The organism is Micromonospora palomenae, assembly GCF_007829925.1.
Taxonomy (GTDB): Bacteria; Actinomycetota; Actinomycetes; order Mycobacteriales; family Micromonosporaceae; genus Micromonospora; species Micromonospora purpureochromogenes.
In genome coordinates this window covers 457,442-571,332 of sequence record NZ_VIXA01000001.1, presented here as the reverse complement: position 1 = coordinate 571,332, position 113,891 = coordinate 457,442, and the positions used below count along the sequence as shown (strand labels likewise).

99 protein-coding genes, 4 pseudogenes and 1 riboswitch (2 of these 104 running past the window's edge) are annotated in these 113,891 nt (G+C 74.4%); of the genes and pseudogenes, 34 read left to right on the top strand and 69 right to left on the bottom strand.

Features of this window, described 5'->3' with window-relative positions; translation table 11 throughout:
• Both FHX75_RS02555 and FHX75_RS02550 read right to left on the bottom strand, forming a co-directional pair.
• Positions 1–336, bottom strand: partial view of an ABC transporter permease gene (locus tag FHX75_RS02555; RefSeq protein WP_154936472.1) — the beginning only. The gene continues 693 nt to the left of window position 1, outside the view; only the first 336 of its 1,029 coding nucleotides appear in the window; its start codon is at positions 334–336; the stop codon falls past the left edge of the window.
• A 98-nt stretch (positions 337–434) separates the two neighbouring features.
• Positions 435–1,517, bottom strand: coding sequence for a substrate-binding domain-containing protein (locus tag FHX75_RS02550; RefSeq protein WP_154936471.1), 1,083 nt, complete (start codon positions 1,515–1,517; stop codon positions 435–437).
• Between the two features lie 231 nt (positions 1,518–1,748).
• Between FHX75_RS02550 and FHX75_RS02545 the strand changes: the two genes are divergently transcribed.
• Positions 1,749–4,295, top strand: coding sequence for a glycoside hydrolase family 32 protein (locus tag FHX75_RS02545; RefSeq protein WP_154936470.1), 2,547 nt, complete (start codon positions 1,749–1,751; stop codon positions 4,293–4,295).
• An 85-nt stretch (positions 4,296–4,380) separates the two neighbouring features.
• Positions 4,381–5,436 carry a LacI family DNA-binding transcriptional regulator gene (locus FHX75_RS02540; RefSeq protein WP_154936469.1) on the top strand — a complete coding sequence of 352 codons (1,056 nt, stop codon included), beginning with the start codon at positions 4,381–4,383 and terminating at the stop codon, positions 5,434–5,436.
• Here the strand turns inward: FHX75_RS02540 and FHX75_RS02535 are convergent.
• The 5 genes and pseudogenes from FHX75_RS02535 to FHX75_RS02515 all read right to left on the bottom strand — a co-directional run bounded on the left by FHX75_RS02535 (position 5,414) and on the right by FHX75_RS02515 (position 11,524).
• A complete protein-coding gene (locus FHX75_RS02535) occupies positions 5,414–6,757 on the bottom strand; it encodes an aminotransferase-like domain-containing protein (RefSeq protein ID WP_246157552.1) in 1,344 nt (447 codons plus the stop codon). The two genes, FHX75_RS02540 and FHX75_RS02535, sit on opposite strands and share 23 nt — an antisense overlap.
• 3 nt (positions 6,758–6,760) lie before the next feature.
• Positions 6,761–7,909 carry an alpha-hydroxy acid oxidase gene (locus tag FHX75_RS02530; protein ID WP_154936468.1) on the bottom strand — a complete coding sequence of 383 codons (1,149 nt, stop codon included), beginning with the start codon at positions 7,907–7,909 and terminating at the stop codon, positions 6,761–6,763.
• Positions 7,910–8,030: 121 nt separating this feature from the next.
• Positions 8,031–8,951: pseudogene (locus FHX75_RS02525) on the bottom strand (alpha/beta hydrolase); the annotation flags it as partial.
• Between the two features lie 8 nt (positions 8,952–8,959).
• Positions 8,960–10,177 (bottom strand): cytochrome P450, encoded by a 1,218-nt coding sequence (locus FHX75_RS02520; protein WP_154936466.1) that lies wholly within the window; start codon positions 10,175–10,177, stop codon positions 8,960–8,962.
• 63 nt (positions 10,178–10,240) lie between these two features.
• Positions 10,241–11,524, bottom strand: a complete 1,284-nt coding sequence (locus FHX75_RS02515; protein WP_211364396.1) for an SGNH/GDSL hydrolase family protein — start codon at positions 11,522–11,524, stop codon at positions 10,241–10,243.
• A 359-nt stretch (positions 11,525–11,883) separates the two neighbouring features.
• Between FHX75_RS02515 and FHX75_RS02510 the strand changes: the two genes are divergently transcribed.
• The 4 genes from FHX75_RS02510 (at position 11,884) to FHX75_RS02495 (ending at position 24,720) form a co-directional block, all read left to right on the top strand.
• Positions 11,884–13,443 carry a class I adenylate-forming enzyme family protein gene (locus tag FHX75_RS02510; protein WP_154936464.1) on the top strand — a complete coding sequence of 520 codons (1,560 nt, stop codon included), beginning with the start codon at positions 11,884–11,886 and terminating at the stop codon, positions 13,441–13,443.
• Positions 13,440–14,717 (top strand): MFS transporter, encoded by a 1,278-nt coding sequence (locus FHX75_RS02505; RefSeq protein WP_154936463.1) that lies wholly within the window; start codon positions 13,440–13,442, stop codon positions 14,715–14,717. Before FHX75_RS02510 ends, FHX75_RS02505 begins: the two co-directional genes overlap by 4 nt.
• A 118-nt stretch (positions 14,718–14,835) precedes the next feature.
• On the top strand, positions 14,836–24,198 hold the full coding sequence (locus FHX75_RS02500; protein ID WP_154936462.1) for a SpvB/TcaC N-terminal domain-containing protein: 9,363 nt from the start codon (positions 14,836–14,838) through the stop codon (positions 24,196–24,198).
• 57 nt (positions 24,199–24,255) lie between these two features.
• The gene (locus tag FHX75_RS02495) at positions 24,256–24,720 is read left to right on the top strand and encodes a hypothetical protein (RefSeq protein ID WP_154936461.1); all 465 of its coding nucleotides are present in this window, start codon (positions 24,256–24,258) and stop codon (positions 24,718–24,720) included.
• A 49-nt stretch (positions 24,721–24,769) separates the two neighbouring features.
• Here FHX75_RS02495 and FHX75_RS02490 read toward each other — a convergent pair whose 3' ends face one another.
• A complete protein-coding gene (locus tag FHX75_RS02490; protein ID WP_154936460.1) occupies positions 24,770–25,294 on the bottom strand; it encodes a hypothetical protein in 525 nt (174 codons plus the stop codon).
• Positions 25,295–25,414: 120 nt separating this feature from the next.
• Between FHX75_RS02490 and FHX75_RS31900 the strand changes: the two genes are divergently transcribed.
• Positions 25,415–26,812 carry an AfsR/SARP family transcriptional regulator gene (locus FHX75_RS31900; RefSeq protein ID WP_154936459.1) on the top strand — a complete coding sequence of 466 codons (1,398 nt, stop codon included), beginning with the start codon at positions 25,415–25,417 and terminating at the stop codon, positions 26,810–26,812.
• Positions 26,794–27,267 (top strand): nucleotidyltransferase domain-containing protein, encoded by a 474-nt coding sequence (locus FHX75_RS02480; RefSeq protein WP_154936458.1) that lies wholly within the window; start codon positions 26,794–26,796, stop codon positions 27,265–27,267. Before FHX75_RS31900 ends, FHX75_RS02480 begins: the two co-directional genes overlap by 19 nt.
• A gap of 142 nt (positions 27,268–27,409) precedes the next feature.
• On the opposite strand, the gene FHX75_RS02475 is transcribed toward FHX75_RS02480, so the two are convergent.
• The gene (locus FHX75_RS02475) at positions 27,410–27,760 is read right to left on the bottom strand and encodes a hypothetical protein (RefSeq protein ID WP_154936457.1); all 351 of its coding nucleotides are present in this window, start codon (positions 27,758–27,760) and stop codon (positions 27,410–27,412) included.
• Between the two features lie 149 nt (positions 27,761–27,909).
• The gene (locus FHX75_RS02470) at positions 27,910–28,128 is read right to left on the bottom strand and encodes a hypothetical protein (RefSeq protein WP_154936456.1); all 219 of its coding nucleotides are present in this window, start codon (positions 28,126–28,128) and stop codon (positions 27,910–27,912) included.
• A gap of 363 nt (positions 28,129–28,491) precedes the next feature.
• Here FHX75_RS02470 and rph point away from each other — a divergent pair, with 363 nt between their 5' ends.
• On the top strand, positions 28,492–31,089 hold the full coding sequence (rph, locus tag FHX75_RS02465) for a rifamycin-inactivating phosphotransferase (RefSeq protein WP_154936455.1): 2,598 nt from the start codon (positions 28,492–28,494) through the stop codon (positions 31,087–31,089).
• A gap of 239 nt (positions 31,090–31,328) precedes the next feature.
• Here the strand turns inward: rph and FHX75_RS02460 are convergent, their stop codons facing one another.
• Together FHX75_RS02460 and FHX75_RS02455 are read right to left on the bottom strand one after the other, a co-directional pair.
• Positions 31,329–31,835, bottom strand: coding sequence for a hypothetical protein (locus tag FHX75_RS02460; protein WP_154936454.1), 507 nt, complete (start codon positions 31,833–31,835; stop codon positions 31,329–31,331).
• 128 nt (positions 31,836–31,963) lie between these two features.
• The gene (locus FHX75_RS02455; protein ID WP_211364299.1) at positions 31,964–32,479 is read right to left on the bottom strand and encodes a GNAT family N-acetyltransferase; all 516 of its coding nucleotides are present in this window, start codon (positions 32,477–32,479) and stop codon (positions 31,964–31,966) included.
• Between the two features lie 151 nt (positions 32,480–32,630).
• Here FHX75_RS02455 and FHX75_RS02450 point away from each other — a divergent pair, with 151 nt between their 5' ends.
• The gene (locus FHX75_RS02450) at positions 32,631–32,942 is read left to right on the top strand and encodes an NIPSNAP family protein (protein WP_154936452.1); all 312 of its coding nucleotides are present in this window, start codon (positions 32,631–32,633) and stop codon (positions 32,940–32,942) included.
• Between the two features lie 76 nt (positions 32,943–33,018).
• Here FHX75_RS02450 and FHX75_RS02445 read toward each other — a convergent pair whose 3' ends face one another.
• Positions 33,019–33,789 carry a hypothetical protein gene (locus FHX75_RS02445; RefSeq protein ID WP_154936451.1) on the bottom strand — a complete coding sequence of 257 codons (771 nt, stop codon included), beginning with the start codon at positions 33,787–33,789 and terminating at the stop codon, positions 33,019–33,021.
• A gap of 102 nt (positions 33,790–33,891) precedes the next feature.
• Complete coding sequence (locus FHX75_RS02440) at positions 33,892–34,482, bottom strand: DinB family protein (protein WP_154936450.1); 591 nt, start codon at positions 34,480–34,482, stop codon at positions 33,892–33,894.
• Positions 34,483–34,747: 265 nt separating this feature from the next.
• On the opposite strand from FHX75_RS02440, the pseudogene FHX75_RS02435 reads away from it, so the two are divergent.
• From FHX75_RS02435 to FHX75_RS31385, 3 genes and pseudogenes are all read left to right on the top strand, one after another.
• Positions 34,748–34,885, top strand: a pseudogene (locus tag FHX75_RS02435) (IS5/IS1182 family transposase); the annotation flags it as partial.
• 106 nt (positions 34,886–34,991) lie between these two features.
• Entirely contained in the window at positions 34,992–36,005 is a 1,014-nt protein-coding gene (locus tag FHX75_RS02430) for an RNA polymerase subunit sigma-70 (RefSeq protein ID WP_154936449.1), read from the top strand.
• 298 nt (positions 36,006–36,303) lie between these two features.
• Entirely contained in the window at positions 36,304–36,759 is a 456-nt protein-coding gene (locus tag FHX75_RS31385) for a DUF6069 family protein (RefSeq protein WP_246157550.1), read from the top strand.
• Between the two features lie 269 nt (positions 36,760–37,028).
• Here the strand turns inward: FHX75_RS31385 and FHX75_RS02420 are convergent, their stop codons facing one another.
• A complete protein-coding gene (locus FHX75_RS02420) occupies positions 37,029–37,538 on the bottom strand; it encodes an SLOG cluster 4 domain-containing protein (protein WP_246157549.1) in 510 nt (169 codons plus the stop codon).
• Positions 37,539–37,639: 101 nt separating this feature from the next.
• Between FHX75_RS02420 and FHX75_RS30540 the strand changes: the two genes are divergently transcribed.
• Complete coding sequence (locus tag FHX75_RS30540) at positions 37,640–38,218, top strand: hypothetical protein (RefSeq protein ID WP_170285274.1); 579 nt, start codon at positions 37,640–37,642, stop codon at positions 38,216–38,218.
• Between the two features lie 45 nt (positions 38,219–38,263).
• Here the strand turns inward: FHX75_RS30540 and FHX75_RS02415 are convergent, their stop codons facing one another.
• Entirely contained in the window at positions 38,264–39,283 is a 1,020-nt protein-coding gene (locus tag FHX75_RS02415) for a S1 family peptidase (RefSeq protein ID WP_246157547.1), read from the bottom strand.
• A gap of 240 nt (positions 39,284–39,523) precedes the next feature.
• Here FHX75_RS02415 and FHX75_RS02410 point away from each other — a divergent pair, with 240 nt between their 5' ends.
• Positions 39,524–40,219, top strand: a complete 696-nt coding sequence (locus FHX75_RS02410; RefSeq protein WP_154936446.1) for an SGNH/GDSL hydrolase family protein — start codon at positions 39,524–39,526, stop codon at positions 40,217–40,219.
• Between the two features lie 66 nt (positions 40,220–40,285).
• On the opposite strand, the gene FHX75_RS02405 is transcribed toward FHX75_RS02410, so the two are convergent.
• The 12 genes from FHX75_RS02405 to FHX75_RS02350 are packed head-to-tail and all read right to left on the bottom strand — an operon-like array spanning position 40,286 to position 51,516.
• The gene (locus FHX75_RS02405; protein WP_170285273.1) at positions 40,286–41,644 is read right to left on the bottom strand and encodes a hypothetical protein; all 1,359 of its coding nucleotides are present in this window, start codon (positions 41,642–41,644) and stop codon (positions 40,286–40,288) included.
• A complete protein-coding gene (locus tag FHX75_RS02400; protein WP_154936445.1) occupies positions 41,641–42,615 on the bottom strand; it encodes an alpha-ketoacid dehydrogenase subunit beta in 975 nt (324 codons plus the stop codon). The genes FHX75_RS02405 and FHX75_RS02400 overlap by 4 nt, the downstream gene beginning before the upstream one ends.
• Entirely contained in the window at positions 42,615–43,586 is a 972-nt protein-coding gene (locus tag FHX75_RS02395; protein WP_154936444.1) for a thiamine pyrophosphate-dependent dehydrogenase E1 component subunit alpha, read from the bottom strand. The genes FHX75_RS02400 and FHX75_RS02395 overlap by 1 nt, the downstream gene beginning before the upstream one ends.
• The gene (locus FHX75_RS02390) at positions 43,583–44,380 is read right to left on the bottom strand and encodes a DUF3050 domain-containing protein (protein WP_154936443.1); all 798 of its coding nucleotides are present in this window, start codon (positions 44,378–44,380) and stop codon (positions 43,583–43,585) included. The genes FHX75_RS02395 and FHX75_RS02390 overlap by 4 nt, the downstream gene beginning before the upstream one ends.
• A gap of 1 nt (position 44,381) precedes the next feature.
• Positions 44,382–45,311, bottom strand: a complete 930-nt coding sequence (locus FHX75_RS02385; protein ID WP_154936442.1) for a phytanoyl-CoA dioxygenase family protein — start codon at positions 45,309–45,311, stop codon at positions 44,382–44,384.
• Positions 45,308–46,417, bottom strand: coding sequence for a 4-hydroxyphenylpyruvate dioxygenase (gene hppD, locus FHX75_RS02380; RefSeq protein ID WP_154936441.1), 1,110 nt, complete (start codon positions 46,415–46,417; stop codon positions 45,308–45,310). The genes FHX75_RS02385 and hppD overlap by 4 nt, the downstream gene beginning before the upstream one ends.
• Positions 46,418–46,476: 59 nt before the next feature.
• Positions 46,477–47,730, bottom strand: a complete 1,254-nt coding sequence (locus FHX75_RS02375) for a beta-ketoacyl-[acyl-carrier-protein] synthase family protein (RefSeq protein WP_154936440.1) — start codon at positions 47,728–47,730, stop codon at positions 46,477–46,479.
• Positions 47,727–49,346, bottom strand: a complete 1,620-nt coding sequence (locus tag FHX75_RS02370) for a class I adenylate-forming enzyme family protein (protein WP_154936439.1) — start codon at positions 49,344–49,346, stop codon at positions 47,727–47,729. The genes FHX75_RS02375 and FHX75_RS02370 overlap by 4 nt, the downstream gene beginning before the upstream one ends.
• Entirely contained in the window at positions 49,343–49,834 is a 492-nt protein-coding gene (locus tag FHX75_RS02365) for a beta-ketoacyl synthase chain length factor (protein WP_425463483.1), read from the bottom strand. Before FHX75_RS02365 ends, FHX75_RS02370 begins: the two co-directional genes overlap by 4 nt.
• Before the next feature lie 5 nt (positions 49,835–49,839).
• Positions 49,840–51,012: a beta-ketoacyl-[acyl-carrier-protein] synthase family protein gene (locus FHX75_RS02360; protein WP_154936437.1), complete on the bottom strand. Its 1,173-nt coding sequence runs from the start codon at positions 51,010–51,012 to the stop codon at positions 49,840–49,842.
• Positions 51,005–51,250 carry an acyl carrier protein gene (locus FHX75_RS02355; protein WP_154936436.1) on the bottom strand — a complete coding sequence of 82 codons (246 nt, stop codon included), beginning with the start codon at positions 51,248–51,250 and terminating at the stop codon, positions 51,005–51,007. Before FHX75_RS02355 ends, FHX75_RS02360 begins: the two co-directional genes overlap by 8 nt.
• Complete coding sequence (locus FHX75_RS02350) at positions 51,250–51,516, bottom strand: acyl carrier protein (RefSeq protein WP_154936435.1); 267 nt, start codon at positions 51,514–51,516, stop codon at positions 51,250–51,252. The genes FHX75_RS02355 and FHX75_RS02350 overlap by 1 nt, the downstream gene beginning before the upstream one ends.
• Positions 51,517–51,533: 17 nt before the next feature.
• On the opposite strand from FHX75_RS02350, the gene FHX75_RS02345 reads away from it, so the two are divergent.
• Complete coding sequence (locus FHX75_RS02345) at positions 51,534–52,172, top strand: 4'-phosphopantetheinyl transferase family protein (protein ID WP_154936434.1); 639 nt, start codon at positions 51,534–51,536, stop codon at positions 52,170–52,172.
• 35 nt (positions 52,173–52,207) lie between these two features.
• Here the strand turns inward: FHX75_RS02345 and FHX75_RS02340 are convergent, their stop codons facing one another.
• Positions 52,208–53,599, bottom strand: a complete 1,392-nt coding sequence (locus tag FHX75_RS02340; protein ID WP_154936433.1) for a class I adenylate-forming enzyme family protein — start codon at positions 53,597–53,599, stop codon at positions 52,208–52,210.
• A 715-nt stretch (positions 53,600–54,314) separates the two neighbouring features.
• On the opposite strand from FHX75_RS02340, the gene FHX75_RS02335 reads away from it, so the two are divergent.
• The 6 genes from FHX75_RS02335 (at position 54,315) to FHX75_RS02310 (ending at position 57,905) form a co-directional block, all read left to right on the top strand.
• The gene (locus tag FHX75_RS02335) at positions 54,315–55,022 is read left to right on the top strand and encodes a hypothetical protein (RefSeq protein ID WP_154936432.1); all 708 of its coding nucleotides are present in this window, start codon (positions 54,315–54,317) and stop codon (positions 55,020–55,022) included.
• A 6-nt stretch (positions 55,023–55,028) separates the two neighbouring features.
• Positions 55,029–55,598, top strand: a complete 570-nt coding sequence (locus tag FHX75_RS02330; RefSeq protein WP_154936431.1) for a MauE/DoxX family redox-associated membrane protein — start codon at positions 55,029–55,031, stop codon at positions 55,596–55,598.
• On the top strand, positions 55,595–56,134 hold the full coding sequence (locus tag FHX75_RS02325) for a thioredoxin domain-containing protein (protein WP_154936430.1): 540 nt from the start codon (positions 55,595–55,597) through the stop codon (positions 56,132–56,134). Before FHX75_RS02330 ends, FHX75_RS02325 begins: the two co-directional genes overlap by 4 nt.
• Positions 56,131–57,144: a peptidoglycan-binding domain-containing protein gene (locus FHX75_RS02320; RefSeq protein ID WP_154936429.1), complete on the top strand. Its 1,014-nt coding sequence runs from the start codon at positions 56,131–56,133 to the stop codon at positions 57,142–57,144. The genes FHX75_RS02325 and FHX75_RS02320 overlap by 4 nt, the downstream gene beginning before the upstream one ends.
• On the top strand, positions 57,141–57,320 hold the full coding sequence (locus FHX75_RS02315) for a hypothetical protein (protein WP_154936428.1): 180 nt from the start codon (positions 57,141–57,143) through the stop codon (positions 57,318–57,320). Before FHX75_RS02320 ends, FHX75_RS02315 begins: the two co-directional genes overlap by 4 nt.
• Positions 57,321–57,434: 114 nt before the next feature.
• Complete coding sequence (locus FHX75_RS02310) at positions 57,435–57,905, top strand: hypothetical protein (protein ID WP_211364298.1); 471 nt, start codon at positions 57,435–57,437, stop codon at positions 57,903–57,905.
• Between the two features lie 46 nt (positions 57,906–57,951).
• On the opposite strand, the gene FHX75_RS02305 is transcribed toward FHX75_RS02310, so the two are convergent.
• The 9 genes and pseudogenes from FHX75_RS02305 to FHX75_RS02265 all read right to left on the bottom strand — a co-directional run bounded on the left by FHX75_RS02305 (position 57,952) and on the right by FHX75_RS02265 (position 66,211).
• Positions 57,952–58,272, bottom strand: a complete 321-nt coding sequence (locus FHX75_RS02305) for a DMT family transporter (RefSeq protein WP_154936427.1) — start codon at positions 58,270–58,272, stop codon at positions 57,952–57,954.
• A 61-nt stretch (positions 58,273–58,333) separates the two neighbouring features.
• Positions 58,334–59,584 carry a beta-ketoacyl synthase N-terminal-like domain-containing protein gene (locus tag FHX75_RS02300; RefSeq protein WP_154938701.1) on the bottom strand — a complete coding sequence of 417 codons (1,251 nt, stop codon included), beginning with the start codon at positions 59,582–59,584 and terminating at the stop codon, positions 58,334–58,336.
• A 14-nt stretch (positions 59,585–59,598) separates the two neighbouring features.
• On the bottom strand, positions 59,599–60,867 hold the full coding sequence (locus FHX75_RS02295; protein WP_154936426.1) for a beta-ketoacyl-[acyl-carrier-protein] synthase family protein: 1,269 nt from the start codon (positions 60,865–60,867) through the stop codon (positions 59,599–59,601).
• The gene (locus FHX75_RS02290; protein WP_154936425.1) at positions 60,864–61,268 is read right to left on the bottom strand and encodes a cupin domain-containing protein; all 405 of its coding nucleotides are present in this window, start codon (positions 61,266–61,268) and stop codon (positions 60,864–60,866) included. Before FHX75_RS02290 ends, FHX75_RS02295 begins: the two co-directional genes overlap by 4 nt.
• Positions 61,261–61,971: an SRPBCC family protein gene (locus FHX75_RS02285; RefSeq protein ID WP_154936424.1), complete on the bottom strand. Its 711-nt coding sequence runs from the start codon at positions 61,969–61,971 to the stop codon at positions 61,261–61,263. Before FHX75_RS02285 ends, FHX75_RS02290 begins: the two co-directional genes overlap by 8 nt.
• A gap of 287 nt (positions 61,972–62,258) precedes the next feature.
• Positions 62,259–63,605: pseudogene (locus FHX75_RS02280) on the bottom strand (acetyl-CoA carboxylase biotin carboxylase subunit); the annotation flags it as partial.
• Between the two features lie 10 nt (positions 63,606–63,615).
• Complete coding sequence (gene accB / locus FHX75_RS02275) at positions 63,616–64,089, bottom strand: acetyl-CoA carboxylase biotin carboxyl carrier protein (RefSeq protein ID WP_425463482.1); 474 nt, start codon at positions 64,087–64,089, stop codon at positions 63,616–63,618.
• Between the two features lie 62 nt (positions 64,090–64,151).
• Positions 64,152–65,873, bottom strand: coding sequence for an acetyl-CoA carboxylase carboxyltransferase subunit alpha (locus tag FHX75_RS02270; RefSeq protein ID WP_154936422.1), 1,722 nt, complete (start codon positions 65,871–65,873; stop codon positions 64,152–64,154).
• Entirely contained in the window at positions 65,870–66,211 is a 342-nt protein-coding gene (locus tag FHX75_RS02265; protein ID WP_154936421.1) for a TcmI family type II polyketide cyclase, read from the bottom strand. The genes FHX75_RS02270 and FHX75_RS02265 overlap by 4 nt, the downstream gene beginning before the upstream one ends.
• Before the next feature lie 406 nt (positions 66,212–66,617).
• Here FHX75_RS02265 and FHX75_RS02260 point away from each other — a divergent pair, with 406 nt between their 5' ends.
• The 3 genes from FHX75_RS02260 to FHX75_RS32085 all read left to right on the top strand — a co-directional run bounded on the left by FHX75_RS02260 (position 66,618) and on the right by FHX75_RS32085 (position 69,097).
• Positions 66,618–67,421 carry an AfsR/SARP family transcriptional regulator gene (locus FHX75_RS02260; RefSeq protein ID WP_170285272.1) on the top strand — a complete coding sequence of 268 codons (804 nt, stop codon included), beginning with the start codon at positions 66,618–66,620 and terminating at the stop codon, positions 67,419–67,421.
• Between the two features lie 120 nt (positions 67,422–67,541).
• A complete protein-coding gene (locus FHX75_RS02255; protein ID WP_154936420.1) occupies positions 67,542–67,889 on the top strand; it encodes a TcmI family type II polyketide cyclase in 348 nt (115 codons plus the stop codon).
• Between the two features lie 242 nt (positions 67,890–68,131).
• Entirely contained in the window at positions 68,132–69,097 is a 966-nt protein-coding gene (locus tag FHX75_RS32085; RefSeq protein WP_154936419.1) for a helix-hairpin-helix domain-containing protein, read from the top strand.
• Between the two features lie 65 nt (positions 69,098–69,162).
• On the opposite strand, the gene FHX75_RS02245 is transcribed toward FHX75_RS32085, so the two are convergent.
• Positions 69,163–70,080: an aminoglycoside phosphotransferase family protein gene (locus tag FHX75_RS02245; protein WP_154936418.1), complete on the bottom strand. Its 918-nt coding sequence runs from the start codon at positions 70,078–70,080 to the stop codon at positions 69,163–69,165.
• A 153-nt stretch (positions 70,081–70,233) separates the two neighbouring features.
• On the opposite strand from FHX75_RS02245, the gene FHX75_RS02240 reads away from it, so the two are divergent.
• Together FHX75_RS02240 and FHX75_RS02235 are read left to right on the top strand one after the other, a co-directional pair.
• Positions 70,234–71,439, top strand: a complete 1,206-nt coding sequence (locus FHX75_RS02240) for a low temperature requirement protein A (RefSeq protein WP_246157542.1) — start codon at positions 70,234–70,236, stop codon at positions 71,437–71,439.
• A 104-nt stretch (positions 71,440–71,543) separates the two neighbouring features.
• Complete coding sequence (locus tag FHX75_RS02235) at positions 71,544–71,750, top strand: hypothetical protein (RefSeq protein WP_154936417.1); 207 nt, start codon at positions 71,544–71,546, stop codon at positions 71,748–71,750.
• A 214-nt stretch (positions 71,751–71,964) separates the two neighbouring features.
• Here FHX75_RS02235 and FHX75_RS02230 read toward each other — a convergent pair whose 3' ends face one another.
• The 5 genes from FHX75_RS02230 to FHX75_RS02210 form a co-directional block, all read right to left on the bottom strand.
• A complete protein-coding gene (locus tag FHX75_RS02230; RefSeq protein WP_154936416.1) occupies positions 71,965–73,938 on the bottom strand; it encodes an APC family permease in 1,974 nt (657 codons plus the stop codon).
• A 244-nt stretch (positions 73,939–74,182) separates the two neighbouring features.
• Positions 74,183–74,575, bottom strand: coding sequence for a hypothetical protein (locus tag FHX75_RS02225; protein WP_154936415.1), 393 nt, complete (start codon positions 74,573–74,575; stop codon positions 74,183–74,185).
• Positions 74,576–74,615: 40 nt separating this feature from the next.
• Entirely contained in the window at positions 74,616–75,365 is a 750-nt protein-coding gene (locus FHX75_RS02220; RefSeq protein ID WP_154936414.1) for a phosphotransferase, read from the bottom strand.
• A gap of 73 nt (positions 75,366–75,438) precedes the next feature.
• Positions 75,439–76,209 (bottom strand): DUF5995 family protein, encoded by a 771-nt coding sequence (locus FHX75_RS02215; protein ID WP_154936413.1) that lies wholly within the window; start codon positions 76,207–76,209, stop codon positions 75,439–75,441.
• A 115-nt stretch (positions 76,210–76,324) separates the two neighbouring features.
• Complete coding sequence (locus tag FHX75_RS02210) at positions 76,325–79,246, bottom strand: helix-turn-helix transcriptional regulator (RefSeq protein ID WP_154936412.1); 2,922 nt, start codon at positions 79,244–79,246, stop codon at positions 76,325–76,327.
• Between the two features lie 190 nt (positions 79,247–79,436).
• On the opposite strand from FHX75_RS02210, the gene FHX75_RS02205 reads away from it, so the two are divergent.
• Positions 79,437–81,785, top strand: a complete 2,349-nt coding sequence (locus FHX75_RS02205; RefSeq protein WP_154936411.1) for an adenylate/guanylate cyclase domain-containing protein — start codon at positions 79,437–79,439, stop codon at positions 81,783–81,785.
• 64 nt (positions 81,786–81,849) lie between these two features.
• Here FHX75_RS02205 and FHX75_RS02200 read toward each other — a convergent pair whose 3' ends face one another.
• The 3 genes from FHX75_RS02200 to paaK are packed head-to-tail and all read right to left on the bottom strand — an operon-like array spanning position 81,850 to position 84,219.
• Entirely contained in the window at positions 81,850–82,434 is a 585-nt protein-coding gene (locus FHX75_RS02200; RefSeq protein WP_154936410.1) for a dienelactone hydrolase family protein, read from the bottom strand.
• 47 nt (positions 82,435–82,481) lie between these two features.
• A complete protein-coding gene (gene paaI / locus FHX75_RS02195) occupies positions 82,482–82,910 on the bottom strand; it encodes a hydroxyphenylacetyl-CoA thioesterase PaaI (protein ID WP_154936409.1) in 429 nt (142 codons plus the stop codon).
• 1 nt (position 82,911) lies between these two features.
• Positions 82,912–84,219, bottom strand: coding sequence for a phenylacetate--CoA ligase PaaK (gene paaK / locus FHX75_RS02190; RefSeq protein ID WP_154936408.1), 1,308 nt, complete (start codon positions 84,217–84,219; stop codon positions 82,912–82,914).
• 177 nt (positions 84,220–84,396) lie between these two features.
• On the opposite strand from paaK, the gene FHX75_RS02185 reads away from it, so the two are divergent.
• The 3 genes from FHX75_RS02185 (at position 84,397) to crcB (ending at position 86,495) form a co-directional block, all read left to right on the top strand.
• Positions 84,397–85,458 (top strand): hypothetical protein, encoded by a 1,062-nt coding sequence (locus FHX75_RS02185; protein ID WP_154936407.1) that lies wholly within the window; start codon positions 84,397–84,399, stop codon positions 85,456–85,458.
• Positions 85,459–85,668: 210 nt separating this feature from the next.
• Entirely contained in the window at positions 85,669–86,136 is a 468-nt protein-coding gene (locus tag FHX75_RS02180; protein WP_246157540.1) for a FluC/FEX family fluoride channel, read from the top strand.
• Entirely contained in the window at positions 86,133–86,495 is a 363-nt protein-coding gene (gene crcB, locus FHX75_RS02175) for a fluoride efflux transporter CrcB (protein ID WP_154936405.1), read from the top strand. The genes FHX75_RS02180 and crcB overlap by 4 nt, the downstream gene beginning before the upstream one ends.
• Before the next feature lie 69 nt (positions 86,496–86,564).
• Here the strand turns inward: crcB and cobA are convergent, their stop codons facing one another.
• From cobA to FHX75_RS30535, 14 genes and pseudogenes are all read right to left on the bottom strand, one after another.
• Positions 86,565–88,247, bottom strand: a complete 1,683-nt coding sequence (gene cobA, locus FHX75_RS02170) for a uroporphyrinogen-III C-methyltransferase (protein ID WP_154936404.1) — start codon at positions 88,245–88,247, stop codon at positions 86,565–86,567.
• Entirely contained in the window at positions 88,244–88,840 is a 597-nt protein-coding gene (locus tag FHX75_RS02165) for a precorrin-8X methylmutase (RefSeq protein WP_154936403.1), read from the bottom strand. Before FHX75_RS02165 ends, cobA begins: the two co-directional genes overlap by 4 nt.
• A complete protein-coding gene (locus FHX75_RS02160; protein WP_154936402.1) occupies positions 88,837–89,922 on the bottom strand; it encodes a HoxN/HupN/NixA family nickel/cobalt transporter in 1,086 nt (361 codons plus the stop codon). Before FHX75_RS02160 ends, FHX75_RS02165 begins: the two co-directional genes overlap by 4 nt.
• Positions 89,919–90,110 (bottom strand): 4Fe-4S binding protein, encoded by a 192-nt coding sequence (locus FHX75_RS02155; protein ID WP_154936401.1) that lies wholly within the window; start codon positions 90,108–90,110, stop codon positions 89,919–89,921. Before FHX75_RS02155 ends, FHX75_RS02160 begins: the two co-directional genes overlap by 4 nt.
• Positions 90,098–91,768, bottom strand: coding sequence for a precorrin-3B C(17)-methyltransferase (gene cobJ, locus FHX75_RS02150; RefSeq protein WP_246157844.1), 1,671 nt, complete (start codon positions 91,766–91,768; stop codon positions 90,098–90,100). The genes FHX75_RS02155 and cobJ overlap by 13 nt, the downstream gene beginning before the upstream one ends.
• A 215-nt stretch (positions 91,769–91,983) precedes the next feature.
• Positions 91,984–93,336: a precorrin-6y C5,15-methyltransferase (decarboxylating) subunit CbiE gene (gene cbiE, locus FHX75_RS02145; protein WP_154936400.1), complete on the bottom strand. Its 1,353-nt coding sequence runs from the start codon at positions 93,334–93,336 to the stop codon at positions 91,984–91,986.
• Positions 93,333–94,484 (bottom strand): cobalt-precorrin-5B (C(1))-methyltransferase, encoded by a 1,152-nt coding sequence (locus FHX75_RS02140; RefSeq protein ID WP_154936399.1) that lies wholly within the window; start codon positions 94,482–94,484, stop codon positions 93,333–93,335. The genes cbiE and FHX75_RS02140 overlap by 4 nt, the downstream gene beginning before the upstream one ends.
• Positions 94,481–95,311, bottom strand: coding sequence for a precorrin-4 C(11)-methyltransferase (gene cobM / locus FHX75_RS02135; protein WP_154936398.1), 831 nt, complete (start codon positions 95,309–95,311; stop codon positions 94,481–94,483). Before cobM ends, FHX75_RS02140 begins: the two co-directional genes overlap by 4 nt.
• The gene (gene cobI / locus FHX75_RS02130) at positions 95,308–96,060 is read right to left on the bottom strand and encodes a precorrin-2 C(20)-methyltransferase (RefSeq protein WP_154936397.1); all 753 of its coding nucleotides are present in this window, start codon (positions 96,058–96,060) and stop codon (positions 95,308–95,310) included. The genes cobM and cobI overlap by 4 nt, the downstream gene beginning before the upstream one ends.
• Positions 96,057–97,421, bottom strand: coding sequence for a cobyrinic acid a,c-diamide synthase CobB (locus FHX75_RS02125; RefSeq protein WP_154936396.1), 1,365 nt, complete (start codon positions 97,419–97,421; stop codon positions 96,057–96,059). Before FHX75_RS02125 ends, cobI begins: the two co-directional genes overlap by 4 nt.
• Positions 97,415–98,026: a cob(I)yrinic acid a,c-diamide adenosyltransferase gene (gene cobO, locus FHX75_RS02120; protein ID WP_154936395.1), complete on the bottom strand. Its 612-nt coding sequence runs from the start codon at positions 98,024–98,026 to the stop codon at positions 97,415–97,417. Before cobO ends, FHX75_RS02125 begins: the two co-directional genes overlap by 7 nt.
• 68 nt (positions 98,027–98,094) lie before the next feature.
• Positions 98,095–100,421, bottom strand: a pseudogene (locus FHX75_RS02115) (VWA domain-containing protein); the annotation flags it as partial.
• A gap of 55 nt (positions 100,422–100,476) precedes the next feature.
• Entirely contained in the window at positions 100,477–104,154 is a 3,678-nt protein-coding gene (cobN, locus tag FHX75_RS02110) for a cobaltochelatase subunit CobN (protein WP_154936394.1), read from the bottom strand.
• A 137-nt stretch (positions 104,155–104,291) separates the two neighbouring features.
• The gene (locus FHX75_RS30535; protein WP_170285271.1) at positions 104,292–104,441 is read right to left on the bottom strand and encodes a hypothetical protein; all 150 of its coding nucleotides are present in this window, start codon (positions 104,439–104,441) and stop codon (positions 104,292–104,294) included.
• A 25-nt stretch (positions 104,442–104,466) separates the two neighbouring features.
• A riboswitch (cobalamin riboswitch) is annotated at positions 104,467–104,643 on the bottom strand.
• A gap of 275 nt (positions 104,644–104,918) precedes the next feature.
• On the opposite strand from FHX75_RS30535, the gene FHX75_RS02105 reads away from it, so the two are divergent.
• Positions 104,919–105,677: an MBL fold metallo-hydrolase gene (locus FHX75_RS02105; RefSeq protein WP_425463481.1), complete on the top strand. Its 759-nt coding sequence runs from the start codon at positions 104,919–104,921 to the stop codon at positions 105,675–105,677.
• A gap of 4 nt (positions 105,678–105,681) precedes the next feature.
• Here the strand turns inward: FHX75_RS02105 and FHX75_RS02100 are convergent, their stop codons facing one another.
• The 4 genes from FHX75_RS02100 to FHX75_RS02085 all read right to left on the bottom strand — a co-directional run bounded on the left by FHX75_RS02100 (position 105,682) and on the right by FHX75_RS02085 (position 109,519).
• The gene (locus tag FHX75_RS02100) at positions 105,682–106,017 is read right to left on the bottom strand and encodes a hypothetical protein (RefSeq protein WP_154936393.1); all 336 of its coding nucleotides are present in this window, start codon (positions 106,015–106,017) and stop codon (positions 105,682–105,684) included.
• Between the two features lie 92 nt (positions 106,018–106,109).
• Entirely contained in the window at positions 106,110–107,006 is an 897-nt protein-coding gene (locus tag FHX75_RS02095; protein ID WP_154936392.1) for an aldo/keto reductase, read from the bottom strand.
• Between the two features lie 80 nt (positions 107,007–107,086).
• A complete protein-coding gene (locus FHX75_RS02090; RefSeq protein ID WP_154936391.1) occupies positions 107,087–108,298 on the bottom strand; it encodes an MFS transporter in 1,212 nt (403 codons plus the stop codon).
• A 96-nt stretch (positions 108,299–108,394) separates the two neighbouring features.
• Positions 108,395–109,519, bottom strand: a complete 1,125-nt coding sequence (locus FHX75_RS02085; RefSeq protein WP_154936390.1) for an FUSC family protein — start codon at positions 109,517–109,519, stop codon at positions 108,395–108,397.
• A 223-nt stretch (positions 109,520–109,742) separates the two neighbouring features.
• On the opposite strand from FHX75_RS02085, the gene FHX75_RS02080 reads away from it, so the two are divergent.
• The gene (locus FHX75_RS02080) at positions 109,743–110,681 is read left to right on the top strand and encodes an AraC family transcriptional regulator (protein ID WP_154936389.1); all 939 of its coding nucleotides are present in this window, start codon (positions 109,743–109,745) and stop codon (positions 110,679–110,681) included.
• A 138-nt stretch (positions 110,682–110,819) separates the two neighbouring features.
• Here the strand turns inward: FHX75_RS02080 and FHX75_RS02075 are convergent, their stop codons facing one another.
• Positions 110,820–111,449, bottom strand: coding sequence for a TetR/AcrR family transcriptional regulator (locus FHX75_RS02075; RefSeq protein WP_154936388.1), 630 nt, complete (start codon positions 111,447–111,449; stop codon positions 110,820–110,822).
• A 67-nt stretch (positions 111,450–111,516) separates the two neighbouring features.
• Between FHX75_RS02075 and FHX75_RS02070 the strand changes: the two genes are divergently transcribed.
• Entirely contained in the window at positions 111,517–112,677 is a 1,161-nt protein-coding gene (locus FHX75_RS02070; protein ID WP_154938689.1) for an FAD-dependent monooxygenase, read from the top strand.
• 51 nt (positions 112,678–112,728) lie between these two features.
• Here the strand turns inward: FHX75_RS02070 and FHX75_RS02065 are convergent, their stop codons facing one another.
• The 3 genes in view from FHX75_RS02065 to FHX75_RS02055 are tightly spaced (at most 56 nt apart) and all read right to left on the bottom strand, a layout consistent with a single transcriptional unit that may run on beyond the window.
• Positions 112,729–113,154, bottom strand: a complete 426-nt coding sequence (locus FHX75_RS02065; RefSeq protein WP_154936387.1) for an NUDIX domain-containing protein — start codon at positions 113,152–113,154, stop codon at positions 112,729–112,731.
• Positions 113,155–113,210: 56 nt separating this feature from the next.
• On the bottom strand, positions 113,211–113,687 hold the full coding sequence (locus FHX75_RS02060; RefSeq protein WP_154936386.1) for a cupin domain-containing protein: 477 nt from the start codon (positions 113,685–113,687) through the stop codon (positions 113,211–113,213).
• Positions 113,688–113,715: 28 nt separating this feature from the next.
• Positions 113,716–113,891: the 3' portion of an RrF2 family transcriptional regulator gene (locus FHX75_RS02055; protein WP_246157534.1), read on the bottom strand. Its footprint extends 310 nt past the window's final position; the window shows 176 of its 486 coding nt (coding positions 311–486); the start codon falls outside the window, past its right edge; it ends in the stop codon at positions 113,716–113,718.

Here is a 113,891-nt window from a genome sequence, read left to right as displayed (position 1 = left end):
GGGCAGCCCCTGACCCTCGGCCAGCTTGGCCGCGAGCATCATGGCCAGGATCGTGATGGCGCCGACCGACAGGTCGATGCCGGCGGTCAGGATGACCAGTGTCTGCCCGACGGCGAGCGCGCCGATGACCGCGACCTGCTGCAGGACGAGCGACAGCGAGTTCGGCGAGGCGAACCGCGGGTTGAGGGTCGAGAAGACGACGAACGAGATGACCAGCACGAGGAACGGGCTGATCGCGGGATGCGCGTGCAGCAGGTGCTGGACGCGTTGCAGTGGCGACTGCCGGCGCAGGGCGAACTGCTGCGCGGCGGTGGTCGGTGGTGTCGTGGTGGTCACGGCGGGCTCCCTGCCGTTGTCGACGGTGGCGGACGGGCCGCCCGGCCGAAGGCCCGGGGTGGCGTTTCCCCGGGCTCCTCGGCCGTGGCGGTGGTGGCTCAGCCCCAGCAGCGCTGCGCGCCGTCGGTGCTGGTGATGCTTTCGACGCCGGTGGCCGCCTTGTCGGTGACCAGGGTGACGCCGGTGTCGAAGAAGTCGAGGCCCGCGGAGGTCTTCGGCTTCTCCCCGTCGTTCGCGATCTTCTTGATCGCCTGCACGCCGAGCTCGGCCATCTTCAGCGGGTACTGCTGGGAGGTGGCGCCGATGATCCCGTCCTTGACCTGGCGGACGCCGTCGCAGCCACCGTCGACGGAGACGACCAGCACGCCCTGGGTCCTGCCCGCCGCCTGGAGGGCCTTGTGGGCACCGACAGCGGCCGGCTCGTTGATGGTGTAGACCACGTTGATGCCCGGGTTCCTGGTCAGGCAGTTCTCCATCGCGGTGCGACCGCCGTCCTCGGCGCCGTTGGTCGGCTCGTTGCAGGCGATCGTGTAGGTGCCGCCCGAGTAGCTGCCCGTCTTCGCCTCGTCGCCGTTCTTCTTCCGGTCGGCGGTGGCGATGCCCATCCCCGTCAGGAAGCCCTGATCGCGGTCGTAGTCGACCGAGACGACCTTGTCGTTGAAGAGGTCCAGCAGGGCGATGGTCGCGGGCTTGCCGGCGAGCTGGGTTGCCGTCCACTTGCCGATCAGCTCACCGGCCTTGAAGTTGTCGGTGGCGAACGTGATGTCCACGGTGTCCGCCGGGTCGGGCGGGGTGTCGAGCGCGATGACGTAGAGCCCGGCGTCGCGGGCCTTCTTGATGGCCGGGTTCACGCCGGGGCCGTTCGGGGTGATGAGGATGCCCGCGTCACCCCGGGCGATCGCGTCCTCGATGGCCTGCACCTGGCTGGCCTCGTCGCCGTCCTCCTTGCCGGCGGCCAGGGTCAGCTTCACGCCCTCCGCGTCGGCGGCCTTCTTCGCGCCCTGCTGCATGGTGACAAAGAACGGGTTGGTGGAGTTCTTGGTGATCAGCGAGACGGCGACGGTCTTGCTGCCCGAACCGCCGTCGCCCGAGCTGTCGCCGCACCCGGTGACGACCAGGCTGGTGGCTGCCGCGGCGGCGACCAGCAGGGCCGCGCGGCGGCGGACGATGCGCTGGATCATGTGTTCTCCTCGATGACGCCCGGCGGAACCGGAGGGCTGATGACAACGATGTCAGCGCAGTTTCGAGTGAGCACCACAGGGATGTCAATAGGTGGATGCACGGTTTTTCCTAACCGAGGCGTAACTCGGGCGTAACTCTTGACATCGATGTCAGTCAGCCACACGATTTCGGCCACGGGCGGTCCGGCACCGGCAGCGGGTGCCGGACGCTCTGGACGGACGGAGGACGGGATGAGGATTCGCCGATGGCTGGCCGTGGCCGCCGCGACTCTCGTGGCGCTGGTGCCGGGCGCCGCCGGGGCGTCGACCGCGACCAGGGACGAGCCGTACCGACCGCAGGTCCATTTCAGCCCCGAGCGCAACTGGATGAACGACCCCAACGGGCTGGTGTGGTACGAGGGCGAGTGGCACCTCTTCTACCAGTACAACCCCGAGGGCGCGCAGTGGGGGAACATGTCCTGGGGCCACGCGGTCAGCCGAGACCTGCAGCACTGGGAGGAGCTGCCGGTCGCCATTCCGTACTCGGCGGACGAGCACATCTTCTCGGGCTCGGTCGTGGTGGACGAGCGCAACACGTCCGGCTTCGGCGCCCCGGGCGCCCCGGCGATGGTCGCCGTCTACACCAGCTGGTACCCGGCCACCGGCATCCAGGCCCAGTCGCTGGCCTACAGCACCGACCGCGGTCGCACGTGGACGAAGTACGCCGGCAATCCCGTGCTCGACCTCGGTTCCCGCGAGTTCCGCGACCCGAAGGTCTTCTGGGACACCAGATCCGGGCAGTGGACCATGGCGGTCGTGCTCGCCACCGAGCACAAGGTCAGTTTCTACGGCTCGTCCGACCTCCGCTCGTGGCGTCACCTGAGCGACTTCGGCCCGGCCAACGCGGTCGGCGGCGTGTGGGAGGTGCCGGACCTGTTCGAGCTGCCGGTCGACGGCGACCCGCAGCGCCGCAAGTGGGTCCTGGTGGTCAACCTCAACCCCGGCGCGGTGGCCGGCGGCTCGGGGGCGCAGTACTTCCTCGGCGACTGGGACGGCACCACGTTCACCGCGGAGACCGTGGTGGAGGGCGAGCCGGCGCCGCCGGCCGGAAAGCTCTTCGCCGACTTCGACGGCGACTACGCGGGATGGACGGTCCAGAACGATCCGGCGTCGGGGCCCGGCCCGTTCGGGACCGGACCGTATCCCGGTACGGTGCCCGGCCAGCAGCAGGTCAGCGGCTTCCAGGGCCGGGCCCTCGTCAACAGCTTCCTCGGCTTCGACGCGCCCCGGGGCCGGATGGTCTCCCCCGACTTCAGCATCGACCAGGACTACCTGAACCTGCTCGTCGGCGGCGGCGCCCACCCGCACCTGGCCGGCACCACCACCGACGCCGTGCCCGTCGGCGCCGCGCCGGTGCTCGACTTCGAACTGCCCGACGGGCAGACGTACGAGCAGGCGGGCTGGACCGCGACCGGCGGGCTGCGCGGCCGCGCGCCGGTGGTGGGTCCGGCCCGCTCGGAGCGGGGCCACGTCGGCGAGAAGCTGCTCACCACCTTCTACGAGGCCGACTCCACGACCGGCACGCTGACGTCACCCGAGTTCACCATCGACCGCAACCACCTGGGCCTGCTCGTCGGCGCCGGTGGTCACCTGGACGCCGGCGCGGGCCGTACCGTGGTCGAGTTGCTGGTCGACGGCCAGGTGGTGCGCACCGGCACCGGGAACTTCTCCGGCTTCATGAACTGGCGTAGCTGGGACGTGACCGAGTTCCGGGGCCGCAGCGCCCGGTTGCGGATCGTCGACCAGCACACCGGGGGCTGGGGGCACCTGCTGGTCGATCACCTCGTCGCCACCGACGAGCCGGTGCTGCCCCGGTCGGTGGAGACCGCGGTCAACCTCGTCGTGGACGGCGAGGTGGTCCGGACCGCCACCGGCAGGGACAGCGAGCGCCTGGACTGGGTGAGCTGGGACGTACGCGACCTGGCCGGCCGGCCGGCCCACCTGGAGATCAACGACTTCAACTCCGGCGGCTGGGGACACATCCTCGTCGACCATGTCATGTTCGCCGACCGGCCGGCGCCCGGCGAGCTGGAACGCTACGACTGGGTCGACTACGGCAAGGACTTCTACGCGGCCGTCTCGTACGACAACGTCCCCGGTGGCCGGCGCATCGTGATCGGCTGGATGAACAACTGGCAGTACGCCGGCAGCATCCCCACCTCACCCTGGCGCGGCGCGATGGCCCTGCCCAGGGAGTTCGGGCTGAAGACCATCGACGGCGAGGTACGCCTCGTCCAGCAGCCGGCCGGGCGATCGACCGCCCTGCGGGGTGGCGGTGCGGCGTTCACGCTGCGCGACGCCACCGTACCGCCCGGGGTGCTCGACCTGCCTGCGGCGGCGGACGGCAGCGTGCTGGAGATCCAGGCGGAGTTCGAGCTCCGCGACGCGGACCGCTTCGGCCTCCAGGTCCGCGCCGGTGACCAGGAACGCACCCTGATCGGGTACGACGTCGGTGCCCGCCGCCTCTTCGTCGACCGGACGCACTCCGGCCTGGTGGACGTCGGTCCGCTCTTCCCCGGCGTGCACTCCGGCCCGCTGGCGGTGGACGGGAACCGAGTGCGGATGACGGTGTACGTGGACCGCTCCTCGGTGGAGGTGTTCGGCGGGGCGGGCGAGACCACCATCACCGACCAGGTCTTCCCGTCGCCCACCAGCGATCGGACCCGCCTCTTCGCCGAGGGCGGCGAGGTGCTCGTACGGTCGCTGACCGTCCGGCCGCTGCGGTCGGTGTGGGGATAACCTGGGCTCGATCATGTTCGGTCGGGGCCACGGCGGACGTCGTGGCCCCGCCCGCACCGCCGCACCCGCCCCGGTAGGAGCGCCCATGCACGTTGCCGCCTCCGCAACGACGAGCACCGGCAAGGCCCGACCGACGCTGCGGGACGTCGCCATGCTCGCCGGGGTCAGCCCGAAGACGGTCTCCCGGGTCGTCAACGGCGAGGCCGGCGTGTCCGCACCCAAGACCGCGGCGGTGCAGCGGGCGATCGCGCAACTGGACTACCGGCCCAACTTCACCGCGAGCAGCCTCCGCCGGTCCAGCGGCCGCAGCGCGGCGATCGCCGCCGTGCTGGAGGATCTGGCCAACCCGTTCTCGGCCGCCCTGCATCGGGCACTGGAGGACGCGGCCCGGGACCGGGGGGTTCTCATCTTCGCGGGCAGTGTAGACGAGGACCCGGAGCGGGAACGCGAACTCGTCCGGGCCTTCACCCGGCGGCAGGCCGACGCCCTGGTCGTCGTCCCGGCCAGTGACGACCAGCGGTACCTCGCCGGCGAGGTCGACACCGGCACCCCGGTGGTGTTCGTCGACCGGCCGCCGGTCGGTCTGCCGGTGGACGCCGTCCTCACCGACAACCACGAGGGCGCGGCGGCGGCGGTGCACCACCTGATCCGACACGGACACCGCGACATCGCCTACCTGGGCGACCTGCGGAGCATCCCGACGGCGCGCCAACGGTTCCAGGGCTACAAGGAGGCGCTCAGCGACCACGGCATCCGACCGTCGCCCGCGACCATCGTGCACGACCTGCACACCGAGCAGGCCTCGGAGGAGGCCGTGCATCGGCTGCTGTCCGCCGGCTCGCCGCCCACCGCGCTCTTCACCGCGCGGAACCTGGTCACCGTCGGGGCCATCCGGGCGCTGCAGCAGCTCGGCCGGCAGCACGAGGTCGCCCTGGTCGGCTTCGACGACTTCCCCCTCGCCGACCTCCTTCAGCCGGCCGCCACGGTCGTCGCGCAGGACCCGTCCGAGATGGGTCGGGTCGCCGCGTCACTGATCTTCCGGCGGCTCGACGGGGAACAGTGGCGGCCGACGACCCACCTGGTGGCGAGCCGGCTGATCCCCCGTGGCTCCGGCGAGCTCAGCGGACCGCATCGCGACTGACCAGCGCGCTGGGCGAGCCGCTGGTCGTCAACTCGTCGGCGACCAGCGCGGCGAGCCGGTCCAGGCCGAGGTCGATCTGGTCCGGGGTGACCGCGCTGACCGACAGGCGCAGCGCGTTGACCGGCGCGCCGTCGTCGTAGAAGTGCGCCATCGGGGTCCACAGCACGCCGTAGCGCTCCGCCGAGCGGCGCAGCAGCGCGTCGTCGACCGGGAACGGCACGGTGACCACCGCGAAGAACCCGCCGGCCGGCGCGTTCCAGCGCACCGGCGAGGGGGCCGGGAACCGTCGGGCCAGGCCGGCGAGCAGGTGGCGCAGGTTGCGGCCGTACGCCGCCCGTTGCCGCACGTTGGCGGTGACCAGCGAGCAGTCGTGTTCCAGCAGCGCCCCGCCGACGATCGCCTGGGCCAGCGGCGAGGTGTTCACGGTGACCATGCTCTTGATCTTGGCGAGCTGGTCGGCGAGGAGCCCGACGGCGCCGTCGCGGCCGGCGACCCGCTGGTCGGCGACCACGTACCCGACCCGCGCGCCGGGCAGCACCGTCTTGGCGAACGAGCCGAGGTAGACCACCCGACGCCGGGTGTCCAGCGCCTTGAGGGTGGGAAGCCGGCCCTGCTCGCCGGCCGGGAAGAGGCCGTACGGGTTGTCCTCGATCAGCAGCAGCTCCTCCTCGGCGGCCAGGTCGAGCAGGCGCCGCCGATCCTCCAGGCTGACGCTGGCGCCGGAGGGGTTGGCGAAGTCCGGCATCACGTAGCAGGCCCGGGGCCGCAGGCCCTCGGCGCGGGCCCGGCGCACCTGGTCGCGCAGGTCGGCCAGGTCCACCCCGGTCGGGCCGCCGGCCACCGGCCGCACCGGCAGGTCCAGCAGGCGGGCCGCGCCGGTCAGCCCGACGTACGTCGGGGCCACCGCGAGCAGCACGTCCCGGGGGTCGGCGCGCAGCGCGCGCAGCACCAGGAACATCGCCTCCTGGCAGCCCACCGTGACGACGACCGCCTCGGGGTCGACGTGGACGCCCTCGTCGACGGCGAGGTTGCGGGCGACGAGCTGATGGACGACGCCCTTGGTCCGGCCGTACTGGAACAAGGTGCGCCGCGCCTGCTCGGGGCCCTGCCCGAGCTCCTCGACGAGGTGCCGGCGGAACCGGTCCAGCCAGCGGCGCGGAGCGTCGTCGTCGAAGAACTCCTCGCACGGGCGGCCGGCCGCCAGCGACACCGCGTCCGGCCAGTGCTGGGCCACCTCGTTGAGGAAGTTCATCGAGGTCAACGCCGGGTCGTCGACCGCCGGGTGCAACGAGGCGAGGTCCAGGTCCACTGGTTCGTCCACGGCTCAACCTCCGCTCAGGGTACGCAGGTCGCGGGCCGCCGCCGGGTCGGCGCAGCCGGCGAGGGTGAGCGCGTCGCGCAGTTCGGTGGCGAGCAGCGCCAGCGCCGTCTCCGCGCCGGCCCGCCCGCCGGCCGCCAGGGCCCAGAGCATCGGCCGGCCCAGCAGCACGCCGGTCGCGCCGAGGGCGAGCGCGCGCAGCACGTCGGTGCCGCTGCGGATGCCGCTGTCCAGCAGCACCTCGGCGCGGCCGGCGACGGCGGCGACCACCTCGGGCAGCACGGTGGCGGTGGCGGGAGCGCCGTCGAGCTGGCGGCCGCCGTGGTTGGAGACCACCACGGCGTCCGCGCCGACCTGCACCGCCCGCACCGCGTCGCGCGGGTCGAGGATGCCCTTGACCAGCAGGGGCAGCGGGGTACGGTCCCGCAGCCAGTCGAGGTCGCCCCAGGTCAAGGCGGGGGCGAAGACCGCGCCGGTGTGCGCGGCGATCGCCGACACCCCGGGCGTGCCGGTGTGGGCGAGGTCGTCCCGGCCGCCGGGCAGGTTCGCCGCGGTGACGTCCGGCGGCAGCGCGAAGCCGTTGCGCACGTCGCGCCGCCGCCGGCCGAGCACCGGCACGTCGACGGTCACCATCAGCGCGGCGCAGCCGGCGGTGTGGGCCCGGTCCAGCAGGTCGGCGACCAGCCCCCGGTCGCGTAGCCAGTAGAGCTGGAACCAGACCGGCCCGTCGCCGGCGGCGGTCACCTCCTCGATGGTGGTGCTGCTCAGCGTGCTGAGCGCGTAGGGCACCCCGGCCGCGCCGGCGGCCGCCGCCAGCGCCGACTCACCGTCGGGGTGCAGCAGCCGCTGGTACGCCATCGGCGCGACCGCCACCGGCATCGCCTGCTCCCGGCCCAGCAGCGTCGCTGCGGTGCGGGGGTCGTCCACCCCGGTGAGCACCCGGGGCAGCACGGCGACCCGGTCGAGGGCGGCCCGGTTGGCGGCGAGGGTGGTCTCGGCGCCGCTGCCGCCGTCGACGTAGTCCCAGACCCCCGGCGGCACCGCCGCCCGGGCCAGCTCGGCGAAGTCCCCCAGGCAGACCGGCGGCCGGTTGTCGGTGGGGCCCGTCGGGGCGGGCCGGGGCGCCGGCAGGTCGGAGCGCACCGGGTCAGCCATCGGCCGGCCCACCCGTTCCGCGCACGGCACCGGCGGCGAGGTCACGGGCCGGCTTCCCGCCGCTGGCAGGCTCGCCGGCCGGCCGCGCGTCGTCGGTTGGCGATCCCGTACTGGCCAGCGCGAAGCGGTCCCGCAGGAACGCGGCGGCCTCGTCCTGCGCCCGCCGGCCGGCGTCGAAGACGCCGGGCATCGCGAAGAACCCGTGGATCATCCCGGGATACCGGCTGAGCGTGACCGGCACGCCCGCCTCGCGCAGCCGCGCGGCGTACCGCTCCCCCTCCTCGCGCAGCGGGTCGTACTCGGCGGTGACGACCAGGGCCGGTGGGAGGCCGGCGAGGTCGGCGGCGAGCAGCGGGGAGGCGAGCGGGTCCGCCGCGTCGGCCGGGTCGGGCAGGTAGTGCCGCCGGTACCAGTCGACGGAGTGCCGGTTGAACAGCAGCGGGTCCTCGTCGCCGGCCGGGGCGCGGTCGGCCCGCTGGTCGGTGTTCGGATAGACCAGCAGCTGCCCGGCGAGCCGGGGGCCGGTGGCGCGGGCCAGCAGGGTCACCGCCGCCGCCAGGTTGCCGCCGGCGCTGTCGCCGCCGACGACGAGGCGTTCCCGGTCCGCCCCGAACTCCTCGGCGTGCGCGGCGATCCAGGCGGTGGCGGCGTGGCAGTCGTGCACCGCGGCGGGGAACGGATGCTCGGGGGCGAGCCGGTAGCCGACCGTGACGACCTGTCCTCCGGAGGCGTTGGCCAGCCGGCGGCAGATGCCGTCGGCGGTGTCCACGCTGCCCAGCGTCCAGCCGCCGCCGAAGAAGTACAGCAGGGTGGGCAGCGGGCCGGCGCCGGCCGGCCGGTACACCCGTACCGGAAGGTCGCCGGCCGGGCCGGGAACGTGGGTGTCGCGTACCTCGTGGACCGGCTCGACGTCGCCGCCGCCGGCGCGGATCGCGGCGAGGTCGGCGGCGCGGGCCTCGGCGAGGGTCTGGGTGTAGAGCGGCGGCGTGCCGGCCGCGGCGCGCGCGGCCCGGTACGCCACCACCTGGGGGTCGAGGGGCATGCCGTCTCCTATCCGCCGGTCGAGACGAAGAGCTTGTCGATGCCACGCAGGAAGAGGCTCCCGCTGTAGGTCGGTGGCCGGGTGACCGTCAGCCGCGGGAAGCGGGCCAGCAGCCGGGGCAGAGCGAGCCGCCCCTCCAGCCGGGACACCGCGGCGCCGAGGCAGAAGTGCGGGCCGACGCCGAAGGCGAGCGAGGGCGGCCCGTCCCGGCGCGGGTCGAACCGGTCGGGCTCGGGGAAGCGGGCCGGGTCGCGGTTGGCGCCGGCGATCATCAGCAGGACGTTCTCGTCCCGCCGGACCGGTACGCCGCCGAGTTCGGTGTCGCGGGGCGCGGCCCGGGCCAGGAAGTGCACCGGGCTCTCCAGCCGCAGCACCTCGTCCACGCAGCCCCGAGCGAGCGCGTCGTCGCCGGGCAGCGCCGCGACAACGTCGGGGTGCGCGAGCAGCAGCGGCAGGCCGTTGCTGAACATGTAGACGGTGGTCACGAAGCTGGCGTTGAAGAGCACGATCAGGTTGCCGATCAGCTCCTCCTCGGTCAGCGCCACGTCGCCGGCGTCCACCGCCTCGACCAGCCCGCTGATCAGGTCCTCGCCGGGCCGCGCGCGGCGGTGCGCGATCAGGTCCCGGTAGTAGGCGCGCAGCTCCTCGGCCGCCTGGTTGGCCTGGGTGAGGCGCTGCGGGGTCTTCCCGGCCACGTCCAGGAACTCGTCGATCCAGTCGACCCGTTGCCGGTACCAGTCGAGGTCGGACTCGGGCAGGCCGATGAACTCGGCCATCACCAGCGCCGGCGCCGGGTACGCGAAGTCGGCCACGAAGTCGGTCTCGGCGCCGTCGGCGCCCGCCTCCGCCATCCGGTCCAGCAGCGTGTCGACGACCCGGACGATCACCGGTTCGAGGGCGCCCAGCCGGCGCGGGGTGAACGTCTTCGCGAAGACCGAGCGCATCCGGGTGTGGTCCGGCGGGTTGACGAACATCATCGAAGAGTTGAAGGTGCGCAGGATCTCCTGCTCCTGCCAGCCGGGCGGGGCCTGCTTGTACCACTCCGGGTCGCGCAGCACCTGGCCGACCAGGTCGTACCCGACGGCGACCGCGGTGATCGTGCTGTGTTCGGCACGGGTCGGCACCGTGCTGATCGGTCCGTGCCCGTGCAGGGCCGCGTACCACGGATAGGGGTTCTGCCGACCCGGCTCGCTGTAGAGGCCGGTCAGGATCTCGTCGACGTCCACGGTGGTGCTTCCTCCCCAGGAATGGACGGTGGGGCGGCGGGTCACCCCGCCGCCCCACCGGTGTCACAGTCCGAGCAGTCGTAGTGGTACGGCGTCCGCCATCGCCTGGTTGCCGGCGTCGTTCGGGTGGATGTGGTCACCGGAGTCGTACGCGGGCAGCAGCCGGCCCGGCTGCGCCGGGTCGCGGAGCACCGCGTCGAAGTCGAGCACCCCGTCGAACTCGTGGGCGCCCGCGCCGCGCAGCCAACTGTTGACCGCCTGCCGGGTGGCGTCCTTCTCGGGCGTCCACACCCCCGGGTTGCCGTGCCCCTCGTACGGGGTGAGGGTGGCCGCCAGGCTGCGCAGGCCGCGCGCCTTGACCTGCTGGTTGACCTGGCGCAGCGCGGCGACGATCTGCTCCGCGGAGTCGCCGGACATCCAGATGTCGTTGATGCCCAGGTGGGTGACGACGGTCTTCACCCCGGTCTGCGGGAAGACGTCCTCGTTGAGCCGGGCCAGGGCGTTCGGGCCCAGCTCGTTGTAGCCGGGGAAGCCACCGGCGCCCGGCTCCGGGCCCTCGTGGTTGAGCCGGTTGCCGGCGAGGCTGAGGTTGAGCACGCCGGGGGTGCGCACCTCGGGCCGGGCGTCGACGAGCCGGTCCGCGAGCAGGTCGGGCCAGCGCCTGTTGGCGTTGACCGTGCTGCCGTTGCCGTCGCCGATCGAGTCGCCGAGGACGACGATCGAGCCCGGGGTGTGCCGGCGCTCGACGTCCAGCCCGGAGAGGAACATCCAGCAGCAGTTCGGCCGGATGGTGAAGCCGGCGCCGTCGGCCGCGGTGGTCAGGTCGGTGGCCCCGATGAAGTTGGTGACCTTGGACTGGCCGTGGAAGGTGACCGGCCCGGTGAGCACCGGGAAGTGCAGGGTGACCACGAGGTCCTCCTGCTCCCGCACGGCGAAGTCGAGCGGGTCGCTGAGCAGCTCGGCGCCCTTGTTGATGGTGGCCGAGGTGGCTCCGCCGAAGGTCAGCTCGCGCAGGGTGGCCGCGTCGATGTCGGACCGGTCGTCGGGGGTGCCGGTGTTCGGCCGGGCGACGGTCGCGTGGCCGACCTTGACGGCCTGGTCGCCGTAGAGGTTGGTCAGTCGCACGCGCAGCCGGTCGCCGCCGACGCTGGTGTGCACGATCATCCGGATGCTCTGGTTGTTGAGACCGGTGTTGGTCAGGCCGACGGTGTTGCCGCGGGTGACCGCCGCGGCCCAGCTACCCGCCCACTCGGCCCGCCCGTGCCGGGCGGTGTCGGTGTCGGACGGGCCGGCGCTGGCCACCACCGCCGGGGTGGCCACCACCAGCAGGGTGGCCGCGGAAGCTATGACGTGCCATCTCTTCGGGGTCGACATGGAACCTCCATCGTTGGCAGCCCGGAATCGGCGTCCATGATCGGCACCGCCCGGACGATGGTCCAGAAACCTAGCCGCTGGCGCTGACGGGCGTCAATCAACCCGATCGACCTGATCAAATGTCCGGCGGGTGCCGCCGGACAACGTTCGGCTCTGTCCGGTCAGGACGTCCCGCCCCTAGGCTCGAAGCCGGCGGCGGTGCGGTCGCCATGCCGCGCACCCCGTCGCGTCCCGGGCTCTGACCTGCCCGGATGCCATTGTCTGCCGGTCGCCGCGACGCGTCCCACCGGGCAGGTCGCGCCGGCCGCCACGCATCGACTGGGGGCTGTGCGATGACCGATCGACCGACCAGCTACGTGCACCAGGCGTTGGAGTTGTTCGCCGGTTTCGGCGACCGGGAGGCGCTGGTCGGCGACGGCCGGCGGCTCAGCTACACCGAGGTCGCCGACGAGGTGCGCGGGCTGGCCGGCGCGCTCGCCGCGCACGGCGTACGGCCCGGCGCGGCGGTGCTGGTGATGCTCGGCAACGCCGTCGAGGGGCCGCTGCTCCAGCTCGCGCTGCACCTGCTGGGCTGCCGGACGATGTGGATCGCCCCGGTCACCTCGCGCCGGGAGATCGACGAGTTCGTCCGGCTGGCCCGTCCCGACGTCTTCGTGCACGATGCCCGGACCACCGACGGCCTGGGCGCGGAGATCGCCGCCTCGCTGCCCGGGGTGCCGGTGCTGCGCCTCGGCGCGGAGCTCACCCCCGGCGCCCCGATCGAGCTGCCCGACGCCCCGCCCGCGCCGGAGTCGTTCCTGCAGACCAGCGGCACCACCGGCACACCCAAGCTGGTGCACCACCGGGAGAGCTTCTACCGGCAGATCCTCGCCCTGGCCGCCGACTTCCGGGCCGCCGGGTTCCCGCTGCTGCGGCACCTGTCGCACTCACCGATGTGGCTGGCCAGCGGGCAGATCACCACGCTGTTCAACCTCTTCACCGGCGGCGTGCTCTTCCTGCGTCAGCAGTGGGACCCGGTGGCGTTCATCGGCACCGTGGAGCAGGAGGGAATCAACTCCACCTTCGTCACCCCGCCGATGCTCTACCAGGTGCTCGACCACCCGGCCCTGGACGGCGCCGACTTCTCCGCGATGTTCATGTTCAACGTGGGCGCCGGGCCCGCCGCGCCGGCCCGGCTGCGGCAGGCGATCGCGCGCTTCGGCCCGGTCCTGCGCATCGTGTACGGCCTGAGCGAGGCCGTCGTGATCACCGCGCTGCCCGGCCTGGCCGAGGACCCGGCCCACCCGGAGCGGCTGCGCTCCTGCGGGAAGCCGTACGGGGACGTGGCGATCGAGATCCGCGACGCCGACGGGCGGGTGCTCCCCCCGGGCGCCGACGGCGAGGTGTGGGTACGCACCAACCTCAGCTTCGCCGGCTACCACGGCCAGCCGGAGCTGACCGCCGAGACGCTGGTCGACGGCTGGGTCCGGACCCGCGACATCGGCCACCTCGACGACGAGGGCTACCTCTACCTGGTCGACCGGTTGCAGGACCGGATCCTCACCCGGCAGCGCAGCTGGCCGATCTACTCCCGTCCGATCGAGGACGTCCTCGCCAGCCACCCCGAGGTACGCGCCGCCGCGGTGATCGGCGTCCCCGACCCGGTCGCCGGCGAGCTGCCCCACGCGTACGTGGTGCGCGCGCCGCGGGCCACGGTGACCGGTGACGAGCTGATCGCGCTGGTGACCGCCGAGCTGAGCGAGACCTGGGCGCCCGGCGGGGTGGAGTTCCTCGACGCGCTCCCGCTCAACCGCTCGGCCAAGGTGGACAAGCTGGCCCTGCGGGCGCGGCACGCCGCCGCGCACCCACCGGCGCCGGAGGCCACCGGAGCGGGGATCGGCAGCCCGGCGTGACACCGCGGCGGGAGCTGACCGTCCTGGTCGCCGCCGACCTGATCTCCAACCTGGGCAGCCGGATCTCGGTGGTGGCGATCCCCTGGCTGGTGCTGGAGACCACCGGCAGCCCCACCAAGATGGGCCTCGTCGCGGCGGCGGAGACCTTGCCGTACATGCTCTCCAGCGCGCTGGCCACGCCCTGGGCCGACCGGTTCGGGGTGCGCCGTACCTCGATCGTGGCCGACGCCGCGAGCGCGGTGGCGATGGCCGTGGTGGCGCTGGCGCCCTGGCTGGGATTCGGCGCGCTGGTCGCGCTGGTCGCGGTCGCCGGCGGGCTGCGCGGCATCGGCGACCGGGTCAAGCACGTGATGTTCCGTCCGGCCGCGCAGCGCGCCGGGGTGCCGCTGATCCGGCTCACCTCCGCCTACGACGGGCTGGTGCGCGGGGTGACGCTCTTCGGCGCGGTGCTCGGCGGGCTGCTGATCGCCTGGGTCGGGGTGACCCGGGCGATCTGGATCGACGCGGCCACCTTCGCGGTCTGCGCGCTGCTGATCGGCGTCCTCGTGCACCCGCCGGCACCGGCGGAACCGGCGCCCCGGGAGAGCTACCTGCGGGCGCTGCGCGGCGGCTTCCGCTACCTGCGCACCGACCGGATGCTGCTGACCATGCTGGTGGTCGTCTCCGCGCTGAACATGTTCGCCAACGCCAGCGTGGCGGTCTACATCCCGCTCTGGGTGGCCGAGGTGTTCGGCGACCCGGCCGGCTTCGGCCTGGTGCTGGGGGTCTTCGCCGGCGGCGCGCTGCTGGGCAACGTGCTCTTCACCGCCGCCGGGCCGCGGCTGCCCCGGCAGCTGACCTTCGCGGTGGGCGCGGCGGCCAGCGGTACGCCCCGGCTGCTGGCGCTCGCGCTCAGCGACGAGCTGGTGGTGGTGCTCACCGTGACGTTCCTGTCCGGGATGGCGATCGCGACGGTGAACCCGCTGCTGGGCGCGGCGCTCTACGAGCGGGTCCCGGAGGCGTTGCAGACCCGGGTGATCGGCATCGCCGGCTCGCTGGCCTTCCTGGGGCTGCCCGTCGGCGCGCTGCTGGGCGGTTGGACGGCGGCGGCGCTCGGGCTGATCCCGGCGCTGTGGGTGATGTCCGCGGCCTGCCTGGTGCTGACGGTGGCCCCGCTGCTGGTGGGCGGGCTGCGGCCAGGAGGCCCGGGAGGCCCGGCCGGCGGTGCCGGCGTGGAGCCGGGTCCGGGGGCGGACGCGCCGGCAACCGGAGCCGCAGCGCCTCACGCTGCGTAGACGTTACATCTACTATCCGACAGTTTAAATACTGCGATGGCCAATGTCGCCCGGCGCTGAGACCTGTCGATACTGCGTGAGCCCTCGTCCCACGTGTGCCGCCGAAGGGGTCTCGACCATGTGGCATCCTCCCCTCCCCGGGTTCCGCCTCCACGCTCTGACGAGCCGATGGACCAGGCTGCTGGCCGTCCTCGCGGTGCTCGCCCTCGTCACCTCCGGACTGTCCGCCTCGGTGGCGCGCCAGAGACCGGACCGCACCAGCACCCAGTCGGCGACCACGCCCGGCCCGGCCTGCGGCGAGAGCGCCGGAACCGCGGCGATGACCAACGTGGCGGCGACCCTGCCGGACTACCAGCAGGTGGTCGCGCCCGGGATCGCCGCCACCGTCTCGTACGGCGGGGCGAAGCTGGCCATCGGGCCGAAGGCGGTCCGACTGCCGACCGGGATCGGCGTCACCGTCCTGCCGAAGGGGCTGACCCCGAAGCTGGACAGCGGCATGACCAACGTGACGGGCAAGACGAAGGGGGGTGGCTACCGGTTCACCCCGCATCCGCAGCAGTTCGCCGCCTCGATCCAGGTCACCCTGCCGTACGACCCGGCGCTGCTCACCGACGAGTTCACCGCGCAGGACATCTACACGTACTTCTTCGACGACGTGCAGACCTGCTGGCAGGTCCTGGAGCGGGTGTCGGTGGACGAGGTCAACCACACCGTCACCTCGCTGACCGACCACTTCACCGACATGATCAACGCGACGGTGACGGTGCCGGAGCACCCGGAGGGCGTGCAGTTCAACCCCAACCAGATCAAGGGCATCCAGGCCGCCGACCCCGGCTCCGGGATCAACCTGATCGCCCCGCCGTCGGCGAACAACCAGGGCGAGAACCACCTGGCGTACCCGATCCAGGTGCCGCCGGGCCGGCAGGGCCTGACCCCGCAGCTCGGGCTCTCCTACAGCTCCTCCTCCGGCAACGGCTGGACCGGCGTCGGCTGGGACCTCTCGGTGCCCAGCATCTCGGTGGACACCCGGTGGGGCGTGCCCCGGTACGCCGGCGCGACCGAGACCGAGACGTACCTGCTCAACGGCGAACAGCTCACCCCCGTGGCGCACCGGGGCGCGCCGGTGGCCCGCAGCGCCGAGAAGGTCTTCCACACCCGGATCGAGGGCAGCTTCGCGCGGATCGTGCGGCACGGCACGAACCCGAAGAACTACACCTGGGAGGTCACCGACAAGAACGGCATCCACTGGCACTACGGCGCGGTGGCGGGTGCCGACGGGCCGGCCACCGACGCCAGCCTGGCCGACGACGCGGGCAACGTCTTCCTCTGGTCGGTCCGCGAGGTGCGCGACCCGCGCGGCAACTTCATGCGCTACCACTACGCCAAGGTGGACGACACCGGTCTGGCCGGCGGCAGCGTGCCCGGTCGTAACCTCTACGTCGACAAGATCACCTACACCGGCCAGGGCACCAGCGAGGGCCGGTACGCGGTCAGCTTCGACCGGGACCGCGAGCGCGGCGAGGCGCTGCGCGTCGACACCTCCATCGACGCCCGGGGCGGCTTCAAGCGGGTCACCGCGGACCTGCTCCGCGAGGTGAAGGTCACCCTCGACGACAGCCTGATCCGCCGTTACGAGTTCACCTACAAGCGGGGCGCGTTCGCCAAGACGCTGCTCGACGCGGTGATCCAGTACGACGCCGACGGCCACGAGTTCAACCGGCACCGGTTCAGCTACCACGACGACATCCGCGACTCCGCCGGTCAGTACCAGGCGTTCCGGGCGCAGCCGTGGACCTCGCCCGGCGACGGGCTCAGCAGCGCGGCGCTGAACCTCACCCCGGAGCAGGCCGGCAACGCCAGCGCGCTGAACGCCAACACCAACACCAGCGGCGGCGGCCACCTGTACGTCGGCGTGGGCAGCTCGCCGAGCAAGTCCGGCTCGGTCGGCGTGAAGGTCGGCTTCAGCCACGGCAGCGACAAGGGGCTGCTGGCGCTGGTGGACGTCGACGGCGACTCGCTGCCCGACAAGGTCTTCCGCGACGGCGGGTCGGTGAAGTACCGCAAGAACCTCTCCGGCCCGACCGGTGAGGCGACGTTCGCCGCCCAGGCGCAGCCGCTGAACCTGCCCGGGATCATGGGCGAGTCCAGCAACACCCTGACCCTGGGCGTCGAGGGCTACCTGGGCGCGGCCGCCGCCCAGCTCGACTACGTCAACTCGTTCGCCACCACCGAGCAGTACTTCAGCGACGTCAACGGCGACGGCATCCAGGACCTGGTCAACGGCGCCAGCGTGCTGTTCGGCCGGGTGGGCGCCAACGGTGTCCCGGTCTACGGGGTCAGCGGCGACACCCCCGTCCCGATCGGCCAGGGCGAGGTCGACGCGACCGGCCTGTTCGACTCGTTCAACGCCGACCGGGACCGGCTGACCGACTCGTTCCCGCTGCTGGACAGCGTCCGCCGCTGGGTGGCGCCGTACGACGGCACGGTCAAGGTCGAGGGCGCGGTGCAGCTCGCCCCCGGCACCGCCGCCGCGCGCGCCGAGTCGCGTACCGCCGACGGGGTCCGGGTCGCCGTGCAGAAGGAGGGCACCGAACTCTGGTCGGCGCGGATCGAGGCCGACGACGACGCCGCGAAGACGCCGACCGGCGTGGACGCGGTCACCGTGTCGCGCGGCGACCGGCTCTACTTCCGGGTCGGCTCGGCCGCCGACGGCGGACTGGACGAGGTGACCTGGGACCCGAAGGTCAGCTACGTCGGCGTGGGCGACCCGCTGGACGTCAACGGGCTGCCGTCGTACCGCTTCCAGGCCTCGCGCGACTTCACCCTGGGCGGCCGGGCCGCCACGGTGAAGGTGCCGCTCACCGGCACCATGCACCTCTCCGGCGACCTGGTGAAGGCCGGCGCCACCTCCGACGACGTGACCGTGCTGATCACCCGCAACGGCACGCCGGTGCTGGAGCAGACGCTGGCCGCCGGCACCACCGGCAGCGTGCCGGTGAACCTGGACCTGGACGTCCAGCAGGGCCAGACGCTGCAGTGGCGGATCCGGGTCGACTCCCCGGTCGACGTGGAGAAGCTGACCTGGACGCCGCGGGCCTACTACACCGCCGCGCCGGGGGTCGACCGGCTCACCGACGCCAACGGCAAGCCCTTCATCGACGTGCACCCGCCGTACACCCTCGACCTGTACCCGGTCGACGGGCTGACCGCGCCGCAGTCGGCGTACACCGTCACCAGCGGCGGGACGCTGAGCGTGGAGCCGACGGTGAGCTTCGCCTTCGGCGCCGAGCACCCCACCGCCCGGGTAGCGTTCACCGTCAAGCGCCGCGGCGAGCTGGTGGCCAAGCGGTACTTCCAGGTCACCAACGGGGTGCTGACCTCGCCGGGGGCCTTCGACATCACCGCCGACACCGGTGACGAGCTGTGGTTCGACTTCAGCACCACCGACCCGAAGCTGCGCGCGTTCCTCACCGGCCAGTCGGTCACCGTGGACGGGTCGAGCGCGCCGAGCGCCTTCCACAGCGCCGCCGAGGAGGGCGCGTTCCCGCAGCCGTACCGGGGTTGGGGCGCGGTCGGCTACAACGGCAACAAGGACCGGGCGACCCAGCCGATCAACCAGGACGACCTGGTGGTCGACGAGCACTACGGCGACCAGCTGCCGGACAGCGTCGACCCGCAGGCGCAGAAGGACGACTTCGCCGCCGACCCCCGGGTCGACCCGCCGAAGGTCACGCCGTTCACCCCGTCGCCGCAGGACGGCCGGTGGGGCGCCGGTGAGCACTCCTGGATCGCCCGGAGCAGCGTCAGCAGCTCCCGGCTGGGCGTGGACTCGATCAACCTGCCCCGGCCGCAGGACTTCGCCGGGGCGACCGCGGTGCCCCGGCTGTCCCGGTCGCAGCAGGTCTCGCTGACCGGCAGCGTCGGCGGCGGCATCGGGTCGATCGGTGGCAGCCTGGCCACCGGCGACAGCACCGGGCAGGTCGACTTCCTCGACCTCAACGGCGACCAGTTCCCCGACGTGGTCGGGGCCGGCGCGGTGCAGTACACCGACCCGGACGGCGCGCTCGGCGACACCCGGGGCACGCTGCCCGACGGAGCGGTGCGGCGCAGCACCAACGTCTCCGGCAACGCCAGCGCCGGCAGCGCGGCCCGGACCATCTCCACCGGCCGCGGGTACGACAGCCCGCCCGGCACCTCCGCGGCCACCAGCGCCCAGTCCGGCAACGACATGCCGCCGCTGGGCGTCGGCGGCAGCTTCGGCGGCACCCGCTCCGACGGGGCGTTCGACCTGCTCGACGTCAACGGCGACAGCCTGCCCGACCGGGTGTACGAGAACGGCAAGGTCGCGCTCAACCTCGGCTACGCCTTCGCCGCCGCCGAGCAGTGGCGCAACCCCGCCGGCCTGAACAAGGGCAGCGGCACCAACGCCGGGCTGAACATCGGCTTCAACACCGACTTCTACGGCTTCGCCGGTGGCGCCTCGTTCAGCCAGGGCCGGTCCTCCTCGGCCGGGACGCTCGCCGACATGAACGGCGACGGCCTGCTGGACCAGGTCCTCTCCGGCAGCCCGATCCGGGTCGGCTTCAACACCGGCAACGGGTTCGAGCCGCCGGTGCCGTTCCACGGCAGCCTCACCGACGTCAACGGCGACCGCAACGCCAAGCTGGGCGGCGGCGTCTACTTCACCTTCGGCATCTGCTTCACCGTGGTCTGCGTCGTGATCAACCCGGGGGCGGACATCGCCACCGGCGCCAGCCGTACCGAGCAGGCGCTGCGGGACATCAACGGCGACGGGTACGCCGACCACCTCTCCTCCACCCGGGACAACCAGCTCGTGGTGGCCGAGAACCGGACCGGCCGGACCAACCTGCTGGCCTCCGTCGACCGTCCGTTGGGCGGCCGGATGGAGTTCGACTACACCCGCGACGGCAACACCTACGGCCAGCCGCAGTCGCGCTGGGTGCTGGCGAAGGTCTCGGTGAACGACGGCCGGCCCGGTGACGGACAGGACGTGCAGCTGGTCACCTACGACTACGACGGCGGCGTCTACGACCGGCGGGAGCGGGAGTTCCGCGGCTACGGCACGGTGGTGGAGAAGCACCGCGACGACGCCAACGGCGACGCCGTGGGCCGCAGCGTCACCCGCACCTTCCGCACCGACAGCTTCTACACCAAGGGGCTGTTGGAGAAGGAGCTGACCGCCGACGGCGCCGGCAAGCCGTTCCAGGAGACGGTGCAGACCTACACCGCCCGCAACGTCTCGTCGCCGGGTTCCCCAGCCGACCTGGCCAGCACCACCGCGACGGTGTTCCCGCAGAACTCCCGCACCGACGTGAAGTACTACGAGGGCGCGGCCAGCCCGGGCAAGACCACCTACGTCACCCGGGAGTACGACGACGTCGGCAACCTGACCCGGCAGTTCGACGCCGCCGAGGCGGGTCCCGGCGACGACCTCGACGCGCGGATCGTCTACACCTCCCAGGACCCGGCCTGCCAGGCGGCGTACCTGGTCGGCATGCCGAAGCAGATCGACGTACGCGGCGACGGCACGCTGATGCGGCACCGCGAGTCGACGATCAACTGCACCACCGGCGACCTCACCCAGGTGCGGGCCGCCCTCGCCGACGGCACCACGGCCACCACCGACCTGGATTACTTCGGCGACGGCAACCTGAAGTCGGTGACCGGCCCGGCCAACAAGGCCGGCCAGCGGTACCGGCTGGACTACACCTACGACGACGTGGTCAACACCCACGTCGAGTCGATCAGCGACAGCTTCGGCTACCGGTCGACGGCCACCCACAACCTGAAGTTCGGCCTGGTGGAGACCACCACCGACTTCAACAACCAGCAGATCCGCAACACCTACGACGCGGTCGGGCGGCTCGACCAGGTCTCCGGGCCGTACGAGATCCCGGAGAACCGGTTCACCATCGACTTCGAGTACCACCCCGAGGCGGCGTACCCGTACGCGGTCACCCGGCACGTGGACCGCGAGGCCGACGGCGGTGTCCGCGACGACACCATCGACACGATCACCTTCGTCGACGGCCTGAACCGCACCACCCAGACCAAGAAGGACGCCGCCGTGCCGGCCACCCCGGACGGCACGCCCCAGGACGTGATGGTGGTCTCCGGGCGGGTCACGTACGACTTCCTGGGCCGGGCGGTGAAGAGCTGGTACCCGGTGACCGAGCCCAAGGGCGCCGGCAACCTCACCTTCAACCCGGCGTACGACCCGGTCACCCCGACCGAGGTGCGCTACGACGTGCTGGACCGGACCACCCGCACCACCTTCCCGGACGGCACCGCCACCACGATGGAGTACGGCTTCGGCCCGGACCGGGACGGGGTGACCCAGTTCGAGACGGTGGTCACCGACGCCAACGGCAAGTCCAAGCGCACCTACACCGACGCCCGGCAGATCACCACGGCGGTCAAGGAGTTCAACCCGGCCGGCGGCCAGCCGGTCATCTGGACCAGCTACCGCTACAACCCGATCGGTGAGCTGGTCGCGGCGATCGACGACAAGGGCAACGTCACCCGCTCGACGTACGACAACTTCGGCCGGCGGACGTCGCTGACCAGCCCCGACTCGGGCACCGTCACCTCCACCTTCGACCTGGCCAACAACCTGGTCCGCAAGGTCACCAGCAAGCTGGCGGCGGTGTCGAAGGCGATCGAGTACGACTACGACTACACCCGGCTCAAGGCGATCCGGTACCCGGTCTTCCCGGCGAACAACGTCAGCTACACCTACGGGGCTCCGGGCGCGCCGGAGAACGCGGCCAACCGGATCACCGACGTGGTCGACGGCGCCGGCAAGGTCAACCGCCGGTACGGCCCGCTCGGCGAACTGATCAAGGAGACCCGCACCACCCCCGCCCAGGGCAGCCACATCCAGACCTTCACCACCGAGTACCGGTACGACTCGTTCAACCGGATGCTCTCGATGACCTGGCCGGACGGGGAGAAGCTCTCCTACCACTACAACAGCGGCGGCCAGGTCGACTCGGCCCGGGGCGTCAAGGGCGAGTTCAGCTACGACTACCTGAAGCGGCTGGACTACGACAAGTTCGAACAGCGGATCCTGCTGGACACCGGCAACGGCACCCGCACCCGCTACTCGTACAACACCGAGGACCGGCGGCTGAGCAACATCCAGGCGAAGCTCTCCAACGGCTACGTGTTCCACAACCTGGACTACAGCTACGACAACGTCGGCAACATCATGTCCATCGCCAACGACACCGTGGCCCCCAGCGGCCCCGAAGTCGGCATGCAGGTCGGTGGTCCCAGCAAGCAGAGCTACACCTACGACGACCTCTACCAGCTCACCCACGCGGAGGGCAGCTACCAGCCGCGTACCCCGCAGACCGACCGCTACCGGGTCGACCTGAAGTACGACAGCCTGCACAACATCACCAGCAAGAGCCAGACCCACGAGCTGGTCAGCAACGGCAACACGATCGTCGAGGGCAAGCTCAGCTACAACTACGGGTACGCCTACGGCAGCGCGAAGCCGCACGCACCGACCAGCATCGGCATCTACACCTTCCAGTACGACGAGAACGGCAACCAGATCAGCCGGGAGCAGCAGCCCCGGCCGCGCCGGCAGATGATCTGGGACGAGGAGAACCGCCTCGCCTGCAGCCACGAGAACGTGCAGAGCAAGACGCTGCCGCAGACCCCGGCGTCCTGCGACAACGCCGGCGGCACCCCGAACAGCGCCCGCTACTACTACGACGACCAGGGCAGCCGGGTGGTCAAGGACGGGGCGCAGTTCCACATCTACCCGAACCAGAACTACTCCACGCGGGGCAACCAGAAGTTCAAGCACGTCTACATCGGCCAGGACAAGCTGATCACCAAGCTGGTCGAGCCGGACTTCCGCCGCGAGGACCGGCAGTACTACTCGCACAGCGACCACCTCGGGTCGACCGGGTTCGTCACCGACGACCAGGGCGGCATGAGCGAGCACCTGCAGTACTTCCCCGGTGGCGAGACCTGGGTCAGCGAGCACTCCTCGCAGCCGGTGCCGCACCAGTACACCGGCAAGGAGTACGACCAGGAGACCAACCTCTACTACTACGGCGCCCGCTACTACGACCCGCGGACCCAGGTCTGGCAGACGCCCGACCCGGTGCTGGAGAACTACCTGGAGGGCACCCCGAACGGCGGCGTGTACGCGTCGATGAACCTGGCGCTCTACACGTACGCCTACAACAACCCGATACGCCTGGGTGATCCCGACGGCAGATTCCCCTGGAACAGGGTGCTCGGCGGGGTGAAACTCGTCGGCGGTGTCGCCGAGGCCGCCGCGGGCGTGGCACTCGGGGCCGCGACGAGCTGGACGGGTGTGGGCGCGGTCGCCGGTGGTGCGGTGGCGGTGCACGGTGTCGACGTCGCCATCAGCGGCGCCCGGCAGTTGTTCAGCGGCGAGGAGACCAGCTCCTTCACCAGCCAGGGCCTCCAGGCGGCCGGGGTCAGCAAGTCCAACGCGGAACTGATCGACGCCGGCATCTCGATCGTCGGCAGCGCCGGCGCGAGCATGGCCACCTCGGCGATCAAGGGAGCGGCCACCGCGGCGCCGAAGGTGGCGGCGGCCGCCGCGGACGACGTCGCGGCCCGCGCGGTGCCCAGCACCGCGGAGAAGGTGGTCGAGACGGCCGCCAAGATCCCCTGTGTCGGCAACAGCTTCGCCGCCGGCACCCGGGTGGTGATGGCCGACGGCAGCACCAAGCCGATCGAGGACGTCCGCACCGGCGACCTGGTCCTCGCCGAGGACCCGGAGACCGGTGAGCGCGGACCCCGCGAGGTCACTCACCTGATCATCGGTCAGGGCGTGAAGCACCTGGTCGACGTCGAGGTCAACGGTGAGGTCATCACCGCCACCGACAAGCACCCGTTCTGGGTGGTGGGGGCCGGGGCCTGGGTCGACGCCGGTGATCTCGCGCTCGGGGACGTCGTCCGGCTGGCCGACGGCCGCACCGCCATGGTGGACGGGGTCGCGCACTACACCCGGGTCGACCGGGTGTACAACCTGACCGTCGCGGGCATCCACACCTTCTACGTGGTGACCGGCGACGGCCGGGCGGCCGACGCGGTGCTCGTGCACAACTCGGGTCCGTGTTCGGTGAACGCGAAGGCCCTGGCGCAGAGCATGTCGGCGGCGAACGTGGTCCGGCCGGCGGAGACGGCCGCGCACCACATCGTGGCCAGCGGCGCCAAGGCGGCGGCACCGGCCCGGGCGCACCTGACCAGCCTCGGGGTGGGCATCAACGAGGCGGCGAACGGCGTCTACCTGCCCCGGTTCGTCAGCTCGGCCAACCCGCTCGGCGCGGCCGTGCACTCCACCACCCACAGTCCGGCCTACTACGCCGAGGTCAACCGGTTGATCCTGCAGACGAAGACCGCGGCCGAGGCACGCAACGTGCTGGCGTACATCGGTAAGCAGTTGGCGGCGGGGCCGTGGCCGTAGGCCGACCCGCCGATGCCCGGGCCCGCGCCGCCGGGTCCGGGCGGGCAGGATGACGGCATGACCCGACGACTGCCGATCGAAGCCGCCGAGGCCGCCTTCCGCGACCTCGGCGGCTTCGCCGCGCCAGACTCCACCGTCCCGCCGCCGGCCCGGCTGCTGGACGCCGTGCGGCGCTTCGCCGCCGTCGAGTTCGAGGTGTCGACCGAGCTGCCCGACCAGGACGGCCTGCTGTTCCAGTACGCGACGATCGGCGCGACCGGCGACGCCGCGTTCGTCCTGAGCGTCGTGCGCCAGTTCGAGGTGGTCGATGCCGGCGGCGACCACGAGGGGTACGTCCAGCTGCGCGCCGAATACCGGTTCGGGCCGGACCCGGAGTGGACCGGGCACCACGAGGACTGGTGGTTCCGGGGCGGGCCGGAGCCGTTCGACGACTGGTTCGCCCGGATCTCGGCCCACCCGGTCTGGGGCCGCTTCACCGACTCGCCGCCGACCGGTTTCGAGATCTCGCAGGAGAGCGTCTGAGCGGCGGCCCCGGGCGGTCCAGGCCGCCCGGGGCCGCGGCGGGAGGCGGTCAGTCCAGGTCGTCGCAGACGTTGTGCGTCGTGCCGTGGACCATGGTGAGGGTCTTGTAGAACGTGGGGCTGAACTCCATGCGGTACACCCCGTCGACGAGCCAGTAGCCGCGCGGCAGCGTGCCGCCGTCCTGCCGGAAGCCGAAGAGCGCCGGGCCGTTGGCGTACCAGGTCTGCGACCCGTCCGGGTGGTACTCGATCAGGGCGGTGCCGCTGGCGTCCACCTGGGTGCTCGCCCCGCTGTCGGTGTTGGTCACCTCGACGATCAGGTCCCCCGCGTACAGCTCGCGGCGGGGCGAGCCGTCCGGGTTGGTGTCCAGCACCAGCTTGCGCACCTCGTCGCGGACCGGCTCGCTGTGGATGGCGAAGTCGCACCGGGCCCCGGCCGGCTGGTCGAAGGCTCCCTGCGGGGCGGGCACCCAGCCGCGCGTACCCCCGGTGCTCTCCGCGGACGCCGGGCTCGCCCCGGCCGCGACCACCGCGACCATGGCCGCCACCACGGCGACACTCGTTCTCCTGCGCATCTCTGCTCCTCCATCGGTGTCAGAACGCCCCCACCCTCACCCCCTCCCCTCACCACCCCCTGACCACCCCTCTCCCCCGCGGTGACAACCGGGGTGGGGGGTCAGGGGGTCAGGACGGGTATGGAGTTTCTTCTGCTCGGGGCGTTCGAGGCGCGGCAGGACGGGGAGCCGGTCGAGCTGGGCAGTCGGCGGCAGGAGCGGTGCATCCTCGCGGTGCTGCTGCTGGACGTCGGCCACCTGGTCAGCACGGATCGGCTCATCGACCTGCTGTGGAACGGCGACCCGCCGGCGTCGGCCCGGGGCGCCGTGCACACCTACATCGGACGGTTGCGGGCGTCGCTGGGTCCGTACCAGGTCCGGATCACCACCCGGGGCGACGGCTACCTGGTGGAGCCGGACGGGCACCGGGTGGACGCGGTGGAGTTCGTCCAACTGGTGGACCGGGCGGCCGCCACCACCGAGCCGGCCGAGCGGGTCCGGCTGCTGGACCGGGCGCTGGCGCTGCGGCGCAGCCCCCTGCTCGCCGGCACCGCCGACGACGTGCTGCGGGAACGGCTCGACGGGCCGCTGGAGGAGCGCCGGCTCACCGGCGTCGAGCTGCGCGCGGAGGCGCGGCTCGCGCTGGGCCAGCACACCCGGGTGGTGACCGAGCTGACCCCGGTGGTCGGCCGGCACCCGACCCGGGAGCACCTGGTCGCCACCCTGATGACCGCTCTGTACCGGGGCGACCGGCAGGCCGACGCGCTGCGGCTGTACCGGCGAACCCGCCGCACGCTGGTGGACTACCTGGGGGTCGAGCCGGGCGACCGGCTGCGGGAGGTGCACCGGCGGATCCTGCGCGCCGACCACCGCCTGGAGCGGACCGGCCGACCGGTGTACGAGGTGCGGGTCCGCGGCGTGTCCCTGCCGTGGAGCGTCGGCGGCCATCCGGCGCTGGAGTTCTGCAACACCTTCGCCGGCTGGGGCCATCAGCCGCCGATGCCGGGCGCGGAGTGGCTGCGCGGCTACCGCACCCTGGCGGTCTGGACCGGCCACGTGGGGCTGGCCGACGAGGTGAGCGTGGGCCGCCTGCTCGACCTGGCCCGCCGGAATCCGGTCGGGGCGAACGCCGCCCTCGACGAGGCCCGCGCGCTGCGCGCCCGGCTGTACGCCTGCCTGACCGACCCCGAGGACCGGCGCGCCTTCGACGCCGTCGCCCGGTACGCCGAGGAGGCCGCGAAGACGCTGGTCTTCCGGCGCGACGCCGACGGTCGCGGCCGGTGGTGGCCGGACCTGACCGCCGGGCTGCGGCTGCCCGTGCACGCGGTCGCCTGGAGCGCCGCCGAGCTGCTGGCCGACCCGCGCCGGCTCACCGTGCGGGCGTGCCCGGACGAGCGGTGCGGGTGGCTGTTCCTCGACGAGAGCGGCCTGCGGCGGTGGTGCAGCCTCGCCACCTGCGGCCGGTCCGCCACGGACGCACCCTGCCAGGGCGCGTCGGCACCGTCTGGCAGGCTGGCCGGGTGGACGCAGACGAGGTGACCGCTCTGCTGACCGAGTTCGCCGCGCACGGGCTGCGGGCCTGGGTGGCCGGCGGCTGGGCGGTCGACGCGGTGGTCGGCCGGCAGACCCGACCGCACGGCGATCTCGACCTCGCCGTCGACGCCGCCCAGCAGGCGGAGGTCCTCGCCCTGCTGCACCGGCTCGGCTTCGCCGTGACCGTCGACTGGCTGCCGGTCCGCGCCGAGCTGACCGCGCCGGACGGCCGGCGGGTCGACCTGCACCCGGTGGCGTTCCAACCGGACGGCAGCGGGGTCCAGGAAGGGCTGGACGGCGCCAGCTTCGGCTACGCCGCGGACGGCTTCGTCGAGGGCACCATCGGCGGGCGGCCGGTGCCCTGCCTGTCGGTGGCCCAGCAGCTGCGCTTCCGGGAGGGCTACCCGCCGCGCGCCGTCGACCAGCACGACATCGCCCTGCTCCGGGCCGTCGTGGGCTGAGTCAGCCCACCGGCTGGCGCTCGTCGCCGGTGTCGAAGAACCGGGTCAGGTACTCGCCGGGCCGCAGGTCGCTGTCCCGCATCAGCGAGTAGACCTCCGCGCCGTGGCCCGGCTCGTCGAACAGGTGGAACGCCTGAGCGAGTCAGAGGTACGCCCCGCCCTCCTCGGTGACGCGGGCGACCAGCAGACCGATCCGGGCGGGGCCTGGCAGCCAGGGGTCGACGCCGCCCACCTCGGCGCGCAGGTGCTCACCCTCGACCGTCGCGCCGCCGTTCCAGGGTGCCGGCCAGCTGGTGAACCGCCGCACCTCCACCAGACCGTCGGCGGTCAGGCTCACCAGCGCCCCGGCGAGCGCCGGCACGGCCTCCTCGACGGTCGGGGACCTCGCCCCGTTGTCGAGCCAGGCGTCGGCGATCTCGGGCAGGGGCGCGTCGCCGTCGGACTCGTGCAGTACGAAGTACTCCACCTGGGTCAGGCCGGTCCGCTCCCTCATTCGTCCATTTTCTCCTGTTCGCCGGCGCACCCGCATTCGGCCCCACCCCGGACGGATCGCGAGGCTTCCGCACCTTGCGATGCGGCTGGGGCAGCCTGCCCAGCGCTTCACCGAACTCCCTCGTGCCAACCGGATGATCAGAAATCCGCTCATGCCGAGGAGCGGTGTGCGGTCAGGTGGGATCGGTGATCCTTGCCATTGCCGGGTCGCTCGGAACGGCGCTGGGGTGAGCAAGGAGACTGGAGACGCTGAACCAGCACCTCGCCGAGGTCCCGGTTGCTCGGCCGGATCACCTCGGCCGCGGCGATGATGAGCTGACCGACGATCGCGCTGGCCGAGCCCACCCGGGGCGACGCGGCCGTGGCCACCGGCGTCTGAGAGTGCCAGGGCGCTGCGGCGGTCGTGGGGGTCCGGCATCCGCCGGAGGTACCCGGCACGCTCCAGGCGGTCGAAGGATCTCAGCCCGCGGCGGACGACAAAAGCAAAGGCAAGCAGATGTCACTCCTTGCCACTTCTAACGTATAGCGCACAGCGGGGCTTGCGGCAAGACCCGGGTCTTGCCGCAGAATCGGCGGCCGGACGCAGCACCGACGACGAAATGGGGGGCACGACGTGGGTGTGTTGTCGATGTACGGGGAACGCACAACAAGAGGTTCGACACAGCTCGCGGCGCCGGTGATTCGATCGGCCAGTGCAGTGCAACCGAGCAGGGCTGCCGCGGAGGTATCGCAATGACCCAGCAGTACGTGTTGGATCTTCAAGAGGTTGACGAGACGCAGGTCGCGGTCGTTGGCGGCAAGGCCGCGCACCTGGGCGGGCTGTCGCGGATCGAAGGCATCCGCGTGCCGGCTGGGTTCTGCGTGACGACGGCCGGCTTCCGGCGGATCACGGCGGAAGCGCCGTCGATCGACGATCGGCTCGATCAGCTGTCGCGCCTGAACCCGGATGACCGGGAGGCGATCCGCACGCTCAGCGCGGAGATCCGCCGGACCATCGAAGGGATTGCCATCCCGGGCGATCTGGCAGCGGCGATCACCCGCGCGCTCGCCCAGCTCGGCGAGCAAGCCGCCTACGCCGTGCGATCCAGCGCGACGGCAGAGGACCTGCCGACGGCATCCTTCGCCGGCCAGCAGGACACGTACCTGAACGTCGTGGGGCCGGCGGCGATCCTCCAGCACGTCAGCCGGTGCTGGGCGTCGCTGTTCACCGAGCGGGCCGTGACCTACCGCCTGCGGAACGGCATCGACCACCGTGCGGTCCACATGGCCGTGGTCGTGCAGCAGATGGTCTTCCCGGATGCGGCCGGCATCCTGTTCACGGCCGACCCCGTCACGGGCAACCGGAAGGTCGCCACCGTGGATGCCAGCTTCGGCCTCGGCGAGGCCCTGGTTTCCGGCCTGGTGAACCCGGACGTCTTCACGGTGCGCGACGGCGAGGTCGTCGCCGAGGCGGTCGCCACCAAACGGCGTGCCGTGCACGCCCTGCCGGCGGGCGGGACGCAGGAAGTGGCGATCGACCCGCAGCGGCAGGGGCAGCCGGCGCTGACGGATGCGCAGGTCGTGCGGCTCGTGCAGCTCGGGCGGCGGATCGAAGCGCATTTCGGCCGCCCGCAGGACATCGAATGGTGCCTGGTCGACGATGACTTCCAGTTCGTGCAGAGCCGGCCGATCACCACGCTGTTCCCCATCCCCGCGGCCCACGACCGGGAGAACCACGTCTACGTCTCCGTTGGTCATCAGCAGATGATGACCGACCCCATGAAGCCACTGGGCGTCTCCATGTGGCAGCTGACGGCCATGGCGCCGATGCACGAGGCCGGCGGGAGGCTGTTCGTCGACGTCACCCCGCGCCTGGCCTCGCCCGCGAGCCGCGCCGGCCTCCTGGAGGTGGTGGGGAAGGGCGATCCGCTGATCAGGGACGCGCTGGAGACCGTCCTCGACCGCGGCGACTTCGTCCCGACGCTCCCGGAGGCTGGTCCCGGCGGGCCGCCGGCCAGCGGCGCGTCCGCCCCGATCGAGACCGATCCGGCCATCGTCACCGAGCTGATCGAGCGCAGCCAGGCCTCCATCGCCGCCCTGCGGCGCGACATCGCGACGTTGACCGGACCGGCGCTGTTCGACTTCCTGCTGGAGGCCTTCCAGGAGCAGAAGCGAGTCCTCAGTGAACCATTGAGCATGCAAGCGATCATGGCGGGGATGGAGGCCACCTGGTGGCTCAACGACCAGCTGCAGGAGTGGCTGGGCGAGAAGAACGCGGCCGACACGCTCACGCTGTCCGCCCCCGGCAACGTCACGTCAGAGATGGGACTGGCGCTGCTCGACGTCGCGGACGTGATCCGCCCGCACCCGGAGGTGGTGACGTTCCTGCGGGGCGTCGAGGACGACGGCTTCCTGGACGAGCTGCCGAAGCTCGCGGGCGGGACCGAAGCGCGCGACGCCATCGAGGCCTACCTCGACCGGTACGGCATGCGTTGCGCCGGCGAGATCGACATCACGAGGCCGCGCTGGAGCGAACGCCCCACGACGCTCGTGCCCCTGATCCTCGACAACATCAAGCTCTTCGAGCCGGGCGCCGCCGAGCGGCGCTTCGAGCAAGGGCGACAGGAGGCGCAGAAGAAGCAAGAGGACCTGCTGGAGCGCCTGCGATCCCTGCCGGACGGGGAGCAGAAAGCCGACGAGGCCAAGCGGATGATCGACCGGGTCCGGACCTTCATCGGCTACCGGGAGTACCCGAAGTACGGCATCGTCAGCCGCTACTTCGTCTACAAGCAGGCCCTGCTGGAAGAGGCCGAGCGCCTCGTGCAGGCCGACGTGCTCGCCGAGAAGGAGGACATCTTCTACCTCACGTTCCAGGAGCTCCACGACGTCGCGCGCTCGAACCAGGTGGACGACCAGCTCATCCAGCAGCGCAAGGACGCGTTCCGGTCGTACCACGCGCTCACGCCGCCCCGGGTGCTGACATCCGATGGCGAGGCCATCGCCGGGGCGTACCGACGCTACGACGTGCCGACCGGCGCCCTGATCGGCCTACCGGTCTCCGCCGGGACCATCGAAGGGCGCGCCCGCGTCATCCTGGACATGGCCCAGGCTGATCTCGAACCGGGTGACATCCTCGTCACGGCCCACACGGACCCGAGCTGGACGCCCCTCTTCGTCGCCATCACAGGCCTGGTGACGGAGGTCGGAGGATTGATGACACACGGCGCAGTGATCGCACGGGAGTACGGCCTGCCGGCTGTCGTCGGTGTGCAAGATGCCACCCGGCTGATTTCCGATGGGCAGCGGATCCGCGTGCACGGAAGCGACGGGTACGTCGAGATTCTGCCTTGACCGACCACTCACCGAGAAGGCCCGTCTGCCTTGCCAAGCACAGATTTCCGAGCGGCACTGAACTGCTGGGCATCCGGATCTGCCGCGAGTCACGCTCGACGCGACACCACAGCGATCATGCCAATCCTCGACTGGGACTGCGCCCGCGGCGGTCGCGTGAGGCGGCCGCCACGTCGCCTGAGGCGTACCGGGCCGGTTTCGATGTGAGTGCCGAGTGTCGGCCGCTGGTGGTGAGAGTGTCAGCTGATTGGCGCGTCAGGCAACCCGGCCTGGCGTCGCCAGGTGGAGGGATCGTGCGGGCCGGTGTTCAGCCAGCCCTTCACCGTCGCCGCGGCGGCGGCGAAAGCCTCGACCAGCTCGCCTGCGGTTGCTACCTCCCACCGGACTTCGCGGACCGGGTGCATGTTGTGGTCTTGGGCGCACCAGCACGCAACCTCAACTGCCGCGTTCACGACGAGGTTTGACGCAGGGCTCCAGGCGATGTCGAGTGTCAGCTCGAGCCAGTCGACGCCTGCGTTGTAGACAGTGACGGTCGTGTCGAGGAGCAGATGGCTGATGCCGCGGTCGTGTTCGGTCGGCGGTACGGCGGTCGCCGGGTACCAGTGCCATCCGCCGCGATCGGTGGGTGGACGGTGCCTGTCGAGGTCGTCAGCCGTCCTGTAGAGGTCTCGTACAGCGGTCAGACAGCGGTCGGGAAGTACTTCGATCAGTAAGACGCTCGCTAGCGACGGAGCCGGTCCTGCCATGAAGTCGATGATCCGTCGTCGGTCAAGGATCCTGGTCCGGCGCCCTCATCCGCCGCTCCGGGCGCGGTGTCCGCCTTTCTGGGGCTACCGTGGCCAGGCTCGACGGGCTGCCCCAACAGGCGAGCGGGCTACTGCGTCTGAGCCGGTCGCGAAGGGGCATCGAGGAGTACCTCGTATAGGTAAAGGTCATCGTTGGTGCCTACTCGGCGGAACCCGGCACGTTCGAGGGTCCGTTGGGAAGCGACGTTGTCCCCGGTGGTGTCGGCGACAACTCGGGACAATCCGTGATCGGCCGCGACGTTCAGCAGGGCGACGAGCGCCTCCGCTGCATAGCCGTGACCACGGGCTGACGGGGAAAGGCCGTAACCGACCTCGACACATCCGTCGTCCGGCTGGCCCTTGAAACCGATGCCACCGATGGCCATCCCGTCGGCGGTCCGGGTGATCCGGTAGTGCCCGAAAGGGCGCTGGTCCCCGTGGGCGGCCGTAGCTGTGAGAAAGGCCGTGACGCCGATGACGTCGCCGCCGAAAGGAAAATCCTCAGCCCAGGCATCCCCGGCTCCGGCGCACCGCCCGACGATGCGTTCACCCTCTGCTGTGTCGATGGCGTGCAAGCGCAGTCGCGGCGTGTGAAGGTCGGTCACGGGCAACAGCGAAGCAGCCCTCGACACTCCCCACAAGCCGATTACGCCACCTCGGAAGAGGCCGGTCGCGGAACCCCTTGGGACACGCGCACATGCCGCTGACCGCGTGGTCGTGCCGAAACGTGCGAGCACCGGCCCGTATGGTGGCGCCATGATCACCTGCGTCGTGCACTACACCATCAACCCCGCCCAGATCGAGGCGTTTGAACGCTTCGCCCGCGCGTGGATGCGGCTAGTGGCCAAGCACGGTGGTGTGCACCACGGTTACTTCCTACCCGCCGAGGGAGCCAGCGACCAGGCTGAGGCGCTGTTCAGCTTCGAGAGCCTGGCAGCCTACGAGCGTTACCGCGCACGGTTCGGCAATGACCCGGAGTTCGTCGCGGCTGACAGCATCCGCGACGACTCGGGTTGTGTCGTGCGGTACGAGCGAACGTTCATGCGCCCGCTCCTGCCGACTGATTGAGCCCGCACTTTTCTGCCGCTGAGCGTTCGATCGCCAGGCAGCCGCCGCTGGATCACAGATCAAGCTGCGAGCCGGGCTAGAAGCTGAGCGGCACGGCCTCCACGTAGAACTCGGCACCCTCGACTGGATGCCGCGATGCTAGGTAGGCGTCGGCGGCCTGCCGGGTGAGGAACGCCCCAACCGGCGCAACGGTGCCACTCTGACCAGGCCAACTGATCCTGACCATGACGACGTGCAGGTAGGCGTGCTGCGGGTCTGCGATGTCCGTTGGCCGGTGGCCCGCCCGCACCGCGGCGAGGACGTCCTCCAAGGAGGCGAGGCCGCGATTGAGGCCGCCGTCGGCTCCATCCAATGGCCGCTGCACCACCGGCTTGCGGCCTTGGTCGAGCCAGACGAAACGGCTGATGTCGCCGGGGTCGTCATCCTCGTGCCACCCGACAGCCATCGCCACGACCCAGTCCAGCGAGTCCGCCGTTTCCAGCGCGAACACCCGGTCATCCACGCCTAGCATGCCACCGGGCGTCTGCTGCTGAATGCGTTCCCGCTCCTCGCTGCTGGGACAGCGGATCACCAACCCGTCGTAGCTCCAGCGGACCTTCTGCGCTGACACCGGCTTGAACAGCACCTCGATGCGGGTTGGGTGGTCAGACGACCGCGGCGAGCGCAGCAGGAGTTGGCCATGGCTGACCGTCTGCGCCCACAACCGGAACATGCGGTGTGACCGGAACAGCTCACGACCGGGAGCGAAGCGATCCGCCGTGTTCAGCCAGTCATGGGTATGCACACGCGAGATCCTGACATGGGCGGCGCCCGCGGACGCCAAGCCGGCGATCCAGCTGAGGATCACCCGCCGCGATCGGATCGACTGCGTCCGCTATTGCCGCTGATCGCGCGGTCATGCCGAAGAGCGGATGCTGAACTCACCGAATGTACCGACGGGACCAGGCGGCTATCCGGAGCGGTCAGCCAGCTTCGTCAGCTTGGTGACGTACGCCGGCCAGTCATAGTCGTCGGGGATGTTGGTGTTCTCCCGCCGCAGGCCGATCGCCGTATCGTGCTGCTCGCGCATGATGTCGGCGTGACCGGCGTGACGGGCGAGGTCGCAGGTCACGTGGACGATGATCCTTTGCAGCGTCACGTCCTGTCCACCTGGCCGCCACCACGGCACCTGCCCCGGCGCGTCGAGCGGTAGCTGTTCGATCGTCTGGTCCGCGAACACCCCGACACGGCGATACAGGTCGATCAGCCCATCCTTCGTCTCGTCCTCGCGCGCGTACCAGTCTGCCTGCGGGTCCTCCTCGAACGCCTGCATGGGGACCAGTTCCTCAGGCGTGGGGAATTCGCGCCCGAATGTGGGCCCGAAGTAGCCGGCTTCGACATTGAGGCAATGCTTGAGGACTCCCAGCAGGTTGTTGCCGGTCGCGGTGCGGGGCAGTCTGGCTTCGCGTTCGCTCAGCCCGTCGAGCTTCCAGATCAGGTCTTCGCGAGTCGCCTCGAGGTAGTGGTGCAGCGCAGCCTTCGCATCGCCCAAGTCAGCCATGCCTGCCAGTCTTCCTCATGCGCCGAGCCATCGTGCAGGTTGTCGTCTGCAAGATCAGCGCCCGGCTGGAGCGGTCGGCATCCTCATCCGCCGCGATCGGGCGTGAGCCGTATCCAGTGGCCCGCCCGCCCCGAGTAGCACTCCAGCCGTAGATCAAGCCATTTCCAACCTGATGGTGCAGGTCAGTGGCGTGGTGAAGGTCGGTGGCCGGGCCAGGCGGGGCTCCCGGTAAGACAAGCAGTCGACCAAGGAAGATGCCCTCCCGCTGTCCACCCGATCGCTGAACCACCTCGCCGGCCTGATCCGTACCCACCGCCACCAGCGACGATCCCGCTGGCGCCGACTCGACCCCGGCCGGCAGGCCCTGCTCGCCCGGTCCACCACGTCGAAAAACCCGACCTATCAAGGAGGAAAACCGCTCAGCCATGCCGACCGACCCTAGTGATGAGTTGTCGCGCCCGCACCCGTCACACCTAAGACGGGACACGACGAGACGGAAGGATGACGTGATGAGTGCGGACACGCGGCTGGAGGAGCTGAGCGGGAGCGGGCTGAGCGGGAGCGGTCTGGGCGAGGTCGACGAGCCGGCGTTCTCGGGGCTGGCAGAGCGGCACCGGCGGGAGCTGCACGTGCACTGCTACCGGATGCTCGGGTCGTTCGAGGACGCCGAGGACACCGTGCAGGAGACGTTCCTCCGTGCCTGGCGGCGGCGGGAGACCTTCGAGGGGCGGTCGACGTTCCGGGCCTGGTTGTACCGGATCGCCACCAACGCCTGCCTGGACCTGCTCGCCAAGCGCCGCCCGGAGCCCGCGACCGGCGGCGAGGTGCTGTGGCTGCAGCCCTACCCGGACCGGCTGCTCGACGAGCTGCCCGCGGGCGACGCGGACGAGCCGGAGACCGTCGCCGTCGCGCGGGAGACGATCGAGCTGGCGTACCTGGTCGCAGTCCAGCACCTCGCACCGCGCCCGCGGGCCGTGCTGATCCTGCGGGACGTGCTCGGCTGGCCGGCGAAGGACGTCGCGGAGCTCCTCGGGGACTCCGTCAACTCCGTGAACAGCGCGCTGCAGCGGGCCCGCGCCGGCATGCGGGAGCACCTGCCCGCCGAGCGGCAGGACTGGACCGGCGGCGAGGAGGACGCCGGGACGCGCGAGCTGGTGCGCCGCTTCACCGACGCGAGCGTGGCCAAGGACATCGACGGGCTTGCCGCCATGCTGCGGGACGACGTCCGCTGCTCGATGCCGCCCACGCCAGGCCTGCGCATCGGCCGCGACACGGTGGTGAACGACTGGGTCGAGAGCGGCTTCGAAGGCATGAAGCACCTGCGCGGCGTCCTGACCTCCGTGAACCGGCAGCCCGCCGTCGCCTTCTACCTCTGGCGGGAGCAGGAGGACGCGTACCTGCCGCTAACCATCGACGTCCTGCGCGTCACCGGCGGGGCGATCACCGAGATCGTCACGTTCCACAACGACCAGTTCCCGCGGCTCGGGCTGCCGGAGCGCCTGCCGGCGGACGGCACGGAGTAGTCCCAGTGTGGACGCTCACGCTGCGCGGTGGCGCGCGTGTCGCGGTGGTCGCGGCGGAGTGGTGCGACGCGTTCGGCATCGTCACCCGCGGGCGGGTGCAGCTGGAGCTGCGCGACGGCGAGCCCGGGCCGGTCCTCGGACGCGACGCCGGGTTCTGGCTCCGCGGCACCGGCGCCCGCGCCCTGCGGAACCCCGGCCGTCGCACGGCGAGGGTGCGCGTCGTCACGCCCAGGGCCAGGACCGTCACACGCCAGTCAACACACCCCGTGGGCCAGTTACCGAATGATGGAGGAACGACATGAACAGCATGAAAGACACCGGGGTCGTCGTGGGCCCGGCATCGGGCCGGACCAGCCCCACCCACCGACTCCGCGGGCTCGCCGGCACCGGCTTCATTGCCACGCTCGCAGCGATGGTGGCCACCACCCTCGCCGCTGCGTTTGCCCAGGCCGTTGGCGTCGACTTCGAGATCCCCGATGGTGGCGAGACGATCCCGTTGTCCGGGTTCGCCGTGGTGACCGGCTTCTTCTCGGCCGTGGGCATCGTCATCGCCGTCGCTCTTCTTCGTTGGAGCGCTCGCCCCGCCGAGCGATTCGTGTGGACGGCAGTGTCGCTGACCGCGATCTCGTTGGTCCCGCCCCTCATCTCCGGGGCGAACACCGCCACCACCACCGCCCTCCTCGGGCTACACCTCGTCCCTGCGACGGTGATGATCCCCGCCCTGGCGCGGAGCCTCCGCACCCGGACCGATTGACGATCCCGCACCGGGACAACGCGCGGCGCAAGGGGGTGCGCGAGCGCACCAACGTGGCCCCCCGGTGCTGCCGAACACGAACGCCCGCGCGCGGCGGCGGGTCTCCACCCGGGCGAACCGTCCGGCCATCCGACCGAGCAGCCTGTCGGCCTCGGCAGCCCAATCGGCGGCCTCTACGCTGTGGCCCACAGCCACCGCATGATCCACTCGCCTCACCGACATGGCCGCCGGGGAACCATGGACCGACGACACCTGATCATGGGAAGAGGCTACGCCCGACGTGCCGGACCGGACTCGCCGTCGCCCGGCCGGTCCGCCAACGCCACACCGACCGCCTCCTCCGGCGTGTCGACGTGGCGCGGGCCGGACACCAGCGCGCCGGCGGCGTCCACCACCCGCCAGCCGCCGAGCACCACCACCGGCACCCCGCCCCGGCGCATCGCCAGCGCCACCTCGCTGAGGGTGCCCCAGGAGCCGCCCACCGCGATCACCGCGTCGGCGCTCCACACCAGGACGGCGTTGCGGGCCTGTCCCAGGTTGGTCAGCAGCGTCGCCGAGGCGTCGGCGACCGGGCCGGGGGCGGTGCCGTCGTCGGGGCGTACCGCGATGACCAGGCCGCCTTGGTCCCGGGCGCCGGCGGCGACCGCGGCCATCACCCCACCGCCACCTCCGCAGAGGACGGTCGCGCCGCGCGCGGCGAGCAGCTCCCCCACCCGACGGGCGTGGGCCAGCTCGGCCGGCGTCGCCGACGCCGGGCCGCAGACCGCCACCTGCACCACCCGGCCTCACCTCCCCGGCGAGGTTAGCGCCGGGCCCGGCCACCCCGCCGGTACGCCACGGGAAAGCGCACCGTGGACCGGCACTCGTACCATCGCCGGGCATGGGGCGTGACCTGGCGGAAACACCGGCACAACGGCGGCTCGGTGGCCTCGATTGGCTGCAGTTCCTCATCGTCGGCGGCTTCGCCGCGTTCCTCGGGGTGCTCGGCCTGCTGCTCCTCGCGCAGGGCGTGGCCGCCACCCTCGCCGAGTACGCCGGGTCGCCCGGCCAGGTGCGGGTCACCCGGTGTGTCCCGTTCGAGGGGAAGAACGAGGGGTGGACCTGCACCGGGGAGTTCGTGGCCGACGGCGGAGAGTTCCGCATCGCCGAGGTGACGATTGAGCCGTACCTGGAGGAACGCCCGGTCGGCCCGGTCCCGGCGCGAGTGGTCGACCAGAACTCCGACGAGGCCTGGATCCCGAGCCTGGTGCCGCTCACCGCCGGCGGCGGCGGCCTCGCGTTCCTGGGTATGGCCGGGTGGGTCGTCTGGGGGGTGTTCCGTCCCGGCGACCCGGAGGAGTACCTGTCGAAGCGGGCCCGCCGGCACCTGGAACGGCAGCGGCGCGGCCCGGCCGGCCCGCCGCAGCTGGGCAACCGGGCCCGCAGCCGACGCCGCAAGCGGCGCCGGTCCGCCACGTGAGGTGGCTCCCCGGTGCGCGCACCGGGGAGCCACGTGGGGCGGGGGTCAGAAGACGGCGACGCCGTACTTGCTCAGGGCCTCCTTGACCGGCTGGAAGAAGGTCTGGCCGCCGGTGCGGCAGTTGCCACTTCCGCCGGAGGTCAGGCCGAGCGCCGTGCTGCCGGCGTAGAGCGGGCCGCCACTGTCGCCGCCCTCGGCGCACACGTTGGTGGCGATCATGCCGCGCACGGTGCCCTCGGCGTACCGGACGGTGGCGTTGAGGCCGGTGACCGTGCCGGTGCGGGTGCCGGTGGTGCTGCCTCGGCGGGTCACGGCCTGGCCGACGTACGCGTCACCGGCGGCGGTGATGTCCTGCGAGCCGACCGAGCCGTCGATGGCGACCGAGGTGTTGGTGTAGCGGACGATGCCGTAGTCGTTGCCGGGGAAGCTGCTGCCGGTCCGGTCGCCGAGCTTGGTGCTCAGCGCCGAGTTGGCGTACCAGCTCGCCGACAGGTTGGTGCAGTGCCCGGCGGTGAGGAAGTAGTAGGTGCTGCCGCTGCGCACGTTGAAGCCGAGCGAGCAGCGGTAGCCGCCGCCGTAGATGGCGTCCCCGCCGGAGATCCGCATGCTCAGCGTCCCGGCCAGGTCGGTCGTGCGCGCGCTGCCGCCGGAGGCGGCCACGGCGGCCCCGATGCGGGCCCGGTCGGCGGCGCTGACCGTGCTGTCCACGCCGACCACGACCTGGTTGGTCACCGGGTCGACGTACGTCGCGGTGCCGGTGACGCCGAGGTCCACCCGGGACTGCGCGCGCTCCAGCGCGGCGGTGCTGCGGGTGACCAGGCGGGCCTGCCCGCCGGCGGCCCGGACCGTGGCGGCGGCCCGCGCGTCGGTCACGGCGACGACGGTACGCCCGGAGGCGTCGACGTAGGAGCCGGCGGTGCGGTCGGCGCCGAGCGCGGCCGTGAGGGTGGCGGCCCGGTCGGCGGACAGGGGTGCGGGGGCGGCGTGCGCCGGTGCCGCGGCGACGGCGCCGCTGACCAGGGCGGCGGTGACGGCGGACAGCACGCCACGTCGAGTGAGTCTCACGCGTTCCTCCCGGGGAGGGCTGGACGGCCGGTTCGGCCGATCGATGGTTGCCCATGTTTCTCGCGGGCCCGGGGCGGATCCAGGCTCTGGGCGCGGTTGTTCACCCGGGGTCGGACCGGACGTGGTCGCGTAACGCACCGACATCGACGGACGCTGTTGGAAGTGGACCACTGCCGGCTCTCGGTCGTGCTCCCGACGGAGTGTCGACGCCCGCCGCCCGGGTCGGCTAGCCTGCCGGCCATGCCATCGACGCTGACCGAAGCGACCGATCCGTACTGCCTGCGCGAGGGCGAGAGCGCGACGCTGCTGGCCGGGCATCCGTGGCGCCGGTTCGTGGTGCTGGGCGACAGCGTCGCCGAGGGGATGTGCGAGCCGGTCGACGGGTACCCCCCGGTGCAGTGGGCGGACCGGATCGCCGCCGAGCTGCGCGCGGCTGACCCCGGGCTGGCGTACCTCAACCTGGGCCGGCGGGGGTTGCGGGCGCACGAGGTGCGCGCGGCGCAACTGGACGGGGCGCTGGCCTTCGACCCTGACCTGGCGCTGGTGGTCTGCGGCGGCAACGACGCGTTCCGCCCGGCCTTCGACCCGGACGCGGTCGACGCCGAGCTGGCCGCGATGATCGGTGCGCTGCGGGCGGCCGGGGCGGACGTGGTCACCGTCGGCATGTTCGACGTCTCGCACAGCCCGGCCGTCCCGGAGCAGGTCCGGCCCGGACTGCGTGAGCGGATGCGCCTGCTCTCCGCGCACACCGGGCGGCTCGCCGCGCGGCTGGGCACGGTGCACGTGCAGCTCACCGATCACCCGGCCGGCGCGGACGCGTCGCTGTACAGCAGCGACGGCCGGCACGGCAGCGCCCGCAGCGACGCCATCGCGGCGGCGGAGACGGTACGCCGGCTCGGCGCCCACCTCGCCGCCCGGCGCGCGCCCCGGCCGTGACCCGGGATCGCCCGTCGTCTCCCGACGCCGGCCGCGACGGGAGACGACAGACGGTCCTCGGCGGGGTCAGTCGGTGAGCAGGATGCCGGTCATCAGGACGCCCCGGGCCAGGTTGAGCACCCCCTCGCAGCCGGGGTAGCCGACCCGGGCCAGTGCGCCGGAGCCGGTGCGGCCGAACAGGTACGGGGCGATGCTGTACGGCACCTCGGCGGTGACCACCTCCCCGGTCTCGATCTGCACGAAGTCCATCGCCACCCGGTCGGCCGGCATGTACCGCTGCAGGATGTTGCCGCCCCGCGCCACGGCCGCCCGCACCCCGTCGGCCCAGGCCGCCGCGCTCAGCTCCGGGCCGATCAGCACGTCGTGGCCCGCGGAGCCGTCGGCCGGCTTGGCCACCAGCTCCGCCTGCTCGGCCAGCGCCCGGTCCAGCTCGGCCTCGGTCAGCACCACCGTGTGCGGCACGTACCGGCGGATCAGGGCCTGGTCGTCGGCGGGGAGCAGGTCCAGATCCTCGTAGAGCCAGGCGAAGTTGACCTTGTTGCCGAGCAGCCAGGCGGCGGTGCTGACGAACATCGGCAGGGTGCCGGCGGCGAGCGCCCCCGCCACCGCCTCCAGGCCCGGGCTCGGCGTGACCCGGTTGGGCACGAAGAGCCGGAACAGCGCGTCCACCGGCGCGCCGCCCGCCACCAGCCGCCGGTCGGCGTCCAGGGTGGCGGTGGCGACCGGGGCGATGACCAGGTCGATGCCGAAGCGCCGGGCCTGGTCCGCCAGGGGCGAGAGAATCCGGATGAACGTCTCCGGGTCGTCCAGCCCCGGATACTCGGCGTCGAAGTCCATCAGCAGCGCCACCCGGGCCCCCTCGGCCAGGCCCAGCTCGTCGCGGATCGCCACGAACCGCTGGTCCAGCAGGGACGGTGCCGGTCGCGCCGGCACCCCGTCGAGCAGGCCACGCTCCCGGTAGAGCTGGGCGAACCGCTGGATCACCGTGTCGGCGTCGAAGCCGCCGCCGAGGCTGCTGTCGATGTTGTACTCGACGATCCGCGGCTCCCCGCCGGAGAGCAGCACGTCCGGCCGGTACGCGGCCAGCAGCGCCTCGGTCAGCGGCTCGTCCTCGTCGAGCAGCCGGGTCTCCCCCACCGGCACGCCGAGCAGCCGCCGCAGCTCCCCCGCCGTCCGGGCGCGCCGCCGGCAGGCGTCCAGGATGAGCTGGGCGACCCGGTCGCAGACCTCGTTCAGCTCGCGGAAGGAGTCGGCCGTCAGCACCGTCGGCCGGGCCAGCCGCCACTGCTTGTTGTACGTCGCCCGGCCGTGGAAGATCCGCTCCCACTCCTGCGCCCCGGCGGCGACCATCGCCCGGCGGGCGGCCTCCGGCAGGTCGGTCCACGCCCGGCCGGCCGCCGGCCACGAGTAGTTCACATCGATCATGATCCGTCCTTGGTCACGTGGTGGATGGCGGCGGTGAGGGCAGCCCGGCCGGGCTGCACGGCCCGGTCCAGCGCGGGCGCGAAGGGCAGCACCGCGCCGTCCGGGCGGGTGACCCGCCGGGGCGGGGCGGCCAGCGGGACCCGTTCCACGACACTGGCGATGATCTCCCCGGCGATGCCGCAGGACCGGTTGGAGTCGTCGAGCACCACCAGCCGCCCGGTCCGGGTCACCGAGTCGACCAGCCCGTCGAGGTCGAACGGGTAGAGCGTGCGCGGGTCGAAGACCTCGACCGACACCTGGTCGGCCAGCTCCCCGGCGACCGCGAGCGCGTCGTGCACCAGGTGCCCGACGGCGACCACGGTCACGTCGTCGCCGGCCCGGCGCACCACGCCCCGGCCCAACGGCACCGGGGCGAGGCTGGCGAAGTCGACATCCTCGCGGACGTCCAGCGCGCCGGCCGGGGCGAAGACCACCACCGGGTCGTCGTGCCGGATCGCCGAGACCAGCAGCCCGTACGCGTCGGTCGGGGTGGCCGGCACCGCGGTGACGATCCCGACGTGGGCGAAGAGCGAGTACGGGTGGTCCGAGTGCTGCCCCGCCCAGCCGGTCCGGGAGCCGGACCCGGGCACCAGGTAGGTGACCGGGGCGGCGCACTGGCCGCCGGTCATCAGCGGGAACTTGTGCGCGTGGTTGACGATCTGCTCGAAGACCAGGAACAGCAGCGACGGGATCTGGAACTCCACCACCGGGCGCATCCCGGCCAGCGCCGCGCCGGTGGCGAAGCTGGTGAACGCCTGCTCGGACAGGGGCGTGTCCAGGACGCGCTCCGGCCCGAACCGCTTGAGCAGTCCGGCGGTGACGTTCGACGCGGCCACCCGGATGTCCTCGCCGAGCAGGAACACCGTCTCGTCGCGGGCCAGTTCGTCGGCGAGTGCCCTGGTCAGCGCCTTGCGGTAGGACAGCCGTGGCATCAGCCACCTCCCGTCCGGGCGGTCAGCCCGCTGGCGTACAGGTGGTCCAGCGCGCCGGCCGGGTCGGGCTCGGGGCTGGCCAGGGCGAACGCGACGGCCGCGTCGAGCGTCGACTCGACCTCCGCGTCGACGGCCGCCCGGTCCGCCGGGGCGAGCCGCGCGCCCTGGATGTGCACCGGGTCCCGGGAGCGGCCCTCGGCCACCTCCTCGGGCGGGCGGTAGTCGAGGCGTACCGCGTGTTCGAAGGTGTGGTGGGCGTCGAAGCGGTAGGTGCGGGCCTCGACCAGCTCCGGGCCGCCGCCGGCGCGCATCCGCGCGACGGCGGCGGCCGCGGCGTCGCGTACCGTCTCCGGGTCCTGGCCGTCGACGACGGCGGCCGGCATGCCGAACGCCTCGGCCCGGCCCACGATGGTGCCGGCCACCGCGCCGGCGACCGGCATGGTGGTGGCGTAGCCGTTGTTCTCGCAGACGAAGAGCACCGGCACCCGCCAGAGCGCGGCCAGGTTGAACGCCTCCAGCAGCATCCCCTCGTTGACCGCGCCGTCGCCGAAGAAGGTCGCCCCCACCACGTCGTCGCCGCGCCGCCGCCGCGCCCAGACCGCGCCGGTGAGGATCGCCCCGGAGGCGCCGACGATGGCGTTGGCGCCGAGCACCCCGAGGGAGAAGTCGGCGGCGTGCATCGAGCCGCCCCGGCCCCGGTTCAGCCCGGTCTCCCGACCCAGCAGCTCGGCCATCATCCGGGCCGGGTCGGCACCCTTCGCCAGCACGTGCCCGTGCCCGCGATGGGTGCCGGTGACCAGGTCGGAGTCGCGCAGCGCGGCGCACACCCCGGCGGCGATCCCCTCCTGACCGAGGTACGGGTGGATGCCGCCGACGATCGCCCCGGAGTGGACCAGCTCGACGGCCCGCTCCTCGAAGCGGCGGATCAGCCGTACCGTGCGGTAGAGCCGGACCGGGTCGGCGTCGGTCACCGGTCGCGCCCCTCCTTCACGGCGACGAGGATGTCGTCCCACAGCGCGGCCCGGGCGGTGAGCGCCAGGTTGACCGTGTCGGCGCACTCCTGCCACCTGGCGTCGTCGTCGCCGCAGAGGTCGGCGAGCATCTGCATCGCCATCGGGGTGTGCTGCTCCCCGTCGACCTCGATGTGCCGCTCCAGGTAGTCGACGAACGTGTGCAGCCGGTTGCTGCGCTCGTTGACGGCGACGACCTGGAGGAACATGTCGGGGATCAGGTCCTCGCGGCCGAAGGCGAAGGCGGCGGCCTGGCAGTGCACCGGGGTCGACTCGATGATCTTCCAGGTGGTGGCGGCGAACCGCGCTGACGGGGCCGGGACGCCCGCCTCGGCCAGCGCGGCGGTCACCGGGCGACCGGCCCGCAGCAGTTCGACCAGCGCGTCCACGGCGGTGGTGTCCGCGCCGGCCTCGCGCATGCCGCGCACGTAGAGCTCGAAGTGGCTGATGTAGCCCTCGCCGAGCTCGTCGCTCTCCTCCACCATCACGATGTCGTTGATCAGGCGGCGGCTGCCGGTCGGGCCGGTGGGGATCCACGGCACGGTGACGCAGGTGAGCTGCCGCTGCAACGACTTCAGCAGGGACATGAAGTCCCAGACCGCGAAGACGTGGTGCTCCATGAAGGTGACCAGCGCCTCGTGGGTGTCCAGGTTGGCGTAGAGCGGGTGCTTGACCACCACGTCGCGGCGGTCGGTCACCGCCTGCTCCAGCCGCTCGATGCCCGGATGCGTCTTCCCCCAGTCGTACCGTGACATGTCAGCCTCCCTGCTGGGCGCGGTCGCGCCAGATGACCGGGCAGTATTCGGGGTCCGCGTAGTCGGGCCGCCCCTCGTGGGTGCGGCGGACCAGCACGTCGTGGTTGTACGCGGCGACCGTGCCGTCGGAGAGCGGATACTCCCGCCAGGCGTTGTCGCCGTCCTGCAGGTGCAGCGAGATCGCCTGGCGCGGTCGGCCGCTGACGTTGGCGCCGCTGCCGTGGTAGGTGCGGCAGTGGTGGAAGCTCATGTGTCCCTTGGGGATCACCATCGGGATCTTGCGGATCTCCGCGCCGTTGTGCGCGGCGTTCTCGGCCAGCATCTCCTCGAGCTGGTCGCGGTCCCGGTCGGCGAAGTGCCGCACGACGGTGTCGTCGGCGCCGATCTCCTGCCACCGGTGCGAGCCGTCGACCATCGTGATGGTGCCCATCTCCTCCCCGCAGTCGTGGAACGGGATGAAGGCGGTGAGCATCTTCTCCGACGACGAGGACGCCCAGTAGTGCTTGTCGAAGTGCCAGGGCACGATGTTCGACGGCTCGCCGGAGATCGGCGGCTTGTAGATCAGCGTGGACTGGAAGACGCGGATCTCGTCGGCCTGCGCCAGCCGGGCGGCGACCGCCCCGATCAGCGGCTTGCGCAGGATCGCCGCCAGCTCGTCGTGCTCGTGGTGGACGTAGTCGTTGTGCCGCTGCACTGGGCCCTTCGCCGGCTCCCAGTAGGCGAGCTTCGGCGGGCGCACCGGCAGGCGGCGGTCCCGCTCGCCGCCGTAGTAGCGGTCGGCGGCGGCGGTGAGCGCGTCCACCTCCTCGTCGGTGAGCAGCTTCTTCGACAGGTACCAGCCGTGTTCGGCGTAGAAGCGCACGTCCTCGTCGGACGGGAGCAGCGCCTCCTGCTCGGCGGTCAGCGTCGGATGGAACTCCGTGGTGGTCATGCCCCAACCCCTCGTGCCGTGCCGGCCGCGACGGCGGGGGTTGCCCCCGCCGCGGCCAGCTCCCGTTCCTTGGCCTCGTAGAGCGCCTTGATGTTGCCGCTGCCGAAGGTGCGCGCCCCGCGTCGCTCGATCAGTTCGAGGAAGAGGGTGCGGCGCACGTGCATCGACTCGGTGAAGATCTGCAACAGCTGCCCGCCGTGGTCGCAGTCGACCAGGATGCTCAGGTCGCGCAGCCGGTCCAGCGGCGCGTCGACCGGGCCGACCCGCCGCTCCAGGTCGTCGTAGTAGGCCCCGGGGGTGCCGGCGAAGCGCACCCCCCGCTCGGCCAGCGCCCCGACGGCGGTGACGATGTCGTCGGTGCGCAGCCCGAGGTGCTGCACCCCGGCGCCGTGGTGCTCGGTGAGGAACGCGTCGATCTGGCCGGGGCGGTGGCCCGCGTCCGGTTCCAGCAGCACCAGGGTGACCCGCCCGGACGGGCTCTGCACCACCTTGGAGTTCATCGCCTGGCCGGCGACCTCGATGTGCTCCTCGAAGATCTGCGCGAAGCCGAAGACCCGCTGGTAGTGCCCGACGGTCTCGTCGAGCTGCCCCGGCGGCACGCAGACCGCCAGGTGGTCGATCTCGGCGAGCAGCTTGTCGTCGTCGGTGACCGGCGGCGTCGTCTCCACCGCCCCGGGCAGGAACTCCGTCCGGTCGCCGCGCCGCTCCACCAGCCGGTGCAGCACGTCGCCGAAGCCGCCGACCTCGGCGGTCACCACCTCGGCGTCCGCGCCGGACCAGGTCCGCGGCGCGCTCACCCCGGTCGCACCCCGGGCCACCAGCTCCGCGTACGCCCCGGCGGCGTCGCCGACCTCCAGCGCCACCACCGCGATCCCGTCGCCGTGCCGCTGCACGTACGTCGAGGCGGGATGCCCGGCGGTCAGCCCGGAGGTGAGCAGCATCCGGATGTCGCCCTGGCCGAGCAGCAGCGAGCGCTGCCCGGCCAGCCCGGTCTCCGGTCCCCCCTGGCCCCGCAGGTGGAAGCCGATCGCGGTGCCGAAGTAGAAGGCGGCCTGCCGCGCGTCCCCCACGTACAGTTCGATGTGGTCTATTCCACGGATGTCCATCTCCAGCCCTTCCCCATGTCCCCCCGTGAGTGCGGTCCGGGCGCGTACGGCCCGGGATGTCACCTGCGCGGCCCGGCGGCCCGCGCCCCGGCGGTGCGCCGCAGCAGCAGGCTCACGTTCTGGCCGCCGAAGCCGAACGAGTTGGTCAGCGCGAACTCCGTCCCGGTCGCCCGGGGCTCGACCCGGATGTGGTCCGCCGGGCAGTCCGGGTCCGGGTCGTCGAGGTGGTACGTCGGCGGCAGCAGCCCCGCGCCGAGGGCCAGCGCGCAGGCGGCCGCCTCGACCACCCCGGACGCGCCGAGCAGGTGCCCGGTGAGCGCCTTGGTGGAGCTGACCGGCACCCCGCCGGCGCCGAAGACCGTCGCCAGCGCGGTGGTCTCGGCGATGTCGCCGAGCTTGGTGCCGGTGCCGTGCGCGTTGACGTAGCCGACGTCGCCCGCCGACACTCCCCCGCCGGCCAGCGCCCGCCGCATGCACTCGGCCGCGCCCGCGCCGTCGGGCCGGGGCGCGGTCGGGTGGTACGCGTCGGTGGTCGCGCCGTACCCGGCCACCTCGGCGTAGGCGGTGGCGCCGCGCGCCGCGGCGTGCTCGGCGCGTTCCAGCACCAGCAGCGCCGCCCCCTCGGCGAGGACGAAGCCGTTGCGCCGGGTGTCGAACGGCCGGCTGGCCCGGGTCGGATCGTCCCAGCCGCGGGCCAGCGCCCGGGCGTTGCCGAAGGTGTCGGCGAAGGTCGGGAAGAGCGGCGCCTCGCTGGCCCCGCAGAGCACCACGTCGGCCTCCCCGGCCCGGATCAGCCGGACCGCGTCGGCGACCGACTGGGCGCCCGAGGCGCACGCCGTGCCCACCGCGGAGCTGTAGCCGCGGATGCCGTGCGCGATGGCGATCCGCGCCGACGGCATGTTCGGCAGGATCCCGGTCAGCAGGTACGGGCTGACCGCCGCCCGCCCCCGGGCGGCCCGCGCCACCACCTGCGTCTCCAATGTGGACATCCCGCCGACCCCGCCGACGATCACGCCGATCCGCGCCGGGTCGACGTCCCGGCCCACCTCGATGCCGGCGTCGGCGAGCGCGTCGGCGGCGGTGAGCAGCGCCAGCACCACGATCCGGTCGAGCACCTTGGTCTCCGGGCCGGAGGCGACCGTGCGCGGGTCGATCGGCGGCAGCAGCCCGGCGACCTCCAGCGACTCCCGGGCGGGGTGCCCCTCGGGCGGCCGGGCCAGCCCGGACTTCCCGGTGGTCAGCGCGTCGAAGGTGGCCGCCACGCCCCGCCCGACGGGGCTGAACAGCCCCATCCCGGTGATGACGGCGGTCATGACGGCGACTCGGTCAGGTAGCGCTCGCGCAGCGCCACCTTGCGTACCTTGCCGGTGACGGTGACCGGGATGTCGGCGGAGGCGACCGGCACCACCCGGCGCAGGGTCGCGCCGACGTCCGCCCCGAGCGCGGCGCGGACGGACCCGGTGCGGTCGGTCCCCGGGTCGGCGCCGGCGGCCAGTTCCAGCAGCACGTCGGTGACGACCGTGCCGTCGTCCTGCTTGACGATCACCACCGTGCAGTCGGTGACGTCCGGGCAGGCGGCCAGGATGCGCTCCTCCGACAGCGCGGTGAAGAAGCGCCGCCCGTCGGCCAGCTCGACGGAGTCGACGGCCCGATCCAGGTGGTAGTAGCGGCCCTCGGCGTCGGCGTACACCAGGTCGCCGGTGAGGTACCAGCCGCGCAGCCGAGACCGGTAGGTGGTCACCGAGTCGTTCCAGTAGCCGCGGAACAGCGACGGCGAGTCGATGCCCAGCCAGCCCACCTCCCCGGGCGGCAGCTCGTTGCCGTCGAGGTCGAGCACCGCCACCCGGGTGAACCGGTAGGGACGGCCGACGCAGCGGCCGTACCGGTCGGTGTCGGCGGTGTGGGTGATGTGGAACATCGAGTGGCCCATCTCGCTGGAGCCGAGCCCGTCGATGAAGACCGAGCCGCGCACCCGCACCACGCCCTCGCGGGTGACGGTGTCGCGGGAGCCGACCGCGACGAGGCGCCGCACGTGCGGCTCGTGCGAGCAGTCGCCGGTGTTGAACCACAGCCGCACCGAGTCCAGGTCGTACCCGGACAGGTCGAAGCGGGCCAGCTCCGCCCAGGTGACGGAGAAGCCGAACACCCCGTCCGGGCGCCAGCGCTGGATCGCGTCGAGCACCCGCTCGCCGCCCTGCTCGGACAGGAGCAGCATCTCCGCCCGGTTGCCCAGCGCCTGGTTGACCATCAGCACGGTGGCGGTGTGCGGGGCGGGCAGCGCGTTGAGGATCCGGCTGGTGCCCTGCGCCTGCGGCATGGACAGCAGGTGCCGGGTGGCGGCGAAGAGGCTGGCGTGCGAGTGCAGCACCGCCTTCGGCACCCCGGTGGTGCCGGAGGTGTGGGTGATGACGATCGGGTCCTCGTCGTGGTGGCGGTAGTGCGGCGGCGCGTCGGCCGGGTCACCCGCGCCGGCCTCGGCGGGCTGCCCGAGCAGCGGCGCGCCCAGGTCGTGTCCCGCGAGGGCCTCGGTGTGCGCGGCGTCGGCGAGCACCCCGGCGGCGCGCAGCCGGCGGATGTACTCGGCGGCGATCTCCGGACGGAGCTTGCCGTTCATCAGCGCGGGGATCGCGCCGAGCCGGGTCAACGCCAGGAAGCTGAGCACCATGTCGGCGGCGCCGGTGGCCCACACCGCGATCGGGTCGCGGGGCCGCACGCCGCGCCGGTGCAGCCAGGCCGCCCGGGCGGCGACCCGCTCGTCGAGCTGGCCCAGGGTCAGCGGCCGCTCGGCGGGGTGCCCGTCGACCGGGGTGTCGAAGGTCAACCCCGGTCCCGTCGGGTCGGCCCCGTGCGCAAGCACCCGGGCGAGCACGTTGCCGGCGCCCAGCGCGGTGTCGGCGGCGAGCGCCCCACGCAGTCCCTTCGTCCTCATTGCCTCGTTCCTCCCCCCAGCAGCACCGCGACCGCCCCGGTGGGCGTGCCGTCGGGTGCCTCTTCCATCAGGACCAGCAACGCCTCGTCGGCGTCGCCGTCGTACAGCAGCAGGTCCGCGTGGGCCAGGCCGTCCGCGCGCGGGTCACCGGTGGGGCTCAGGCACACCACCGGGCCGTCCAGTCCCCAGCGCGCCGCGACGTGCCCGGCCACGCTGTTCGGCACCGACTGGAAGAAGAACAGCGGCCCGACCCGGGCACCGGCGGCCACCGTGGCCCGGACGTGCGCGGCGCTCGGCCGGTCGCCGGCGGCGCTGACCAGCACCAGCGCGCAGGTGGTGCCCGCCGACGCCGGGCGGGCGCCGTACCGGCGGGTCAGGCAGCGGTCGGCCACCGCCGCCACCAGCGGCGCGAACGGCGAGTGCACGAACCCGGGCAGCGTCGGCGGCGGTCCGTCGCCGGGCTCCGGCCAGCGCGCCTCGGCCAGCACGGCGCTCACGGCGCCGCCACCAGCAGCGCGGTGTCGGCCCCGCCGAAGGCGGCGTTGAGGCTGAGCGCGTACGGGATGCCGACCGGCCGGGGCGCGTCGGTGACCACGTCCAGCGGGCAGGCCTCGTCGGGGCCGAGCCAGCCGGCGTTGACCGGCAGTTTCCCGTGCCGCAGCGCCTGCACGGTGACCACCAGTTCGAGCAGGCCGGAGGCCTCCAGCGCGTGCCCGTGCACCGACTTGGTGGAGCTGACCGGCACCCGGCCGGCGAGGTCGCCGAGCGCCAGCCGCAACGCGGCCGCCTCGGAGGCGTCGCTGAACCCGGTGCCGGTGGCGTTGGCGTTGACGTAGCCCACCGCCGCCGCGTCCAGCCCCGCCCGGCGCAGGGCCGCCCGCACCGCCCGGGCCAGTCCCCGCCCCTGCGGGTCCGGCTGGCAGGGGTGGTACGCGTCGCCGGCCCGGCCCCACCCGCACACCGTGGCGACCGGCGTGCCGCCCCGGCGACGGGCCGCCCCGGCGGACTCCAGCACCACCGCGGCGACCCCGTCGCCGAGCAGCAGCCCCTGCCGGCCGGCGCTGAACGGGCGGACCGCCCCGTCGGCGGCGAGCGCCCGGCCGGCGTCGAAGAGCGCGAACTGGTCCGGTTCGACCAGGTAGCCGGCGGCGACCACCACCCGTGCGACGTCGCCCCGGCCGATCATCGTGGCCGCGTCCGCGACCGCCGTGCTCGCCGAGACGCAGGCGCTGGTGTAGATCCGGGTGGGTCCCCCGAGGCCGCACCGGCGGGCCAGCTGCCCGGCGAGCGCCGGCGCCTCGACCTCGGCGCCGCTTCCGGCCCCACCGTCGGGTCCGGTGAGCGGACGGTCGTCGGCGAAGGCGACGGGCTGGGACAGCGGCCCGCCGTGGGTGGCCAGCAGCAGGGCCGACTCCGCCCGGGCCGCCGCGTCCAGGCCGGCGGCCCGGCACGCCGCGTCGATCGCGTCGGCCAGCTCGTCCGGCAGGGTCCCGACGTCGGGCAGGGTGGCCGCGACGGTCACCCGGCGGCCGGTGGTGTCGAAGCGACGTACCGGCCGGAACGCCGGCGTGCCGGCGAGCACCCCGGCGAGCTGCGCGTCGACGCCCCTGCCCAGGGCGCTGACGGCGTAGCTGCCGACGATCGGTACGGGCTCCCGCTCAACCATCTGCGGGGCTGGTCAGGGAGGTGCGGAACACCGCCAGGGCGTCGTCGACGGTACGGATCCCGGCGAGCTGGTCGTCGGTGAGGTCCAGCCGCCGGTCGTAGCGCTGCTCGACGAGGTGCACGAGCCAGGCGAGTTCCATCGAGCCGACCCGGTGCGGCACCTGGTCGACGGGTGTCGCGGTCAGTTCGGCGAGCATGCTCACCAGGTCAGCTCGCCCCAGGTCGGGCTGACCGGACATCAGCGGTTGTCGCTGGTCGACCCGGCGACCCGGTCGGCGACCATGCGGGTGAACTCGCCGACCGTCATCAGGGCCAGCTTCTCCGACTCGTCGTCGGCGAACTTGAGGCCGTACCGGTCCTCGACGCGGACGGACAGGTCGGCCAGGGCCAGGGACTCCAGGTCGACCCCGGACGGGCCGAGGGTGGTCTCGTCGTCGATCCCCTCGACGTCGTAGTTCATGTCCTCGAGCTGCTCGATGACGAAGGTGCGGACCTCGTCTCGCATGGCTTTAACCTCTCTTCGTGGGCGAGCTACCGGTGTCCGGTCGGGACACCGTGCACGTGTGGGTCAGCGCTGCCCCCGGCGGTCGGCCGGAGGTGGCGCGCCGGCTGCTGCGGCGGGCGGGGTGCACGCTGCTCGGCCGGGCGGAACGGGAGGTCGGGGTGGGCCGCCGGCCCGACGGGCGGCCCTGGGTGCGGGCCGGTGCCGTGTCGCTGCCGGTCAGCGTCAGCCACGCCGAGGGCGTGGTGGTGGTCGCCGCCCGGCGGACCGGTCCGGTCGGGGTGGACGTCGAGCGGCGTCGCCCGCTGCCCGCCCTGGCGCTGGCCCACCGCTGGTACGCCCCGCCGGAGGCGGCCTGGCTGGGCGACCTGCCGGACGCCGCCCGGGTCGAGGCGTTCCTGCTGCTCTGGACGGCCAAGGAGGCGGTCGGCAAGGCGCTGGGCCGGGGGCTGCGCGCCGGTGGCCTGCACCGGCTGATGCCGGTGCCCGAACACCCGCGCGAGCTGCTGCGCCCGCTGCCCGACCGGGCCGGCGTCCGGGTCGGCCACCCGGGGTGCGGCGCCGGGCTGGTGCTGGCGGTCGCGGTCGACGGGCCCCCGGGCGTCGGACCGGGTCCGGCCGTCCACGCCGAGGTCGAGGTGTCGGTGCGGTTGGAGTAGCGGGCCGGTGCCCGGGTGTTCGCCGAGCGGGCCGGTCACGGGGCCGCCGCCCGCAGCGCGGTGACCGAGCGGACCAGCTTGCCGGTGGTGGTCCGGGGCAACTGGTCGACCAGGTGCAGGGTGCGGGGGCGCTTGTAGCCGGCGAGCCGCTCGGCGAGCAGCTTGTCCAGCACCTCCTCCGACAGCGGGCCGTCGGGTTGCACGTACGCGGTGATGCCGTCGTCGTACACGACCACGGCGGCGGCCACCCCGGGCAGCCCGGTGAGGGTGGCCTCGACCTCGGTGAGGTCCACCTTCATCCCGCCGACGGAGACCTGCGAGTCGAGCCGGCCCTTGACGGTGACCAGGCCGGTCGCCGGGTCGACGGTGCCGGCGTCGCGGGTGTGCAGCCAGCCGTCGGCCCAGCGGGTGGGGTCGCTGAGCCCCACGTACGGCGACGCCGGGCAGCTCACCCAGAGCTCGCCGCCGGACTCGCGGACCTCGATGCCGGGGGCGGGCGCGATCGACGGGCGGTGCCGTCCGTACAGGTCGGTGCCGATGACTCCGACCTCGGTCATCCCGTACATGTTGCCCAGCGGGACGCCGAAGCGGTCGGCGAACGCCTGCGCGGTGGCGGCCGGGACCAGTTCCCCGCCGGTGGTCATCCGCTTGAACTGCGGCAGCGGGCGGTCCGGTCGGGTGGAGGCGAGCAGTCCGATGTGGAAGGGCACGCCGAGCACCGTGGCCGGGGTGTCCTGGGCGGCGACGGCGGCCAGGATCGCGTCGCCGCCGAGCCGCTCCGGTGGGACCAGTTCCACGCCGGCGTGCAGGCCGTAGAGCAGGCCGCCGACCAGGCCGAGCACGTGCACCATGGACGGCAGCAGGATGATCCGCTCCCCGGGCAGCGCCACCCCGTCGATCCGGGTGTAGCGGCGCACCTCGGCGACCAGGTCCGCCGCGGTGCGGCCGATCACCTTGGATGGTCCGGTGGAGCCGGAGCTGAGCTGGATCACCGCGTGGCCACTGGTGGCCGGGGCGTCCGAGTGGGGCGTGACGCCCTCGGTGACGTCGACGAAGATCCGCAGCGCGCCGCCGCCGGTGCGGACCGGTGCGACGACCACCTGCGGGGTGAGCCGCTCCAGCGCCCGGTCCACCTCGTGGTCGGTGAGCCGGTGGTCGAGCAGCACCGCCTGGGCGCCGGTGCGCCAGGTCGCCAGCAGGTTCACCACGTACGCCAGCGACGGCGGCAGCCGCAGCGCGGCGGCGCCGCCGGGGCGCAGTCCGGCCGCGGCGAGACGGGCCTGCGCCACACCCACCAGGCGACGCAGGGTGCCCCGGTCGACCGGCTCCGGCAGACGAAGACAAATGTCATTCGACCGGCCTGTTAACAATATTTCGTCAACCCAACCCGGGTCTGTCGCCGTAGAATCTTCCGTCGGACGATCCATGGTCACTGCCGCCCACCGCCCAGCGTCAAATAGGGCGCAATCCGCCCATCAGGTGCATCTTTCGGGGTGCTGTCGGAACCCTACGACAGCCCGGAAACCCATTGCTAGATGCAAATGGCTAGATCAGAAAGAGCGGCCGGCCGGATTGCCGACACTCGATCGGACAGGCAGGATCAGGCGCGTCCGTCGGGTCGGGACACCGCCGGCCGGGCCGCCGTGCGCCCGCAGTCGCCGACGAGGCACCGCAGCGTCCGGTGACCGCCTCGGGTTCGGCCTTTCGGCCTGGTCACACACCACTCAGTGCCGGAGCACGGCCCGGATCCCCCGAGATGTGCGCCCCGGCCGATCCGCCGGAGCGGCGGCGGCGCAGCGAGCCCGACGCCGCCCACAGCGCCGGTCGCGACAGGACAGCCGTCGATACGGCGCGGCATCCGGCACGGCACGATCTGGACAGTTGTCGCTCGAAGCGGACGTGTCAGTCCTCTACTGGAAATATCCGTAGCTCATCGGGCTTTTCCCGCTCCGGCCTCAGCGGAATCCGGGTGGAAATTGATGACGGAATGACGACAGCGGTGAGAGCGAGCAGAACCGCCGGCATGAGTGATCTCCGGGGGGTGCGGTGACACGAGCAGGCACATTGGGCTTGTCAGAGATAGTTGTGGCGCGGATGATGTGAGGCCACCACGTGCCGCACCCACGGGGGGAGGTGGTGGGGATGGTAGCCGCGGAGGCATCCGTCGCACACCGCGCCATGGACGGCCGGCGGTTCCGGCTCACCGGCCCACTCGACTTCAGCGCGCCGTTCACCTCGGTGGTCGAGCTGACCATCGCCGGCCGGCGGCACGAGTTCACGGCCGGCTCGGTCGGCCTGGCCGACGACGTGGCACAGGCGCTCGGCGTCGACGACTTCGACGAGAAGCTGACCTATCAGGGCGGCACCCTGTTGACGGCGCGCGCCCGGTCGTACGACGCGCAGATCCGGCTGACCGAGGACCGGCTGGTGGCGGCGTGGCGAGGGCGCCGGTACTGCTTCGTCACCCAGTTGTACGGCGCCTCGACCACGCAGCTGCTCACGATGCTGCGGACCCTGCGGATCACGGAGCACGACGACGGTGTCGTCGTGCGCCCCGACACCAGGGTCGGCAGCCGGTTCGCGGCGCCGGCAACCGTGATCAAGCAGGTGCCCGGGCTCGGCCTGCTGGACATGACGCCGCTCACCGCGGAGCGCACGCGACAGTTGCCGTCGTGGCGAGGGTTGCGGACCCGGGCGGGAGAGCTCTTCCGGGACACGCTCTCGGACGGCAGGCCCTACTTCGTGCTCGCCGCCGCGGACACCTGGGTGACCGTGCTGCCACTGGCTGACACGGTGCTCGACCGGGTGCCGGACCTGGTGGACGGGCTACGCGTCGAGTCGGCCGAGTAGGTCGCCGTGTCCGCGTTGGTGGCCAGCGTCGCGGCGTACACCGTGCTGCTCACGCTGCTTCTCGCCTGCGGTGAGCACCTCTCGAAGCCGGCGGCGCTGTCGACGGCGCTGGCCGCCCACCGGGTGGTTCCCGCGCCGTCCACCGTCGCGGCGGTGGTCGTCGCGGCCGAGGGCCTGCTCGGCGTGGCCGGAGTCGTCGCCCTGCTCCGCGACGACGGTGGCCGGCTGCTGGGCGTGGTCCTGGCCGGCAGCGTCGCGCTGCTCGCCACGTACGCGGGTTACGGCTGGTACGTCCGCTCGACCGGGCGGGCCGTCCCCTGCGGGTGCTCACGGGTCGAAGTGCCGATGACCGGCTGGGTGGTGGCGCGCGCGTCCACGCTCGCCGGCCTGGCCCTGCTCGGATCACTTCTGTCCGGCGCGGTCGTGCCGGTGGGGCGAGCCGGCACCTCACTCACCATCGTCCTGCTCGCCGCGGCGACGTTCACCGCGCTCCTGGCGCACCTGCCCGCCGCCATGCACGACCCGACCCCGGACCGGCCGGCGGCCGGGGTGACCCGAGGAGGCGTACCCGGATGAGTTTCCAGACGAGCGCGCTGATCCTGAGCTGGATCGCGATCCTGCTGCTGGCCCTCGTGGTGTCCGGCCTGGTACGTCAGGTGCACGCCCTGTCCACCGGCACCGTCGGCCGCCCCGGGTCCGTCGGCCTGCGGCCCGGCTCGCCGGCGCCCCGGTTCCGCGACCTGGCACCGCCGTCCCCGGCCACCCTGGTCCTGCTCTTCCTGGATCCCGGCTGCGCGACCTGCGACCAACTGCTCGACGCGGCCGCCGAACACACCCGACGGACCGACGTCGTGCTCCGGGTCCTCTACCGCGACACCGTCCCGTCACGAGCGGCGGACCTGCCGATGACCGTCCTCGGCGAGCAGGCGGACCTGTTCGACCGGTACGACGCGATCGCCACCCCGTTCGCGGTCGTGATCGACGCGACCGGCCGGATCCGACGGTCCGAGCCGGTCGGCTCCGCGGTGGCGCTGGGCCACCTGCTCGACGAGGTCGACAACCTGTCCGGCGACGACACCGTCCACTCGATTCGACGGGGAGGCACGCGATGACCACCCTCGACGCGGTGCCCGCGCTGCGGGGAACGGACCCGGGTACCGGCACCGCGTCCCGGCGGCGGCCGCCGGCGAGCCGGACCAGGAGTGGCCTGACCATGTCCTGGGCGCTGTCCCGCCGCACGCTGCTGCAGGCCGGCACCGCGCTGGGCATGGCCGCGCTGAGCATCTTCCCGGCCGCCCGCCGCGCCTACGCCGACGGATACGACATCTACGGCAGCTGCCCGAGCTACGCCAGCGACCAGAACTGTTCCCCCGGCTGCGGTCCGAGCCCGATCTTCGCCGCCGCCTGCAACACCAGCGGGACGAACACGGGCTTCCACAAGAACGACGGCACGACCTGGAAACTGCGGCCGAACCAGTGCTACGCCGGCACGTACGACGGCTGGCTCTGGCGCTACCAGGGCGCGTGCGGCGCGTGCGCCTGCTCGGTGGAGCGCCGCTGCCACGACGGGTACCGGCAGACCAGCTCAGGCTGGGTGAGGTCGATCTGCCGCTGGAACACCGACTGCGGCTGCCTCACCTCGGTCGGCTGGCCCACCACCAGGCGTGGCCAGTCCGGCCCGAACGTCTACACGGTGCAACACCTGCTGACCGCGTGGCACTATTCCGCCACTGTGGACGGCGTCTTCGGCAGCGGCACCGAGACCAGGGTGAAGCAGTTCCAGTCGGCCAGGGGAATCCCGGCGACCGGCGTCGTCGACGCCCAGACCTGGCCCGTCCTCGTGGCCACCGTGTCGGCCGGCGGAATCACGCTGAGCCGGGTGATCGACCCCCGGCCGCGGCTGCCCATCGTCGGAGCCACCGTGCACCATCCGTACGCCGGACACGTCGTGCGGGGCGTGCAGCGGCAACTCAACAAGCACGCGTACGGGCTGGCTGTGGACGGGGTCTTCGGTTCGGGGACGGAATCCGCGGTACGGGACTTCCAGCGGCAGAACGGGCTCACCGTCAACGGCGTCGTGGGACAGACCACCTGGCGTACGCTCACCGGCGGCGCCGTATGACGGGCCAGTCGCCACCCGTACGACCCGTTCGGCGGCTGCGCCGCTGGGCCACCGACCCGCTGGTACCCGTCCTGCTGCTCACCGCCGGCGCGATGCTCGCCGCCGTCTCCGGGCACGTGCTCACCTGGGCCATGGTCGGCGGGCTGGCCGGCTACACGCTCTCCGGCTCGGTTTGAACCCGCAACAGCGCGTACGCGCTAGCCTCGCCCGGGCGGCGAGATCGGCATCCGCAGGGGAAGCTCCTCACCCTGTTCGTCCTGGGGCTGCTCGCCGGTGGCCTGCTCAGCGGCGTGGTCCTCGGGACGCTCTCCGGGCTGTCGGCGCCGCTGCCGGTGTCCTGGCGGTACGCGGCCGTCGTGGCGGTGGCGCTGCTGGGAGTGCTCCGGGACGCCAGGGTGGTGAGCATCCCCCTGCCGCAGAATGCCCGTCAGGTGCCGCAGGACGTGCTGCGGCCCAGCCCCCGGCGCGGAGCGCTGCGATTCGGATTCGAACTCGGCACCGGCGTGCGGACGTACCTGTCGGCCACCGCCCCGTACGTGCTCGCGGTCGCGGTCCTGCTCGCCGGTCAGCGCCTGCAGCTCGCCGCCCTCGCCGGTGTCGGTTTCGGCGCGGGGCGCGCCGTCACCCCGCTCATCCGCCGCGCCTCCGGGGCGGTCGAGGGCTGGGACGCCGACCTGCCCGCACGACTTCGCACCATCACCGTCACCGGGTGCGCCGCGCTCGCCGCCGCCTTCGGCCTGCTCTTCCTGCACCAGGTGTAGTGGCCGCGGGTCACCTGATCCAGATCCGTGATCGACGGCACCGTCCTCAGTGCGCGCCGCCGAGGTTGAGCACCACCACCCCGGCGATGACCAGGCCGACGCCGACCACCTTGGTCACGCTGAGCGGCTCGCCGAGGAAGACCGCGCCGATGGCCACGATCGCCGCGGTGCCGAGCCCGGACCACACGGCGTACGCCACCCCGACCGGGATGTCCCGCACCGCCAGGGCGAGCAGCAGGAACGCCGCCAGGTACGACCCGGCGAGGCCGAGCGTCGGCCAGAGCCGGGTGAATCCGTCGGTGGCCTTGAGCAGGCTGGTGCCGAACACCTCGGCGGAGATCGCGAGCAGCAGGAACAGGTACGCCATGCCCGCGATCCTCCGCCATCCCGGTCGGCGGCGGGCCACCTCGGGGCGCGGCCGTGGTCCGCTACTCCCCCGCCGCTCTCGGCGCCGGTGGCGCCCCGCGCAGCACCAGCGCGCTGTTGAACCCGTCGAAGCCGCGCGCGCCCACCAGGGCGACCCGGTGGCGCGGCTGCCGGGGCGTACGCAGGAAGTCCAGCTCGCAACCGGGCGCCGGCTCACGAGGGCCGGCCGACGCGGGCAGCTCGTCGTGCCGGAAGGCGAGCAGCGCGGTGGCCACGTCCAGCGCCGACCCGCCCTGGTGGGCCCGGCCGGTCAGCGGCTTCTGGGTGGTCACCGGCGGCGGCCGGTCGCCGAAGACGGTGCGCAGCGCCTCGGCCTCGCCGCGGTCGTAGCGGGGCACCCCCAGCGCGTCGGGCAGCACCACGTCCACCTCGTTGGCGGTGACGCCGGCCCGGTCCAGGGCCAGCCGCATCGCCCGGGCGTACTGGTCCGGGTCGCCGGCGGTGTCGGGGCCGGTGTGCGCGGCGTCGTGGGTGGCCGCCCACCCGCTGACCTCGCCGTAGATCCGGGCGCCCCGGGCCAGCGCGTGGCCCAGTTCCTCCACCACGAAGACCGCCCCGCCCTCGGCGGGCACGTAGCCGCCGGCCGAGCGGTCGAACGGCCGGTACGCCGCCTCCGGGTCGGCGACGTCGCTGAGCAGCCCGGAGCGGAGCTGGCAGGCCAGCGCGTACGGGCTCAGCGGGCACTCGGTCGCCCCGGCGATCACCACCGGGGTGCCCCGCCGCACGGTGCGTACCGCGTGGGCGAGGCTGTCCAGGCCGCCGGCGGTCTCGGCGACCAGCACCCCGCACGGTCCCTTGAACTGGTGGTGGATGGAGAGCTGCCCGACGCTGGCGGCGTAGAACCAGGCGATCGACTGGTACGCCCCGACGGTGCGGGTCGGCCCGCCCCAGAGCCGTTGCAGCTCCCGCTGCCCGAACAGGTTGCCCCCGGACGAACTGGCCAGGGTGACCGCCCACCCGTACGGATCGGGGGCCCGCTCGGGCAGGCCGGCGTCGGCCAGCGCCAGCCGGGTGGCGGCGAAGCCCAGATGGGTCCACCGGTCGGTCTGCACGAGCTGCCGGTTGTCGGCGTACGCCGCCGCGTCGAAGTCGGCGACCTCGCCGGCGACCCGGGTCGGGTAGCTCGCCGGGTCGAACAGGGTGATCGGGCCGGTGCGCCGGATGCCGTCGCGCACCGTGTGCCAGTGCGCGTCGACGCCGATGCCGCTGGGCGCCACCACCCCGATGCCGGTGACCACCGCCTGGGCGTTCACCCCGCCCGGGCCGGTCACGCCGCCACCGCCAGCCGGCGGAAAAGCATCGCGGACTGGAAGCCGCCGAAGCCGCTGCCCACCGAGAGCGCCACGTCCACCGGCGTCTCCCGGGCCACGTTGGGCACGTAGTCCAGGTCGCACTCCGGGTCCCGGGTAACCCAGTTGGCGGTGGGCGGCACCACGCCGTACTCGATCGCCAGGGCGCAGGCGGCCATCTCGATCGAGCCGATCGCGCCGAGCGAGTGCCCGACCATGCTTTTGATCGAGCTGACCGGCACCCGGTACGCGGCCTCGCCGAGCGCCCGCTTGAACGCCGCCGTCTCGTGCCGGTCGTTCTGCCGGGTGCCGGAGCCGTGCGCGCTGATGTAGGAGACGTCCGACGGGGACAGCCGCGCCTGCCGCAGCGTGTCGCTGATGGCCAGCGCCATCTCCACCCCGTCGGGCCGCAGCCCGGTCATGTGGAAGCCGTTGCTGCGGCTGGCGTACCCGGCCAGTTCGCAGTAGACGTGCGCGCCGCGCCGGCGGGCGTGTTCCCACTCCTCCAGCACCAGCACCGCGGCGCCCTCGGCGAGGACGAAGCCGTGCCGGTCGGCGTCGAACGGCCGGGAGGCGTGCGCCGGGTCGTCGTTGTCCGGGCTGGTCGCCTTGATCGCGTCGAACGAGGCGACGGTGACCGGGGAGATGGGCGAGTCGGCGGCCCCGGCGAGCACCACGTCGGCCTCGCCGTCGACGATCAGTTGGTGGGCGTACCCGATGGCGTCGATGCCGGAGGTGCAGCCGGTGGAGATCACCTGGGCCGGGCCGTGCAGCCCGTGCCGGCAGGCCACGTCGCCGGCCAGGCTGCTCGGCACCAGGGCCTGGTAGAGGTACGGCCCGCCGAGGGCGTGGTCGACCAGCCAGTGCCGGCCGGAGTCGCTGACCCGGACGTACTCCTGTTCCAGGGCCATGGTGCCGCCGACGGCGGTGCCGAGCACCACCCCGGTCACCTGCCGGTCGGCATCGGTGAGGTCCAGGCCGCTGTCGGCCAGGGCCTCGGCGGAGCAGGCCAGGGCGAACTGCACGTACCGGTCGGCGCGCTGCCGCTCGGCGAGGGTGAGCCCGGCGGCGTCGGCGTCGAAGTCGCACTCGGCGGCGATCTGGGAGCGGAACGGCGACGGGTCGAAGAAGCTGATCCGCCGGGTCGCCGTCCGCCCCTCGGTGATGGTCTTCCAGAACCTGTCCCGGGTGGCGCCGCCCGGCGCGACCACCCCGACGCCGGTGACGACCGTGCGGCGCCCGGTCACGACGCGCCCCGCTGCTCGACCAGTTCGGTGTCGACGTGGCCGAGTTCCGGGCGGGGTGCCAGCGGGCCGAGGTGGAAGACCACCTCGGCGGGCTCGTCGCCGGTGTTGCGCAGCCGGTGCCGGACGTTGCGGGGCACGAACAGCGCCTCGCCGGCCGCCAGTTCCACCGGCTCGTCGTCCAGGTCGACGGTGATGGCACCCCGCGCGACGTACAGGAACTCCTCGCTGTAGGGGTGGTAGTGCTCGGCGATCCGCTCACCGGAGGCGAGCGCCGCCACCCCCATGAAGCCCGACGTGCTGCCGACGGTCTTCGGGCCGAGCAGCACCCGCAGCTCCCCGCCGCGCCGCCGGTCGGCGGTCACGTCCCGGGCGGCGACCAGTCCGGTGGTGATCTCACTCATCGTCGCCTCCCGCGTACGCCCGCTCGATGCGCTCCTTGATGACGGCCAGCTGCACCCGGCTGTTGGCGTTGATCCGGGCGGTCATGCCGGCGTTGTCCACCGGCGCGGTCGGCTTCATCGCGAAGTCCTGCACCCAGGTCATCCGGACGCCCTCGGGTTCCTCGGTGTAGCGCCAGTGGATCCGCATGTACTCGAACGGCCCGGTCTCCACCCGGTGCGCCCGCACCTGGCGGCTGGCCGGGTCCGCGGTGCGTTCGCTGACCCAGCTCCAGGCGATCCCGTTCTCGTCGGGGTGCATGGTGAGCCGGAAGCGGACGGTGTCGCCCTCGCTGTGCAGGATCTCCACCGCGGCGTACTCGGTGAACAGGTCGGTCCAGTGCGCCACGTCGTTGGTGATCTCCCAGACCAGCGCCAGGGGCGCGGCGATGACGATGCTGTTCTCGGTGTGGCCGGGTGGCTGGGCGCGGCGGGCGACCAGGTCGGCGACGGCGGGGATGCTGAGCTGCCCGGCCTGCTCGGGGATCTGCACCCGCCACCGGTCGGCCACCACGGCGGAGAGTTCCAGCAGGGCCAGCGAGTCCATGCCCAGCTCCTCCAGCGAGGCGGCGGGGGCGCGGGCGGCCGCGTCGGCGTCCAGGCCGCAGTGCGCCACCAGGATGTCGGTGATCTCGGTGGTGAGCGGCTGGCCGTGGGTGACGGTCATCGGGTCCTCCTCGGAAGCGGTCAGGACTGGTCGGTGGCCGGTGCCGCGGTGGCGGCGACCGGACGGGCGGTGGGGCGGGGGCCGGGTACGGTCCCGCCGGGTCGTGCCGGGAGCGCGGCCCCGACGACGGCGGGACGCGCGGCGGGGTGCGCCGGGGCTGGTGGCGCGGCCGGCGCACCGGCCTCGGACCGGGGCGCGCCGGCTCCGGGCGACGATGCCGCCGGCGGGCCCGCCTCGGGCGGAACGGCGGCCGTGGGCGCCGGCGGGGTGGTCCGGGCCGGCTGCCGTTCGGCGAGCAGGCGGTCGACCAGGGAGGTGGTGTAGCGGCCCTTGCGGAAGGCGGGGTCGTCGAGCACCCGCCGGACGAACGGGATGGTGGTGCGCACCCCCGGCCCGGCGATGTCGAACTCCTCCAGGGCGCGTTCCAGCCGGTTCAACGCCAGTTCCCGGTCCGGCGCCCAGACCGCCACCTTGGCCAGCAACGAGTCGTAGTACGGCCCGACCAGGTAGCCGGGGTGCCCGTGGGTGTCGACCCGGGTGAACGGGCCGCCGGGCGGCAGGAAGCGCTCCAGCCGGCCGGGAGTGGGGGCGAAGTCGCGGTCGGGGTCCTCGACGTTGACCCGGCACTCCACCGCCACCCCGTGCGGCCGGACGTCCTCCTGCCGCAGCCGCAACGGCAGCCCGGCGGCGATGTGCAGCTGCTCGTGGACCAGGTCGATCCCGGTGATCATCTCGGTGACCGGGTGTTCGACCTGGATCCGGCAGTTGATCTCCAGGAAGTGGAACGCCTCCTCGGCGTCCACCAGGAACTCCATCGTGCCGGCGCCGGTGAAACCGACCTCGAGCGCGCCGCGCAGGGCGGTCTCCGCGATCGTCTCCAGCGTCCGGGCGGAGAGCGCCGGCGCGGGGGCCTCCTCCACCAGCTTCTGGTGCCGCCGCTGCACCGAGCAGTCCCGGGTGCCCAGGTGCACGCCGTTGCCGTGCCCGTCGCAGAGCAGCTGCACCTCGACGTGCCGGGCCTCGGTCAGGTAGCGCTCGACGTACACCCGGTCGTCGCCGAAGGCCGCCTGCGCGGCCGCGCGGGTCCGCGCGTACGCCCGGGGCAGCTCGGCCGGGCACCGGACCACGGTCATCCCCCGGCCACCGCCGCCGGCCGCCGCCTTCACGATCACCGGGTAGCCCACCTCGGCGGCGACCTCGGCGGCCCGCTCCGCGGTCGGCACCGGGCTGACGCTGCCCGGCGGCAACGGCAGCCCCGCCCGGCTCATCAGCGCCCGGGCCGAGGACTTGTCCCCGAGCGCGGCCATCACCTGCGGCGGCGGGCCGATGAAGACCAGGCCGTTGTCGGCGCAGATCTCGGCGAAGTCGGCGTCCTCGGAGAGGAACCCGTAGCCGGGGTGCACGGCCTGCGCCCCGACCAGGCGGGCGGCCTCCACGATGGCCGCGGCGTTGAGGTAGCTGCGCCGGCTCGACGCCGGTCCGATCAGGACCGCCTCGTCGGCCAGCCGGACCGGGGCCGAGTCGGCGTCCGCGGTGGAGTAGACCACCGCCGTTCGCACGCCCAGCTCCCGGCAGGCGCGCAGCACCCGCAACGCGATCTCGCCCCGGTTGGCGATGAGCACCTTCTCGAACATCCCCACCACCTCAGGCCGGGTCCAGCGCGACCAGCGGCTGGTCGTACTCCACCGGTCGACCGTCGTCGACCAGGACCTCGGCCACCCGGCCGGCCCGCTCGGCGGTCACCTCGTTCATCAGCTTCATCGCCTCGACGATCCCGACCACCTGCCCGGGCCGGACCAGCTCACCGACGGTGACGAAGGGCGCGGCACCCGGCTCGGGCGCCCGGTAGAAGGTGCCGACCATCGGCGAGCGCACCTCGATCCGGCCGGCCGGCGGCGCGGGCCGGGGGGCCGGCGGCGGGGCGACGGGAACCACCGCCGGGGCGTCGGGGGCGCGGCCGGTCTCCGTCGCGACGACCCCCTGGCCGGCGGCGGCTTCGTGCCACTCCACCTCCAGCACCGTGTCGCCGCTGCGCAGCCGCACCCGGCGTACCGGGCCGGCGACCTCGGCGACGAGCTGCCGGGCGTGCCGGCGCAGGCCGGCCAGCACGGCGTCCACCTCGTGCGCCGCCTCCGCGCCGTCGGCGGACGACGGCGCGCCGGCCGGGACCGTCCCGGCGCTCACCGGGCACCCACCCGGGCGCCGGCGCGGGCCGCGCCGAAGCGCCGGAAGCGCTGGCGGCGGCGGCGCACCAGGGTGGCGGGCGGCACGTCGAGCAGCGGCAGCAGGTGCGCCAGCACCGCCTCCCGCAGCGCGCGGGCGGCCGCCTCCGGGTCGTGGTGCGCCGCCGGGACCGGCTCGGGGACGAGGTCGTCGACGACGCCGAGGCGACACAGGTCGGGGGCGGTGAGCCGCAGTGCGCGGGCGGCCTGCGGAGCGGCCCCCCGGTCCGGCCAGAGGATGGCCGCGCAGCCCTCCGGGCTGATCACCGAGTAGACGGCGTGCTGGAGCATCAGCACCCGGTCCGCGACGGCCAGCGCGAGAGCCCCACCGCTGCCGCCCTCACCGGTGATCACCGCGACCACCGGGGTGGGCAGCATGCTGAGCGAGAGGATGTTCTCCGCGATCGCCGCCGCCTGCCCCTGCTCCTCCGCGCCCACGCCCGGGTCGGCCCCCGGGGTGTCCACCAGGGTGACCACCGGCAGGCCGAGGCGGGCGGCGAGCCGCATCAGCCGCAGCGCCTTGCGGTGCCCGGCCGGGCTGGCCATGCCGAAGTTGCGGGCCACCAGCTCGCCGGTGGTGTGGCCCTTCTGGTGGCCGATCACCATCAGGTGCCGGCCGTCGAGGCGGGCCAGGCCGCCGACCACCGCCGGACAGTCCCCGCCCAGCCGGTCGCCGTGCAGCTCGACGAACCCCTCGAACGCGGTGTCCAGATAGTCCAGTGTGGTCGGTCGGCCGGGGTGCCGGGCCAGCCGTACCGTCTCCCAGGCGTCGGCCGGCGCCGCGTCGACCACCGGCGGATCCGTCACGACGGCGGCCGGGCGGGCGGCGCGGGCCGGCTCCTGCCGGGGTACGGCGGGACGCGACGCCGGACGGCGGCCGGCCCGGGCGGCGGCGAGCAGCGCCACCAGCCGCCCGCGCAGGGCGTGCCGGGGCACCACCATGTCCACCTGGCCGTGCCGCAGCAGGAAGGCCGCGGTCTGGAAGCCCTCCGGCAGTTCCCGGCCGGTGACCTGCCGGATGACCCGGGGACCGGCGAAACCCATCCGGGCGCCGCTCTCGGCGAGCACCACGTCGGTGTTGGTGGCGAACGACGCCGCCACACCCCCGTACGTGGGATCGGTGAGCACGCTGACGGTGAGCAGTCCGGCCTCGCGCAGCGCGGCGATCGCCTGGCTGACCGTGGCCATCTGCATCAGCGACAGTGCGCCCTCCTGCATCCGCGCCCCGCCGGAGGCGGTCACCAGGACCAGGGGGACAGCGTCCTCCAGCGCCCGCTCCGCCGCCCGCGTGATCAGCTCACCGACGGCGGCGCCGAGGCTGCCGCCGAGGAACCGGAAGTCCATCACGGCCAGCGCGCACGGGTGCCGGCCGATCGTGGCGGTGCCGCAGACCACCGCCTCGGCCAGCCCGGTGCCGGCCCGGGCCGCGCTGAGCCGGTGCGGGTACGACAGCACGTCGACGAAGTCGATCGGGTCCACCTCGGCCGCCCGGTCCGGCAACGGGATGAACGACTCCGGGTCCACCAGCTGCCGCAGCCGCTCGGGGGCGGCGAGCCGGGCGTGCTCCCCGCACTCCGGACAGACGTCGAGATTGCGGCGCAGCCGCTTGCGGTACAGCAGCGAGGCGCACCCGCCGCAGCGGGACCACAGCTCCCCCTCCCGGGGGGCGGTGGCGGTCACGGCCGCCGCCCGACGGGGGCGCCCGCGTCGAAGCGGTAGAAGCAGTGGGCCATCGCGTCGCGGGGCTCCCGCCAGGTCGGCAGGTACGGCGAGATGTACGGGCGCAGCCGGGCGCTGACCCGCTCGAACTCCGGATGCCCCCGGGCCGCCTCGACCGCGCCCGGCGTCGGTGCCTCCGTCTCCAACAGGTGCACGTACAGGTCGTGCAGCCGGTAGAGCGAACGGTGCCGGACACCGACCAGGCGCGGCAGCTCCGTCGCGTCGGACTCGGCGAAGATCTCGGCGACCTGCGCCTCGGCGCTGGGTACCACCTTCGCGACGATCAGCGAACGGTCCATGGATGGGCCTCCCCCCACGGCCGCCGGCGCGGTGTGGACCGCGCCGCGAGCCGGACGACTGCCGACACGATGCGCGCGCCGGCGTCACGCCGGCGTCACCGGCCGGCACCGACCGGCGCTGCCGCATCGTGACGGTGCGTTGACGCAACCTGTGTATCCGCTGTGCGACGCCAGGGCCGCGACCACGGCGTGCGCACAGTTCAGAAGGGGTTTCATGGTTGAGCGTGGTGAGCGCCGACCGGAAGCTCGACATTGACCGAGAGTGACCACAATTGATAATCTTCGTCACGGTCAGCCCGGTGGCCGCGGCGACACCGCCACGGCGCAGCGACCCGACAGTGCGGTCACGGGTGCCGCACCGGGACACACGAGGAGTCGGGACGCGCGTTCCGCAGGGGGTGCCGCCGTGGCCGCTGATTCGTCCATGCCGACGACCGGGCGCCCACCCGGCCCGGACATCTCACTGCACCTGCTCGGCGGCTTCCGGCTGCTGCACGGCGACACCCCGATCGTGGTCCCCCGCGGCCTGCAACGGGTCATCGCGCTGATCGCGCTGCGCCCGGGCGCCACCCGCAGCCACCTCGCGGGCCTGCTCTGGCCGGACGCGCCGGAGGACAAGGCGTTGTCCTCCCTGCGCACCGCCCTCTGGCGACTGCGCCAGGACCCGTGCTGCCCCTTCACCACCGCCGGCGACACGGTGCGACTGGACCCGGTCGTCCGGGTCGACGTCGACGCGCTGGTCGGCACGGCCGCCCGGGTCCGCCACGGCGAGGACCCGTCCGCCGCGCTCGCCGCGGGCCGGCACGACCTGCTCCCCGGCTGGTACGACGACTGGGTCCTCGCCGACCGGGAGCGGCTGCGCCAGCTACGCCTGCACATGCTCGAGGACCTGGCCGGCCACCACCTGGCGGCCGGCCGGCACGGAGAGGCGCTGCAGGCCGCGCTGGAGGCGATGGCCGCCGAGCCGCTGCGGGAGACACCGCACCGGCTGGTGGTGCGCATCCACCTCGCCGAGGGCAACGCCTTCGAGGCGGTGCACGCCTTCTACGTCTACCGCGACCTGCTGCTGCGGGAGCTGCGGCTCGAACCTTCCGCGGCGATGACCGCGCTGCTCGACGACACCCTCGCGCCGATCCGCGACGCCACCCGGGAGCGGCCCGACCCTCCCGGTCGACCGCCGGCCGCCCGGGTCGCGCCCCAGGGCGGCTGACCGCCGTCACCACCGGCGCGGCACGCGTGACGGTCAGGTGACAGGCGTGCCGGCAGGGTGGGCCGCACAGCAGTCCGTGGGCTCCGACCTGGGCGGAGCGCCACCGGCGAGAGGGGTCCCATGAGCCGTCTACTGATCGTCAGCAGGATCCTCCCGGGCTCGGAGGGCCGGGTGGCGCAGATCTTCGCCGAATCCGACGCCACCGAACTGCCCGCCCTGACCGGCGTCCGGCACCGGTCCCTGTACTGCCTGCACGACCTGTGCGTCCACCTGATGGAGACCGAGGACGTGGACCCGGACGCCCTGGCCGGTGCCCGCAACCACCCGCTGTACCTCCAGGTCAACGAGCGACTCTCCGCGCACACCTCCCCGTACCTGCCGACCTGGCATTCCCCCCGGGACGCGATCGCCGGCTGCTTCTACCGCTGGGACGCCGCCGACGTCCCGGCGCCGCGCCCGGCCGGGTGAGCGGGCGGACGCCGAAGAGGACCGAGCCGCCCGGCCGGGTCGGACGACGGCACCTCGTCGCGACCCGGCCGGGTCCGCCCGCTTTCCGTACCGTCGGTCATCCCGCCGACACCCGCCGACACCGTGCATCCCACCTGCGTCGCGATGACCCATCCTCCCTGTCGTCCGCCATACGCGTGTGCAAAGCTGCCGGCGAGTTTTCTTCGTGACTTTCACCGACATATGCAAGAGGGAGGTTTGCCGTGCCGTCGACTTTCGGGCAGTGGCTGATCGTGATCCTGGCCCTGGTGCTGGGCGGAGCCGGGGGCTGGGTGGCCCGCGGCCGGCAGGCCGCGGCGACCGCCGAGCGGCCGGAACCCATGGTGGAGGGTGACCCGGTCGTCGGGCTCTCCGAGGAGGAGAAGGCCGCCGCCACGGTGACCGCCACCGTCGACACCCCCCAGCCGGCGGCCACCGTCGACGTCGCGCCGGCGCCCGCCGCCGTGATCGACGCGCCCACCCCGCACGACCTCGACACGACGCCGGCCGCCGCGTCGCTGGCCGCCAGCCACACCCCGCTGACCGCCGACGACGACACCGCCGCGTCGGACACCGTCGCTTCGGTCGACGTGGCCGCTGCCGGGACCGACGTGGCGGCCGATCGCACCGACGCGGACGACGACCGCACCGACGTCGCCGACGAGGCCGACGAGGAGCGGACGGTGGAGCCGGTCGGCGTCGCGCAGAGCGACCGCGACACCACCGCCACCGCCCACGAGGTGGACGCCGACACCGTCGCCCCCGCCGCGCCGGTCGAGGCCGTCACCCCGGCCGAGGTCGAGGCTCCCGCCCCGGCCGAGGTCGAGGCCGCGGACCCGGTGATCCCCGCTCCCCGCCGCGCGCTGGACGACGAGGCGCCGGTCGCGTCCGACGAGCCGGCGACCGCCGACGCGGACGTCGTGGCCACGCCGGACGCCGAGACGCCGGACGACTTCCGCCGGATCCAGGGCGTCGGGCCGAAGATGGCCACCGCGTTGCAGGCCGCGGGGATCCGCACCTACCGCCAGCTGGCCGAGCTGGACGAGCCGGCGCTGCGCGAGACCATCCGGGCCGCCGGGCTGCGTGCCGCGCCGAGCCTGGCGACCTGGCCGCAGCAGGCGAAGCTGCTGGCCGGTGCCGGCGCCGAGGCCGGTGCGGTGCTGCCCGAGCCGGCCGCCGACCAGGTCTGAGCACCACGTGGGCCGGTGGCCGCGCCTCGGCGCGGACACCGGCCCACACCGTCTGCCCCGGACCGTCACCGACCCGGGGCGGCGTACTCCTCGAGGATGGCGGTGAGCGTGTGCCGCGCCTCCGCGGCGCGAGCCGGATCGGTGTCGTCGAGCGTGATCAGCGCCTTCCACAGCGCCCAGCCGCGGCCCCGGTTCCAGGTCGCCTCGTCCACGGCGAGCGCGTCGCGGAACGCGGCCCGGCTCCCGGCGGTGAGCAGCGTCCAGGCGACCGTCAGGTCACAGGCCGGATCCCCCACCCCGCAACAGCCGAAGTCGATCACCGCGGCCAGCCGGCCGTCGCGGACCAGCAGGTTGCCGAAGGCGACGTCGCCGTGGAACCAGACCGGTGGGTCGGACCAGGTGGAGCGCAGCGCCAGCTCCCAGATCCCGGTGAGCAGCTCACCCGGGACCCGGTCACTCAGGGCGGCGATCGCGGCCCGGGTCTGCGCGTCGTACGTCCGAAGTGGTCCCCCGCGCCAGGCGCTGTGCTCTCCGGCGGCCGGACCGGACGTGGCGTCGATCCGGTGCAGGGCCGCGAGGAAGCCGGCGAGCGCGATGGCGAACGCGGTCAGGTCGGCGATCTGCTCCACCCGGGCCTGTCGGCCCTCGATCCACCCGTACACCGACCACGCGAACGGGTAGCCCTCGGCGGGCTCCCCCTGCCCGAGTGGGATCGGCACGGGCAGCGGCAGCTGGGTGGCGAGCACCGGCAGCCAGCGCTGCTCCTTGGCCACCTGTGCGGCGTAGCCGGGCGCGCTGGGCAGCCGTACCGTCATCTCGTCGCCGAGGTGGAAGGTCCGGTTGTCCCAGCCGCCCGCCGCCACCGGGCGGACCGGCAGGTCGGCCCAGTGCGGGAACTGCCCGGCGACCAGGCGGCGCACCAGCGCGACGTCGATGCGCGGCAGCGGCGCCGGTCGCCCGGCGGGGGCGGGGAGCGGGTCCATCCGGTACAGGCTGCGTGGCCGGCCCTGGGCGGGCAACCGGAATTCGCCGGGAAGCGCTGAACCGGACACGCCGGCTGGCGACCGTCGCTACGGTCGGTGAGCGGGCCGACGGCGGCCCGCCGCGCCGACGAACCCGGTACGCAGGAGCAGCACGTGCAGCCACTCATGCCGGAGCCGCCCGCCCGGCAGGCCGGCGTGCCGTTGCGTGACCCCGAGGGTCCCCGCCGGGTGACCCTGCTGGAGCTCTTCTTCGACCTGGTCTACGTCGTCGCGCTCGCCCTCATCTCCAGAGGCCTGGTCAGCGACCTGACCTGGCAGCACGCCGGCCAGTCCCTGATCATCCTGATGGCGGTCTGGTGGACCTGGGCGATCACCACCCTGGTCACCGACATGTACGACCCGCAGCGCACCGAGATCAAGCTGCTGATCACGGCGGTGATGTTCGGCGCGCTGCTGATGACCACGGCCATCCCGCACGCATTCACCGACCGGGGCATGGTCTTCGCCGGCACCTACGTGGCGATCCACCTCGGCCGGGGCCTGTTCCTCATGCCCACGGTACGCGGACACCGGCCCACCCAGCGCCGGGCGGCACGGATCTTCATCTGGTTCGCCGTCTCCGCCATCCCCTGGATCATCGGCACCACGGTGAGCGGGCACGCCCGCGAGGCGTTCTGGGCCCTGGCGCTCGCCATCGACTACGGCGGCTTCCGGCTGGCGTACCCGGTGCCCGGGCTGGGGATGGTCCCCGAGCGGCAGCGCAACGTCACCGCCGAACACCTGTCGGAGCGCTTCCAGCAGTTCTTCATCATCGCGCTCGGCGACGCCATCCTGGTCATCGGCACCATGTTCAGCCTCCAGCACTCGGAGGCGGACAACATCGGCGCGTTCGCCATCGCCTTCGTCACCACCCTGCTGCTCTGGCGGATCTACGTGCACCGCTCGGGTGAACTGCTGCCGCACGCGATCCAGGCGGCGAAGGCGCCGAGCAGGTTCCTGCTGACCGCGCCATACACCCACCTGACGCTGGTGGCCGGGGTGGTGACCACGGCGGCCGGCTTCGAACTGGTGCTGCACGAGCCGCTGGGGCACACCCCGCCGTCATGGGCGGCGGTCATCCTCGGCGGGCCGGCGCTCTTCCTGGTCGGCCGGTCCGCCTTCGAGTACGAGGTGTTCAGCCGGGTCTCACTGTCGCGCCCCGGCGGGCTGCTGGCGCTGCTGACCCTCGCCCCGGCGGTGTTCTTCCTGCCGCCGCTCTTCGCCGCCGCCAGCGCGATGGTGGTACTCGCCGGCGTGGCCGTCGCGGACACCCTGCGCAGCCGGGGCAAGCCGCCGGAGAGGCCGTCCCCGCCGCACTGATCCGGCCGGTGCGCCGGTGTCCGTTCCGGATGTCGTTTATCCGCTCGTCGCGTCTGGGTACAAGGGCGTCACCCTCGACCCCACCACGACCCTGGAGGCACCCCATGCGCGGCACATCGATTTTCGGAGTTATCGTCGTCATCTGGCTGCTCATCGGCGCGATCGCCGCCGGCCAGCGCGGCTACTACAGCAACGACGACACCAACTGCGCCGAGGCGGGCACGATCCTGGTGACCATCGTGGCCGGGCCGCTGAACTACATCGGCGCCAACCCGAAGGTCGACTGCAAGCTGCCCGAGCCGTCCAAGTAGGTCCGTCGACCCCGGCCCGCGCCCGCACCCCCGGGGCGCGGGCCGTTTCGTGTCCGCTCCCGATCACGTCCGTCACCGCCCCTACGGCGTCCTAGGAGGCTGGGTCGAGGACTGTGTTTGTCGGCGGAGGGGCCGGGAAGGGCAGCGACCCAGCGCCGGACGGGCCGGGCGGCTGCGGTCACTGGCCTGACCGGCGGCCCGGGCTCACCAGCGCTCAGCCGCCGACGTGGATGCCCGGTCGGCGGGACGGGTCCGGCTCACTCTTTCGGATGATCTCCCGGACCACCGGCGGCGTGTCGCCCCGGCCGAGGATGAGGTAGCGCAGCAGGTGGGCGAGCGGGTTGCCCTCGGACCACTCGAAGTGCGCGTGCGGGCGTACGCCGGTGCCGTCGCGCAGGGCGAGCAGGATGGCCGCGATGGCGTTCGGGACGGCCGGGCTGCTGGCCCGCAGCACCCGGTAGCCGCCGACCTCCACGCCGTGCACCCGCAGCACCTGGCTGAACTGGGACGGGTCCACCACGTCGATCTCCAGGAAGAGCACGTCGGCCGCGCCGGGCACCGGGTTCATACCGCGCTGCGCCCGCTCCTTGACCCGGTACTCCTTGAGCGCCCCGCTGTCGCGCTTGTTGGCGATCAGGTGCAGCCGGCCGTCGTGGGTCAGCGAGTCGGCGATGAACCGCCGGGCGGCCGGGTCGAACTCGATCCGCTCCGCCCGCAGTTCGGTGGTGCGGGACACCCGGGAGATCAGCGAGACGGCGATGATCCCCGCGATGAACAGGGCCGAGATGGCGATGCCGTCCGGCTTCTCGATCACGTTCTCGGCGAGGGCGTAGAGCAGGACGGCGGTGAGCAGGCCGAAGCCGGCCCCGGCGATCCGGTGGTGGGCCCGCACGGCCGCGATGGTCACCGCCACCGCGCCGGAGACCATCATCGCCAGGATCCCGGTGGCGTACGCGCCGGCCTGGGCGTTGACGTCCGCCCGGAAGGCGATCGTGATGGCGATGCTGATCAGCGTATAGACGATGACCACCGGCCGGACCGCCCGGCCCCACTCCGGCGCCATCCCGTACGACGGCAGGTAGCGCGGCACGATGTTGATCAGGCCGGCCATCGCCGAGGCGCCGGCGAACCAGAGGATCAGCACGCTGCTGATGTCGTAGACGGTGCCGAACGCCTCGCCGAGGTGTTCGTGGGCCAGCCAGGCCAGGGCCCGTCCGTTGGCGGCGCCGCCCGGCCGGAACTCCTCCGCCGGGATCAGCACCGTGGTGACGAACGTGGTGGCGATCAGGTACACCGACATGATCAGCGAGGCGGCGGTGAGCAGCTTGCGGGTGTTGCGGATCCGCGCCTCCAGGCGCTGCCGGGAGTCCGTCCCCGCCCCCTTCACCAGCGGCATCATGCTGACCCCGGTCTCGAAACCGGACAGGCCCAGCACCAGCAGCGGGAAGGCCAGCACCGCCGGCCCGAGCAGGTCACCGAGACCGGTGCCGCCGGCGGTCAGCGCCTGCGTCCAGTCGCCCACCAGGGACGGGTCCGCGGCCACCTCGGCCAGCCCGACCACGACGATCACCGCGTTCAGCCCGAGGAAGACCGCGACCAGCGGGATGGCCACGCTGACCGCCTCGCTGAACCCCAGCAGGAACACCCCGCCGAGGACCAGCAGCAGCACCACGGTCACCACCACGGCGGCGGCCGTGCCGTGCGGGAAGGACGCCGGCAGGTACGGGTTCTCCAGCAGGTGGACCGTCGCGTCGGCGGCGGAGAGGGTGATCGTGATGATCCACGAGGTGGCGACGAAGCCGAGCAGCACCAGGACGAAGATCTTGCCGCGCCAGAACGGCAGCAGCCGTTCCAGCATCGCCACCGAGCCCTGCCCGTGCGGGCTCTCCCGGGCCACCCGCCGGTACATCGGCAGCATCCCGAACAGGGTCAGCGCCACGATGAGCAGGGTGGCCACCGGGGAGAGCGCCCCGGCCGCCAGCGCCGCGATGCCGGGCAGGTACGACAGGGTGGAGAAGTAGTCGACGCCGGTCAGGCACATCACCCGCCACCAGGGGTGGCGCTTCTGGGTACCCTCCTCCGCCTCGGGACCGGCGGGCTGCACCTGGTGGGCGAAGAGCCAGCGCCGCAGCGGGTCGGCCGCCGGGTGGGGGCGGGCGTGGCTCTCCACGCACTCCGGGACCGTCACCGACCCCGACCGGGTGCGCTCCCCCTGGAGCGGATCGCGGGCCGCCCGCACCTCGGGCCCGAGACCCGCCGGCGTGCCACGCCGCCCTCGGGTACGCCGTGGCTTCGCCCCGTCCCGCCCGTCCACCATTCCCGTCCCACTCTCTACGGTCCTGCACCGACCGTAGGCGGTACTCGGGGCACCGCTCGGCGGAACCGGCAAGCCGGGAGATCATCGCGGGCGCCGACCGCGTGGGCGGCTCGCCTCAGCCGGGCGGCGTCCGCAGGGCGTCGCGCAGTGCCTCCGGGTCGGAGACGGTGACCGTGGCGCCGGGGTGGCGCGGCCACGGTCCCGGCACCAGGGCCGCGACGGGCTCGGCGAACCGCACGCACACCCCGGCGGCGGTGCTGCTGCCGAAGGTGACCCCGCCGTCGGCGAACGACAGGTGCGGCCCGATCGCCCGCCACCACCGGTACGGCCCGTCGAGCTGCGCCCCGGTGACGTTGGCCCGGGGGGTGCGCAGCCGCCAGGGTCCGTACCGGATCTCCAGCGCCTCGTCGTCGACGAGCACCCAGGAGGTCTCCGGGCGCACGCCGAGCAGCGCCAGCGGGGCCCGGAAGGCCGGGTCGAAGCGGAAGGCGGAACGGTGCACGGACATGACCCGCGCGTACCCGGTGCCGGCCGGCCGACACCCCCGCTCACTCCAGCGCGCGGGCCCAGTCCTCGACGTGCGCGTCCAGGTGCGCGGCGGTGGACCGCCAGTACGGGCCGTCGACGGTGAAGATCCGGGCCCAGGGCTGCACCCCGTCGCGGGCGCCGTCGCGCAGCAGCGCGTACATCGCCCGGGCCCGGCGGCCCAGGGTGGCGGCCAGCGCCGGACGGTCCGCGCCGGCCAGGCCGTACCCGTCGACCAGGGCGCGCAGCCGGCGCGCGGACTCGGCGACCGGCCGGTCCGGCCGCATCCCCGCCATGGCCTGCGCGGCGTACGCCAACTCCCAGCGCCGGGTGCCGGGGCCGGCGCCGTCCCAGTCGATCAGCACCCAGCCGCGGTCGGCGCGGACCAGATTCCAGGGCGCGGCGTCGTGGTGGCAGACGAGGTCGGCGCCGTCCGGGGCGATGGCCACCCGCCAGCCGGCCGGCTCCGGGGGCACGAACCCCACCACCGCGTCGTGCAGGTCGGCCAGCAGGCGGCCGATCGAGGCCAGTTCCGCCAGCGGGTACGTCCCGGCCTCCGGCCCGCACTCCCCCGGCACGTACTCCAGCACCTGGCGGCCCCCCGCGTCGCGGCCCAGCGGCCGGGGCGCGCCGGTGAAGCCCACCGCGTGCAGGTGCGCCAGCAGCGCGTCGACGTTGTCGGTCCACGGGCCGACCGGCCGGCGCACCGTGTCGCCGACCCGGACCACGCCGGTGGTGACGTTGCCGGGCAGGGGCTGTTCGGTCAGCGGCATCCGGCCATCCTGCCCGGCGGGGACGCGTCCCCGCGCCCCGGTTTCCCGGAGCGCGGGGACCCCCCGTCCCCGGCTACTGCAGGAACGCCCCCAGTGGCGACAGCAGTAGCCGGCCGAGTGCCGCGGCGTTGTCGTCCAGCCGCGTGCGCTCGCAGTCGCGGGCGTGCGGGTCGTGCCGGCACCGCCAGATCTTCTGGGCGTTGCGCCAGGCCACGTCCCGGGTGTATTCCACCAGTTCGCCCTGGTACCAGTCGTCGACGTCCCCGTTGAGCATGTCGATCAGCAGCTGCCACCGCTCCAGGTAGCCGCGCCGCAGCGAGGGGATCTTGTCGGCGAAGATGTCGTTGATCTTGAGATAGTCGCGGTGCTGCTCGCTGCCGTCGACCGGCTCGGACTCCAGGTGGTCGAAGGTCGTCACCAGCGCGAACGGCAGGTCGAAGTTGATGTGCGCGTTCACCCCCGCCGCCGCCGACGGCAGCGGCCGGGCGTCCGGGCCGCGCATCCGCTTGAACAGGCACGACCAGGCCTTCGGGGTGGTCGGGCTGGACTCCGTCCACAGCCGCAGCGCGTCGAAGTAGCGGGTGGCGAACTCCACGTCGAGCCGGGACAGGAAGACCGGGTCGGCGAAGAAGTCGTCGTACAGCCCCTCCAGCACGCTGGTGGTGATGGTCAGGTACAGCTCGTTGAAGTCGGCCAGCGGGCAGCTGCGCTCCAGCGGAGGCAGCCGCACCAGCAGGTCCTGGAGCTTGGTGAGGTGGTCCACCACCGCCGGCACGTCGCCCGGGTGGTCCGCCAGCAGCCCGACGATGTCGGCGTGGACCGGGCCCCAGACCGGTTCCGTCATGTCTCCTCCACAGTGGTCGGGGCACCCCCGTGCCGTCGGCGTCGCTGGACAGCCTTCCAGCGCCACCGACGTACGGGATCAGTAGAACGACGTATTCGTCTCGGCCCGGTGTGCGTCAGTCGGCGCGGTTGCGCAGGTAGATCGCGCTGGCCTGGACCCGGGTACGCACCTGGAGCTTGTCGAAGATGTGCGAGACGTGCACGCCGATGGTCCGCTCGCTGATGAACAGCCGCTGGCCGATCTCCTTGTTGGTCAACCCCTCGGCCACCGCGGCGAGCACCTCGCGCTCCCGGGCGGTCAGCACCGCCAGCTCGTCGCTGACCGGCTCGCCGCAGGTCGCCCCCGCGCCGCCGGCCGGCTGGGCGCGCTCCTCCAGCTCCACCCGGGCCCGCCCGGCGAGGGTCTTGATCTCGCTGGTCAGCGGCACGGCACCCAGCCCCTGCGCCATCTCGTACGCCCGCCGCAGCAGCTTGGCCGCGGTCGCGCTGCGGCTGCGTCGGGCGAGCAGCGCCTCGGCCTGCCGCAGCCGCGAGTACGCCGCCGGGTACGGGTGGTTGCGCCGGTCCCACTCGGCGGCCGACCGGGCCCACAGGTCGGGGTCGCCCCGCCCGTCGAGTCGACTCAGCTCGGCCGTGCAGAGCACCAGGAAGCCCTCCGCGCCCAGGCGTACCGGCCGGGCGGCGTGGGCGCTCTTGCGGGCCACCCGGTCGACCACCTCGCGCAGCCGCCGGACCACGGTCTCGTCGACCGGCACCGTCCGGCTGGCGTGCGCCTCCGCCTCGGCGCGCAGGCCGTGCCAGGCGAGGGTGGCCAGCAGCACCACGTCGTCCGAGCGGCTCTCGGTGAGGCCGCGCTGCACGGCCTGCCGGGCCACGTCGTGCCGGCCCTGCCACATCGCCAGCCCGGCCCGCAGGATCAGCATCGGCAGCACGTGCCGCGCCCCGCCACCGGCCAGCACCGTGGCCACCGCCTCCAGGTCGCGGTCGGAGGCCTCCACGTCGCCGTAGCCCACGGAGAGGCGGCACCGGGCCAGCAGCAGCTCGACCGCGTCCGCGCCGGACGGGCGGTGCCGCAGCGCCGCCGCGACGACCTTCTCCGCCTCGGCCCACTGCCCCACCCGGAACAGCCCGTTGGTGGCGATGGCCAGCAGCCGGGTCTCGTAGGTGCGTCCCAGCCCCAGCTCGGCGACCCGCTCGGCACCCCGGCGGGCCACCACCACCCCCTCCTCGAGGATGTTCAGCGGCCCGGTCAGCAGCTCCGCCAGATGCAGGTACGCGCACGCCACGTCCTCGGGCCGGCCGGCCCGCTCGGCGATCTCCAGCGCCCGCCGCACCACGGCCAGGCCGGCGTCCGGGTCCTCCAGGAACGCCTCGCTGAAGCCGAGCGCCGAGCTGGCCAGCACCACCTCGGTGGTGCTGCCGTCGACCTCGGCCGCGAGCGCCAGCGCCTCCCGGGCCCGGGCGCCGGCGTCGGCGTACCGGCCCAGGTGCAGCAGCAGCTCGGCGAGGTGGGCGGCGGCGGTGGCCCGTTCCCGGGAGGTGCAGTCGGCGGCCTCCAGCACGCGCTGGTACTCGGCCTCGGCGGGGGCGGAGCGTCCGGCGGCGGCGAGGTAGCGGGCCCGCCGGATGCGCAGCGCGCAGGACGGCTCGGCGTCGTCACCGCCGGCCAGCTCGGCCAGCAGGGAGAGCGCCCGGGCGTGCTCGCCGCACTGGTGGGCGGTCTCGGCCGCGTGCTCCAGCAGCGTCGCCCGGTCGACCTCCACCGGCGCCGCCTCCGTCGGCCCGGCGGGCGGGGTGTCGGCCAGCTGCAACGCCACCGACCAGTGCCGGTGCGCCTCGGCGAAACCGTGCAGCCGCTCGGCCTCGCGGGCGGCGGCCATCGCCGCCGGCAGGGCCCGGCCGGGCTCGCCGGCCAACCGCCAGTGGTGCGCCAGCCGGGCCTGGTGCAGCTCCGCCGGCGCCCGGGTGAGCGCCTCGGCGTAGCGCCGGTGCAGGGCGGAGCGCTCGGCGGGCAGCAGCTCGTGGGCGAGCACCTCGGCGACCAGGCGGTGCCGGAGCCGGTAGCCGTCGTCGGCGCCGACCAGCAGCCGGTGCGCCACCGCGGCGCGGACCGCCTCGATCAGCTCCTGCTCGGGCAGGCCGAGCACCTCGGCCAGCAGCCAGTGCTCGACCGGCTCCACCCCGGCGGCCACGGCGTGCACCACCGCGTGCGCGTGCTGGGGCAGCGCGTCGACCCGGGACAGGAAGATCTCGCGCAGCGTGTCGGAGAGCCCGTCGCGGCCGTCGCGCAGGTCGCGCGCGAGTTCCTCGACCACGAAGGGGTTGCCGCCGCTGCGCTGCCAGACCTGCTCGGCGGCCTCCGGCGTCGGCGGCGTGCCGACGATCGCGGCGACCAGCCGGTCGGTGTCCGCGCGGTCCAGCGGGGCCAGGTCGACCACCCGGACCGAGCGCAGCCGACGCAGCTCGGTGAGCACCCGGCGCAGCGGGTGGGCGCCCTGCAACGACTCGGCCCGCACCGCGGCGAGCACGGAGAGCTGGAGGTCGCCCAGGCCGGCGAGGAGGTAGAGCAGCAGCTGCCGGGTGCTCCGGTCCACCCACTGCAGGTCGTCGAGGACCAGCACCAGCGGACGGCCCTCGGCGATTAGGCTCAACCCGCGGGACACCCGCTCCAGCAGCGCGCCGCCGTCGGCCGTGGCCGTCTCCTCGGCGAACGTGCGCAGCAGGCCGCGGACGGCCGACGAGGTCCGCGCCTGGGTGGCGGTCAGCTCGGCGTCGAAGCGGCGCAGCGCCTGGATCACCGGGTGCAGCGGCGAGGCGTCGCCGATGTCCAGGCAGGTGCCGGTCAGCACGACCGCCCCCGCGTCGCGCAGCCGTGCCCCGACCTCGTGCAGCAGCCGGGTCTTGCCCACCCCGCTCTCACCGCTGACGAAGACCGCCGCCGTCTGCCCGGGCCCGAGCTCGTCGAGCAGCGCGGAACGCAGCGCCGTCAGCTGGTCGGCACGGCCGACGAGCGGTGCACTGTCCACATCGCTGGCCATGTCCGCAGCCTAGTCACAGGTCCCCGCACCGTTCTACGGGCTTGATCCCGCTGTGGTACTCCTCGCGTCGACATTGCGACTAAAGGTTGCGACCGGCCGACATACGTCGTTCTGCAGATCCCCCGACGGCCCGGTGGTGACAGTGTCCGGATGTCGTAAGGCACCGCTGCTGGGGGGAAAGGTGGGTGCGATGCCACTGTCCACGGTCGCCACCGGTCGGGAGGACGTCACGTCGCCCTGGCCGGTTCGGGAGGAACGGCGCGTGGTCAGCGTGCTGTTCGCCGACATAGTCGGTTCGACGGCGCTGACCGAACGGCTCGACCCGGAGGACATCCGGGCGCTGCAACGCGCGTACTTCGACACCGTCGCCGGGGTGCTGCGGCACTGGCACGGCGTGGTGGAGAAGTACGTCGGCGACGCGGTGATGGCGCTGTTCGGCGCGCGCCGCTCCGACGGGCTCGACGCGTACCGGGCGGTGCGGGCCGCGCTGGAGATCCAGCGTGCCCTGGACCGGCGGCCCATGCCGGGGGGCGTGCGGCTGCGGGTCCGGGTCGGGGTGGCCACCGGTGAGGCGGTGGTCGACCTGGCCGCCGCCCGCGACGGCGGGCACGGTGCGGCCAGCGGCGCGGTCACCACGACCGCCGCCAGGTTGCAGGAGTACGCCCCGGCGGGCGGGGTGGTGGTCTGCGCCGCCACCCACCGGGCCACCGCCGACCTGGTCGACCAGCGGGCGCTCGCCCCGGTGGCGCTGGCCGGCAAGGCGCTGCCGCTCGACGTCTGGCGGGTCACCTCGCCGGCCCGGCCGCGACGGCCCCGGCACGAGGGCCCGCTGGTGGGCCGGCGCCGGGAACTGGCCACCGCCCAGGACCAGCTCGTCCGGGCCGCCCGCGAGCACCGTCCACGCTGGGTGTCGCTGGTCGGGCCGGACGGCATCGGCCGCAGCCGGCTGCTGCACGAGCTGCGCCACGCGCTGCGGGAGGTCGACGGGGTGGCGGTCCGCTGGTGCGTCGCGCACTGCCCGCCGTACCCGAAGGGGGCGCTCGGGCCGGTCGCCGAGCTGGTACGCGACCTGGCCGGGGTGCGCGACAGCGACCCGCCGGCGGTGGTCCACCGGCGGCTGGCCGCCCTGGTCGACGGGCTGGTCGCACCGGCCCGGGCCACCCCGACGGTCGCCGCGCTGGCGGCGCTGCTCGCCGCGCCGGAGGGCACGGCCACGGCGACCGGCGGCCCGGCGGCCTGCCGCCAGGTGCTGCTGGCCCTCGCCGCCCGGCAGCCGGTGGTGGTCGCGGTCGACGACCTGGACCGGGCCGGGCCGGAGCTGGACCGCTTCCTGCGGGCCCTCTTCGCGGCGGCCACCCTGCGCGGACTGCCGCTGGCCGTGGTCGCCACCCACCGGCCGCAGCTGGCCGACCCGCTGCCCGTGCCCGACGACCGCCGCTGCCGGGTGGCGCTGGCGCCGCTGGGCGCGGTCGACACCGGGCGGCTGCTGCGCCGGCTGCTCGGCCGCGCCGGCCGACCGGCCGCGCTCGCCGGGCGGCTGCTGCCGCTGGTCGGCGGCATGCCCGGGTACGCCGGCGCGTACGTCGCGGCGACCGGCGACGGGGAGCCCGGCCTGCCGGAGGCGGTACGCCGGATGGCCTCCGCCCGACTGGACCTGCTCGACGACGCGCTGCGGGCGGTACTGACGGCGGGCGCGGCGCTCGGCGTCGACTTCACCGCGCCGGCCGTCGACCGGCTGCTCGGCTGGGCGCCCGGACGGGCGGCGACGCTGCTGCGCCGACTCGCCACCGCCGACGCCCTGCTCCGGTGCGACCGGCACGGCCGGTACGAGATCGTGGACCCGGCCCTGCGCCGGACCGCGTACGACCGGCTGCCCCGGGCCGTCCGCGCCGAGTTCGGCCGGCGGGCCGAGCAGTGGCGCGCGGCGGCATCCGGACGGGTGGCGCCCACCCGCTCCGGCACGCCCGCTCCCCGCCTCGCCACGGCGCGCCCGGCCGACGCCGAGCCGACTCCCTCCCTCGACGCTGAGAAGGTGTCCGCCCTCCCCGCCGAGCCGGTTGCCGCCCTCGTGGCCTCGGCGGCAGCACCCGACGGCGGGCGGCACCATCACGCCGCCGGAACGCGCCGCGAGCTGATCGCGCCCGGCCGCCGGTCCACCATGGACGGCGCGGGGCGGTGGTCGACACCGCCGGCGTCGTCGACCTGGAACCGAGTCCGGGACGGGGGCACCCGGGCGGCCGACGACCTCCGCTCCGACCTGGGGTGGAGTCCGCGCTCCGGCGGCGGCCACGAGGACACTGTCGTGCGGATCCTCCCCCGGCTCGCGGCCGGGCCGCGCCGGCACGGGCAAGCCTCCGACACCGTCGCGGGCCACGACCGGACCGTGCGCAGCGCGCCGGACGGGCGCGCGCACCGGCCGCCGTCGCCTCCCGCCGGTCGGGGCAGTGCCGCCGTCGTCCTGGCACTGCGGCAGGCGGCAGCGGAACGCGCCGGCCAGACGCCGCCGCGCGGTGGCCCGCCGCTGAAACGGGTGGCCTGAACCGGTCCCCCGCACGCGAGGCGGCTGGCGAACCGGCACGCGCGCGGCGCGGTGGACGGCCGGCTCAGTCGGCCGACGGGCCGGGCAGCCCGGCGAGGAAGGCCAGCGCCCGCTCCCAGGTCTGCTCGGCGGCCCGCGGATCGTGGTCCGGCACATCCGGGTCGGTGAAGAGGTGCCCGGCCCCCGGGTAGCGGAACACCTCCAGCCGCGCCCCCGCCCCGGTCATCGCCCGCTGCCACTCGGCGACCTCCTCCGGCGTCTCGTACTCGTCGGGGTCGGCGAGGTGCAGTTGCACCGGCAGGCCCGGGCGGACCGCGGCCGGGTCGGCGCCGGTGCCGTGCAGGAGCAGCAACGCGGCGGCGTCGGGCCGCTCGGCCAGCAGCGCCCCGGCCACTCCCGCGCCCATCGACCAGCCGGCCAGCACCGTCTCGGGCGGCAACGGGGCCAGCGCGGCCCGGCCCCGCCGCAGCACCTCGTCGCGGCCGATCTTGTCGAACAGCGCGAAACCCGCCTCCACGGTGTCGGTGGGCGGCTCACCGTAGAGGTCGGGGGTGACGACCCGGTGCCCGGCCGCGCGCAACCGGTCGGCCTGGGCCAGCACGGCCGGCCGGAGCCCGTACACGGAATGGAAGAGCACGATGTGTGTCATCCGGTCATCGTGCCGGAGACCGCCGACAGCGGCGGCGCGCCGCGCGGTCAGCCCTCGACGCCGCGGGCCAGCGTCCGGCTGCGGCCCCGGAACTCGGCGACCACCTCGTCGCCCCGGGAGACGGTGACGTCGTAGATGCCGCTGCGGCCGTAGCGGGTCCGTTCGGTGGCCCGGGCGGTCAGCAGGTCGCCCTCGCGGACCGGGCGCAGGAAGCTGATCTCGCCGCCGGCGGCGACCGTGGCCGGGCCGTGGCTGTTGCAGGCCAGCGCGAAGGCCGTGTCGGCGAGCAGGAAGACGAAGCCGCCGTGGCCGATGGCGTGCCCGTTGAGCATGGCCGCGGTCACCCGCATCCGGGCCACCGCGGCGCCGTCGCCGGCGGAGACCAGCTCGATGCCCAGGGCGCGGGAGGCCACGTCCGCGTCGAACATGTCGTGCGCGGCGGTACGCCTCGGCGCGACCCGGCCGTTCTCCGCCATCTCAGCCCACCCGCCGCTGGTCGACGATCCGCCGCATCTTGCCCATCGAGCGTTCCACCCCGTCCGGCGCGATCACCTCCACCGCCACGCTGACCCCGATGGTGTTCTTCACCTGCTCGACCAGTGCCCGGCCGGCGCGGGCGGCCTCCTCGACGTCGACCCCGGCGCGGCGCTCCACCTTGACCGTCAGGGTGTCGAGCCGCCCCTCGCGGGCCAGCACGCACTGGAAGTGCGGCGACAGCGCGGGGGTACGCAGGATCAGCTCCTCGATCTGGGTCGGGAAGACGTTCACCCCACGCACGATCATCATGTCGTCGGTCCGGCCGGTGATCTTCTCGATCCGGCGCATCGGCCGGGCGGTGCCGGGCAGCAGGCGGGTGAGGTCGCGGGTGCGGTAGCGGACCACCGGCATCGCCTCCCTGGTCAGCGAGGTGAGCACCAGCTCGCCCTGCTCGCCGTCGGGCAGCACCGCGCCGGTGACCGGGTCGATGATCTCCGGATAGAAGTGGTCCTCCCAGAGGTGCAGCCCGTCCTTGGTCTCCACGCACTCGGTGGCCACCCCCGGGCCCATCACCTCGGACAGGCCGTAGATGTCCACCGCGTGCATGTCGAGGCGCTGCTCCATCTCCCGGCGCATGTCCTCGGTCCACGGCTCGGCGCCGAAGATGCCGACCCGCAGCGAGGTGGCGCGCGGGTCGACGCCCTGCCGCTCCATCTCGTCCACGATGGCCAGCATGTAGCTGGGGGTGACCATGATGACCTCGGGCTGGAAGTCGCGGATCAGCAGCACCTGCCGCTCGGTCATCCCGCCGGAGACCGGGATGACCGTGCAGCCCAGCTCCTCGGCGCCGTAGTGGGCGCCCAGGCCGCCGGTGAACAGGCCGTAGCCGTACGCCACGTGCACCCGGTCGCCGGGCCGCCCGCCGGAGGCGCGGATCGAGCGGGCCATCAGCCGCGCCCAGGTACGCAGGTCCTCGCGGGTGTAGCCGACCACGGTGGGCCGGCCGGTGGTGCCGGAGGACGCGTGCAGCCGCGCCACCTGCTCGCGGGGCACCGCGAACATCCCGAACGGGTAGTTCTCCCGCAGCTCCGCCTTGCCGGTGAACGGGAACCGGGCCAGGTCGGCCAGCTCCCGGCAGTCGTCGGGGTGCACACCGGCCGCCTCGAACGCCCGGCGGTAGTGCGGCACGTTGTCGTACGCGTGCCGCAGCGACCAGCGCAGCCGGTCGAGTTGCACCGCACGCAGCTCGTCGATGCCGACCCGTTCGACGGGTTCCAGCTCCTCCGGCGAGGGGGTGCGGTCCTGCACGGTGCCTCCTGTGCGCGCGGGTACCGGCGCGGGTCCGCGCCGAGGCGACGTTGCGTACCGTACGCCCCGCCCCGGACGGCCGACCAGCGCGGCGACGGCCGATGCGCCTGCCGCCCGATCACGCATCGAAGCGGCACAATGGCGCAGGGTGGCACACGGCGTGGGAGGGTGGCGACGATGACGCGTACCGACACGGCACCGGCGGGCATCGGCGGGCGGGCGGCCAGCCCGGCAGGGGTGGCCCCGGCGAGCCGGCGGGAGGACCTGGTCGCCGTCCTGCTCGGCGCGTGCCTGGTGGGCGGGGCGCTGGCCGACGGATGGGCGCACACCAGCCTGCTCGAGACCATCGAGGGCTTCTTCACGCCGTGGCACGGCCTGCTGTACGCCGGCTTCGTCGGCAGCGCGGGGTGGATCTGCTGGCTGGCGTACCGGCGTCGGGACCGCGCGCCGCGGTGGTGGCGCGACGGCTGGCCGCGGGGGTACCGGGTGGGCGCGATCGGCGTCGCGGTCTTCGCCGCCGGCGGGCTGGCCGACATGGTCTGGCACGAGACGCTCGGGGTGGAGGTCGGGCTGGACGCCGAGTTCAGCCCCAGTCACCTGCTCCTCGACGGCGGGGCGGTGCTGCTGCTGACCAGCCCGCTGCGCTCCTGGTGGGCCAGCCGGGAGGGCGGGGCGCGGGCGGCGACCGGGGTCGCCTCGTTGGCGCTCGGCACGATGGCCACCACCATCCTGCTCGGCCACTCCTCGGCGTTCCTCAGCGCCGCCGCCACCCGGGAGCCGGGGGCCTCCGGCGCCCAGCAGGCGGCCGTCCTCGGCGTGGACGCGTACCTGGTCACCACGGTGGTCATCGGCGTGCCGTTCCTGCTGTCGCACCGCCGCCGGGCCACGCCCGGGGCGGCCACCGCCGTGGTCGCCGGGGTGGCGCTGTTCGCCCTGGTGATGTTCGAGTTCCCGGTGCCGCAGGCCTGGGGCGCGGTCGGCGCGGTCGCCGGCGCGGCCCTCGCCGACCTGGTGCTGTGCCGGTCGGACGCGGTACGCGGCCCGGACGCGGCGCTGCGGCTGCCGGTCGCCGGCGCGGTGCTGGCCGCGCTGGTCTGGGGTGGACACCTGGCCGGGCTGGCGCTGGCGGACGGAATCGGCTGGACGCCGGAGGTGTGGAGCGGGGTGGTGACGCTGACCGCGGTCGAGGGCGCGCTGCTCGGCGGGCTGGCCGCCCGCCCACTGCCCGACGACCAGTGACCCGGCCGGCGGCCAGCCCGGGGTCGGGAGCCGGTGCCGGGCCTGCGCCAGCGGGCCGCCCTCGGCCGCGATGAGCCGGGGCCCGAGGCCGGGGCGGCGATATGCTCGCGGGCGGCGCCGGCGGTGGGTCCGCCGCCCCGGCCGCGACCGGCACCACCGCGCCGGGTACGCCCACGGTCCCGGCCCGTGCCCGGGCACGTAGGAGGACAGGTGTCAGCATCCCGGCGCATCGACCCCGACGTCGACCTGCGCGTACCCGCCGACCGGCGCGAGCTGGGCGCACACCCGGCCGCCGTGCTCGGCGCCGTCGCCGCCGGCGGGGTGCTCGGCGCGCTGGCCCGGGCGGGCGTCCAGGCGGCGCTGCCGCACCCGCCCACCGGCTTCCCGTGGTCGACCTTCTGGATCAACGTGACCGGGTGCCTGCTGATCGGGGCGCTGATGGCGGTGCTCGGCCGCCGCGACGCCGGCCCGCTGGTCCGCCCGTTCCTCGGCGTCGGCGTGCTCGGCGGGTTCACCACCTTCTCCGCGTACGTGGTGGACGCCCAGCGGGCGGTCACCGCCGGGGCCGTGCCGACCGCGCTGGCGTACCTGGCGGCGACGCTGGTCGCCGGCCTGCTGGCGGTCTGGGTCGGGGACGCGCTGGCCGGCCGGCTGCTGGACCGGGGCGCCGACCGGTGACCGTCCTGCTCATCGCCGTCGGCGCGGCGCTCGGCGCGCCGCTGCGCTACCTGACCGACCGGGCCGTGCAGGCCCGGCACGACTCGCTGCTGCCCTGGGGGACCCTCACCGTCAACGTGGCCGGCTCGCTGCTGCTCGGCGTGCTGCTCGCCGTCCCCGCCGGGCCGGCCGTCACCGCCCTGGTCGGCACCGGCTTCTGCGGCGCGCTGACCACCTGGTCCACCTTCGGCTACGAGACCCTGCGGCTGGCCCGCGGCGGCGCCCGGCGGCACGCGCTGGCCAACGTGCTGCTCAGCGTGGCCGCCGGGCTGGCCGCCGCGACCCTCGGCTACGCGCTGGGCCGGGCGCTGGCGGGCTGACGTCGACCGGGGCCCTGGCGGGCGGGCCACGGCGACACGTCCCACCCGTCCGGGCTGGCCGGTCGGCGGCTACGGAACCGGATCGGCCGGCCGGGCGGGCCCGGGCAGCCCGACCACCGGGCCCACCACGAAGACCGCCGGCGGCCGGACGTCCTCCCGGGCCGCCAGCTCGCCCACCTCGTCCAGCCGGGACGACAGCGACCGCTGACCCGGCTGGCCGGCGTCCTGCACCACCAGGACCGGGGTGTCGGCCGCCCGGCCGTGCTCGACCAGCACCGCCGCGATCTTCTGCACCGTGTCGACCGCCATCAGCAGCACCAGGGTGCCCCGGGCCCGGCCCAGCGCCGCCCAGTCCACCAGGGAGTCCGGGTGCCCGGGGGGCAGGTGGCCGGAGACGACGGTGAACTCGTGCGCGACCCCCCGGTGGGTGACCGGCACCCCGGCCAGGGCCGGCGCGGCGACCGCGCTGCTCACCCCGGGCACCAGCACCGTCTGCACCCCCGCCGCCGCGCAGGCCTGGACCTCCTCGTGGCCCCGGCCGAAGACGTACGGGTCGCCGCCCTTGAGCCGGACCACCCGCTTGCCGGCGCGGGCGTGCGCGATCAAGGTGTCGTTGATGGTGTCCTGCCCCATCGACGGCCCGCGCGGCACCTTCGCCGCGTCGACCACCAGCACCCCGGGGCGCAGCCCGGCGAGCAGGCCCTGCGGGGCCAGCCGGTCGGCCACCACCACGTCCGCGGCGTTTAGCAGCGCCCGCCCCCGTACCGTGATCAGGTCGTCCGGGCCGGGGCCGCCGCCCACCACGGCGACCTGCCCCGGGCGCAGTCCGGGGTCCTGGCCGTGCTGGTGGTGCCCGTGCTGGTGGTGCCCGTCGTGGTGGTGGTGATGGTGGCCGCCCACCGGGTCGTCCGGGTGGTCGTGCGGGGTCTGCGGCCGGCCCACCTTGTCGGCGAAGCCCGGCATCAGCACCCGGTACGCGCAGGTGTCGCAGTTCATCCGGATGTCCCCGCGCAGCGCCTCGGCGTGCCGTTCCAGCACCAGGTCGGCCAGCGCGTCGCAGTCGCCGATCAGGTCGGCCACCCGCACGTCCAGGTCGGGGTGGGCGGCGGCGAACTCGGTCGACCGGGCGACGATCCGGTCCGGCAGCACCCCGGCGAAGAGGAAGTACGGGGCGACCACGATCCGCCGGGCGCCGAGCCGGCGCAGCCGCTCCAGCACCGCCGGCACGGACGGCTCGGCCAGGGAGACGAAGCCCGGTTCGACCCCGGCGTAGCCGCGCCCCTCCCAGAGCAGCCGGGCCACCTTCGCCACCTCGGCGTTGGCGTCCGGGTCGGTGGAGCCCCGGCCGATCAGCGCCACCCAGGTGCCGGCCCGGTCGGCCCCGGCCAGGGCGGCGTCGATCCGCTCCGCCAGGGCGGTGAGCAGCAGCGGGTGCGGCCCGAGCGGGCGCCCGTAGCGGTAGGTCAGGCCGGGGTGGCGGTCCTGCTCGCGGGCCATCGCGGCGGGGATGTCGCCCTTGCCGTGCCCGGCGGCGGTGAGCACCAGCGGCAGCGCCACCAGCGACCGGTGACCCCGGCCGGCCAGCGCGCCGACCGCGTCGGTCAGCGGCGGGCGGGACAGCTCGATGAAGCCGCCCTCGACGTCGCCGACGCTGCCGGCGGCGCGCCGCCGGACCCGGTCGACGAGCGCGGTGAACTGGTCGACCCCGGCCGCGCTGCGCGTGCCGTGCCCGACGATGACCAGCGCGGTCATGTCGCCTCCTCCTGGTACAGCAGGGCGTTGAGGGCGGCGGCGGCGACCGCCGAGCCACCCTTCTCGCCGACGTTGGACACGGCGGGCAGGCCGCTGGCCCGCAGCGCCGCCTTGCTCTCGGCGGCGCCGACGAAGCCGACCGGCAGCCCGATCACCAGGGCGGGCGCCGCGTCGAGCGTGATCAGTTCGGCCAGCGCGGTCGGCGCGCAGCCGACCACCCAGACGGCGCCCGGCCCGACCCGGTCCAGGGCGATGCGCACCGCCGCCGCGGAGCGGGTCAGCCCGGTGTCGCGGGCCAGCTCGGCGGCGTCCGGCTCGGCGACCGGGCAGACGATGTCCCGACCGGCCCCGGTGATCCCGGCGGCGACCATCCAGACGTCGGCCACGATGGGCGCGCCGGCGCGCAGCGCGGTCAGCCCACCTTCCAGCGCCGCCTCGTCGCAGACCAGCTCGGTGACGTAGCCGAGGTCGGCGCTGGCGTGCACCACCCGCTCGGTGACCGCCCGGCTCAGCGGGGGCAGGTGGCGCAGGTCGACCCGGTCCCGCAGGATGCGGTACGACTCCCGCTCGATGGGGTGCACGACCCGGGTCACGGCCGCTCCTCGGCCGCGCCGCCGTAGCGCCGGTCATGGCCGCGCAGCTTCCACAGCACCACCGCGCCGACCCAGGCCAGTACGAAGAGCAGCACCACCGCGTAGCCGAGCTGTTCGAAGTGGTCGCCCAGCGCGGCGTACCCGGCCAGCGCGGTCAGCCCGAGCTGGTCGACCAGCAGGCTGGCCAGGTAGACGCTGGCGACCAGCGCGCCGACCAGCACGGTCATCCCGGTGGTGGCCAGGTTGTACCAGAGCCGCCGGGCCGGGTGCCGGTACGCCCACGAGTAGGCGCGGGCCATCAGCAGGCTGTCGGCGGTGTCCATGGCGGACATCCCGGCGGCGAAGAGCAGCGGCAGGGTGAGCAGGGCCAGCACCGGCAGGCCGCCGCCGGCGGCGGTGCTCGCCGACAGCGACAGCAGGGTGACCTCGCTGGCGGTCTCCAGCCCCAGGCCGAAGAGGAAGCCGACCGGGGCCATGTGCCAGGAGGAGCGGACCAGCGACCGGGCGCGGGAGCCGAGGATCCGGTGCACCAGGCCCCGGTTGAGCAGCAGCAGGTCCAGTTCGGACTCGTCCAGCGCGCCGGCGCGCAGCCGCCGCCACAGCTTCGCCATCCCGGCCAGCACCGCCGCGTTGAGCACCGCCACCAGCAGCAGGAACGCGGTGGCGGTGGCCGCCGCGACGACGGCGCCGACCTCGCGGATCCCGGCCAGGCCGCCGTCGGTCATGGTGGCCGAGGCGAGCCCGATCACCAGGGCGAGCAGCAGCACCACCGCGCTGTGCCCGAGGGCGAAGAAGAAGCCGACACCGACCGCCCGGCGGCCGCGCAGCAGCATCAGCCGGGTGGTGTCGTCGATCGCGGCGATGTGGTCGGCGTCGAAGGCGTGCCGCACCCCGAGCAGGTACGCCAGGGCACCGGCGCCGGCCAGCCCGCCGGCCGCCGCCGGCTGGTCGTTCCAGTACAGGTAGAGGCTCCACCCGGCGACGTGCAGGGCGGCGACGGCGGCCACCACGCCGCCGAGGCGTACCCGCTCGGCACGGCTCCACCGGCCGACTGGCGGGGCGGCGGTCGGGGTCGATGTCATCGTTCTCCTCGGGGTTCGGCGGTGGCGCGGATGGCGTCCACCGGGCAGATCTCCAGGCACTCCAGGCAGCCGGTGCAGCGGTCCTCGCGGACGGTCAGGCCGCCGGGCGTGGGCCGGATGGCGTGCGTCGGGCAGGTGAGCAGGCAGGCGCCGCAGCCCTGGCAGGCGCCGATGGTCACCGCCGCCACCGGTACCCCCGGGGCGTGACCATCCGGCCGGCGACCAGCCGGGTCTGCGTGCTGCCGACGACCACCACGCCGTACATGTCGACCAGGGCCGGGTCGAAGGTGGCCAGGGTGGCCAGGTGGACCCGTTCGTCGGCGCGGCTGGCGTTGCGCACCACGCCGACCGGGGTGTCCGGCGGGCGGTGCGCGGCGAACAGCTCCAGCGCCGCGCCGAGCTGCCAGTCCCGGGCCCGGCTGCGCGGGTTGTAGAGCAGCGCCACCAGGTCGGCCTCGGCGGCGGCGGTGATCCGCCGGACGATGACCTCCCACGGGGTGTGCAGGTCGGACAGGCTCAGGTAGACGTGGTCGTGTCCGAGCGGCGCGCCGAGCAGCGCGGAGGCGGCCAGCCCGGCGGTCACCCCGGGCACGCCGACCACGTCGACGCGGGCGTCGGCGTACTCCAGGGCGGGGCTGGCCATCGCGTACACCCCGGCGTCGCCGGAGCCGATCAGCGCGACCGCGTGACCGGCGGTGGCCTCGGCGACGGCGGCGCGGGCCCGCTCCTCCTCCGCGCCGAGCCCGCTGGCGAGCACCCGGGTGCCCGGCCGCAGCAGGTCGCGGACCTGCGCGACGTACTGGTCGAGCCCGACGACCACGGCGGCCCGGCGCAGCTCGGCCACCGCGCGCGGGGTGCGCAGGTCGGGCGCGCCGGGGCCGAGCCCGACGATCGCCAGCCGGCCGCGCGGGGCGTGCCGGGCGACGGCGACCGTCGCCATCGCCGAGGCGGTCTTCGGCACCAGCAGGGTGGCGTCACCGCCGCGCAGCGCCGCGGCCTCCGCGACGCTGGGGGTGCCGACGGCGGCGCGGACCACCTCGCTGGGGTGCGGCACGTCGACGGCGGCCAGCTCCGCCACCGGCCAGGTCATCAGGGGTACGCCGAGCGCGCGGGCGGTGTCCACGATGCCCGCCTCGTCGGCCTTGAGGTCGACGCTGGCCAGACAGCGCAGGCTGGCCTCGGCCAGCCCGGCCCCGGCGAGCGCCCGGCGCAACAGCCCGGCCACCTCGGCGGCGGCGACGCCCCGGCTGGAGCCGATCCCGGCGACCAGGGACGGCGGACGCAGCACGGCGGTCCGCCCGTCCAGCGGCACGACCCGGTCGGTGACCAGCAGCCGGTACCCGCCGTCCGGCGCGTCGGCACGCACGTTGTCGGGCAGCGGCGGCAGCGGCCAGGTGGCGTCGGCGTCGAGGCGGACCGGCTCGCCGTCGAGGATCGCCCGGGAGACGGCGGCCACCGCCCCCTCGACCGGCCAGCCGAGGGTGTCCAGGCCGGGCAGGCCGACCGCGTCGGTGGCGGTGGTGACCACCGGGCGGGCGTCGAGAAGCGCGGCCACCTCGGCGGCGAGGGCGTTGGCGCCGCCGGCGTGCCCGCCGAGCAGCGCGACGGCGTGCCGGGCGGCCTCGTCGACGACCACCACGGCCGGGTCGGTGCGCTTGTCGCCGAGCAGCGGCGCGAGAATCCGGACCACCGCCCCGGTGGCCAGGAACGCCACCACCGCGTCGCACTGCGTCCAGGCCGTCCGCAACGCGTCGGCGACCGTCTCCCCCGGGATCTCCCGGGCGTGCGGCCAGGCGGCGGCGAGGGTACGGGCGTACCGCCGGCCCGCGGCGGTGGCGGCGACCAGCCCGACGCTGGCGGGACCGGTCGCGGTCCCGACCGTCGGGCTCGCGGCCGCAACGGTCGTGTCCCCGATCGGGCCGGGCACGGTGGCAGCCGAGCCGGGCGCCGTGGCCGCCGAGCCGGGCGCGGTGGCGGGGCCGGTCGGGGCGGTGTCGGGTGGTGCGGTCTGGTGCACGTGCGCTCCCCGCGAGGGTCCGGTGTGGTGGGTGGGTGGCGTGGTCACCGGCGCTCCCCGGTCAGCACGACCACCGGGTTGGTGGCGGCCAGGCGCAGTGAGCCGCCGGGCAGGTCGGCGAGGCGGGCGGCGGCGAGCTGGCTGCCCTCGACCGCGTAGCCGGCGTCGCGCAGCAGGTGCACGGCGGGGGCGACCCGGTCCAGTGCGGCGAGGGTGACCACCACCCGGTCCGGCCGGCGCTCGGCCACCGCGGCCAGCACGTCCGTGCCCCCGCCGCCGACGAAGGCGGCGTCCGGGTCGGGCAGCCCGCGCAGCGCCTCGGGGGCGTGACCGGTCACCAGCCGGACGTCGACGCCGTGTCGGGCGGCGTTGGCCCGCACCGGGGCCCGCGGGTCGCGTTCCACCGCGATCACGGCCGCGCCGAGCAGGGCGCACTCGATGCCCACCGAGCCGCTGCCGGCGCCCACGTCCCAGATCAGCCGGCCGAGCCGGGGGCGCAGCCGGGCCACCGCGAGGGCGCGCACCTCCGCCTTGGTGATCATCGAGTCGCGGTGGGCGTAGGCGGACTCGGGCAGCGCCCAGCCGCCGGCCGGCGCGGCGGCCGGCTGGTTGTCCGCGCGCATCGGGCCGATCCCGCCGCCAGCGGCCCGGTCCGGGGCGAGGCTGAGCAGGACATGGGGATCGGCCCAGGGGCGGCCGGCGGCGTCCTCGGGGCTGGTCCAGGTGACCCGCTCGTCGGCCGTGCCGAGGTGCTCGGCCACCACCAGCCGGCGGGGCCAGCCGACCAGGCCCGCCCCGAGTTCGGCCGCCCCGGCGCCGGGCGCGGTGAGCACCACGACGGCGGGCAGCGCGCGGCAGGCGTTGAGCGCCGGCCGGGGGTCACGCCCGTGCGCGGTGACCACCGCCGCGCCGTCCCAGGGCAGCCCGGCGCGGGCGAACGCGGCAGCGACGCTGGAGACCGCGGGCAGCACCCGCAGCGGCAGCCCGGCCGCCCGCAGCCGCCGGACGATGCCGAAGAAGCCGGGATCGCCACTGGCCAGCACGACGGCGTGCTCGCCGGCGGCGACGGCGGCGCGCAGCCGGTCCAGGGCGGGGGTGAGCGGCCCGAGGGTCACGGTCGGGCAGCCGGGCGGCACCGGCACGGCGGCGAGGTGCCGGGCCGCCCCGACCACCAGCCCGGCCGTGGACAGCGCCTCGGCCAGCCCGGGGTGCGCCGGGCGACCGGCGGCGTCGATCCCCACCACGGTCACGGCCGCGCCGGCGGACAGGTCCTCGGTGAGCGGTATGCCGCTCAGGCATAAATATGACTGGGAGTCATATCGGTCGCCGGTGGATTGCCGCCGCCCGCCACCACCCTGAGTGACCGGCTCACCGTTCCGCGACGGCGTGGCGCTCATGCCGCCCACCGGCCCGAGGAGGCGACGACCCGGGAGCCGGCGAAGTCGACCATGGCCACGTCGACGGTGACCGCCCGCTCGGCGAAGCGGAGCAGCACTTGGCGGACCCGGTGGCAGAGCAGGTCCCCGGCGGGGCCGAGCAGGCCGGCGGCCTCCCACAGCTCGTACGCGTGCCGCCCGGTGTTCGCCGCGGTGACCGCCGCGACCAGGTCGGCGTCGCCGCCGGCCTCGGCGGTGACCGCGCCGAGCAGCGACAGGTCCACCTTGGAGCGGGTGTAGTGGGTCATCAGGATGCCGGCGGCGAGCTTGGCCAGCTTGCCGGCCATCCCGACGAAGACCACCCCGGTCATCCCGTCGCCGACGGCGGCGGTGACCGCGGCGCCGGTGAAGTCGCCGACCTCGACGAAGCACACCTCGGGCAGCTCCGGCAGCAGCTCCCGGGCGGCCCGTTCGGTCCGCCCGCCGGTGCAGAGCACCACGGTGGACTCGCCCTGGGCGGCCATCACGTGCACCGCCTGCACCACGCTGGCCCGCCAGGAGGCGGTGGAGAAGGGCCGGACGATCCCGGTGGTGCCGAGGATCGAGATGCCGCCGAGGATGCCGAGCCGCCGGTTGGTGGTCTTGCGGGCCATCACCTCGCCGCCCGGCACGCTGATCACCACCCGGACGCCGACCTCGGTGAGGTCGACGACCTCGGCCACGGCCTGGCCGATCATCCGGCGCGGGGTCTCGTTGATCGCCGGGCCGCCGACGGCGAGGCCGAGCCCGGGCTTGGTGACGGTGCCGACGCCGGGGCCGCCGGCGAGGTCCAGGCCGGGCTCGGCGCGCCAGTCGACGGTGGCGGTGAGGTGCGCGCCGTGGGTGACGTCCGGGTCGTCGCCGGCGTCCTTGACCACCACCGCCTCGGCGCGCGCCTCGGGCCCCGGGGCGAGGTCGCACCGGGCGACCGGGAAGCTGACCCGCCGGCCGCCGGGCAGCCCGATCTCCACCTCCGGCTGCGGCACGCCGGTGACCAGGGCGGTCACCGCGGCCTTGGCCGCCGCCGTCGCGCAGGCGCCGGTGGTCCAGCCGGTGCGCAGCGCAGTGGGCCGGACCTTCGCGGTACGCGGCAGGTCCGGCTCGCGCAGCGGCGGCTCGGCGTACGTCACCGGGGGCCGTCCCCCGACCCGGCGGCGCGGGCGCGGCGCAGCTCGGCGCGGGCGGCCGGCTCGGCCCGGCGGAAGGTGTGGAAGTGCCCGGGGTGGTAGAGGTGTGAGCGGGTGCCGGTGGCGGCGAGCGCGGGGCCGACCAGGAAGAGGGTGTGCTTCCAGAGCCGGTGCTCCTTGACGGTGGCCTCCAGGTCGGCCAGCGCGCAGCGCACCACCAGCTCGTCTGGCCAGGTCGCCTGGTACGCCACCACGACCGGGGTGTCCGGCGGGTAGCCGCCGGCGAGCAGCTCGGCCTGCGCCTGCCCGGAGCGGGCGGCGGAGAGGAACAGCGCCATGGTGGTGCCGTGCCGGGCGAAGTCGCGGACCCGCTCCCCCGGCGGCATCGGCGTCTTGCCACCTTCGAGGCGGGTGAGGATCACCGACTGGGCCACCTCGGGGATGGTCAGCTCCCGGCCGACGATGGCCGCCACCGCGGTGAACGAGGACACCCCGGGCACGATCTCCACCGCCAGGTCGAGCGCCCGGCACAGGTCGAGCTGTTCCTGCACCGCGCCCCAGAGCGCCGGGTCGCCGGAGTGGATCCGGGCCACCGTCAGCCCCTCGGCGGCGGCCCGCCGGTACAGCGGCAGCACCCCCTCGATCGGCAGCTGCGAGGAGTCGACGATCTCGGCGTCGGCGCGGGCGTGGGCGAGGACGTCAACGTGCACCAGGCTGGCCGCCCAGATCACCACGTCGGCGGCGCCGATCACCCGGGCGGCGCGCAGGGTGAGCAGGTCGGCCGCGCCGGGTCCGGCCCCGACGAACCAGACCTTTCCGGTGGTCGTCACAGTTTTCCTCCCCGGCGGTCCCGGCGCGCCGGGACCAGCAGTGTCGACAGGTACGGCAGGTCGTCGGCGGCGGCGTCGACCGGCCCGATCCGCTCCCCGGGCAGGCCGACCGAGCGGCCGAGCACGGCGTCCGGCAACCGGTCGTGGCGGCGCAGCTCGTCGACCAGCTCGGGGTGCCGCCGCCAGCCCTTGTAGACGACGACGGTGCCCGGCCCGGCCAGCGCGTCGGAGATGAGCGCCAGCCCGGCGGTGGCCGGCAGCAGGGTGAGCGGTTCGCGGCCCTCGCAGAGCGGCACGCCGCTGCGCGCGGCCAGCTCCTGCATGGCGGTGACCCCGGGCACGGTGCGCACCTCGACGGCCGGCCGCAGCGCCCGGACGCTCTGCGCGAGGTAGCCGAAGGTGGAGTAGACGTTCGGGTCGCCGATGGTGGCGAAGGCGATCGAGGCGGCGCCGCCGTCGAGGGCGGCCACCACGGCCCGGGCGGCGGCGTCCCAGGCCCGCTCCCGGCGGGCGGTCACCCCGCCCCGGTCGTCCAGGGCGAACGGCAGCCGGCGCAGCCGGTCCGCGTCGACGTGCGCGCGCACGGTGGTCTCGGCCCGGCCCGGGGGCGCGTCGCCGTCCGCGGCCAGCCGGTCCATCACCGGTACGACCACCAGGTCGGCCTCGCGCAGCACCCGTACCGCCTTGAGGGTGAGCAGTTCGGGGTCGCCGGGGCCGACGCCCACCCCGGTCAGCGTCGGCGCGCTCACCGGGCCGCCGCCTCGACCAGGCGGCGGGCGGCCGACGGGTGCGCCGCCCAGTGGGTGTGCAGGTAGGAGGCGTGCACCCGGCCATCGACGAAGCCGTGCCGGCCGCCGTCCCAGCGCCACGCCGCCCGGTCCCCGTGGCCGGGGTCGGTGGCGGTGCGGTGGAACTCGTGGCCGCGTACCGGCTCGCCGGTCCGGTGCGCCGGGGAGTCGGCGGCGGCGACGGCCTCCCGGTAGCCGAGGGTGAGCGTGCCGGTCATCCGGGCGGTGTGCGGCAGCCGCCCGCACATCGGCACCCCGTCGAGGGAGCGCCCGAGGTAGAGCAGGCCGGCGCACTCGGCGACGATCGGCCCGTCGAAGTCGGCCAGTTCGGCGCGGAGCGCGGAGTTGGCCGCGAGGGCCTCGACGTGCACCTCGGGGAAGCCGCCGCCGACGACGACGGCGCGGGCGCCGGCGGGCAGGGCGGAATCGCGCAGCGGGTCGAAGCGGACCACGGTGGCACCGGCCGCGGCGAGCAGTTCGGTGGTCTCGGCGTACGAGAAGGTGAAAGCCGGTCCGCCGGCCACCGCGACGACCGGACGGTCCCCGCCGGTGGGGCCGCCGACGGCGCTGGCCGGGTCCCAGGCGGAGACGGTCAGCGGCGGGGCGGTCCGGGCGAGGTCGAGCACCGCGTCGAGGTCCACGGTGGACTCGACCAGTTCGGCGAGGGCGGCGACGACGGCGAGCGACTCGGGGGCCCGTTCGGCGACCGGCACCAGCCCGAGGTGCCGCGACGGGGCAGTCACCTCGGCGGCGCGGGTGACCGCCCCGAGCACCGGTACGCCCACCTCGGCGAGGGCGTCGCGCAGCAGGGTCTCGTGCCGGGGCGACCCGACCCGGTTGAGCAGCACTCCCCCGATGCGCACGCCGGGGTCGAAGGCGCGCATGCCGAGCACCAGCGCGGCGGCCGAGCGGCCCTGCGCGGTGGTGTCGAGGACCAGCAGCACGGGCGCGTCGATCAGCCGGGCGACGTGTGCGGTGGAGGCGTACGACCGGCGGCCGACCGCCCCGTCGTGCAGCCCCATCACGCCCTCGACGACCGCCACGTCGGCGGGGGTGGGGACGCTCGCGCCGTGCCGCAGCAGCGGCGCGATCCGCTCCTCGCCGACCAGCCAGGGGTCGAGGTTGCGGCCGGGCCGGCCGGCGGCGAGGGCGTGGTAGCCGGGGTCGATGTAGTCGGGGCCGACCTTGTGCGGGCTGACGGTCAGGCCGCGCCGGCGCAGCGCGGCGAGCAGGCCGGTGGCCACGGTGGTCTTGCCGTGCCCGCTGGCCGGGGCGGCCACCACCAGCCGGGGCAGCGGCCACGACGCGTCCGGGCTCACCATTCGATGCCCTTCTGACCCTTCTGGCCCGCGTCCATCGGGTGCTTGACCTTGGTCAGTTCGGCGACGAGGTCGGCGGCGGCGACCAGCCGCGGGTCGGCGTCCCGGCCGGTGATCACGACGTGCTGGAAGCCGGGACGGTTGGCGAGGGTGTCGACGACCTCGTCGACGTCGACCCAGCCCCACTTCATCGGGTAGGTGAACTCGTCGAGCACGTACAGGCCGTGGCGTTCGGCGGCCAGGTCGCGCTGGATCTGCCGCCAGCCCTCCAGGGCGTCGGCGGCGTGGTCGGCCTCACCGCCGCGCTGGATCCAGGACCAACCCTCGCCCATCTTGTGCCAGGCGACCGGGGCGCCCTGGCCGGTGCGCTCGTGCACCTCGCCGAGGGCGCGGAAGGCGTTCTCCTCGCCGACCCGCCACTTGGCGCTCTTGACGAACTGGAACACCCCGATCGGCAGCCCGGCGGTCCAGGCACGCAGCGCCAGCCCGAACGCGGCGGTGGACTTGCCCTTCATCTGTCCGGTGTGCACGAGCAGCAGCGGGCGGTGGCGGCGCTGCCGGGTGGTCAGCCCGTCGGCGGGCACGGTGGACGGCTTGCCCTGCGGCATCAGGCGCTCCTTCTGGTCAGGGTGGCGGGTCCGGCCGCCGCGGTCGCGCAGTCGTGGTGGGTGCCGCCACGGCAGGCGCAGGCCGGACCGGTGGCGAGCGTCAGGAGGGGGTTGGTGGCGACCGCGTCGAGGCGGTGGTGGTCCGCGCCGAGCTGGGCGGCGAGGCGGCGGCCGAGGCCGAGCCGGACCGGGCCGGACTCGCAGTCGACGACCACGCTGGGCGCGCCGGTGGCGGCGAGCACCGCCGCGGCGCGGGCGGCCCGGTCCAGCGGGCGGTCGCCGGCGGTGGCCCGCCCGTCGGTGACGACCAGCACCAGCGGACGACGCTTCGGGTCGCGCAGCCGCTCCACCCGCAGCAGCTCGGCGGCGGCGAGCAAACCCTCCGCCAGCGGGGTGCGCCCGCCGGTGGGCAGCTCGGCCAGCCGGGTCGAGGCGGCCAGCACCGAGGAGGTGGCCGGGAGCAGGGTACGCGCGCCGGCGCCCCGGAAGGCGATCACGGCGACCTTGTCCCGGCGCTGGTAGGCGTCGGTGAGCAGGGCGAGCACCGCGCCCTTGACGGCGGACATCCGCTGCCGGGCGCCCATCGACCCGCTGGCGTCGACCACGAACAGCACCAGGTTGCCCTCGCGCCCCTCGCGGACCGCCTCGCGCAGGTCGTCCGGGCGCAGCAGCAGCGGGCCGCCGCGCCGGCCCCGGCCCGGCTGGTGCGGGGCGGCGGCCCGCAGCGTCGCCGGCAGGTGCAGCGCCCCGGGCCGGCCGGCCGGCACCCGCGCGCCGGTGGTCCGGCCGCGCCCGGTCCGGGCCCGGGAGCGCCGTCCCGGCACGCCGTCGCCGATCCCGGGCGCGGTGAGCAGCCGGGCCCGCAACCCACCCCGGGGTACGGCCACCGGGTGCGCCCCGCTCGCCGACCGGCCCCCGGTCTCGCCGTCTGCCGCGTCGCCGCCGAAGCGGGAGCCGTGGCCGTCGTCCGGCCCGCCGTCGCCGTCGGTACGGTCCGGCCACCCGTCGGCGCCTGCGCCGGTCCGGTCCGGCCATCCGTCGTCGTCCACCGGCCGGCCGCCGTCGTTGCGACCGGCCAGGTCGGAGCGGTCGCTCCGGTCGCCGGAGCGACCGTCCTCGCCAGCCTCGGCCGACCCGGGATCGCCGGGCCCCGCCGCGTGCGTGCCGCCGGGACCGTGGTCGTCGGCGTGCCGGCCGGCCGGATCGCCCGCCCCGCCCCCGTCCGGCCCGGACCCGCCGGGACCGCCTGCCGGGCCGCCGCCGGGACCGCCGTCGGGACCGCCGCCGGGCGGGTCGTCGTCGGGGTACTCGTCGTCGGGGTGCTCGTCCTGGGCCCGCCGCAGCGCCTCGTCCAGGCGCTTCTCGTCCAGGTCGGGGCTGTCGAACGGGTCGCGGCGGCGCCGGTGCGGCAGCGCGAGTCGGGCGGCGACCCGGACGTCCTCGGCGCCCACCCGGTCCCGGCCCTGCCAGGCGGCGTGCGCGAGCGCGGTGCGGGCGGTGACGATGTCGGCGCGCATCCCGTCCACGTCGAACGCGGCGCACACCTCGGCGATCTGGCGCAGCGCGGCGTCGGGCAGCCGTACCCGGTCCAACCGCCGCCGGGCGGCGGCGACCCGGTGGGCAATCTCGGCGTCGGCGTCGGCCCACCGGGCGGCGAACCCGGCCGGGTCGGCGTCGGCGGCGAGCCGCCGGCGGACCACCTCGACGCGGACGGCCGGGTCGCGGCTGGCGCCCACGGCGACGGTGAGCCCGAACCGGTCGAGCAGCTGCGGGCGCAGCTCCCCCTCCTCCGGGTTCATCGTGCCGACCAGCAGGAACCGGGCGGCGTGGCTGACCGAGACACCTTCCCGCTCGACGTGGCAGCGGCCCATCGCGGCGGCGTCGAGCAGCAGGTCGACCAGATGGTCGTGGAGCAGGTTCACCTCGTCGACGTAGAGCACGCCGCGGTGGGCGGCGGCGAGCAGGCCCGGCTCGAAGGCGCGTACCCCCTCGCCGAGGGCCTTCTCCAGGTCGAGCGAGCCGACCACCCGGTCCTCGGCGGCGCCGACCGGCAGTTCGACCAGGCGGGCCGGGCGGCGCTCGGCCGCCGGCTCGGCCGGGTGCGGCCCGTCCGGGCAGGCGGGGTCGGCGGCGGCCGGGTCGCAGGCGAAGCGGCAGCCGGCGACCCGGTCGACCGGGGGCAGCAGCGCCGCGAGGGCCCGCACGGCGGTGGACTTGGCGGTGCCCTTCTCGCCCCGCACCAGCACCCCGCCGATGGCCGGGGAGACGGCGTTGAGCAGCAGGGCGAGGCGCATGTCGTCCATGCCGAGCACCGCGCTGAACGGGTAGGCACTCACTGCGCCTCCTTCGATCGCGACTGCGGGGCTCGCAAAACCGGCTCACTCCTCGCGCTCACTGCGCCTCCTTCGATCGCGACTGCGGGGCTCGCAAAACCGGCTCACTCCTCGCGCTCACTGCCGGTCCTCCAGGTCGCCCTCGCTGGCCAGGTACGTCTCGCGGAGCCGGTCGAGGGTGGCCGGTTCGGGCGCGGCCCACAGGCCCCGGTCGGCGGCCTCCAGCAGCCGCTCGGTGATGCCGCGCAGCGCCCACGGGTTGGACTGCTCCAGGAACTCCCGGGTGGTCTCCTCGAAGACGTACGCGGCGGCCAGGTGCTCGTACATCCAGTCGTCGACGACGCCGGCGGTGGCGTCGTAGCCGAACAGGTAGTCCACGGTGGCGGCCAGCTCGAACGCGCCCTTGTAGCCGTGCCGGCGCATCGCGGCGATCCACTTCGGGTTGACCACCCGGGCCCGGAACACCCGCCGGGTCTCCTCGCCGAGGGTGCGGGTGCGTACGTCGTGCGGCATCGCCGAGTCGCCCACGTACGCGGCCGGCGCGGCGCCGGTGAGGTGGCGGACCATCGCCACCATCCCGCCGTGGTACTGGAAGTAGTCGTCGGAGTCCACGATGTCGTGTTCGCGGGTGTCCTGGTTCTTCACGGCGACGGCGATGCGGGCGAAGGAGCGTTCCATGTCGGCGCGCGCCTCCCGCCCGTCCAGGTCCCGGCCGTAGGCGTAGCCGCCCCAGACGGCGTACACCTCGGCGAGATCGGCGTCGGTGCGCCAGTTCCGGGCGTCGATCAGCGGCAGCAGCCCCGCCCCGTACGCCCCCGGCTTGGAGCCGAAGATCCGGGCGGTGGCCCGGCGGGCGTCGCCGTGTTCGGCGAGGTCGGCGTCCACGTGGGCCCGGACGTAGTTCTCCCCGGCCGGCTCGTCGAGGGCGGCGACTTGGCGTACCGCGTCGTCGAGCAGCGCCACGACGTGCGGGAAGGCGTCGCGGAAGAAGCCGGAGATGCGGACGGTGACGTCCACCCGGGGGCGGCCCAGCTCCGCCAGCGGCACCACCTCGACGCCGGTGACCCGGCGCGACCGGTCGTCCCAGGTCGGCCGGCAGCCGAGCAGGGCCAGCACCTCGGCGATGTCGTCGCCCTGGGTACGCATGGCGCTGGTGCCCCAGACGGTGAGCCCGACCGAGCGGGGGTACCCGCCGGTGTCGGCGAGGTGCCGGGCGAGCAGCGAGTCCGCGAGGGCCACCCCGACGTCCCAGGCGTTGCGGGACGGGATGGCCTTGGGGTCGACGGAGTAGAAGTTGCGGCCGGTGGGCAGCACGTTGACCAGGCCGCGGGTGGGTGAGCCGGAGGGGCCGGGCGGCACGAACCGGCCGTCCAGCGCGCCGAGCACCCGGTCGATCTCGTCGGTGGTCCGGGCCAGCCGGGGCACCACCTCGCGGGCGGCGAAGCGCAGCACCTCGGCGGCGTCGCCGATCGCCCGGCCGGTGACCTCCTCGACCACCGCGTCGACCTTGTCGGCGTCCCAGCCGAGGGTCTCCATGCCGACGACCAGCCGGCGGGCCAGGGCCTCGACCAGGTCGACGGCGTCGGCGGCGGTCGCGGCCGGCCCGTCCGCCGCCTCGGTCAGCGGCTCCGGCACGGCGATCCGCCGGCCCGGCTCGGCGAGCAGCTCCTGCTCGTCCAGCCCGTACGCGGTGGCGAGCGCCTGGCGCAGGCCGGGCAGGGCGCGGGTGCCGCCCCAGACCTGGGGGGCGCGCAGCACGGCGAGGACGAGGTTGACCCGGGCCTCGCCGGTGGGCGCCTCGGCGAGGATGTGCAGCCCGTCGCGGATCTGCACGTCCTTGACCTCGCAGAGGTACCCGTCGAGGTGCAGCACGAAGTCGTCGAAGTCGTCGGCGGTTGGCATGTCATCGGTGTGCAGGTCGTGGTGCAGCTCGGCGGCCCGGACCAGTTCCCAGATCTGCGCCCGCACGGTCGGCACCTTGGCCGGGTCGAGCGCCTGGACGGTGGCGTACTCGTCGAGGAGCTGTTCGAGTTTGGCCAGGTCGCCGTACGTCTCGGCGCGGGCCATCGGCGGGACGAGGTGGTCGACGACAACGGCGTGCGCCCGGCGCTTGGCCTGGGTGCCCTCGCCGGGGTCGTTGACGATGAACGGGTAGACCAGCGGCAGGTCACCGAGGACGGCGTCGGGGGCGCAGTCGGCGGCGAGCCCGAGCCCCTTGCCGGGCAGCCATTCCAGCGTGCCGTGCTTGCCGAGGTGCACCACCGCGTCGGCGCCGAAGCCGCCGTCGGCCACCGGCGCGGCCAGCCAGCGGTACGCGGCCAGGTAGTGGTGGCTGGGCGGCAGGTCGGGGTCGTGGTAGATGGCGATCGGGTTCTCGCCGAAGCCGCGCGGCGGCTGGATCATCAGCACCACGTTGCCGAAGCGCAGCCCGGCCAGGACCAGGTCGCCGCCGTCGGCGTACAGCTCGCCGGGCGGCTCGCCCCAGTGGGTGCGCATCCGCTCCCGCAGCGGCGCCGGCACCCGGGCGAACCAGCGCCGGTAGGTCTGCCCGGGTACCCGTGCCTCGGCGGCGGCGAGCTGCTCGGGGGTGAGCCACTCGACGTCGTGCCCGCCGGCGGCGATCAGCGCGTGGATCAGCGCGTCCCCGTCGGTGGGGACCGGCTCGTCGCCGAGGTGGTAGCCGGCGTCGGCGAGGGCGGCGAGCAGCCGTACCGCCGAGGCGGGGGTGTCCAGGCCGACCGCGTTGCCGACCCGGGAGTGCTTGGTCGGGTACGAGCTGAGCACGACGGCGAGGCGCTTGTCGGCGTTGGGCACGTGCCGCAGCCGGGCCTGGCGGACGGCGATGCCGGCCACCCGGGCGGCCCGCTCCGCATCGGCGGCGTAGACGGAGAGCCCGTCGGCGTCGATGCGCTTGAACGAGAACGGCACGGTGACGATCCGCCCGTCGAACTCGGGGATGGCCACCTGCATCGCGGCGTCCAACGGGGAGAGTCCGGCGTCGCTGCCGGCCCACTGCTCCCGGGTGCTGGTCAGGCAGAGCGCCTGCACGATCGGCACGTCGAGGGCGGCGAGCGCGCCGACATCCCAGGCGTCCTCGTCACCCCCGCCGGAGGCGTCCGCCGCGACGGCGCCGCCGGCGGCGAGCACGGTGACGACCAGCGCGTCGCAGCGGGCGAAGAGACCGAGCGGCCCGTCGCCGGGGGTGAGCCCGCGCAGCGAGCCGCAGAAGATCGGCAGCGGGTCGCCGCCGGCCGCGTCGACCGCGTCGGCGAGCACGTCGACGAAGCCGGTGTTCCCGGCGAGGGCGTGCGCCCGGTAGAAGACGATCCCGACGGTGGGGCGGGCCGCCGTCGACGCCGTTGCATGCCGGTCGCCGTGCACCCCGTACGCCGGGGTCGGCGCGGGCGGGTCGAAGCCCTCGCCGGTGAGCAGCACCGTGTCGGAGAGGAACCGGGCCAGCTCGGCCAGGTTCGCCGGACCCCCCTCGACCAGGTAGGACAGCGCCTGGGTGGCCACTCCGGAGGCCACCGTGGAGGCGGCCATCAGCTCCGCGTCGGGCACCGCCTCGCCGCCGAGCACCGCCGTGGGCACGCCCGAGGCGAGCACGGCGGCCAGCCCGTCCGGCCACGCCTGCCGGCCGCCCAGCAGGCGTACGACGGCGAGGTCGACGCCGTCGAGCAGCGCCGGCACGGCGTCGGCGGCGACCCGGGCGGGGTTGGCCAGCCGGTAGTCGGCGCCGCTGGCGCGGGCGGCGAGCAGGTCGGTGTCGGCGGTGGAGAGCAGCAGGATGCGCACGGACGGCTCCGGAGAGTGACGCCCGGACCGGCGCGGGACCGGTCGGGCGAGGCGAGGGGACGGGCGCGGTTCAGCGGGTACGACGGGCCGCCCGGCGGATCACCGGCGGTGAACCGGTGGGCGGCACGGTGCGGCGGTCAGCGGTGAACGGCGGAACGCGGGGCGCGGGCGCCGGACGGGGTGTCCGGGCGGTCGGCCGGCGCGACGGCGCGGCCGGGCAGGGGCGCGTCAGCGCGCCCGGAACGGGTACGACGGAGCTCGTCGACGGTGGGGACGCTGCGCGTCATCGGGGTCCTCCTCGGGTGTCCACGCCCTGGGGTCGCTCCGACGGCCGAAGTATCCTGGCTTCCGGATCAACGCTCTCCCCCGGCCTTCCAACCGCAGGAACACGGCCGTGACTCGCGAGGGGGGATCGCTCCCCGGTGACAGTGGCGGGACCGCGTCGGAATCGCACCGACTTCCTTCACTGCCGTCAGGCCGCGAATGCTGCCACACCCCTCGGCGCCGGGTCAACGGCGCCCCCGGTCCCGCCGGGCGAGTCGGCCCATCGAAGCCTGACGATCATTGGCGACCGTCCCCGCACGTCGGACAATGTCCGACCTCGATGCCGCACCCCCTTTGCTCTGCTGCCCCGCAGGCAACACCGGGAGCGCTCCGCTGTTGCCGGGGCGGCAGCAGAGCACAGGGGACGGTGCGGGCAGGTATCCGCCGGTCAGCGGCGCCACCGGGGCCATCGGCCGGGGACCGAACGCCTACGATCGGTCCTGCCGACCGAAGAGTCGCCGGTCGATCGGGAAAGGACCCCAGCCATCGCCGAGCCCACGTTCCACCACCTCGCCGGGCGGGTCTGGCGCTACCCGGGCGATCCCGACCCGGGGGCCATCCAACCGAGCGTGGCGTTGATCACCGACGAGCGCGGCGGCGTGCTGGTCGACGCCGGCCACAGCCCGGGCCACGCCCGGGAGATCCGGGGCGCCCTGGTCGCGGCGGGGTTGCCGGAGCCGCGATGGCTGGTCTACACCCACCACCACTGGGACCACGTGTGGGGCGCCTGCGCCTGGCCGGGCGTGGAGATCGTCGGCCACGTCGCCGGGGAGGCGCCGCTGCGCGCCGAGGCGGCCCGCCCGTGGAGTCACCGCTACCTGCGCGAGCAGGTCCGCGCGGAGCCGCGACTCGGCCCCAGCTTCCGGGCCCGCGCCCTGGCGATGGACTCCTGGGACGACTTCGCGGTGCTGCCGCCCACCCGCACCTTCACCGACGAGCTGGAGCTGCCCACCGGCGTACGGCTGCGCCACGTCGGCGGCCGGCACGCCCCCGACTCGACCGTGGTGCTGGTGCCCGACTCGGCGGTGATGCTGCTCGGCGACTGCTTCTACCCGCCGCCGGTGCACCTGCGCCAGGACGGGGACGGCCCCGACCTGGCGCTGGTCCACCGGCTGCTCGACGACGGATACCAGTGGTACGTCTCCAGCCACGCCGACCCGATGACCCTCGACGAGGCCCGCGCCGCCGTCGAGGGGTGAGCGGTCAGCGCATCCGGCGTTCCGGGTGGGCCCGGTTCCAGACCCGCATCCGCTCCGGGTAGCCGGTCTTCGCCGCCTCGTAGAGCGGCACGGCGTGCCGGCCGGCCAGCTTCGCCGCCACCTGCGGCGAGCCGGTCCGGCGGCGGATCCACTCGCCGTCGTGGGCGATCGCCACCACCGTGGTGTCCGTGGCGGTGGTCTCCGGCTCCAGGTAGAACTCCACGCCCTGCCGGCTCGTCACGAACTCCTCCAGCGCGGCCAGGTCCTCGCGGGTGGCCTCCCGGTCGAGCTTCGTCGGGGTGGGGACGGCGGCCCGCGACCGTCGGCTGAACCAGCCCATCTGCCCGCTCCTCTCCTCGGCGTCCCTCCAGTGGAGCACCGTCACCTGACAGTCGGCTGCGAGGACGGTGGGCGTGAGCTGACCGGGCGTGCTCAGTCGAGCGCGGCCAGTTCCTCGGCGGAGAGCCGCAGCGCGCCGGCCGCGATGTTCTGGATCAGGTGCGCCTCGTCGCCGGTGCCGGGGATGGCCAGTACGTGCGGCCCCTGGTGCAGGGTCCAGGCGAGGCGTACCTGGTGCGGGGTGGCGCCGTGGGCCCGCGCGATCTCGTGGACGGCGGCGGTGTGCTCGGCCGCCGCGCCCGCCTCCCGCCGGACGCCGGCGAGGGCGAAGAACGGCACGTACGCCACCCCGCGCGCCCCGCACTCGCGCAGCAGCGCGTCCTGGTCGCCCCGGTTGTCGACGGCGTAGCTGTTCTGCACGCAGACCACCGGGGCGATGGCCTGCGCCTCGTCGAGGTGGTCCAGGCGGACGTTGGACAGGCCGAGGTGCCGGATCAGCCCGGCGTCGCGCAGCTCGGCCAGCGCGCCGAAGGACTCCGCCACGGAGTCCCGCCCGGGGCGCTTCACGATCCGCAGGTTGACCACGTCGAGGTGGTCGCGGCCCAGCCGGCGCAGGTTCTCCTCGATCTGGGCGCGCAACTGGGCCGGCGTGGCCTCCTCGCGCAGGCCGGTCGTCGGGTCGTACCCGAAGCCGACCTTGGTGGTGATCACCAGGTCCTCCGGGTACGGGGCGAGCGCGGCGCGGATCAGCTCGGTGGCGTACCGGGCGGGGCCGGTGCCGACGTTCAGGGTGCCGCCGGGCGAGACGTAGAAGGCGGCGGTGTCGATGTGGTTCACGCCCAGCTCGACGGCGCGGCGCAGCACCCGCACCGCGCGGTCCGGGTCGGGGTCGACGGTGGTCCGCATCGAGCCGAACCCCATCCGGCGGACGACGCGGTCGCCCAGGGTCCAGCTGCCCGCGGCCGCGGCGGTGATCTCTTCGGTAGGCATCCGGCGACCCTAGCCAGCACGGCGGGGCTGCGCAGTCGGCCGCGCACCCGATACCGGCCGCGGCCGGCCGCTGTTAGGTTTTATGTGCTGGCGGGGTGCGCCGGCGGCCGGGTCACCGGCACCAGCGCCAGGGTGGGCAGCAGCAGCAGCGGCACCACCAGCAGCGCGTGCAGGATGCCCACCCGGTCGCCGAGCAGGCCGAGCAGGGGCGGCCCGGCCAGGAACGACGTGTAGCCCAGCACCGCCACCACACTGACCCGCGCCGGCGCCCGCTCCTCGTCGTCGGCGGCGGCGCTCATCCCCACCGGGAAGCCCAGCGAGGCGCCGAGCCCCCAGAGCGCCACCCCGGCGATCGCGACCGGCCCGGGGCCGGCCAGCACCGCCACCGCCGCGCCGAAGGCGGCGAGCAGGATGGTGGCGAACAGGACGGGTACCCGCCCCCAGCGGTCGAGGGCGACGGTGCCGGCGGTCCGCCCGATGGTCATGCCGGTGACGAAGACCGCGAAGACGGCGGCGCCGACGGCCTCGCTCGTGTCGTACCCGTCGACGAAGGCGACCGCGAGCCAGTCGTTCGCGCTGCCCTCGGCGAACGCCATCACCAGCACCAGCAGGCCGAGCAGCAGGGTGCGCGGCTCCCGCCAGGCGGCGAGCAGGCCACCGCGCCGGGTGGCGGCGGTGTCCGGTGCCGGCTGGGCGGGCAGGAAGGCCCGGGCGCCGAGGATCGTGCCGCCGAGCACGACCACCGCCAGCACCGCCAGGTGCACGCCGATCGGCAGCCCGACGCGGGCGGCCCCCGCGCCGATGCCCGCGCCGGCCACCGAGCCGAGGCTCCAGGCGGCGTGGAAGCGCGGCAGGATGGTGCGCCCCAGCCGCTTCTCGACGGCGGCGCCCTCGACGTTCATCGCCACGTCGCAGGTGCCGGAGCCGTAGCCGAGGGCGAACAGGGCGACCGCCACGCCGGGCAGCGAGCCGGCCACCCCCGCGGCCACCCCGACGCCGGCCATCCCGACCGCCACCAGCACGGTGGACACCACCACCGTGCGGGCCGCTCCGAGGCGCTGGGTGACCAGCCCGGCGGTGGTCAGGGCGAGCACCGCGCCACCGGACATGGCCAGCAGCAGCAGGCCGAGCCGGCCGGCGCTGAGCTCGAGGGCCTCGCGGACCGCGGGGACCCGGGAGAACCAGGACGCCACGGCGAGGCCGTTGAGGGCGAAGACCACCGCGACGCCGGTGCGGGCGGCCAGCACCTGCCGGGGTACGGCGGGGCTCGGCGCGGTGACGAGTGGGCTCACGGCGGGCGGTCCTTCCGGTGGTACGGCGTCTCGCTGTCGATCACACACCGGTTTCGTCACGACCACAAGCCAGATGCGCTCCTTACCACATGCTGGTCAGACCGCAGGCAGCCCGAGGGCCTCGTCGACCCGGGCCAGCACCGCCGCGTCGTCGTCGGCCCGTATGCCCCGCAGCAGGTCGATGGCGGTGGCCCGGACCTGCCCGACGATCATCGCCAGCGGCAGGGTCTGGCCGGGGGTGAAGAGCCGCCCGGCGACGCGTACCGCGGTCAGGGCGGCGGCCTCGGCGCGGGCGGCGTGCCGGTCGCCGGCCTCCTCCGCGCCGTCGAGGTCGGCGGCGAGCGCCTCGCCCGCCGCCCGGACCGCCTCGGCCAGGTCCCGCAGGGCCGCGCCCAGCTCGGGCGGCACCGGGGTGGGCAGCCGGTTGAACGTCACGCCGGCCCGGGCGAGGACCCGCACGTTGCGGACCGCGTAGTCGAGCTGGCCGACGGTGGCGTCGACGGTGCGCAGCCGGCCGATGTGCCGCCGGCGCCGGACGTTGAGCCGGACCGCCTCGCCGGCGGCGAGCACCGCCGTGCGCAGCCGCTCCACGGCGGCGTCGAGGTGGCGGGCCCGGTCCAGGGCGGCCAGCGCGGCGGGCTCGTCCCGGGCGTCGAGGGCCGCGGCGACCTCCTCCAGCACCTCGGCCATCCCCTGGTAGGTGCGGCGGAACTCGGCGACCAGCGGGGCGAGCGGCCGCCGGGCGTCGATCAGCTGGCTGGCCACCACCGCCACCCCGCCACCGATGAGCGCGTCGACGAACCGGAACGGCACCAGCGACTCGGTCGGTGGCGAGACCACCACCAGATAGAGCGCGGAGACCGCGGCCTGCACCACGGCGACCGTGCTCGCCCCGACCGCCACCGCGAGCGCGATGGTGAGCAGGATGACCGTGAACACGGTCCAGCTGGTGCGCGGCCCGAGCGCCTGCACCACCAGGTCGGCGACGAGGACGCCGGCGGCAACCCCGAGCAGCACCTCGACCGCCCGGCGGACCCGCTGACCCCGGGCCTGGCCGAGCACGATCAGCGCCGCGGCGGGAGCGAAGAACGGCTGCGGGTGGCCGACCAGCCGGGTGGCCAGGATCCACGCCACCGTCGCGGCCAGGGTCGTCTCGACCACCGGCAGCCAGCCCTGCCGCAGCCGCCCGGCGGCTTCCCGGAACCAGCCCCACCGGACCATCGCCGCCTCCTCGCCCCCGTTCGGGCCCCACCGTAGCCCCGGCCGGCGGGTCGGGGCCGCCAGGCCCCGGCGGCCTCCGCCGCGTACGCCCGGACGTCGCGCCGCGGCCCCGTCGACCGGTCCTGCCGGTGCCGCCGAGGACGAATGCAGTCGACCGATCGGTGGTGAGACGCTGAATGGTTCGCCGTCGTGCGGGCATACGCGGGCGTCTACGCTCGCCACCGTGGATCTGCTGACCGGTCTGCTCGACGGCCCCCGCGCCCGGGGCGCGTTCCTGCTCCGTTCGCTGCTGGATCCGCCGTTCGCGCTGCGGATCGAGGACCGCGCGCCGCTGACCGTGGTGGCCGTGGTGCGCGGCTCCGCCTGGGTGGTGCCCGACGACAGCTCCGCCGAGCTGCTGCACCCCGGGGACGTGGCGGTGCTGCGCGGCCCGGACGCGTACACCGTCGCCGACGACCCGGCCACCGCGCCGCAGGTGGTCATCCACCCCGGCCAGCGGTGCACCACGCTGCGCGGCGAGCCGTTGACCACCACCCCGGCGGCGGGGGTGCGCACCTGGGGCACCGGCACGCCGGGCCGAACGGCGCTATTGACCGGGACGTACCAGTTGCCGGGCGAGGTCAACCAGCGGCTGCTCGCCGCGCTCCCCGCGCTGCTGGTGGTCCGGGCCGACGAGTGGCACAGCCCGCTGGTCGGGCTGCTCGCCGACGAGGTGGTGCGGGACTCCCCCGGCCAGGAGGCCGTCCTCGACCGGCTGCTCGACCTGCTGCTGATCGCCGTGCTGCGGACCTGGTTCGACCGGCCCGGCGTCACCCCCTCCTGGTACGCGGCGGCGGCCGACCCGGTGGTCGGACCGGCGCTGCGCCTGCTGCGCGACGATCCGGCGCGCCCCTGGACGGTGGCGTCGCTGGCCGCCGAGGTCGGGGTGTCCCGGGCCGCGCTGGCCCGCCGCTTCACCGAGCTGGTCGGCGAGCCGCCGATGGCCTACCTGACCGGCTGGCGGCTGACCCTCGCGGCGGACCTGCTGCGGGAACCGGACGCCACCCTCGGCGCGGTCGCTCGCCGGGTCGGCTACGGCAGCCCGTTCGCGCTGAGCACCGCCTTCCGCCGGGTCCGCGGCATCAGCCCCCGCGACCACCGCACCCGCACCCCGGTCGCCTGACCGCACTCACCGCCGGACCGTCGCTCCACCGAGGCCGGGACACCGGCGCGCCGGACGCGGCCATCGCCGGCCATTCTCCACCGACCGCCGAGCGATCACGGCCCGCCGAGGAACCGACACCCGGCCCGGTCGGACAGGTCAGGCGCCGGTGAAGGCGCGGAGCAGGGCGCGGATGGCGGCGCGCAGGTCCTCACGGCTCTCCGGGCTGCCGGGCGGCGGTGCGCTGAGCGCGCCGGCGCCGACCAGGCGGTCGAAGAGCAGCCCGTCGACGAAGGCGACGAACTGGTCGCCCTGCCGCCGTGGGTCCGACGCGCCGGCGCCCGCCAGCAGCGCCCGGGCCTGCTCGCGCAGCACGGTGCCGTGCGCCAGGATCGGCCGCAGCTCGGGTCGGTGCACGGCCTCCAGCAGGCAGGCGTAGCGGGCGAGGCTGCGGTCCCGGCCGGTGGTGAGCCAGCGGTCCAGCACCTGCGCCGTGGCCACCGCGAGGTGGTCGAGGTCGGCCGGGGTGAGCCGCGGCGGCGGCCCGGGGGGCGGCGCGTCGGTGGGCAGTTCGCGGTCCACCAGGTCGACGCGGTCCAGGTCGACCAGGCGGCGTACCACCGCTTCGATCAGCGCCTGCCGGGTCCGCAGGTACGCCGACGTGGTGCCGACCGGCACCCCGGCCCGGGCGTCGACGGCCCGGTGGGTCAACGCCCGCATCCCGCCCTCCGCGAGCAGCGCGATCGCCGCGTCGGCCAACGCCGCCACCCGCGCGGACCGACCGTTCATCCGGGCCTCCTCGTCGGTGTTCTACAGCTGTAGTATGAACTTCTACAGTTGTAGAAGGGCGGTCGTGATGGACGGACACGCGGTGGTGGTCGGCGGCGGGATCGGTGGCCTGGCCGCCGCCCTCGCCCTGCACCGGACGGGCTGGCCGGTCACCGTGCTCGAACGCGCGCCGGAACTGGGCGAGGTGGGGGCCGGGCTGACCCTGATGTCCAACGCGCTGCGGGGGCTGGATGCGCTCGGCGTCGGCGCGGCCGTCCGCGCGCACGGCCGGGCCGAGGCCCCCGGCGGGCTGCGCACCCGGAGCGGACGCTGGCTGTCCCGGGTCGACGGCGCCGACCTGACCCGGCAGCTCGGCACCACCGCGCTCGGCGTCCACCGCGGCAGGCTGCACGGCGTCCTGCGCGACGCCCTGCCGGCGGCCGCGCTGCGTACCGACGCCGAGGTGACCGACGTGACGACCGACCCGGACGGCGCCCGGGTGCGGCACCGCTGGCGCGGGGAGCCCGCCGAACTCGCCGCCGACCTGGTGGTGGGCGCCGACGGGCTGCGCTCGGCCGTGCGGTCCCGGCTCTGGCCGGAGCACCCCGGGCCCACGTACGCCGGGACGACGGCGTGGCGGGCGGCGATCCGCTGGGACGACCCGCTGCCGACCGCGGTGAGCTGGGGTCCGGGCGCCGAGTTCGGCATGGTCCCGCTCGGCGCCGACCAGGTCTACTGGTACGCCGCGGTGACCGCCCCACCCGGCGGGCGGGCCCCCGACGAGCTGGCCGCCGTGCGGGAGCGCTTCGGCGACTGGCACGACCCGGTCCCGGCGCTGCTCGCCGCCACCCGGCCCGAGCAGGTGCTGCGGCACGACCTGCACCACCTGGGCACGCCGCTGCCGTCCTACGTGCGCGGCCGGGTGGCGCTGCTGGGCGACGCGGCGCACGCGATGACCCCGTTTCTCGGTCAGGGCGCCTGCCAGGCGATCGAGGACGCGGTCACCCTCGGCGCGGCCTGCGCCGGTGGGCCGGCACACCTCGACGCCGCGCTCGCCCGCTACGACCGGGAGCGCCGCCCGCGCAGCCAGGCGGTGGCCCGGGCCTCGGCCCGCGCCGGCCGCTTCGGCCAGCAACTGCGCCACCCGGTGGCGGTCACGCTCCGCGACACCCTGATCCGGCTCACCCCGTCCCGCGTCGCGCTGCGCCAGGCGGCCCGGTACGCCGACTGGCACCCGCCACGCGACTGAGCGGACGAGTCCCGGCCTCGACCGACCCGGCGGCCTGAACCGGGCCGGCGGTCAGCGACCAGCGGGGGCCAGGCCGGCGTATTCGGGCGAGGCCAGGAAGCGGGTCAGCACCTCGACGGTGCCGGGGGTGTACGGGCGACCGTCGAGCACCTCGCCGGGCGGGACGAAGAGCATCGCCGCGCCCTCGCCGAGCACCACGTCCTCCTGCCGCGCCCGGGTGGCGGCGCAGAAGTAGTGCTTCACCCGGTCCAGCTCCGGCAGCTCCTGGCTGGCGAAGAGCCGCAGCTCGCCGTCAGGGCGCAGCCCGGTCTCCTCGTACAGCTCGCGGCTCGCGGTCTCCGCGGCCGTCTCCCCCGGCTCCCCGTGCCCGCCCGGCAGCCCCCAGACGTGCGGGTGGTACGGGGCGTGCCCGTCGCGTAGCTGCAACAGCAGCCGGCCGGCCGGGTCGACGAGCAGCACGCAGGCGACGAGATGCACTTGGTCAGCCTAGTCGCCGGGCCCGCCACGGCGGCCGGGCCCGGCGGCCGGCGCGGTCAGGGGCGGTCGCGCCACAGCGGACTGTCGACGTAGTGGTTGTCGTAGCGCTGTCCGCTGGCGGCGATCTCGGCCGGATCGGCCTCGCCCCGGTACACCCGCTCGAGGAGCCGGTAGTAGTCGAACCGGTCGATGCCGGGGGTGAAGACCACCAGCACGTCGGCGGACTCGCCGCGGGCCGGGGCGAAGGCGTGCGGGGTGTGCGCGGGGACGAGCAGGAAGTCGCCGCGGCGCAGGGTGCGGATCTCGTCGGCCACCAGCACGTCGAGGACCCCGTCGAGGACGAAGAACGTCTCGGCGGCGCGGGTGTGCAGGTGCGGTGGGGCGCCGGGCGAGCCGGTGTGCAGGGTGGCCCGGTTGGCGGTGAGCGCGCCGCCGGTCTCGCCGGCGTCGCCGAGCAGGGTGATCAGACTGGTCGGGCCGTCGGCCAGGACGGTGGCGTCGTCGGCGCGGACATGCAGGGGTGCCGTGGTCATGGTGCTCGCCTTCCGATGGGGACGGTGGTCAGGACGGGGGCGCGACGAGGCGCTCACGGGTGTTCCGCGGGGTGTCCGGGTAGCGGTCGCCGACCGCCTCCCGCAGCTGCGCGAGGGTCTGCCCGGCCAGCTCCCGCCGCCAGGCCAGGTCGGCGCGGCGCATCGCCTGCGAGATCAGGCAGGCCTGCCGGTAGTCGACATCGG

What these genes read in the sequence shown, in the direction of transcription:
- FHX75_RS02305 (WP_154936427.1), bottom strand. Translation starts at nt 58,272, where the DNA reads ATGGCGTACCTGTTCCTGCTGCTCGCGATCTCCGCCGAGGTGTTCGGC.
- FHX75_RS02540 (WP_154936469.1), top strand. Translation starts at nt 4,381, where the DNA reads ATGCACGTTGCCGCCTCCGCAACGACGAGCACCGGCAAGGCCCGACCG.
- FHX75_RS02495 (WP_154936461.1), top strand. Translation starts at nt 24,256, where the DNA reads ATGACCCGACGACTGCCGATCGAAGCCGCCGAGGCCGCCTTCCGCGAC.
- FHX75_RS02160 (WP_154936402.1), bottom strand. Translation starts at nt 89,922, where the DNA reads ATGACATCGACCCCGACCGCCGCCCCGCCAGTCGGCCGGTGGAGCCGT.
- FHX75_RS02220 (WP_154936414.1), bottom strand. Translation starts at nt 75,365, where the DNA reads ATGCCGCTGACCGAACAGCCCCTGCCCGGCAACGTCACCACCGGCGTG.
- FHX75_RS02205 (WP_154936411.1), top strand. Translation starts at nt 79,437, where the DNA reads ATGCCACTGTCCACGGTCGCCACCGGTCGGGAGGACGTCACGTCGCCC.
- FHX75_RS02285 (WP_154936424.1), bottom strand. Translation starts at nt 61,971, where the DNA reads ATGACCGTCACCCACGGCCAGCCGCTCACCACCGAGATCACCGACATC.
- FHX75_RS02545 (WP_154936470.1), top strand. Translation starts at nt 1,749, where the DNA reads ATGAGGATTCGCCGATGGCTGGCCGTGGCCGCCGCGACTCTCGTGGCG.
- FHX75_RS02410 (WP_154936446.1), top strand. Translation starts at nt 39,524, where the DNA reads ATGCCATCGACGCTGACCGAAGCGACCGATCCGTACTGCCTGCGCGAG.
- FHX75_RS02255 (WP_154936420.1), top strand. Translation starts at nt 67,542, where the DNA reads ATGAGCCGTCTACTGATCGTCAGCAGGATCCTCCCGGGCTCGGAGGGC.
- FHX75_RS02245 (WP_154936418.1), bottom strand. Translation starts at nt 70,080, where the DNA reads ATGGACCCGCTCCCCGCCCCCGCCGGGCGACCGGCGCCGCTGCCGCGC.
- FHX75_RS02500 (WP_154936462.1), top strand. Translation starts at nt 14,836, where the DNA reads ATGTGGCATCCTCCCCTCCCCGGGTTCCGCCTCCACGCTCTGACGAGC.
- FHX75_RS02440 (WP_154936450.1), bottom strand. Translation starts at nt 34,482, where the DNA reads ATGGCTGACTTGGGCGATGCGAAGGCTGCGCTGCACCACTACCTCGAG.
- FHX75_RS02100 (WP_154936393.1), bottom strand. Translation starts at nt 106,017, where the DNA reads ATGGGCTGGTTCAGCCGACGGTCGCGGGCCGCCGTCCCCACCCCGACG.
- FHX75_RS02215 (WP_154936413.1), bottom strand. Translation starts at nt 76,209, where the DNA reads ATGACGGAACCGGTCTGGGGCCCGGTCCACGCCGACATCGTCGGGCTG.
- FHX75_RS02210 (WP_154936412.1), bottom strand. Translation starts at nt 79,246, where the DNA reads ATGGCCAGCGATGTGGACAGTGCACCGCTCGTCGGCCGTGCCGACCAG.
- FHX75_RS02095 (WP_154936392.1), bottom strand. Translation starts at nt 107,006, where the DNA reads ATGCCTACCGAAGAGATCACCGCCGCGGCCGCGGGCAGCTGGACCCTG.
- FHX75_RS02070 (WP_154938689.1), top strand. Translation starts at nt 111,517, where the DNA reads ATGGACGGACACGCGGTGGTGGTCGGCGGCGGGATCGGTGGCCTGGCC.
- FHX75_RS02375 (WP_154936440.1), bottom strand. Translation starts at nt 47,730, where the DNA reads ATGACCGCCGTCATCACCGGGATGGGGCTGTTCAGCCCCGTCGGGCGG.
- FHX75_RS02430 (WP_154936449.1), top strand. Translation starts at nt 34,992, where the DNA reads ATGAGTGCGGACACGCGGCTGGAGGAGCTGAGCGGGAGCGGGCTGAGC.
- FHX75_RS02085 (WP_154936390.1), bottom strand. Translation starts at nt 109,519, where the DNA reads ATGGTCCGGTGGGGCTGGTTCCGGGAAGCCGCCGGGCGGCTGCGGCAG.
- FHX75_RS30540 (WP_170285274.1), top strand. Translation starts at nt 37,640, where the DNA reads ATGGGGCGTGACCTGGCGGAAACACCGGCACAACGGCGGCTCGGTGGC.
- FHX75_RS02235 (WP_154936417.1), top strand. Translation starts at nt 71,544, where the DNA reads ATGCGCGGCACATCGATTTTCGGAGTTATCGTCGTCATCTGGCTGCTC.
- cobA (WP_154936404.1), bottom strand. Translation starts at nt 88,247, where the DNA reads ATGACCGCGCTGGTCATCGTCGGGCACGGCACGCGCAGCGCGGCCGGG.
- FHX75_RS02400 (WP_154936445.1), bottom strand. Translation starts at nt 42,615, where the DNA reads ATGCCACGGCTGTCCTACCGCAAGGCGCTGACCAGGGCACTCGCCGAC.
- FHX75_RS02355 (WP_154936436.1), bottom strand. Translation starts at nt 51,250, where the DNA reads ATGTCCGGTCAGCCCGACCTGGGGCGAGCTGACCTGGTGAGCATGCTC.
- FHX75_RS02315 (WP_154936428.1), top strand. Translation starts at nt 57,141, where the DNA reads ATGACGGGCCAGTCGCCACCCGTACGACCCGTTCGGCGGCTGCGCCGC.
- FHX75_RS02550 (WP_154936471.1), bottom strand. Translation starts at nt 1,517, where the DNA reads ATGATCCAGCGCATCGTCCGCCGCCGCGCGGCCCTGCTGGTCGCCGCC.
- paaI (WP_154936409.1), bottom strand. Translation starts at nt 82,910, where the DNA reads ATGGCGGAGAACGGCCGGGTCGCGCCGAGGCGTACCGCCGCGCACGAC.
- FHX75_RS02530 (WP_154936468.1), bottom strand. Translation starts at nt 7,909, where the DNA reads ATGGCTGACCCGGTGCGCTCCGACCTGCCGGCGCCCCGGCCCGCCCCG.
- FHX75_RS02290 (WP_154936425.1), bottom strand. Translation starts at nt 61,268, where the DNA reads ATGAGTGAGATCACCACCGGACTGGTCGCCGCCCGGGACGTGACCGCC.
- FHX75_RS02490 (WP_154936460.1), bottom strand. Translation starts at nt 25,294, where the DNA reads ATGCGCAGGAGAACGAGTGTCGCCGTGGTGGCGGCCATGGTCGCGGTG.
- FHX75_RS02125 (WP_154936396.1), bottom strand. Translation starts at nt 97,421, where the DNA reads ATGGTGAGCCCGGACGCGTCGTGGCCGCTGCCCCGGCTGGTGGTGGCC.
- FHX75_RS02370 (WP_154936439.1), bottom strand. Translation starts at nt 49,346, where the DNA reads ATGAGGACGAAGGGACTGCGTGGGGCGCTCGCCGCCGACACCGCGCTG.
- FHX75_RS31385 (WP_246157550.1), top strand. Translation starts at nt 36,304, where the DNA reads ATGAACAGCATGAAAGACACCGGGGTCGTCGTGGGCCCGGCATCGGGC.
- FHX75_RS02450 (WP_154936452.1), top strand. Translation starts at nt 32,631, where the DNA reads ATGATCACCTGCGTCGTGCACTACACCATCAACCCCGCCCAGATCGAG.
- FHX75_RS02325 (WP_154936430.1), top strand. Translation starts at nt 55,595, where the DNA reads ATGAGTTTCCAGACGAGCGCGCTGATCCTGAGCTGGATCGCGATCCTG.
- FHX75_RS02265 (WP_154936421.1), bottom strand. Translation starts at nt 66,211, where the DNA reads ATGGACCGTTCGCTGATCGTCGCGAAGGTGGTACCCAGCGCCGAGGCG.
- FHX75_RS31900 (WP_154936459.1), top strand. Translation starts at nt 25,415, where the DNA reads ATGGAGTTTCTTCTGCTCGGGGCGTTCGAGGCGCGGCAGGACGGGGAG.
- FHX75_RS02460 (WP_154936454.1), bottom strand. Translation starts at nt 31,835, where the DNA reads ATGGCAGGACCGGCTCCGTCGCTAGCGAGCGTCTTACTGATCGAAGTA.
- FHX75_RS02340 (WP_154936433.1), bottom strand. Translation starts at nt 53,599, where the DNA reads ATGGATCGTCCGACGGAAGATTCTACGGCGACAGACCCGGGTTGGGTT.
- FHX75_RS02060 (WP_154936386.1), bottom strand. Translation starts at nt 113,687, where the DNA reads ATGACCACGGCACCCCTGCATGTCCGCGCCGACGACGCCACCGTCCTG.
- FHX75_RS02200 (WP_154936410.1), bottom strand. Translation starts at nt 82,434, where the DNA reads ATGACACACATCGTGCTCTTCCATTCCGTGTACGGGCTCCGGCCGGCC.
- FHX75_RS02075 (WP_154936388.1), bottom strand. Translation starts at nt 111,449, where the DNA reads ATGAACGGTCGGTCCGCGCGGGTGGCGGCGTTGGCCGACGCGGCGATC.
- FHX75_RS30535 (WP_170285271.1), bottom strand. Translation starts at nt 104,441, where the DNA reads ATGACGCGCAGCGTCCCCACCGTCGACGAGCTCCGTCGTACCCGTTCC.
- FHX75_RS02335 (WP_154936432.1), top strand. Translation starts at nt 54,315, where the DNA reads ATGGTAGCCGCGGAGGCATCCGTCGCACACCGCGCCATGGACGGCCGG.
- FHX75_RS02350 (WP_154936435.1), bottom strand. Translation starts at nt 51,516, where the DNA reads ATGCGAGACGAGGTCCGCACCTTCGTCATCGAGCAGCTCGAGGACATG.
- cobO (WP_154936395.1), bottom strand. Translation starts at nt 98,026, where the DNA reads ATGCCGCAGGGCAAGCCGTCCACCGTGCCCGCCGACGGGCTGACCACC.
- FHX75_RS02360 (WP_154936437.1), bottom strand. Translation starts at nt 51,012, where the DNA reads ATGGTTGAGCGGGAGCCCGTACCGATCGTCGGCAGCTACGCCGTCAGC.
- FHX75_RS02475 (WP_154936457.1), bottom strand. Translation starts at nt 27,760, where the DNA reads ATGAGGGAGCGGACCGGCCTGACCCAGGTGGAGTACTTCGTACTGCAC.
- FHX75_RS02510 (WP_154936464.1), top strand. Translation starts at nt 11,884, where the DNA reads ATGACCGATCGACCGACCAGCTACGTGCACCAGGCGTTGGAGTTGTTC.
- FHX75_RS02225 (WP_154936415.1), bottom strand. Translation starts at nt 74,575, where the DNA reads ATGTCCGTGCACCGTTCCGCCTTCCGCTTCGACCCGGCCTTCCGGGCC.
- FHX75_RS02320 (WP_154936429.1), top strand. Translation starts at nt 56,131, where the DNA reads ATGACCACCCTCGACGCGGTGCCCGCGCTGCGGGGAACGGACCCGGGT.
- FHX75_RS02390 (WP_154936443.1), bottom strand. Translation starts at nt 44,380, where the DNA reads ATGTCACGGTACGACTGGGGGAAGACGCATCCGGGCATCGAGCGGCTG.
- FHX75_RS02405 (WP_170285273.1), bottom strand. Translation starts at nt 41,644, where the DNA reads ATGATCGATGTGAACTACTCGTGGCCGGCGGCCGGCCGGGCGTGGACC.
- cbiE (WP_154936400.1), bottom strand. Translation starts at nt 93,336, where the DNA reads ATGAGCGCCACGCCGTCGCGGAACGGTGAGCCGGTCACTCAGGGTGGT.
- FHX75_RS02385 (WP_154936442.1), bottom strand. Translation starts at nt 45,311, where the DNA reads ATGACCACCACGGAGTTCCATCCGACGCTGACCGCCGAGCAGGAGGCG.
- FHX75_RS02185 (WP_154936407.1), top strand. Translation starts at nt 84,397, where the DNA reads ATGACGCGTACCGACACGGCACCGGCGGGCATCGGCGGGCGGGCGGCC.
- hppD (WP_154936441.1), bottom strand. Translation starts at nt 46,417, where the DNA reads ATGGACATCCGTGGAATAGACCACATCGAACTGTACGTGGGGGACGCG.
- rph (WP_154936455.1), top strand. Translation starts at nt 28,492, where the DNA reads ATGACCCAGCAGTACGTGTTGGATCTTCAAGAGGTTGACGAGACGCAG.